This is a genomic window from Litorimonas sp. (assembly GCA_029936425.1).
Classification (GTDB): domain Bacteria; phylum Pseudomonadota; class Alphaproteobacteria; order Caulobacterales; family Maricaulaceae; genus Litorimonas.
The window spans coordinates 1-115,343 of sequence record JAPYSU010000002.1; the positions used below are offsets into that span (position 1 = coordinate 1).

Below are 115,343 nucleotides of genomic sequence, written 5' to 3' on the forward strand. Positions count from 1 at the left end.
CAGCCCCTCACCCGCCCTTCGGGCACCCTTTCACGTCAAATGATTATCAATCATTCTTGGGTTCAAATCCCCATGGGAGAGGGGATAATAGCGCTCCATTCAAACGGACGGGTGTAAACCGCTCCCCATCCCTGCCACGCGGGACCATTCGCGTCACAAGATTTCATGTCGCTTTAGCTCAAACCCCGCGAACGGGGAAAGAATAATTAGGCCAAATTCGCTAGTGCAGGAACGGGATTTTCCAATGATGAATGGCAGGAGTGGCGATAAACAGAGACTTAAGGAAACTCCTATATTATAAATCTTCTCATAATGAATAAGAGAATTCAGCGCCTCAAACAAAATTAGTACTTGCCAGTTGAAATACAACTACATATAGAATTTTATATGGCAAGATGCACAGCACCCGTACGCGGACACAATTCAGCAGCTGCAGCCGCCGCATGCCCAGCATGTAGAGGTAGAGGCCGCTATAGTGGTTACGGTAGCTATAGCAGCTACGTGTCACATTCGACTCCACACTCTCGCTCGGCGAGCACTGGGAGCAGACGAGGCTCCGGAACAGGGGGAGGAACAAGTAAACCAAGATGGTCGCCAGCAAGCTCGTCCGTAAGTTACACACCGGCTCAGCTACGAACATTAACACCAGTTCGTGAAAGCATCGAAAAGCGATCAGCCGTACCAGATCTTCGTGATGTCTTTCTCTGTCACGCGTGGGATGATCGAAAAGGAACGGCTAAGGAACTCCATGATTTACTCGAATCACTCGGTGTGTCGGTTTGGTTCAGTGAAAAAGATGTTCTTTTAGGTGCCTCTTTGCTGCGCGAAATCGATAAGGGGCTGGCCAAATCGCGAGTTGGTATTGTGTTAGTTACTCCTGCGTTTCTAAGTCGCGTTCGTGGAGAGGGCATTGCCGATAAAGAACTTTCAGCACTCTTAGCGCGAGACCTACTGGTTCCCATAGTGCACGACACGAATTATGAAGCTCTCCGAGAGGTAAGCCCTTTATTAGGATCTAGAAGCGGCCTGAGCACTGAAGAAGAGGCTATGGCAGATGTTGCGACTAAGCTCGCCGAGCTAGTCGCCGTCTAGGTTTTATAACAAAGCAAACTGCATAATTCCGTAAAATCACTATTTACAGTAGGCCAACTCAACCCTCCAATTTAGCGTCGGTGTATTTTTATATATCAATCTTTAAAACACCTTACCCCAAATCCCCTCTCACTTGACTATCCCCCCAACTTCCCGTAAACGCCGCGCAATTCTGCGCAGATTTACTCCTGCGCTCCGCGCTGTGCATGATGCAGACGGGGTCCCGTGGTCGACGTGTTACGTTCACCGCGGCTCTTCTGCTTTGGGCCAACGATATTGAGGTAAAGATTTGTTTGAGACGCTTGGTGATAAGCTCGGAAACGTATTTGACAATCTGACAGGCCGAGGGGCTTTGTCGGAAAAAGACGTCAATTCCGCCATGCGCGAGATTCGCGTGGCGCTTCTCGAAGCTGATGTCGCCCTGCCCGTTGTTAAGGATTTTGTCGAAAAAGTCCGCCGCGAAGCTGTGGGCGAAAAGGTCATCAAATCCATCAAGCCCGGCCAGATGGTCGTCAAGATCGTCAATGACGCGCTTATCGACATGCTTGGCGGGACGCTGTCTGATGAAGACGCCGATAAGGAAGAGGCCGCCAAAGCGAACCTCTTAAACCTTCAGGCGCGCCCGCCCATTGCCATTCTGATGGCCGGCCTTCAGGGCTCTGGTAAGACAACGACCTCCGGCAAGCTGGCGCTTTATCTCAAGAAGTCACTCAAGAAAAAAGTCCTTCTGGCGTCGCTCGATACGAACCGTCCGGCGGCGATGGAGCAGCTCGGCATGCTCGCCAAACAGGCGGATGTCGGCTTCCTCCCGATCGTTCCGGGTCAGAGCGCATTGGACATTGCCAAGCGGGCGATGAAAGAAGGGGCCAAGGGCGGTTATGACGTCGTCTTCCTCGATACGGCCGGCCGGACGACCATTAATGACGAATTGATGGACGAGGTCGACGCCATTGCGAAAGAAACCAAGCCGACCGAAACCCTTTTGGTGGCCGACAGTCTGACCGGCCAGGACGCGGTCGAAACGGCCAAACGGTTTAATGAACGCCTGCCCCTGACGGGCCTTGTGCTGACACGGATTGACGGCGACGGACGCGGCGGCGCGGCGCTGTCCATGCGCGCCGTCACCGGCTTGCCGATTAAATTCCTCGGCACGGGCGAAAAGCTTGACGGGCTAGAGGCCTTTGACGCGGAACGTCTTGCGGGCCGCATTCTGGGTCAGGGCGATATTGTCTCCCTCGTTGAAAAAGCGTCTGAGTTTATCAACGAGAAAGAGGCTGCGGCCTCCGCCGAGAAAATGCGCAAAGGTCAGTTCGACCTTGACGATCTGGCCAGACAGCTCGGCCAGATGCAGAAAATGGGCGGCATGGGCGGCCTGATGAAAATGCTGCCCGGTATGGGCAAAATGAAAAAGCAGCTCGACGCTGCTGGCGGTGTGGATGATCAGCTGCTCAAACAGCAGCAAGCCATAATCTATTCCATGACAATGGAAGAGCGCCGCAATCCCGGATTGATGAAGGCCTCGCGCAAGAAACGTATCGCGGCCGGCTCTGGTATGAGCGTGCAGGAAGTCAACAAGCTACTTAAAATGCACCGCCAGATGTCCGATATGATGAAAAAGATGGGCAAAGGCGGCATGGCCGGGTTGATGCAGCAAATGGGCGGAATGCCCGGAATGCCGAAAATGCCCGGCGGGATGATGCCCGGCTCCAAAGGCGGAATGGGCGGTATGCCTGATCCGTCCAAAATGGATCCTGAACAGCTCGAAGAACTCAAGAAACAGCTCCCCGGCGGGCTTGGCAAATTGCCGGGTCTAGGCGGCGGCGGAAAACTTCCGGGTCTCGGGGGCTCCAAAGGGGGCGGCCTGCCCGGTCTCGGCGGGGGCGGAAATCCCTTTGGGAAGAAAAAGTAACATTAGAATTTAAACCGATTGCTAGATTATAAAGGAAAACATCATGGCTCTCAAACTTCGTCTGGCCCGTCACGGCGCCAAAAAACGTCCTTACTACCGTATCGTGGCGGCGGATTCCCGCTCTCCACGAAATGGCCGCTTCATCGAAATCGTTGGGCGTTATAACCCAATGCTTCCGAAAGATTCCGAAGACCGCGTCCAGCTTGACGTTGAAAAATGTAAAGCCTGGCTCGAAAAAGGCGCCCGCCCGACCGAGCGCGTGGCTCGCTTCCTCGGCGCGGCAGGTCTCTGGGACTGGAAACACGGCAATAACCCGCAAAAAGGCAAGCCAGGCCAAAAAGCTGTAGAGCGCGAAGAAGAGCGCGCCGAGAAAGCCGAAGCCCGCAAAGCGGCTGAAGCTGAAGCGAAAGAAGCCGCAGCAGAAGCGAAAAAGGCCGCTGAAGAAGCCGCCAAAGCCGAAGCAGACGCGCCAAAAGAAGACGCCCCTGCAGAAGAGGCAAAAGCTGACGAAGCACCTGCTGAAGAAACTAAGGCCGAAGACGCCGAAGAGAAAAAATCAGAAGAGTAGTCTTTACGGCAGTCTGAATTTTAAAGCCCGGCCAGATGGTCGGGCTTTTTATTTTTCCAGCCGAGCTTAATTCCGCAAAAGCACAATATCGAAAAAGTGTTCTTGTGAATCCTGAAACACCGTCTCGATTTCAAACGGCGTATCCGCAATAATATTGCGGATAATCGGGAGGTCATATTTTCGGGAAATTTCGACCTTTATTTTTTCGCCTTTTGCAAAGTGAATAAGCTGGTCAATCGCTTTTATCTCTACATCCTGATCCGCCAGGCTTTCGATATAGCTGATCGCAATCCCGTTTTCTTCGTCATATTCCGGGGCGTGTCGAAACTGCGCGAGATCAAACTCTCCGCCGAGTTCGCTGTTGATCCGCTTGAGCAGGTTGAGATTAAACGCCGCTGTCACGCCTTTGGAATCATTATAGGCCGGCAGCACAATGTCTGCCGATTTTTTCTTGTCTACGCCCAGAACAAGTCGATCCCCGGGCGTCAGGCGGCGGGAGAGCTTTTCCATGAAGGCTTTGGATTTTTCATCCGTCAGATTTCCGAGATTTGAGCCCAGATAGAGTATGACTCTCGGCTGTGCGGTTTCCTGCAGCCCTTTCAGACGTTTGAAATAATCCCCTTGTTCTATCCTGATTTTCAAATCAGGAAGCTCCTTCGTCAGATGATTTTTCAAATGCTCCAAGACATTCGCCGAAATGTCGACGGGAACATACGTGAAATTATATCCATCGGAGAGAAGTTTTTTTAAAAGGTGAAACGTCTTCTGGCCATCCCCTGCCCCGAGCTCGACCAATTCGAAAGGCTTTTCCGGGCTCTGGCCGAGGGCTTTGATCAAAGAGTCGGTTTGCTCTCTGAATATCTCCATTTCGGCCCGTGTCAGGTAGTATTCCGGCAGATCCATTATCTGAATGAACAGATCATCCCCGGCGGCGTCGTAGAAATATTTAGACGGTAGGGTTTTCGGAGCGGCGCCTAGGCCATCCGCCACGTCATTCGCAAATTCATCGGACATTTATTTTGCCAACCTCAAGCCGGAGAATTGCCACCGCTTGTCCGGATGAAAAAAGTTCCGATAACTCGCCCGAATATGTCTCTGCGATGTCAGGCAAGAACCGCCCTTTAGCACCATAACATTACTCATAAACTTTCCATTATACTCACCAATTGTGCCTTCGGACGGGGTAAAACCCGGGTAAGGCGTAAAGGGGCTGGCTGTCCATTCCCAGACATCGCCGAAAAGCCCGCTCAGTTGACCGCCAGCAGTGCTTTGCGGCTGAGGCCGAAGTCGCTCCGAGCCTAAGAAGTTTCCTTCCAGAGGATAGTCTTTCGCGGCGAATTCCCACTCCGCCTCGGTCGGAAGCCGCGCGCCAGCCCAGGCGGCATACGCGTCGGCTTCGTAATAGCTAATATTTTGAACGGGGGCGTCGGGGTCTATCGGCTGTGGCCCGCGCAAGGTCATACTCCACCACTCGTCATTATTTTCAAACCAATAGAGCGGCGCATTCCAATTTTCGCTTTGGCACACGGCAAATCCATCAGACAGCCAGTGCGCAGGGTCTTCATAACCCCCTGCTTCCATAAACGCCATCCAGTTTGCGTTGCTCACTGTTCGGTTCGCCAGTTCAAAGGGGCGCAAAATCACCTGATGGCGCGGGGCTTCGCAATCAAAGTGAAATCCGTCTCCGTCATGACCGATCTCGACTATGCCGCCCTCAAACTTGGTCCATCCCATTTCCGATGTGTCTCGGTCATAGGAGACCGGCCGTGTGGGACGGTAATTCGGCCGGAGCGGATTTTGCGAAAATAGATGCAATATATCGGTGAGCGCCAATTCCTGATGCTGCTCCTCATGGGCTCTACCGAGCTCGAGCAGTTTAAGACAACGCGGATTTCCGCCCAGGATGAGCGACTTCATATGTGACGTAACATGACGGCGATATTCTAAAACCCTGTCTAGAGCGGGTCGGGTAAGCATGCCGCGGCGATTTCTCGCGTGGCGGTCGCCGACTCCATCGTAGTAAGAATTGAAAAGATAGGAAAAATTCGGGTCAAACCGCGCCTCTTCACCGCATTCCGGGACAATGATAAATTCTTCATAGAACCAGCTTGTATGCGCCAAATGCCATTTCATTGGACTTGCATCCGGCATGGATTGTACGGTGGCGTCCGCATCGCTCAGATTTTCGGCTAAACTCTCCGTAACCTCTCTGCCTTTTCTGAAATTTTCCCACTTGGACTCGAGTTTATCGGCATCCATTTTCTTCACGCGGGGAGAGGCAATCATGGTCAGTCCTTTTGGTAAAAGTTATTTTACGAACACATAAGCCCGCTGGATGGTTCCTTCGTCTTTGCGCCCCTGTTCGGAACGAAAGTCAACTCTGGACCATTGAAACAGTGGAATTCCGTCTCACCTTACCTTCTCCCGGAGCCCCTCATGACGACTTTGCCAAAATTTCCAGATCTGAAAACCGTAATTTTCAATACCTCTTTAAAGCGAAAGGCAAAGAAATCTCATACCCGGATTCTTCTGGACGCTATCTCTGATTTAATGACCAAAGCGGAGGTGGACGTCACAACGATTCACATGGTTGACCATATCGTGCCGCCGGGGATTTATCCTGATATGACGGAGCACGGTTATGATGAGGATGAATGGCCCAAAATCTGGAAGACGGTTAAAGCGGCGGATATCCTCATTATTGGAACGCCCCTTTGGCTCGGCGAGGAAAGCTCCGTCTGCCGCGTTCTTATTGAACGTCTCTACGCGATGAGCGGCAAGCTAAACGATGACGGCCAGAGTGTTTTTTACGGCAAAACAGGCGGAGCTGTCATTACGGGGAATGAAGACGGCGTAAAACATACGGCAATGAGCCTTCTCTTTGCGTTGCAGCATTTAGGCTACACGATCCCGCCACAAGCGGATTGCGGATGGATCGGCGAAATAGGACCCGGACCTTCCTTTGGAGACAAACAAAAGAACGGGACAACCGGGTTCGACAGTGATTTTACGCAAAGAAACACGACGATCATGACTTGGAATTTGATGCAACTGGCTCATCTGCTCAAATCCAATGGAGGCTTTCCCAAATACGGAAATGATCGAAAGGCCTGGGGAGACGGCGAAAGGTTTGGATTCGAATTACCAGACCGTTCAATTTCTTAGCCCGGTTTGGTCGCGAGGATTAATCCTCGCCCAGTATCTTTTTTAGGAGGCTAACCTGCTTCTCAAAGGCGTCGGAGCCTGGCGCAATCAGTTCGACATGACCTTCATTCGGTATGACAATCACTCTGGCCTTATCGCCTGCTTGTTTAGCTTTGGCGGTAAAATCATCGCCCAGAGCAGGTGGGGCGATACGATCTCTTTCGCCGTTGACGCTGTATATCACTGTGCCCGTAGGCAATAGGCGATCGCTTGAGGTATCGGAGACCGGGTCCGGACGGGCGTCAGATGCCTCCCCTATCAACTCACCTTTGATTTCCGCTAAACAGCTTTTCAGGGTTAGTGGTTCGGACGCCTCTAGATCCGCCAAACCACCGGAATTGACAACTCCCAGCATTTGCAGAGGGTCGCCTCCGGCCAAGACGCTTGTGGCAGGCAAGTTTTTTCGCCCCGCCAGCCAAGTGACCAAGTGTCCCCCGGCGGAATGACCAAAGCCGGCCACACGACTCAGATCCAAATTAAACTCTTCGCCATACTCCCGTAGGGCATCAGCGGCTTTCGCAACGTCGTAAAACGTGCCGGGATAGCCTCCGCCCTCTTCATCAACGCCCCGATATTCGATGTTCCAAACGGCGAGACCCTCGTTGCGCATCGCTTCGGCGGCGTAATTCATCAGAGTTCGATCTGCGATAGATTTCTGCCAACATCCGCCATGCACCATCAGAACGACTGGATGCGGCCCCGGCCCCTCCGGGAGCCAGACATCCACAATTTCGGTTTCCCCATCTCCAATACGAACCGTTTCTGTCGGCGCCTCTTTTCGACGGTTAGTCAGATCAGGCCAGCTCATGAGAGGTGCAGGCTCGTTCATAACAATCTCCTTTTCGGCCATTGAGGCTTCGGACGTTTGGATTGGGGTGGTTTCGCACGCTGTCAGAGTAAGCGCTGTAAAACCAAGCAGGACGTGCAAGCTATATTTAATCATGACATCAGGTCTCATTTGAAATGTATGAGAAACTCTACTGGTCAATCCCGGGTATGTCATGCAAAACAATTCTATGAAAATTGCAACGACAAGAGATGAGGCTTTAGCCCTCGATGCCCAAGACCCTTTGGCGAAGGCTAGAGCCCAATTTAAACTGCCCGACGATGTGACTTACCTTGTCGGGCATTCTCTCGGGCCGCCTCACAATGCGGCGTTAGAGAAGTTAAACCACTGCGCGGCTGACTCTTGGGCCAAGGGACTTGTCGGGTCATGGAACAGTGCGGGCTGGTTTGACCTTGCGGCCAAGCTCGGCGGGAAACTTTCCGGCCTCATCGGAGCTAAGCCGGATGAAGTGATGGTGACGGATACAGTCTCCGTCAATCTCTTTAAACTCGCCGCCAGCGCTCTGCCTCTCACGCAAGGCACGCGGCAGATTTGTGTGGATGCCGAAGAGTTTCCAACAGATCAGTATATCGCCCAGGCCTTTGCGGAGTTGACGAATGTGACGTGTCGGCGCGTAAACCCCGGTGAGGATTTTAACGCCTTGTCCGAGGGCGGCATTTATATCAAGAGCGCCGTAAACTACCGCTCCGGCGAGCGGGTCAATATGAGAGCTTATGAAGATAAGGCGCAGGAGTCAGGCGCCCTAATCCTCTGGGATCTGAGTCATGCCACAGGCGTCATCGCTTTGGATATGAAAGCTGTAGGCGCCAAACTCGCAACCGGGTGTACCTATAAATATTTAAATGGCGGCCCGGGCGCGCCGTCTTTTTTATACGCCGAGAAACACCTCCTGCCAGAGTTACATACGCCCCTGCCCGGCTGGATGGGACATGCCGCTCCGTTTGAATTTGACGGACAGTACAGGCCCAGAGAAGATGCTGCCCGGTTTGCGTCCGGCACGCCTCCAATATTGTCTTTATCTGCTCTGGAAGGTGCTCTGGACGCATTTGAGGGCTTAGACATGAAAGCCCTGGAAGCAAAATCCGGAGCTTTGGGAGATTTATGTATCGCTCGAGCGCAAGATATTGGTCTTGACGTGATGTCGCCGCGCGAAGCCTCCAAACGCGGCGGACATGTCAGTTTAAAGGTAGAGAACGGTTATCCCGTTACCCGCGCGCTTCACGCCAAAGGGTTTCAAAGCGATTTCCGCACGCCAGATACAATCCGGTTCGGATTTTCACCGCTCTATCTGCGTTACGTCGATGTCTGGGACTTGATGGGGGCCTTAGCAGAAATAATAGAGACGAAAAGCTGGGACGCGCCGGAATATCACGCCCGTTCAAAGGTCACTTAATTCCCTGCTCATAAAAAAGCCCGCTCGAGGCGGGCTAAATTTATTAGGGCTATTCGATGGCCTAGCTCTTATATTTTACGCTACAGCCATAAGGCGCTGTTTCCGCCGTGGCGACCGGGCGGCCCGCATCCAGATCAGCCAAGGCAGAAGCGACATAATTTTCAGCGCCTTCAATCGTTGCTGGGTTTGATGAGCGGTTATCGTCAATCGCGCCCTGATAGACCAAAGTCTGATCCGGCGTTATGACATACATATGCGGGGTCGTTTTGGCATTAAAAGCTTTGCCCATATCCCCTTCAGGATCGAGAATGACGGCCGTCGGCGCGGCGTCCCATTCCGCCATCAATTCATTCGCGCTTTCGCCGTCTTCATATCCTTGCTTGCCGGGGGCGCTGGAAATTACGGTGAGCCAAACGGTTTCGCCGTCAGCCGTTGCCGATTTTTGCAGCTTTTGCATATTGTAAGAACCGTAATGCTTCTGGACGTAAGGACAGCCCTTGTTGGTCCATTCCAGAACAACTCTTTTGCCTTCAAAATCTGAAAGGTTGTGCGTTTTCCCATTAGAATCGGTAACCGTCATATCCGGAACCTGACTTCCCGTTGCCACTTCGGCCAAGGCGGTCGTTGAAAGGGTTAAAGCCGCGACGCTGAGAGTTGCGGCAGCAAATTTAGTCATCATACGCATGAAACTGTCCTCACATTTATTTTTGAATCCTGCCCCCGGATATACGGAGTGTCAGGATGTCGAGCCGTCCTTAGCTCTTTCAATGGCGTCTTTTATCACATCATATGTCAAAACTTGAGGCAAAACTTCGGCGCTCACGGAATTGTCACCAGATGGAAAGACCAGATAAAGAGGAACGCCGGCCCGGCCATAGCGTTCCAGTTCCTGCGCGATCTCATCGTTCTTATTGGTCCAGTCAGCCACGAGAAAAGCGGTATTGGTATCGAGGAAAAGCTGTTTGGTTTTATCATTTTCCAGAACGAGCGTTTCATTGACTTTGCAGGTGACGCACCAAGCGGCGGTGAAGTCGACAAAGACGGCACGCCCGTCTGCACGGAGCTCATCCACGCGCTCAGTAGACCACGCTTCATGAGTCAAATCCACGGTCGTGGCTGAACCCGGCCGAATAGAAATAATAACAAAGAGAGCCAAAACACCGACAAGTACGGCGAGGCTCTTTATCGAATTTTTTGAACTTTTAAAGGCCCAGACCGCCAAGGCAAGAAGCAGCATGGCGCTCAAGACCTTTAACAATCCCATTGATCCGGCCTGAAGACTGACGACCCAGACAAGCCAGATCGCGGCGGCAAACATGGGAAAGGCAAGAAGTTCCTTGAACCGCACCATCCAGCGGCCGGGCTTGGGCAGAACCTTCAACAGGCGCGGCACATAGGCAATAAGTAAGAACGGGAGGGCAAAGCCGATGGCCAGTGCCAGAAAAACGGCCACTGTTACGGCCACGGGTTGAGCGACTGCATAACCAATCGCCCCGGCCATAAACGGCGCTGTACAGGGCGTTGCCACAATCACCGCCAAGAGTCCTGTAAAGAAGGATCCCCGAACGCCGCCTTTTGTGGTCAGACTTGAGCCGGTATTCTGAAAAGACGTCCCGAATTCGAAAACGCCCAACAGGTTCAAACCGACAGCGAAAATCAAAAGGGCGAGACCTGCTACGACCAATGGGGATTGTAGTTGAAAACCCCACCCTATCTCGCTGCCTGCGGCTTTAAGCGCGATAAGCAAAATTGTCAGCACGAGGAAGGTCGCAAGCACCCCTGCGGTGTAGGCCCAGGCCTCGCGCCGGATGACCGCCCGTTCCCCATGCGCCGTTTTCGCGATGCTGAGCGCTTTCATGGAGATGACCGGAAAGACGCATGGCATCAAATTAAGAATAAGGCCGCCAATAAGAGCCCCGAAAATCGCGCCGATAAGTGTAAAGGATCCAGCCCTCACGGCGGCAGCATCGCCCGCGCTCGCGACCAGTCCGATATCCAGACTTTCACCCACAGTCACATTTATTTCCGACCCCGTCCGCACGCCGTTTTGTTGATAGGAGAGAACGCCCGAAATTTGATCCGGCAGGCCGTTATCCCACCCATATTCGGAAGACGTGCGAATCTCTATTCCGTTTTCGCCCTTCGCAACCGTTTGCGGCTCTGAATGCGCCACAATGCCTTGATCAAAGGGAAAGAAATAGCTTTCTGAAAAATCACCTTCCGGTAGATCGGCCAGGGTTAAAACCGCCTCTTCCGCTTCCTGATTTATAACAGCAGCAATCGGCGCTGGCTTAGGAGATGTGTTTACCGCGTCCTGAATGAGTACATCCCAGCGGGCGTCTTTCACGCTTTCCCCAATCGGCATATCAATGGACGCGCTGCCATTTTCCGGAATGCAGATATCCGCGCACACCAGATAATAAAAATCGAGCGTTAGAGTTTGGATTGTTCCAGGCTCTGCCGTTTCCGGAACGACGGCGGAGACCGGAAAAAGCGGCGCGCCTTCAAAACCGTAATTGATAATCGGCCCTGTCGGCAGGGTCATGGGCAGCGGCCAGGTGATTTCCCCCGTTTCCCAGCCTTCGGGTAATTGCCAGTCGAGCTGGACAGGCTCGCCGCTATCGCCGGGGTTACGCCAATAAGTATGCCAGCCGGGATCCAAGATTGTTCTGAGGGCAAGTTCTATGGTTTCGCCAGGCGCGGCGCTGTCATGTGAACTGACCAGAGAGGCGACCACCTTACCTGTATCCACAGATTCGCTTTCTGCGGCATAGCTTGGCACTAAAGCAGCAAAGAAGAGGCAAAGGCTAAGAAAAAAGGCTTTCATACAGGGGTCTTACTTTATTCACCGGTGTGAGGAAACGGCCTTTCTCGGCTGATAACGCAGAGGTGAAGAGCTCAGGGGCAGACAAAGAAAAACCCGAATTGTTTCCAATCCGGGTTTAAATTTTTTACAGTTGCGAAATTATGTGGCTGATTTAGCCGCCTGAAGCCGCAAGGTCATATTGACCAGACGCTGCCAATTTCCAAGAGAAACAAGATGGGCATGGGCCACAGCCAGATATCCCCTGTCTGAAAACTCTTTCAGTTTCTCTGCCGGCAGAGCTTTCATTTTTTCTTCGCTGACAGCGAAATAATCCGCAATTTTTTGAAGCGGCGCTTCGGAGCCGTCCGGATTATTTCCGCGGAAGTTCATGACTTTTGACTCAAACAAGTCGGCGGCTTTGAAATCTTCTATCATCTTGGCCGTCGCCTGACGGTCACGTTCGTAATTTTGCAAAAACTGGAACGCTTCTTTGGTAAAAGCGGATGTATCATCTTTATCAAAGAAGGTTTGCGTCGGGGATTTATCTGTCACGCACTCGGCTTCTGTGTCGACACAGACAATAAAGCGGTCATTGGCCTGATCTCCGGCCAACACGAAAGGATAACGGCGGGCAAAGGCCGGCATGTAGTAATCCTGATTATACTGACCCTCATCAACAAAGAGGTTTTCCTGCTGGCGAATACCCATAACCGCGAGAGGAGCCTTTTCCTCACCCGCAAAAATAATCGGCATGGAAGCCGCAGCGGACCCAAATTCAGGCGCTGTCAAAGGTAGAAAATGCTGATCCTTCATAAACTCAAAAGGTTTATCGACAGGCTTCACTCCAAATTTGGAATGGTTGTCTTTTGTCAAAGGCTGAGGGTTTTTATAGAACATTACATTTCCGGTAATGGCAGGAGATTGATTACCTGCATTCTGATTGCCGGATGTTTTGGCGTCTGGTTTTTTGGCCATGGTGGTCCTTCCCCGAATGGCGGTTTCATAAAAGTTAATCGTCGAAATGACAGCCGCCCCGCCTGATTCAATCAAGGGAGCGTTATTCTCCGCAAGGCCTTAAACAATTTAAATGATGCGTTCAATAATGGATTGATTCCTTTCACAGCAACGCAAAACAGTTTAAGACCCGCAAACTATGACTGATCACGGCACATCACAAACCCTTGAAGACCGTCTCGAACTTGCCCGGGCAACGGTATTGGAAAAAGGCGAGAGATTTACGCCGCTTCGTGAGCATGTCCTGGAACTTATCATGTCCGATGGCGGCGCCGTCAAAGCCTATGACCTTTTAGACCGTCTGGAGCCCGATTTGGGCTCGCCAAAACCGCCCACCGTCTATAGAGCGCTCGAATTTCTGTCCAAACACGGTCTGATACACCGGGTCGAAGCACTAAATGCCTTCATTGCCTGCGATCACGGCGGCAAAGGACATTTGGCAGAGTTTTTCATTTGTGAGAAATGCCAATCTGTTGAAGAAAGACACGCGCATGACCATGCGGACTGCAAACCGGACGGGTTTCAAATCCGCCGGAGCGTCGTCGAACATTACGGCCAATGCGCCAAATGCGCCGCGTGATCTGAAATATGGCTTTTACTTTGACATGGGCGGGGGAATGCTCCGCATGGGAATGTGACGAACTTGGCCATCTCAATATGCGCCACTATGTTTATAAGACGGCGCAAGCGCGGGCCGGACTCATAATTCGAATGGGCTTGCCGGAAGCGTTTAAAACAGACACTGCCAGCTCTATTCGCGTCAAAGACTTTCATATCAAATATCAGGCGGAAGCCCGCCCCGGCGACCCGCTAAAAATCGAGAGCGGTGTGGTCTCGCTGCAAGACGAAACCGCGCAGCTCTGTCATATTATGTATCATGCCAATGGACGCATAGCGGCAACTGTCGTGGAAACGGTTGAACATGTCTATTTGCGCGAAATGCGAAAATTTAACTGGCCATCGCGCGTTAGAGATCAAATAGACACGTTTACAGTGCAGCTTCCGGCCCCGGCCAAACCGCGCAACATTGATTTGTCGGATCCTCAAACGGGCATGAGTTTGTCGGACTTACACGCCCTTGGACTAAAAACGTCAGGCGCCGGCGTGTTTGGACCCCAGGAAACAGACAATACCGGGCGCGTCACCCCCCAGGCTTTTTTTGGCCGAACCACCTCCTCTATCGGCTGGTACAATGAAGGCTGGCCAGAAATTCATGATGCGGATTACCGAAAAGGCGGCGGCATGGCCGCATTGCTGGAAGCGCGCGCCGTCTTTCACAGCTGGCCCGAAGCCGGTGACGCCTATGCTTATGTGCCAGGGTTTTTAGGCGCAAATACTTATACGCGAACCATTTTGCATAATTTGCTCAATCCCATAACGGGCCAGAGTTATATGAGTACAGTCGCCGTCGGATATTTGTTCAACACGAAAACTCGAAGTCTGGTAAAAACCACCCCGGATCAGGTTGAACAGGTCAATAAAGCAATGGTTGAAGGCTTACACGCCTAAGCGAGCCGTCTCTATGGCCCGCCTAAGGGCCGCTTCGGCAAAATCCGGTTTGTTGAGCGGAAACATATGATCAAAACCGTTCTGCCTGTGCACATTATTCTTCCCGACGATGGCTTTCATTCTCTCCCGAGACAGAAAAGTGTTGGGGGCATTGATCGTTGCGAAAATAATTTGTGTGTTCTCTTTCGGAAGGCTACGCGCCGCTTTGAAAAGGTTATGTCCGTGCGCTGGATATATTGCCTGTTCCCATTTTGGATCGCAAGCCAAGCGCCAGCCGTCTCCATTGGGCTTTAATCCGCCGAGTACATAGTCCATCAGGACCTCATCAGAGAATTTCTTGAATATGCCCCGCTTATGATAACGTTCATAAGCCTGCTCAATCGAGCCGAACTCTGACCGGCGACGCCCCGCCTTAGACGCAATTGCCAAGCGGTTTTGCATCATCTCGACCCACCCCGGAATATGGAAAAAAGGCCTCATCCAAAACGGCATGATAGGGGAATCAAACCCGACAAAGCCCTTCAGTTTTCCTTTGAGCGCGGGGGCGCATAACGCGCCGACAGAGGCCCCAAGAGAGTGTCCGGCAATGACAAGTTCGCCTTCGACGTCGCGGTCAATAAAATCCAGAACATCATCGCGGAATTGATAAAAGGTCCTGAGCTTTTCAGGATTATACGGCAAGGTTGAAAAGCCATGACCCCGCAAGTCCAGAGAGACGCTATGGATCGGGAGATTCTCTAAGATCACGCGATAGCTTCTGGCATTAAACCCATTGGCATGGAGCATGAGGAGCTGGATGGGGCCTTCTGTCGGGCCGAAATGAACGCCGGATAAAACGCCGTCCTTCACCGCATGTTCACGGCGATCAACGTCTGAATATGGGGGCATCATTTTTTGCTTCGTTCTTGATATTCTGCGTAAATGTCATCTAGCGGGCGGAAGGTCAGCTTGTCCGAATACCAGGCTCCCGTATCCAGAAAATAACGATTGCCGAGCCAACGCGCCGAGTCGAGGGGCGTATGACCATGTACCGTAAAATCGACGCCTTTGACCTTCGTCTTCTTGCGGTTTCGTAGAACCCGGCGGCCCCAGAGCATTGTGGACCGGCTTTTTTCCTTGTCCCTCGTCTTACGCCAAGAGGTCCCGTCCGGCTCAGCGTGGCAAATTCCGACGCGATAAATGCCTGATTTAACCGTCAGAGAGACAGGTTGCTTGGCTAAGATCCTGGCCCATTTTTTTTGATCCTTGCGAGGGATTTTTCCGAGCCATTTTCCGTTGCTGCGCGCCCAGCTTTTCAAGCTCCCGGATTGAACCGCTTCGACCATCATTTCCTCGTGATTGCCGAGCACCATGAAAAACCACTTCTTTTTCAAAAGGTTCAGGCATTTGAGGCTGTCCGGACCGCGGTTAATGATATCGCCAACAGAAAAAAGACGGTCAGTCTTTTTATTGAAATTCTGTTTTTTCATCTCGGCCTTCAGCAAATCATAACGCCCATGAATATCGCCCACGACGAAATCGCGGCCTTGTTTATTTTTGGCGATCAGTTTGTGCATTGGATCATGGTAATTCTTTAACCCTTCGAATGCGTTTAAGATATGATCTATTTATAATCTGAACTTCACCATCAGAATAAATTGCAATCACATTAAAGTTACTGGCTAATATGTTCACGTCCAAAACCTCTTTATCTAAAAATTCTATTTTGGCATCCGGCCGGTCTTGATCTTGCACATGAATTGAAGCCAATCCAAAGATTGGAGACAAAAACAGGCCAAAGCCCATTATGGATAAAAGTGGAATTTTCTTTTTTTGGGAAGTGCTTTTTTCGGTTTGCATTTTAGTGAGATAATATTCTCTATATTTACTCATGCTTATTCCAATTAACGCGACAGGAAACCAAATCGCGAAAAACAATAATGTTAAATAAATAGGAGTTTCGTTTTCCTGGAAAAGCGGAAGGAAAACGAAATACCCAAACGCCGAAAGAATTAATATTATTGGGATTAAACAACTTATGACGCTAAAAAGTTTCCATGTGTTAGATTTAGTGTCTTCTTTAATCGCTAAATAAAGAATTTTAAATATATTGATGAAATTTAATAGAAAATTTAGAATCCCGAGTAAAAAAACCCCACCAATTAATAACGGTAAAGCTATTGCAGTGTTACGAATAAAGTCCACATATCCAAAAGTATTTAAATACTCTAAGCCGAGATAACCGGTCTGTCCTATCGCAAATAATAACCCCATCATAAAAAAACAGATTGACGAAGTTAGTAAGGCTCTAGGCAGCGTCATATCGATAGAGTCTTCAATATACTTCATTAGACGGCGTGAATTTTCTCCGGATCGAGGTCATCCTTAATCGCTTGATCCAGAATGGCAAAGATCTCTTTACGGGATCGTTTCTTTGTATTCGCGAAAGCCGTCATATTCAGCTGTCCGAACATCTGCCCGGCCAAATTTGCCGCCATGGGCATCTGATCGGTTGCAACAATGCGGTCAATAAAGCCGGCGTGAAGCGCGCCTTTCGGATTGAAAATCTCGGCATTTATGACGCAGCGATTAAAGTAATTTTTCGCCAGACGGTAGCGTCCCAACTCAATCCCGAAATTATGCATGGTCATACCGATAAGGGTTTCATTCAGTCCGATTTTAAACTCGCCGTCTGCAATCATTCGATAATCACACGCCAAAAGGAGAAACGCCCCCATAGCAATTGTGTGACCTGTCGAGAGCGCGATAACCGGGCGGGGAAACTCCAGAATTCGCCGCGCCAGTTTTGAGCCGAGCGAGGTGAGCGTCATCGCCTCTTTCGGCCCGGCCTGCATTTCCTTCAAGTTGAACCCGCCGGAAAACATACCGTCACGCCCTGTCAGAATGACAATCGCTTCGTCTTTTTCGGCCTTGTCGAAGGCCTCATTTAATTCACCGATCATGGCGGTGGAGAGGACATTAGCTTTGCCGTCATCCATGGCAATTGTGGCGACGTTACCGTCGAGTGTGTAAGTGACAAGGTTGGTCATTTTTATTCCTAACAGAAGTTGTCCCCGCATGCGGTGCGGGAACGAATTGCCTAGAGGCTCCGGCCAATCAAGACTTTCATGATCTCGTTTGTGCCGCCATAAATCCGCTGTACCCGGCTGTCGCGATACATGCGGCCAATGCGGTATTCATTCATAAAGCCATAGCCGCCATGGAGTTGGAGACAGCGGTCAATGACTTCGCATTCTTTGTCCGTGACCCAATATTTCGCCATGGACGCTGTCACCGTGTCGAGTTCACCTTTGAGATGTTTCGCGGCGCAGTCATAGACAAATGTCTTGGCGATTTTGACAATGGTTTTGCACTCGGCCAGTTCGAACTGTGTATTCTGGAAATTGAGGATCGGTTTGCCAAAGGCCTGACGTTCTTTGCAATATTCAATGGTGAGGCGAAGCGCTTCTTCCATCTGCGCGACGCCTTGAACGGCGATGTTGAGACGTTCTTGCGGCAGCTCTTTCATAAGCTGAATAAAGCCGTGTCCCGGCTCCGGGCCGAGAAGTGCGTCAGCGGGGACTTTCATATCGTCAAAGAACAGCTCGGCTGTGTCCTGCGCGTCCATCCCGACCTTGTCGAGAATGCGGCCGCGGCGGAAGCCTTCGAGATCGTCGGTTTCTACCACAAAAAGGGATTTGGACATTTTGCCTTCGCCGCCCGTATCGGCCACGATAACCACCAGATTGGACGTCCCGCCATTGGTAATGAAAGTCTTGGAGCCATTAATGACCCAGCCATTGCCGTCTTTTTTGGCCGTGGTTTTGACGTTTTGAAGATCTGACCCGGTTCCCGGTTCGGTCATGGCGATAGAGCCGACAAGTTCGCCGGAGGCCATGCGCGGAAGCCATTTCTGCTTTTGCTCTTCCGTGCCGTAATGCAGGATATAAGGCGCGACAATCGCGTTATGGAGCGACAAGCCAAACCCGTCCACATCGGCACGGGGCAGCTCTTCCATGATTATCATTTCGTGGCGATAATCTCCGCCGCCTCCGCCATATTCTTCGGGAATAGCCGCGTTCAAAAGACCCATCTGGCCGGCCATATTCCAGTATTTCCGGTCCACTTTTTTATTCTTGCGGAAACTTTCGGAATGCGGCGCCATTTCGCGCGCATAGAAACCGTGAACGGCCTCGCGGAAGATGTTGATATCCTCCTCGTCATACCAATCGGGGTTTTTGAAATCGAGTACGTTATCGGCCATTAAGTCTTTCCTCTTTGATTATATTTACCCGGCCAAATGGCCGGGTCATTTATTATTTGCCGTCTATCTAAAACGCCGCTTCTTCGAGCGCCATAACAGGCTCTGCGCCGGTCTTGATTTTGGCAAGGTGGGCGTCGAGCATTGGCAGCATACGGAGCATGAAGAAACGCCCGGTAATGAGTTTGTTCGGATAGAATTTCTCATTCGAGCCTTCGTCAATTTTCGCTTGCGCGACCACAGCCATTCGGGCCCACATATAGGCCAATGTCGAGAGACCCATCATGTGCATGTAGTCAACGGAGCCGGCGCCCGCATTATTGGGGTCGGACATGCCGTTTTGCATCAGCCACATGGTGGCTTCGGTCAGTTTTTTCTGAGCGCCGCCGAGGCCGTCCATGAACTCGGACAGGTTTTCCTTGTCTTTATTCTCTTTCAGGAACTCACCGATTTCACTGTTCAGCGTCATTAGCGCGCGGCCGCCGTGACGGGCCAGTTTCCGACCAACGAGGTCAAGCGCCTGAACACCGTTGGCGCCCTCGTAAATTAGAGCAATGCGGTTATCGCGGACGAACTGGCTCATGCCCCATTCTTCGATAAAGCCGTGACCGCCGAAAATTTGCTGGCAGTCAATTGTCGTCTTCATCGACATATCGGTCAGGTAACCTTTCACGACCGGGGTCAGAAGACCGAGATAGTCATCACATTTTTCGACAAGTTTTTCATCGTCTGAATGTTTTTCGATGTCTTCATGTTTGGCCGCCCAGTAAAGGAGCGCGCGGCCCGCTTCGTTAAAGGCCTTGGTTTCCATCAACATACGACGCACATCGGGATGGACAATGATGGGATCGGCAGGTTTATCTTCTTCTTGCGGGCCGGCAAGGGAACGACCTTGCAGACGGTCTTTGGCGTAGATGGCCGCATTTTGATACGCCACTTCGGACTGACCAAGACCCTGAAGGCCAACGCCGATACGGGCTTCGTTCATCATGATGAACATGACCCGAAGGCCCTTATTCTCTTCGCCTATGAGATAACCTTCCGCTTCATCGTAATTCATGACGCAGGTCGAGTTGCCGTGAATGCCCATTTTTTCTTCGATAGAGCCACAAGAGACAGCATTACGCTCGCCCGGATTCTCGTTTTCGTCGAGTTTGAACTTCGGCACGATAAAGAGAGAGATGCCCTTCGTTCCGGACGGCGCGCCCTCAATACGGGCGAGGACGAGATGGACAATATTATCAGACATGTCGTGTTCGCCAGCGGAAATGAAAATCTTCTGTCCGGAAATTTTATAAGTGCCGTCTCCGTTGGGAACCGCCTTGGTTTTAAGGAGGCCCAAATCCGTTCCGCAATGCGGCTCGGTCAGGTTCATTGTGCCTGTCCATTCGCCGGCAATCATTTTCGGCAGATAAGTCTGCTTTTGCTCCGGCGTACCACTGGACATGATGGCCTTGATCGCCCCGCCCGTCAGGCCCGGATACATGGCAAAGGACATATTGGCCGACGTCCACATTTCAGAGGCGGCAATCCCCAGCATGCCCGGCATGCCCTGCCCGCCAAATTCCGGATCCAGCGACAAGCCGGTCCAGCCATTTTCTGTCATCTGTTTGAAGGCGTCTTTAAAACCTGTCGGAGTTGTGACCGACCCATCTTCATGACGTTTACAGCCTTCATGGTCGCCCACGGCATTGAGCGGCGTTAGAACTTCTTCAGCAAATTTCGCGCTTTGTTCGAGCACAGCGTCGGCCAGATCACGATCAACTTCTGAGAACGCTTCATATGATTGCAGGTCTTCGAATCCGAGCACTTCGTGCAACAGAAACTGCATATCGCGGATGGGGGCTTTATAACTTGGCATGGGTTTTCCTTCTGATGTCTATGTAAGGGAATTTAAGAGTGTTTGGGAGCGGCAAAATCGTCGGCCTGGTAGTCAAAGCTGTAGCCCTGTCCGCCATCGGAATGGGCAAAGCTCTTTTTAAAAGCGGCTTCATATTTGGCGGCGAGGCTTTCTACGCTTGGTTCTTCTTCGGTCTCAGCGAGATGTTCATCAATAATCTGAACTATTTCAGTCAGATCGCGCGCCATAATATCAATATCTTCGCGGCGGCGCTTTAGGCCGCGCAGCACTGACTGGAAATTGGACTTACGGGTTTCCAGCTCTTTCCGATCGGAAACTTTGCCCTCGGTCACATCCAGAACCGCTTTGATATCATCCAGAGAAAAGCCCATTCTCTTGGCCCGCATAATGCGTTCGAAACGCGCTCTGTCAGCTATTCCGTAAAGCCGCGTCCCTGCGTCATCGCGATCCGGGCTCAGCAAGCCTTTATCTTCGTAAAAGCGCAAAGTTCGTGTCGTAACATCAAACATATCGGCAAATTGGCGAATACCCCAATCGGCGTCCTGTGAGTTATGAACTTGTTTAAACATACCCTTTATTAGTTTACGTTAACGTAAACGTCAATTGATAATTTCTGGGTTTTTTAGAATTGTAAGCTTTTCCTCGTCAAAAGGTTAATGTTTTAACGGCGTATTAACCACGATGAGGTCATTTTAATCCAAAGGGCATGAGTGATTCTTAATTGTTCATGGCATGTGCAACATATGCAAAAGTTTGAGCGCTAAATGAGTCAGTCGTCAGGAGAAGACAGCGAGAAGGAAACGCCGGGAAAATCGGCGTCAGGTACAACAGTGCCGCGTGCGGCTGACAAAAAGACGTCTAAAACTAAAAAACGCTCCTCTCGCAAAAAGACAGCACCTTCAAAAACGAGTTCAAAGATATCCGCTTCCAAAAAATCTACACCTAAGAAAATGACGATGGCAGAGATGCAATCTGCCTTGAAGTCTCTTGAGACCCGGATGAAGCGGGCCGACACACTGACCCGAAAAAGTGTAAAGGCCCTAGAGGGTGTCGTTGAGAGTCTGGATACGCGGACTCAAAAAGAAAGTGACTCGCAAAAGTCCGCTCTGTCTCGCCGTGTTGGTCGTCTATCAAACGATTTGGAAGAAAGTCTCGCGACAACACGTAATGAGATTAAAGCCGCCCTCGCCTCAGCACTGGCCAACCCGCAGCCGTCAGGGGTCGAAGCAGCTGTTGCGCAGGCCCTGTCGCGCTTGGACAATACGGAGACCCATCAGGCCAAAGCGATTGCCAAAGTCAATCGTCACCTGGCCAATCTGGCCAAAGCTGTGGAAGACAGAATTGTCAAAGACCAGATCGCAGCCGCCAACGCGTTAAGCCTCGTTGAAAAACAACTTTCTCAAAAAATCGACTCTATCGAAACTGAATCGGCTGACGCTGTAAGGACTATCGGCGGTAAAGTCGCAACGCTTTCAGAGGCCATGGAAGCCCGCCAAACCCGGATGGAGGCAAGCGTCAGGGATAAACTGTCTAACATTGCCGCTCAGACACAGGCGGAGTTTGACCGAAAAACCAATTCAATGGAAGAGCGTCTCAAGTCCCTGGAAGCGGCGGAGCGAGAGGCCGCTCTCAAACGGCCCGATGACCTGGCAGATAAAATGTCTGCAAATGTTTCTGCCCTCTCTGGACAGGTTGAAAAATTACAGGCTCGAATAAGCGAATTAGATGCAAGCTTTGCGGTGCTACAGACTCAGACAGATATTATGGGTCAGGATTTCGTTCAAACACAGTCTGAGTTGCAGGATGCCAAACGGCAAAGCGAGAAAGCCCAAAGCAACCATTTTGGCTCTGGGCAGACTCCTGAAAGTCGGCCGTCTTATGTTTCCGAAACCGCCACTCAAGCCCCTCGTCCACATGCCGCGCCCAATCCGTCCCGTGTCAGCAATATTGTCAAATTTAGCCCGACTCATGGAAGCGGGGATAATCCCTACGGTCAAAGCCCTGCTCAGCAAGGCGGCCAGTCAGGCTCGCCAGGGCCCGTCGAATTTAATCCGGCGGCGTTTCATCAAGATAACCCATACGCTCAGCCCAACGTGCCACATGGTTTGCAGCAATCCGCCGCAACGGCTTTTGCTTCACCGGAATTTGCCGCAGAAATTCTGCCTGACGCCGCTGAAGACAGCGTAGATGGCCACAATTCCGATCCTTATCAACCATCCCCTTATTCCCCGGAATCATATCAGAACGACACGTATCAGGATATAGACACCATGGCGGCGGGTGATCCGCTCCTGCCCTATGCCGATCCCGCCTATGCCGAAACGGAGACAGCCCCGATGGAGGCCGTTCGTATAGGCGGAAACGAGCCACACGCAAAACGACGTCGCAAAGAGAAAAAGGCGAGATCCGGAAACTCGCTTTTGACGCCGCGCAATCTACGGGTTGCCGCACTGGCGACCGGTCTGACTTTAATTACATTGTTTGTGGCCAGATCCTTTTTAAGTGATGGTTCTGGCAACACGATCAACCTTCAGCCTAAATCCGAACTGCCACAGGCTGGACAGGCAATTTCACCTGATGACTTTGCCAATGAAGAATCCGTGATGGCACCAGGCGGACCTTCATTTGATCCAGAAAATGAAATGGTCGCGCCTATTGGAGAGTATGAGGACAATACCGCGCCAATTATTCCAGAAAGTGAAGCTAGCACACTCGAATCCGCGGCCCGCGCCGGGGATGATGTGGCGCAGTTCCAGCTTGGCCTGTCTTATCTCGAACAGAACCGCATCGATGACGGCATAGAGTTGATCCGCAACGCCTCGCAAACCCTCCCGGCGGCGCAATACCGTCTCGCCAAGATTTATGAGAGCGGTATTGGTGTTGAAAAAGACACAGCTCTGGCTCGCGAATTGACAGAACGCGCCGCGCGCGCTGGCAATCGCATCGCCATGCATGACCTTGCGATTTATTACGCCTATGGAAATGGTGACGTTCCTGTTGATATGGGCGTAGCAGCCGGTTGGTTTGAAAAAGCTGCCGAGCGGGGCGTTGTCGACTCCCAGTTTAATCTCGCCATTCTGTTTGAAAATGGACAGGGCGTGAAACCCAGCCTTCCGGATGCGTATTTTTGGTATTCCATTGCGGGCGCCCAAGGCGACCAGACAGCCGCGGCCAGAATTGACGCGCTTGAAACGCAAATGTCGGAGGCGGATGTTAATGCGGCCAAAGCACGTATAGAAAGCTTCACACCGGTCAAAATAGATGCCGCAGCCAATGGCGTGTTTAAAGACTTACCATGGGCCCAGAAAGGTCCGTCCGTTGACGCGCAAAAAAAAGCTGAAATTAAACAGGTACAGATTTTACTCACCGATCTCGGCTTTGATATTGGCCCGGCCGACGGAATTATGGGCGACAAGACCCGGGACGCCATTCTTGGGTTTCAACGGGCCAATGATTTAAGCGAAACCGGCCAGCTTAGCGCCGCTCTGATGGATCGCCTGGAAAATGCCAGCCGCGCCTGAAGCTAAGCTCCAGATCGTAAAAGCTGAGACGACGGAAGATATTGCCGCCGTTAAGTCGCTCTTTCTGGATTACCTGACCTTTGTCACGAAATATCTGGGTCAGGATCTTTCCTTTCAGGGAACAGAAAAAGAATTTGCGGAATTTCCGCAAACCTACTCCGCCCTTTTTCTGGCCAAACGGGGCAAAGCACCTCTTGGCGCGGTAGGACTTAAACTGCTCAGACCTGATGTGATTGAGCTTAAACGCTTATATGTTGCCCCGGCCGGACGTGGGCTTAGTCTTGGTGAAAAACTAAGCCAAGCCGTTATCAACGAAGCGCGCCGACTCGGCTATACTTACCTCTATCTCGACACGGATCCGGGGCTGACCCACGCAAATGCGATTTATGAAAAATTGGGGTTTGAAGACATTCCCCAATATTATGAAAACCCACTCGCGGGACAGAGCCGATATATGAGGTTGGCGCTTTGAAGCGGCGATCCAAAAACAACCACGTCGACTGATGACAGGCCACAAAAAAGCCCCGACCTTTCGGCCGGGGCTCTTTTTTGCCAAGTCACAGGAAATGAACTTGGCAGGAGGACAGTTTGTCCGACAGAATTTGACTTAGTAGTCGCTGTCAGTCTCTGTTTCCATGTCCTTGTCTTCTTTTTTCGCCATCTTCCAAGCTTCGAATTCAGCTTCGGAAAGCATTGTGTCGCCATCTGTGTCGTAAGCGGCAACGTCGTCTGCTGTGACTTCAGGTTTAACAACCTGAATTTCTGAGAGGCTCAAGAAGCCGTCGGCATCTGTGTCGATGTCGGCGAATGATTTGTCACCTGCAAAAGCGACCGGAGCCATAGCAAGAGCGGCGATAGTTGTAAGTGCTGCAAACTTTTTCATTTTCAATCTCCATTTTTTATCGGGACAGTAGCGTCTCGATTGCGTGTTCTATTCCTAATTCCCCAAGAACGTTCCAGTGAAAAATACTGTTTTGAACGCTTTGTAAGAGAGATGGCCAGACTGTGTCGGACACTGTGGCAAGAGCAAGGCAAACCGTTCATTTTCATGACAGGAGAGTCATAAAAAACCAGAATTGTGACAAAATCTGAACTTCCCGAAAGGTTAGATCCCGATCTATTGGGTCAGGAATCGGCCCGCAGATGAATCAAACTGGCATTAAACGCCGAAACACCATTTGATAATTGCTTTTTGCGCGTGAAGACGGTTTTCGGCTTCATCCCAGACGGCGCTTTGCGGACCGTCTATCACATCTTCTGTCACCTCCTGTCCGCGATAAGCGGGCAGACAGTGAAGGAAAATTGCGTCAGGTGCAGCTGTTGCGAGGAGAGCTCCGTCAATTTGGAAAGGCGGGAAGGCCGCCAGACGCTCTTCTTTATCCGTATCTCCCATGGAAACCCAGCAATCTGTAATCAGCGCGTCAGCGTCTTTCGCCGCTTCTTCGCGGGACAGACCGATTTCTATTTTCGCGCCTTGTACGCGCGCGGCATTCAAGGTGGCATCATCGACGCGGTAGCCGGGCGGGCTGGATATTCTCAAATGATAGCCAAGCTGCGCCGCCGCATTCACAAAACTGACGAGCACGTTATTTCCGTCTCCGATCCAGGCAAGAGTCATTTCAGAAAGCGGTTTGTCAGAACGCTCCTCCAACGTCATGAGGTCTGCCATGATCTGACAGGGGTGATTGTAATCTGTCAGGCCGTTTATGATGGGAACGTCGGAATATTTGGCCAGTTCGCGCATCGTTTCGTGGCTATTTGCGCGAAGCATGACGCCATCGACAAAGCGAGACATGACGCGCGCCGTATCCGCGACGCTCTCGCCTCGTCCCAATTGCATATCTCCGCTGCTGACAGTGATAGAACTGCCGCCCAGTTGGCGCATGGCCATGTCAAAGGAAAAGCGCGTCCGTGTCGAAGATTTTTCGAATATCAGAGCCAGGGTATGGCCCGACAGGCTTGCTTTCGGGTCTGCTTTGCCCTTTGGCAGGCCCTTGCGGGCCTTTTTCATCGCATGCGCGTCATCTAGAATGGCGCGTAAGTCCTTGGAGTCCAAATCGGAAAGAGTGAGAAAATGTTTCGGCATTATAATGTCTGCTGGTTAAAACATGCTTCTAACGAGGTTTTCATTCAAAGAAAACAAATCTTTTGCCTAAGATTTAAGCGTTTTTCTCTTTGAACCAACGGAAAATTCTCGAGCTCTGCTTTTAAACAGAGAGGCTTTGCATATCTGAAAGGGAGTTTCCGCAAAACAATATCGTTGGTCACAAAAAATTCAAATCCCGATGAAAACCGGTTTCAACAATCTCAAAAACTGTTTTTTCGAGCCTCTAATTACGAGCTCTTGTGCAAAAATTGGACATATCGGCAAATAGGCTTTGATTATTTGACCAAGTAATCTTTCCGGCTTCGCAAATGCGCTTTTACGCTGAACAAAATCGGAGCCATCGATAAAGAGGAGGAGCGGAAGGTGCTGTTACCTCTCGCGCAACATATGGCTTGAAAATGGCGGGGCGGCGACCCCGCCATCATAAGCCCAGAGCATTAGACGAAAGGAACCGACAATGCTGTATAGACTGCAAAAACTTCTGAGCTTCAAACCCCGTTCTGTCAAGTCAGGCCTCGTCCTTCCGGTTACCGTCGGATGGATGATGTTCGCTCCAGTGACAGCCTTTGGTCTGGATGTCACAACAACAGAGTATAAGGTCCGCTTCGAGCGTGCCGCCGTACAGACGGTGGACGGCATTGAGAGCACTTATGAGAAGCTCCGGAAAAAGGCGAAACGCGCGTGCCGAATTGGCCGTAACGTCAATGATGACGGCGAAGAGATTTCAAAAAAGGACTGTGCGTCTGATCTGTTGGAACAGTTCGTGGAGAGCGCTTCTATTGAAGCCTTAAGCGAATATCATTTGGGGATGACAGAAAACGAAGAGTAAAATCTCAACATTCTCAAATCAAAAAAGAGCCGCCCCTTTCCCGGGCGGCTCAAAAGTTATGAAACAGTCTATTTAAGAGTTACGCGGCCACAAAGTCGTCCATCTCGCGGGCGTCTTCAAACGCTTCGCGCATGATGGCGATGGCTTCACGCACATGATCTTCGGTAATGATGAGTGGCGGCGCCAGACGCAAAACATTATCCCCGGCAGATCCGCCAAGCATGCCTTTTTCAAGCAATAAGCCGCGAACCTCTTTGGCGGGCTTTTTGAGTTTCATGCCGCAAAGAAGGCCTTTGCCGCGCAGTTCCTCTACGACATCTGGGAACTCATCCTTCAGTCCCTCAAATTGCTGTTTGAGGAAGTTAGACACACGAACGACCTGATCCAGAAATTCCGGCTTGGAAATCTCGTCCCACACCGCAATACCGACAGCGGTTGCCAGTGGGTTGCCGCCATAGGTCGAGCCGTGCGTACCCGGGACCATGCCGGCCGCAACGTCTTCGCGCGCGATACAGGCGCCAAGCGGGAAACCTCCGCCCACGCCTTTGGCCACGGCCATAATGTCGGGTTCTGCGCCTTCGGCCCATTGATGCGCAAAAAGCTTGCCCGTGCGGCCCGCGCCGCATTGTACTTCATCATAGATGAGCAGAATGCCGTGTTCGTCGCATAACTCTCTCAGTCCGCGCAAACAGACCTCAGGAAGCGGACGTAATCCGCCCTCTCCTTGTACAGGCTCCACTAATATCGCAGCGGTCGTCTCAGAAATTGCGGCTTTAAATGCTTCATGATCTCCGAACGGCAAATGAATGAAGCCCGGTAGAGACGGGCCAAAACCTTTAAGATATTTCGGATTGCCGCCCGCATTGATTGTCGCGAAGGTCCGTCCGTGAAACGCGCCGGAAAAGGTAAGGATATCATAGCGCTCTTCGTCGCCGCGGTCGAAATGATATTTGCGCGCCGTTTTCATCGCGCATTCCAGAGCTTCCGCGCCGGAATTCGTAAAAAAGACTTTGTCTGCGAAAGGAAGCGCCGCGCAATATCTCGCGGCGAGCTCTTTGGCGTTCGTTAACTGGAACATGCCGGAAAGATGCCAGACCTTGTCGGCTTGGTCTTTCAGAGCGGCTTTTGGGGCGGGATGATTGTGCCCGAGACAATTGACGGAAATCCCGGCAATGAAATCCAGATATTTCTTGTCGTCGGCTGTGTAAAGATAAGCGCCCTCTCCGCGGACAAATTCCTGCGGGGGTGGGGCGTATGTATTGTAGAGGTGGTCACCTTTGGCCATTTTATGCTCTTAAATTATGACTTGATCCGCCAGCCTGCGCGAAGCACCAGCAAAACGGTAATGAACAGCACGATATTGATTGCGGAAATAAAGGCAACACCGATTGCAATATTGCTATCAGCCTCACCTAAAAATCCGAAGCGAAACCCGTCAATCACGTAAAATAGCGGATTGAACATAATCAGTTTCTGAAAAACGTCCGGCAGGACATCAATTCGATAAAATGTACCTGAGAGAAAGGATAGCGGCAGGATAATGAATTGGTTCACGACGGCGAGCTGGTCAAACTTCTCGGCCCACATGCCCGATAAGACGCCGACCATGGACATCATCAAGGCGGCTGAGACGCTAAAGAATATCACGGCCCAGAAATGAATCGGCATGAGCGGCGCGAAAAAGGCCAGAGCTATCCCGGTCGAGATCGCTACCAAAATTCCGCGTGTTGCCGCGCCGGTAATCCAGCCAATCGCCAGTTCGTAAAAGGAAAGAGGCGTGACAAGTAAATCTGTCAAATTCCCCATAATCTTGCCCTGCATCACAGAGGAGGAGCTGTTTGCCGACGCATTATTGAGCACGCCCAACATAATCAGCCCTGGCGCCAGAAAAGCGATAAAAGCGTCCGGGTCATCGCGAAGGGCGGCAAAGGCAAGAACAAACACCGTCATGTAAAGTAGGTTGGAAATAATCGGCGCCAGCAAAGTCTGCGGCGCAATCCGCAAAAACCGGAGACACTCTTTTTTATAAAGGGTCCAAAGCCCCATCCAATTGATGAAACCAAATTTCCGCGCCGACGGGGCAGAAGCAGAATGAAGAGAAGACATATCAGACATAGTGCGGGTCTAGGCGGGAATGAAAGCAAGGGCAATCAGGGATTTGAGTTGAGAGTGCATTCAAGAAAAAACCGACAGTGAAGACAGAAGGTTTTCAATTCTGCGGTCTGGCTGAGACCGGGTTCTGTAAAGGGTGAAATATAGAAGTTAGATATGTCGTTCTCAGAGTCAGGTCTAAGAAGTTGTGAGCGTTAGTTATGTATAATCGTAAACGCGGATTATTATCTAATTTGACTAGTTAAAGGACAAATCAAATAAGGAAAATTTGATTTCACTCTCAACACAAAAACTTGATCAATGAAAGACTTGACGTATGTTACAGTTGTAACATATACGTCTACAAATGTCACAACTTAGTAAATCTGAACTCGCCATATTGAAAATTCTATGGGCTAAAGCACCTTTATCCGCGCGGGAAATCCAAGATAAAGTCGGGCCACTACTAGATTGGTCGTTTTCAACAACTCGAACTACATTAGGCCGAATGGCGGATAAAAACCTCCTCAAGCTCAATACAAAGCATGGCGTCCGTGTCTATGCGCCCGTTGAAAGCAAAGCCCGGACATTATCAGGCGTCATGCGAGAGTTTTTCGACACATTTTTTGAAATGAAGGGCCCGCTTCCTACGGCCGCCTTTCACGACAGCAAATTATTGTCCGAAGAAGAGTGGATGGAGCTGGACCGCCTTCTCAATGAAAGTGGTGACGATGATTAAGGCGTTGATCATCGTCCATCTCTGGAGCCTGGTCATTGCGAGCGGTGCCTGGATTTTACAGCATGATGGCAAGGCCCGGGTGGGGACGAATTTTCCAGCGCCGAATATCTGGTTCCTCTTGATAATATTTTGTTTTTTGCCGGGCGCGCTCTTCTTCGTTCCCTTTGGCAAAATTATCAGCATGCCAGCGACAGAAGTGTTCGAGATATTTTCGGCACAAGTCAGTGATGTTTCAGCCGATAGTGCCAAGCCCCTGAATTTTTCCGTCCTGTATATTGGCCTTTGTCTTTTGCTTATGGGGCGCACGCTTTGGAACTGGTTGCGCTTGCAAAGCTTGCCTTTGGCAGAGACAGCTGAGCCTGATATTTTTTCAACCTCGTCGGCAATTCCACCTTTGACCTTATCTTGGCCGCGTAGAGGGGTTGTCATGCCAAAGGGGTTAGAAGCTCAAGCGGCTTTGATACGACATGAGCGCGCGCATTTACGTCATTATGACGCCGAGTTTACTTTGTTGCTCCTGCTTCTACAGGACTTAATGTTGCGAAACCCCGGGATATCCTTTCTGGTGCGGCAGTGGCGTTTGTCAATTGAGTTGCGTGCAGACCGCGCGGCAATAAAAAAACTCACAGCAAGAGAGCGTAAAGATTATGCCGCACTTTTACTAAATATCCAGCGCCCAACCACTCGCCGCAATGACGCGCTGCCCTGTCCAACAGCGCAGTTTAATTCGAGACCGCATAGAGACGCAAAAATGAGACTCATAGGGATTATGGAGGAGGCGCCCAACCCCCGAAAACGGCGTTGGGGCGCGGCCTTGTTCTTCACGTCAGTTGGGGCAGGCACGCTTGGGCTTACGAGCGCCATGGCCGCGGCCGGAGCCAGCGTAATAGATATGGCATCCAGTCCAGTCGAATATGTCAAACAGACCCAATTGCAACTGGCGGCCAGTTGTCCCGGCCTGATGAGCGATCTCAAAGCGCGTGGCATCAAATTTGAAGAGGAAAATCTGACACTCAATGGTCAGCTTGTTTCCCAATATACAGTCAAGTTAGGTACAGTTGTACTAAGCCATGATGTTCGCAGGAATGGAACTATTTACAATTCGCGCGTTCTTGATTCCAGCCATCCCTGTTTTGAAGCAGACGCCAAAGCCGCCATTGCCCAATGGATGACCGAACCACAAAAACTTGAAACAAAAAATGTAGCGGTAAAACTGCATTTCAAAATGTCAGCGACAACCTCTGATGAATTGAACGATAAATTGAAAAACTATCTCCAATAAACCGGAATACTGGCTTCGCCAAAATGCGTGATTAAACATTTTTGCGCACTAAAGGAATAATTTATGAAACGCTTTTCAGCATCTATAACTCTGTTGTCTTCTTTTTTTGTTGTGAGTTGTGCGGCGAATAAAACCGTTAGCAGCCATACTGTGGATGACATTCCTGCTCTTGAGAGTCCTTATCTTGGTCAAACGCCACCCGGTTCAACACCTGAGCGATTTGCCCCAGGCATAGTGTCGACAGAACACTGGGAATATGGTGGTACTTTCACACCCGACTTGCGAGAATTCTATCTCCTCAGAAACGGCGGCAAGTATGAAAATTCCTCGTTCGTGGTTTTTCGGTATGAAGATGGCGAATGGCGAGAGTCCGTCGTTTCACGTCGGCGCGGGCAACCCTTCATCTCCCCTGATGGTGAGACCATACATTTGGGTCGACGTTACATAGAGCAGGCTGAGACAGGATGGTCAGACGTGAAGGAACTTGAGGCTCCCTTCAAAGATTTACCAATCATGCGCCTTACGGCTTCCGCCAATGGAACTTATTATTTCGATACTTTCAATCGGGATCAAAATGATTTTCCCATCCGGTATTCGCGATTGGTCGATGGAAAATATGAAGACCCAAAACCCTTGAGCGAAGCAATCAATACCGGGACATATTTAGCCCATCCTTTCATAGCGCCTGACGAATCCTACTTGTTATGGGACGCCAAGAGAGACGACGGATATGGTGATTCAGATATCTATATCAGTTTTCGCCAGATCGATGGTTCATGGGGCGAGGCAATCAATCTGGGTAATGAGATAAATACTGACGCGTGGGAGGCGTCTGCGAGTGTTACGCCCGACGGAAAATACCTGTTCTTCAGCAGAAACATGGGCTCGGATGAATACGAAGACGTCGATATATTCTGGGTGGACGCTCAGGTCATTGAGAACCTCAGGCCTAAAAAGTAAATCATATGACAGCCGTTCTATCGCTCTGACCGAGGAAGCATCCCGACCGGTAAAACCAATGCTTCGTAACCAAATACAATCAGTAAAAGGAGATTACGTATTATGCCTAAACCGAGTATATCTATCTTGAAAACGATGCTCTTTTGCCTGGCTTTAGTTGCATCCGCTCCTCTGGCAAATGCGCAAGAAGAGTTCAGCATCCCATCTGAAAGCCTGCAGGACACCAGGGAAATTATTGTCCATTTACCAAAGAATTACGATCCAAACCACGAAGAGGGCTATCCAGTAATCTATATGCTAGATGCTGGTTCAACAGATAAGCTGACAGCGGAAATAGCCGGCTATTACAATTGGGGTTATTCAATGCCTGAACTGATCGTGATCGGTCTCAAAAATGTCAGCCGAGGGCTGGATTTTCTTCCGCATTATTATGATACAGAGATTAATGGTGAGCAGGTTTATGGTAACGGTGGTAAGCTGTTAGCCTATATAGAGAACGAACTCATTCCTTTCGCAAAAGATCAGTTTAACACCAATGGCGATAATGTCTTTGTTGGACATTCATGGGGCGGACAATTTACAACTTATGCGCTGAGTCAATCACCGGGTCTGTTTGATGCTTACTTCATAACGAGCCCAGCATTTGGACGTGAGGGGGAGTGGAGGACAAAAACACTTGATACACTGGAAAAGGCTCTGAAACAGGATCAGGCGTTTCCTGATTTTGTTTATCTCAGTGTTGGAGGAGACGAAGAGCCGGTCATGTTGTCATCCTACCATCATTTAACGGCATTGCTAACGCAGCACCTCCCAGAGGGCGTGAAGTTGTACCATGAGGTCCATGATAGCGCTGGCTTAACGAATAATAGTATCAGTCATACGAGTAGCGCAGCACTTTCCATTGCCAAGGCAATGCAACTTTATTTTCCCGCTAGTCCAGAAGTTGAGTGACTCGCTTCCTTCCAAGACTCCTTCAACAAGAGCCAGTATTCATAGTCATTACTACGCAGGGTCTTTTGTAATTGGAGAATTAAAATGACTGTCAGTTTGAATTTCAAAGCCCTTTTGGCCATCACATTGTTGAGTTGCGTTAGCTGCGCAGACGCGGCGCAGATTGACCAAGACAACCAAGTCACGCCGGAAGTTACATCTGATCGTAAAACCAATATTTAGTGACCAAATATAATCAGTAAAAGGAGATTACGTACTATGCCTAAACCGAGTATATCTATCTTGAAAACGATGCTCTTTTGCCTGGCTTTAGTTGCATCCGCTCCTCTGGCAAATGCGCAAGAAGAGTTCAGCATTCAATCTGAAAGCCTGCAGGAAACGAGACAAGTCGTCGTCCATTTGCCCGCAAATTATGACCCGGATCGGGAAGAGGGTTACCCTGTTCTCTACATGCTGGATGTGCCTCGAAAAGTTAAATTGACGGCGGAGATAGCGAATTACTACTACTGGGGTGATTTAATACCTGAGCTGATCGTGATCGGCCTTATAGATGTCGGAGGCATGGATTTGCTTCCGCATTATTATGAGAGGGAAGTGGATGGCCAGCCCATCGCTGGCAATGGCGATAAGCTATTAGCCTATATTGAAAAAGACCTCATTCCCTTTGCAGACAATCAGTTTAATACGAACAGCAATAATGTCGTCTCCGGACATTCATGGGGCGGGCAATATTTGTCCTATATGTTAAGCCAATCACCGGGCCTGTTTGATGCATATTTCATAACGAGCCCTTCCTTTGGAGACTCAGGGCAATGGGGCAGGAAGACCTATGATGCGCTGGAACAGACCTTAACGCAGGATCAGGAGCTTCCAGACCTTATTTATCTCAGCATGGGTGGGGATGGGGCGCCCGGTCCACTGTCTGACGCAGCGCTGCTGCCAGACTATTATCGTTTAACCGCATTGCTAAGGGAACACCTCCTCGAAGAAGTGGAGTTGCACCATGAGGTCCACCATAGCGCCAATCATACAAGCAATGGCGCAATATCAATGGCCAAAGTGCTGCAACTCTATTTTGCCACCAGCTCAGAAGTTGAGTGATGGGCTTCCTTCCAAGGCTCCTTCAACAAGAGCCAGTATTCATAGTCTTGACCACGCAGGGTCTTTTGTAATTGGAGAATTAAAATGACTATCAGTTTGAATTTCAGGACCCTTTTGGCCATCACATTGTTGAGTTGCGTTAGCGGAGCAGACGCGGCGCAGATTGACCAAGACAACCAAGTCACCTCGGAAGCTACATCTGACCAGGCCGTGCACGGGTACTGGGAAAATCCCGATCTGGATTATGTCTCGACATCATGGCCGATCGACGAGACGAATGCTGATGACAATCTTATCGATATCAGAGATATGCCGCTACTCGAAGAAGGTTTCATCGATACATCGCCAGCGAACAGAAACGATGACATTGCAGTCGGCCAATTGGGTGTCGATGGCGGCGACAAGGAGATGGTTGTCAAACTGGCGCAGGAGATATCCGACGGCGAGCACGGCAATTTACACAGTCTGCTGATTATCCATAAGGACAAACTTTTATTTGAATCTTATTATTTGCGGGGACGGGTCAACGTGACCCATCCGCAGGCTTCGGCGACAAAAACCTATACCGGCTTGGCGCTTGGCCGCGCAATCCAGCTGGGCTATCTGACCATGGAAGATCTGGATCGGCCTGTCATAAGCTTTTTCAATGAACTGGATTCAACCAAATTTGTTGAAGGTGCAGAAAGGGTTACCCTCCACCAGGCCTTGACCATGCGCACGGGAATTCGCATCAGCGACGAACAGAGCGAAGAATTAAATACTAATCCTGACCAGGTAGAAGGTCAGAAATTGGTTCAGGCCATTTTCGAACAAAGCGCACCCATTACCGAAGAATCGCAGAGTGCTTTTGCCTATGGAAACTACGCAACACCCCTGGTGATGCAAGTCATCGATACTGTCGTTCCCGGCGGCGCTGAAGAGTTTCTCAAAAATGAACTTCTCAGTAAAATTGGTGTCTCGACTTATGAATGGCGGACTGGGCTGGGCGGCCTTCCTGCAGCAGGTTGGAAATCGAGTTTTACATCACGGACTATGGCGAAGTTTGGCCTCTTGGCCATGAACAAAGGCAAATGGAATGGTGAGCAGCTGATCCCGGAAGCCTATATCATCAAAGCAAACAGCAGGCATGTCTATACCGGGGACGATGATATCTATGGCGGCGGCAAGGATGTTGCCAATGAGGGTTATGGATATTTCTGGTGGGGGGCTGACTTAAATGTGGGCGGCAAGACTTACTACAGCTCGAATGCACAAGGCGGAGGTGGACAATTCATCATTCTGATTGATGAACTTGATCTTATCGTCGTCACCACATCATCCCTACGACATCCAAAAAGTTTGCAGATAACAGCCGAAAGAATCTTGCCCGCCTTTATTGAATAAGAGCAAATACTATATGTACAAAAACTAATTCTTAGCTTGCTTCACCTTTTCTGTTTGAAGCCCATTCGGGGCGATTAAGTCCGTTTTAGGGATTTAATCGAGCCCACACCCCCCTCCAAAATCCATCCACAGCTTATCGCAATACTATATATTGAATCTTGTGGAGAACTCACTCCTCCATCTTGTGGTCTAGCTCTCAGTAGATACGATATATTGAGGATGAGGGATAAAACCTCATGAGTGAACACTATATGTAGTGCCAGCAGCGTTTCGGCTGGCACATAGGCTAAAAGGGACCTGAATTATGGCTTGGACTGAGGATCGCGTCGCGACTTTGACAAAATTATGGGCCGAAGGCTTATCGGCCAGCCAGATCGCCAAAGAGCTTGGCGAAGTGACACGTAATGCCGTTATCGGCAAGGTTCACCGCCTTGGCCTGTCTGGCCGCGCCAAACCTTCCCGCCCTAAGCGCAAGACAGCAAAGAAATCATCCGCTGGCACAACTCCGGCGCCGAAGCCACGTGCGCCCCGCGCGCCGTCCGCACCCCGGACGCCGGAACAAATCGTCGCCGAGGCCGCCGTGCCCGCGCCGCCCCCCTTGGAAGCCAAGAAAATGTCCAATGGAGAATTTGCGACAATTCTGACCATTACGGATCATATGTGCAAATGGCCGATTGGGGATCCGTCCAAGTCCGAATTCCGCTTTTGTGGACGCAAGACTGAAGAGGATGAACCTTATTGTGTTGCCCATTCCCGGGTCGCCTATCAGCCAAGCCGCCGCCGCGGCGCGTCGAGTAACACGAAAGCCATTGGGCCAAACCCGACTTCTCGCAAGCGGCTTCGCTAAGACGGTCTGTTTTGAGACAAAAAGGCGCCTCCGGGCGCCTTTTTTATTTATGTTTACGCCGCCTTTACTTGGCCAATGCGCCAAACCGGGCCATCCGGCCACGTTCCCGGCTTAATTGACGCTTAAAGGCTTCTTTCTGGCTTAGATAGCTAACGACTTCATATTCCACGCCGTCTTCATCCGAAAAATAGAAACGCCGACCCGGTTCGTAGTCACCGTGACTTGTTGGATTTAGTCCGGCCGCCACGACACGTTTTTCGGCGGCGTCCAGATCCTCCACCACCAACCCAATATGATTAAGGCCACCACGAGTTTGAAACTGTTTGAGCGCGGAGCTTTCGCTCTTGCCTGGATTATATAGAGCCAGATATCTATCCGCGTCGCCAATATGGACGGTGTAGCCCTCCCCGAGGCTCGGTCCCTCCCACCGCACAAACCAACCAAACAGCTTGTGGAGAAGGGCCGCCGTTTTCTTGGGATTTTTGACCGTGATATTGACGTGTTCGAGTGTCGCTATTTGCATGATGATGCCCTTTCCTTGCGTTTGAACTATTTGCAGGCTACGACCTCAACTTAACTTGAGGTCAAGAGATAAAATGAAAAAACTTAAAAAGGGCATTTTAATTGGCCGTGTCGCCGCCCGGACAGGGGTCGCTGTTTCGGCCTTACGCTTTTACGAAGAAGCAGGATTGATCACGGCCGATCGCAATCAAGGGGGTCAGAGAGTGTTCGAGGCGGCCGATATTCGGCGGATTTCTTTCATTATCATTGCTCAGAAGCTGGGCTTTTCTCTAAAACAGATAAAAGCCCAACTTGACCTTTTGCCGAATGGCCGCACACCGACCCTAAAAGACTGGGAAAAAATCAGTCGAAGTTTTCAGACCGATATCCAAGAGCGCATCGCCGCCCTAAACAAATTACAAGAGAAGCTGACCGGCTGTATGGGGTGCGGGTGTCTTTCTCTCGATCACTGCGCTTTATATAATACAGATGATATTGCTGCGGAAACGGGGGCCGGTCCGCGCTATCTTTTAGGAGAAAGCCAGAATCGATAAATTGGGGTGGATGCAAAGGAACTGAATGCTATAGATAGCGTATCTATCACACCCAATAGGGGGTGTAATAAAAATAAGGGGACACACAATGTCTGATAATAACGGATCCGGAAAAGGGATTTATTTCATCGTCGGAGCGCTTGTCATTGCCGTGCTTGGTTTGGGCTATATGTATTTCACGGGGCAGTCTGCGGACGAACCGGATCTCTCTATTGAAGTCGATGACAATGGTCTTGATGTCGATTCAAACTAGGATTGATGAATAATATTCAGAAACGCTTCGCCAAATCTGGCGAATTTCGTTTCCCCAACGCCCGATACATTCAGCATTTCCTGCCGGTGGGTCGGGCGTTTTGCGACCATATCCATCAAGGTCGCATCTGAAAATACGACAAAAGCCGGTTTGCCAAGCTCTCGCGCCAGTTCCGACCTAAGCGCTTTCAACTTAATAAGCAGCGACTGATCCTGATCCGACAAATCCGTTTGCTTCACAGCTTGCGCCTTTCGTTCTGCCTTTCGTGACGATTTTATGGGCGGTCTCATATAAAACTCCCCCTGCCCGTCCATCATGGCTTCGGCTTCAGGCGATAAGGTCAGCGCCCCGTAGCGGGAAATATCCATCCCCAGAAGTCCGCGAGCTACGGCCTGCCGGATGAGCGCCTGCAAGAAGGCTTTGCCGCTCGTCTCGGCAGATCCGAAAGACGGCAGATTATCATGCGTGAACTGTTTGATCCGGTCAGTGTCTTCGCCCCGGGCGACCGCGACGATATGGGTTGTACCGAAACGCTGCCCCGTTTCAGCGATAGCTGAAAAGACGGCTTTCGCCGCCGCCGTGGCTTCAACCTGCTCCGGCGGATTGAGACAATTATCACAATTCCCGCAAGGCGCCGTTGTTTCTCCGAAATAATTCAGCAGAGCTTGGCGGCGGCATCCAGAGGTTTCGCAATATCCTATAAGGGCGTCCAGACGTTTAAATTCCCGCATTTGATGGTCACGTTCACTCCCGTCATTAGTAATGAACTGACGCCGCATACGAATATCATCCAGGCCGAATAAAAGCGCCGTCTCTGCCGGGAGGCCATCGCGGCCGGCCCGTCCGATTTCCTGATAATAGGCTTCCATCGAGGACGGCAAATTGACGTGGTAGACGAAGCGAATATCCGGCTTGTCTATCCCCATCCCAAAAGCAATCGTCGCGACCATAATAATGCCCCGTTCTGAGATAAAGCGGTCAAGATTTTCATAGCGTTCTTCAGCCGACATACCGGCGTGATAAGACAGGGCGGTATAACCCGCATCGTTTAAGGTATTGGCATAAGACTCTGTATTCTTTCGAGAAAGGCAATAGACGATTCCGGAATTGCCTTTCTGATTGATCAAAAGGTTTGCCAATTGCCGCGGCCTGTTATCAACGGGCAAGACCGTCAGAGACAGGTTAGGTCGGTCAAATCCATGGACAATTACTTTTCCGCGGCGGCTGAAAAGTTGCTGCGCAATGTCTTCGCGCGTTGCGTCATCCGCCGTCGCCGTGAACGCGGCAAAATGGCTCTCGGGAAACAAGGTATGCAGCCGGGTCAGATCCGCATATTCCGGACGAAAAGCTGGCCCCCATTTGGAGACACAATGCGCTTCATCCACGACAAATAATGACGGATTTAGCGCTTTCATCGCCGATAACATTCGCCCTGTCATCAGCCTTTCCGGAGAGACATACAGGATTTTGCTCCGTCCATTAGTTACGTCCCGCCACTGGGAAATATTGACCTCTCTGCTTTGGCCTGAATGTAAACAGGACGCAGCAATACCATTGGCGCGAAGACCGGCCACCTGATTGTCCATCAACGCAACAAGCGGCGAGACGACTATTGTCGGGCGGGGCAATATCTGCGACGGCACCTGATAACAGAGCGACTTCCCGGCCCCGGTCGGCATGACCGCGAGAACAGATTCGCCTTTCAAAATACCCTGTATAATTTCCTCCTGACCGGGACGGAAATCATCAAATCCGAAAGCGGATTGAAGGATATTGAGAGGAGTCGACATGCTTGCGTGGTCATAGATTTATGCGCCGGGCTTTCAAGTGACTTTTCTCATTCGTTTTGCGAGGAAAGCTGCAAACTGCGCTGATTTAACCCTCGCCCGCGCTCTTTCTTCGCGTTAAAGCGCTCTGAAATTTTAGAAAGGTCAGGCAAAGGTGTCAGACGAACAGGATATCGACATATCCCGCAGTAGCGGGGCCGCTTTTTCGGCGCAAATCGAAGACGACAAGACAAAGCGGGGAAAAGCCAAGAGCATAAAGCCGCTGCGGCAGCTCTGGCCGTTCATTGCCCGCTATCCCCTCACCCTTGCCCTTTTCCTTATCGCCCTATTGATTGCAGCCGGACTAAACCTCGCCTTGCCGTTGGCAGCCAAAGTGATAATTGATTGCGGGTTTATTGGTGATACGGAGCCCTTGGCATATTGTAGCACCTACGCCTTGGGTGGTAATGTTGAAAGTCTGACACCCTATTTCGGGTTCGCTATTGTTATCGCAATCACCTTAGCCATTTTCAGTTCAGCACGATTTTATTTCATTAGCATGTTGGGCCAGCGCGTTATTGCTGACATCCGCAAAGCGGTCTTCGGCAAACTTACGCGCCTCGATCTCACCTTCTTTGAAACCTTGCGAACAGGGGAAGTTCTGTCCCGTCTGACGACTGACACCACGCTGATCGAAACCGTTATTGGGTCTTCGGTGTCATTTGCTCTCCGCTCGGCTGCGGTGACCATTGGGGCCATTTTGTGGATGTTCTTTGTCAGTTGGGAGCTAACCTTGCTGGTTCTCCTTATTGGCCCCATAATACTTGTTCCTGCTATATTTATCGGCAGGTCTATCCGAAAGCTCTCCATGACTAGCCAAAACAATCTGGCCCACGCCTCTGCCCGGGCCGGAGAAGCCATCGGCGCGATTGCGACCGTGCAGGCCTTTACGAGAGAGGCTTATGAGCGGAAGTCTTTTGATGTCGCAGTCGAAGACACCTTCAGCGCAAATAGAAAACGGATATTTGTTCGATCAATTATGACACTCGTTATATTTGGGGTTGGCCTGACAGGCATGGTAGGCGTTCTCTGGTACGGTGCCAAGCTTGTCAGCCAGCCCGGCTCTGACATGACTGGCGGCTCAATTGCCCAATTCATATTCTTGGCTATCACGGCGGTCTCCAATGTCGGTTTTCTCACAGGAACATGGACGGAGCTCCTCCGTGCGTCAGGTGCAACAGAACGGGTCATGGAGTTGTTAGGAGAAGACCCCGCAATCTTGGCGCCATCCGAATCCAGTGATTTCAATTCGGCAACGGGCGCAATCGCTTTTGAGAATGTCACCTTTGTGTACCCGTCCCGTCCGACCGAGAGAGCATTGCAAAATGTTCAATTCGACATTCAGGCCGGAGAAACCGTCGCTCTGGTCGGCCCGTCCGGGGCAGGGAAATCCACTGTCTTCCAGCTCTTATTACGCTTTTACGATGTTCAATCCGGCGAGATTAAGTTGGACGATCTGCCAATCACCCAAATGTCTCCGCAAAATCTGCGTGAGCAATTTGCTATTGTGCAACAAAACACGCCTCTCTTTTCCGGGACTGCTTTGGACAATATCCGCTATGGCCGAGAAGGCGCGACAGATGACGAAGTTATTGCCGCCGCAAAGGCCGCCTTTGCGCATGAGTTTATCGAAAAACTACCGGAGGGTTACAACACCGATCTGGGCGAATCCGCTGTAACGCTCTCAGGCGGACAGAGACAGCGTTTGGCCATTGCCAGAGCCATATTACGCGACGCCCCTATTCTTCTTCTGGATGAAGCCACCAGCGCTCTGGACGCGGAAAGTGAGCGCGCCGTTCAATCCGCTTTTGAAGCCATGTCCAAGACAAAGACAACCTTGGTCATTGCCCACCGTCTGGCCACTGTTCTCAAGGCCGACCGAATTATCGTGATGGATGAAGGCAAGATTGTCGAAACGGGAACACATGAAAGCCTGCTCGCGCAGGACGGACTTTATGCCCGCCTTGCGGCGCTGCAATTTACCTCAGGCTAGACGCTTTATTAAAGCCCATGACCCTTTGCGAGGGTCGGCACGCGCGCCAATATATCAGCCGATGTCATGTAAAGAACATTCCCGTCCGGGCCGCCAAAAGTGACATTGGCGACGGGCTTCCCTGTCCGGATTAGCCCTAAACGTTCGCCTTCAGGCGAAATCACCAAAACGCCACCAGGCCCGGTCGCATATAGACGGCCTTCTGTATCAACAGCCATACCATCGGCATTCCCGCGCTCTCCGGCGGCTATATCTGCAGTGGCGTCCAAAAAGATTTCCCCGTCTCCAACCGTGCCGTCATCTGCAACAGGATATGTTTTCCATATCGTATCTTCAGGGTCGGAATTTGCTACATACAGAGTTGACCCATCCGGCGATAAAATAACTCCGTTAGGCCGAGTCAGCTTGTCATCAATCAGCTTGACCTCGCCGCCCGGCATATAAGCATAGACCCCATTAAAAGCGATTTCTTTCGCATCAGACTCATCTCCTTCGGCCAAGCCATAAGGAGGATCTGTAAAAAATATCGCTCCGGATTTGTGAACAACCGCGTCATTGGGGCTATTAAATGTCTTACCCTCATACTCGCCCACAATAAGACGTTTTTCTTTTGTGTCGAGATCCATGGCGTAAAGGCCGCGTTCGCCGTGGCTCGGCAGCAGAATTTCGTTTTCGCCGTAACGGATCAATCCATTGGCCCCGGGCGATCCCATCCAGTCAGGCGTATCGCCCGCAAAACCCGAAGGTTCCAGAAATTTGGTAAGACCTTCATCGTCTTTATAACTCCAGATGACATTACCGGGGACGTCTGTGAATAAAAGACGTTGGTCCTCGGCAATCCAGACCGGACCTTCCGACCAGCCGAACGATCCGCCAAGATTTTCTATTTTAGCGTCTTCCGCAAGGATACCTGTTCTGTTCATTTCGACAGAGCCGATATAATTTGCAGAGCTTGTCTGCTCCATTTCGGGCGTCTGCGCCTCAGTCGAAGGAGACGACTCCGTAGGCTCGATCCGTTCCCCATTACTACAAGATACGAAGATAAGAGTTGAAGCAGCGAGCAGAAGGAGTTGTTTCATTTTTTCAATACCATGGCGGCGGCGCCGTAAAGAGCGACAAAATGGGCCTTAATCAATCTTACGGGAATCTCTTTGACAAACCAAGAGCCGTCTCCGCGATTGCGAAACCGCGTTTTAAATTCGGATTCATTCAAAAAAGGAGAGACATGACGCGAGACCCCTCCCCCAATAACCACTCCACCCGAGGCTCCCATTGTCAGAGCCGCATTGCCTGCAAACCCGCCGAGAATATTGCAAAACGTAATAACAGCCAAACGGGCAATAGATTTCGGATTGGCTTCGGCAGATGCAACGATTTCATCCGGCTTTCGGCACAGACAATCCGCCCCGCGAATATCACATATAGCCTTGTAAAGACGTAACAGTCCCGGACCTGAAATAAGGTTTTCAACAGAGAGATAAGACATATCCTTTAGCTGATGAAGCAATATCTCCCGCTCCAACTCATCTTGTGGTGAAAAGCTGACATGCCCTCCTTCGGTCGGCAAAATGCGCAAAGGGTTCCCCGGCACAATCAAGGATATGCCCAACCCGGTCCCCGGACCGAGAACAGCGACCGGTTTATTATAATTGACCTTACCCGGCATGAGAATCTCAAAGCCGTCATCCGGCACGACGGTCGCGCCATTCGCCATGGCCACAAAATCATTTTGGATAACGACATTTTCAAATCCAAATGTATTGCAAAGATCGCTCTCGGAGACTACCCAATCAATATTGGTCATCTTGATTTCGTCACCGAATTTCGGCCCGGCAAAAGCAAAAGCGGCCTGGGCCGGTTTCATGGTTTGAGTGTCCAGATAGGATTTCACAGCCGTGTTGAAGTCCGGGAAATCCTTGACTGAAAACCGCTCCGAATGATGAAGGTCTATTGTGCCTTGAGCGCTCAGCTCCGCAAAGGCGAACCGGCAATTTGTGCCCCCTACATCCCCAACAAGTATGGCGGAACTCATCCGTTTGGGTTCCTGAGTGTTTGCGCCCATTCCGGGTCTCCTAAAACTGAAGCCCCGGCCTCTGCATTATCTGCACGCGAGCGCATTGGTTCGAACATGTTCATGCCAAGACCTGAAAGATTTTCAGCTTTTGGCATGGTCGCAGGCTCTCGGTCTTCCAGATTATCTTCTGTAATGACCTCGACTTTCCCATTACCGGCATCCAAGCGTACGATATCGCCTGTCCGGACTTTCGAAATTGAGCCGCCATGCAGGGCTTCGGGGTGAATATGTATAGCGGATGGCACTTTGCCTGAGGCCCCCGACATGCGCCCATCCGTGACCAGAGCGACTTTTAATCCTTTATCCTGAAGCGCTCCTAAAATAGGAGACAATTTATGAAGCTCCGGCATCCCATTGGCGGCGGGCCCCTGAAACTGCAAGACGGCCACAAAATCACGTTCCAGTTCTCCAGCCTTATGCATTTTGACCAGTTCGTTTTGATTGGTGATGACGATTGCCGGAGCCTCGACCAAGTGATGCTCTTCCTCTACAGCGGAAATCTTGATCACGCCGCGCCCGATATTTCCTTCCAGCAAGCGAAGCCCGCCATCCTTGCGGAACGGTTTATCTACTGAAGAGACAATTTCGTGGTTCAGGCTTTCTTTGGGCCCTTGTCGATACACAACCGGATCAGGATCCGCATGAGCATTTTTAATCGGTTCACGGGTATATTCATGAAGGCCATCACCGCCGGCCACAGTTGTAACATCTGTATTCAGTAATCCGGCACCGATGAGTTCATTGACCAGATAGGCCATGCCGCCCGCCGCATGGAAATGATTTACATCAGAAATACCGTTCGGGTAGATTTTACAGATCAGTGGCACCGCATGGGAAACTTCAGCATAATCATCCCAATTAATTATGATACCGGCAGAGCGCGCAATCGCCGACAAATGAATGGTAAGGTTGGTTGACCCGCCAGTTGCCATCAGCCCGACGAGACCGTTCACAATCGCTTTCTCATCAATGATGTTACAAGCGGGCGTAAACTCTTCGCCCATATTCGTAATGGCGACCAGACGCCTCGTCGTTTGTGCGGTAATCGCGTCTCGCAGAGGCGTATTGGGGTGGACGAAAGACGCGCCCGGCAATTGCATCCCCATAATTTCCATTAACATCTGATTGGTATTGGCGGTGCCGTAAAATGTGCAGGTGCCTGGCGCGTGATAAGAGGCGGATTCGGCGGCGAGCAATTCTTCACGTCCGACTTTACCCTCAGCAAAAAGCTGCCTGACCTTGGCCTTCTCCGGATTTGTAATCCCGGACGGCATTGGTCCGGCAGGGGAAAAGATTTGCGGCAGATATCCGTAACGGAGCGCCGCGATCAGCAGCCCCGGGACGATCTTGTCACAGACGCCGAGATGTATGACCCCGTCAAACATATCGTGGGAAAGAGCAATTGCGGTCGAATAGGCGATAACGTCCCGTGAAAAGAGCGATAGCTCCATTCCGTCTTGACCTTGTGTGACTCCGTCACACATGGCGGGGACTCCGCCCGCAACCTGCGCCGTGGCTCCGGCGCGGCGCGCCGCATGTTTAATAATAGAGGGGAAGTTTTCGAACGGCTGATGGGCCGAAAGCATATCGTTATAGGCCGTGACGATACCGATATTGGCCCATTTTGCGCCTAAAATCTCTGTCTTTTCCAAAACCGGACAAGCGGCACTCGCATGAGCCACATTTCCCTCGCTAAGGCGTTTCCGCCGAGGGCCGGGCCGCATATTTTTTTCGCAATCCGCCAGATAGGCGGCGCGGGTTGTCTTTGACCGTTCAATAATTCGGTCAGTTACTTTTTTGATCGTCGGGTTCATAATCTATGCTCCCTCGTGAGTGTAAACATGCAAACGTGCATTTGCGGCCCGCAATGTTGTAACGGGGGCTTCGTGTATTTCTTTATCAGCGCTATTTTCCCAAACGGTTTTTTTTGCCAATCCGGGAATTAACAAAAACACGTTGCGGGCGCGCATGACAATAGGCAGGCTCACCGTAATACGGTCGTCAAAGCCGCTCCCCCCGCCCTGGCCTGACGCGTCCTGCCAGACGAGGGACTCGGCCCTTTCAATTTCCAAGGCTTGGTCAAGCGTTTTAGAGCCCGGAAACCAGGACGCGGTGTGTCCGTCCGTTCCCATGCCCATAACGCAAACATCCACAGCCTCCGGAAAGTTTTTATCGAAAAGCTTGGCCATATTCGGAGCGGCGTCTTTGGCACTGGGCGCGTCATTTACGAGCGGAACAAACGAAGCGCTTGAAGCCTCATTCTGCAACAAGGTCTCTTTGATAAAACTCGCATTTGAGCCGTCTGTTCCTTCGGGCACCCAGCGTTCATCTACAAGGCTGACCGTGATATTTTTCCAATCAAGCGAAGTCCGGCTCAAGGCCTCGTAGACAGGCTTGGGACTGGAGCCGCCGGAGACGAGGAGACTTGCTTTCCCGCGCGCCAAAAGCGCATTTTCCAGACATAGCCGAATGGCTTCGGCCGCCTCGCAAACATATTTTTCCGCGCTGTCTGCGATATGATAATTATGACCTGATGTGGGCATATTCAAGCCTCCGACCAAGAATCGCCCAAATCCGTCAGCATCTCACTGGCCGCTTCCGGGCCGTCTGTTCCCGCAAAATACGGGCGGGTGATTTGATCTGTTTCGTCCCAGGCTTCCAAGACGCTGTCCACCCAGCGCCACGCGGCTTCGACTTCATCGCGGCGCATAAATAAGCTTAAATTGCCACGTACAACATCCATCAAGAGACGTTCATAGGCATCGGGGTAACGGACGGTGAAATTGTCAGCATAGGACAAGTTTAGAGGAAGCGTTTTGAGACGAAGCCCTCCTGCCCCAGGTTCTTTGATTTCCATGAACAAACGAACGGCCTCGTCCGGTTGAAGCCGGATGACAAGCTTATTCGGGTTGATTTTGGTGTCTTCTCCAAAAATGGAATGCGGGACAGGTTTGAACTGAATAACAATTTCGGACCGCCGGCTGCTCATGCGCTTACCTGTCCGCAGATAAATAGGGACACCTGCCCAGCGCCAATTTTTAATCTCGGCATGAATGGCTACGAAGGTCTCTGTTTTGCTGTCTTCCACGTCGAGATCGACTAGATAGCCATTCACAGCCTTCCCATCGACCCGGCCATTCGTGTATTGGCCTCTTACGGTTTTCTCTTTCACATTGTCGACTGTGATGCGCTCAAGCGCCCGTAATACCTTGATTTTTTCTGTTCGAACATCATCGGCGCCAAGCGAAGACGGGGCTTCCATCGTGGTCAGGCAGAGCAGTTGCAACAAATGATTTTGAACCATATCGCGAAGGGCACCTGCCGAGTCATAATAAGATCCGCGGCCACTTACGCCAATGTCTTCTGCAACGGTAATTTCAATATGCTCAATCGCATTACTGTTCCAGAGGGGCTCCAACAGGATATTGCCGAATCTAAGGACAAGCAGATTTTGAACTGTTTCCTTACCGAGATAATGGTCAATCCGGTATATGCGGTTTTCATCAAAGACTTTAGCGACGCCTTCATTGATTTCATTCGCGGAGTCGAAATCCGTCCCGATAGGTTTTTCCAGAACAACGCGGGATTTCTTGTGAGCCAGACCGGCTTTCTTCAACCCCTGGCAAATCTCCGCAAACATTGAGGGCGGCATAGCCAGATAGAAAACGCGGATGAGTGAGTTCTTTTCATCAACGGCCTTGGCCAAATTTGACCAATCAGAATCCTTGAGAACATCTATGGAGACATAATCAATCAAAGCGATGAATTCATTCCACTTTTCCTGGTCGAGCGTATCTTCTTTTTCGAATTCACAGTAATTCTCGTGGACTATGTCAATAAAGTCCTCGCGGCTGTGTTCGCTTCGAGATACGCCAATAATCCGGGAGTTCGCCGGAAGCTGTCCGTCCACAAATCTATGATAAAGCGCCGGAAATATCTTTCGCCGAGCCAAATCCCCTGTCGCTCCGAAAATTATCATTTCGAAGGGTTTGACAGGCACGAAACTGGAACGCGGCGCTTTCGCCTCGCCCTTATTCTTCGGTGTCGCTTTGCGGTTTTTCTTGTCAGTCACTGACATATTCCCCTTATAATTTAGCATAGAGATAAATCGAGAATGACAGCGCTGTCAAACCCTAAGAAAAACTTATCTGCTTTGAATAAGGGCGGAATCTCTCACAACAAGCTTAAATTCAAGGTTTCGGGTCTCAGCTGGCTTCGATTTTTGTGTCGGATCTACAAGGGTTTTTACGGCATGAAAGCCCATTTCATAGATGGGCTGCTGCACAGTTGTGAGTTGCGGGAAGAGAATTTTAGCCAAAGGCGTATCATCAAACCCGCAAACCGAGAGCTCATCCGGCACAATAATTCCAAGTCGTGAGGCAACAGACACCACTCCGGCCGCCATATCATCATTGGACGCAAAAATCGCGGAGGGATGAGAATCTTTATCAGACAACAAGGCTTCCGCCGCATTGACCCCGGATCTGAACGAAAAGTCGCCTTGTATGACCTCATGGCTGTGAACGGTCAGCCGGGCATTGGCCATGGCATCGCGAAAACCCTCATATCGCAAGGCCGTCGCGCTATGTTCAGGATGCCCTTTGATAAATCCGATAGATTTATGTCCTTGAGCAATCAGGAATTCCGTCATTTCGCGAGCCGCCTGAATATCATCCATCTTCACGGCATTAAATCCGTTTTCACGGCCGGAAGGCGCAATCAGTACGAAGGGGATTTTCATCGCCTCAAGCGCTTTTATAACGCCGGGGGAATCACTTAGCGGCGGGGTCAAGATAACGCCGTCGACCGGAAGGCGGTGTAGAAGATGGCGGACCGTTTCCGCCTGACTTTCTTCATCGCCGACATCTGGTAATTGCAAAGGTTCCGGCACGAGGTGATATCCGAATTTCCGGCAGGCATCGATCGCCCCGGCTTGAATCTTCGCAATGTAATAAGGACTTGGATTATCGTAGACGAGCGCAACGAGATAAGATTTTGAACTCGCCAGCCCTTTGGCGGCTAGGTTCGGAGAATATCTCAGGTCTGCGGCGACAGCGAGAACTTTTTCGCGCGTCTTTGCCGCGACATTCGGCTCATTATTCAGAACACGAGAAACCGTCTTCATGGAGACGCCCGCAATTTTAGCCACATCTGTTATTGTTGCTTTCATGGCCCTCATATCTGCGTTCTACTTTTCTGCCCGGACGCAGCTTCTCTCCAATTTAAACTTGCAACAGATTCGTCAATAAATCAACAAATTGCCATTAGTTTTTGAGCGTTTACGACATAAATATGATGATTAGTTAGAGTCCTTGCAATAATATTCCATCCTTATTTGACAGCGAAGAAACCTCTGCGTAGCTGTATCATTAAAATCCACCGCCTAAGACCAAAATCAGGATACCATGACCGATCTCATTGAAAAACTAAGCGGCATCAAAGTTGTCCCTGTCGTAACTTTGCACGATGCCAAAGACGCGGTTCCACTTGCCAAAGCTCTACAGGCGGGAGGCATAAATGCTATTGAACTCACGCTCCGGACTGACGCAGCCTATGATGGCATCAAGGCGATCGCCGAAGCAGATTTAGGAATTCTTTTAGGCGTCGGAACAGTTATTCATAAAAATCAAGTTGAAGCCTGCGCCGAAATAGGCGTTGACTTTGTGGTGACGCCCGGCACAACTCCGGCCCTTATTCAAGCTATTTCGGAAGCCGGAATTCCCGCAATTCCGGGAATCAGTACGACTGGCGAAGCCGTCGCCATGATTGAATCCGGATATGATTTTGTTAAGTTTTTTCCCGCCGAAGCAAATGGCGGCATCGCAACCCTCAAGGCTATAGGCGGACCGCTGACACAGCTCAGATTCATGCCTACCGGCGGCATCGGCAAAGACCTCGTACGACCTTATCTGGATGTCAAAACAGTTGTATCTGTTGGCGGATCGTGGGTTGCAGACAAAGACAATCTGGCCGCAAAAAATTGGGATGCGATTACAGAAAATGCCAAACTCGCACAGTCTCTCTGAGTATGCAGTCTCTCTGAGCATTAAGACCGAAGCAAACAAAAGCCCGGTATAAGACCGGGCTTTTCAATTTAACTCATTAGATAAATACTAGTTCAAACAGACCGCCTGCCCTTCATTCGACACTAGTCTCACATCAGACAGAGAGACTTTTAACGCATCATCGCTTTGAATAATAAACGGGGCGGCGACATATTCCATTTCAGACCCTTCCCCAAAACAAGACAACTTAACTGACACATCCGTCCATTCTCCCTGTTTCAGAACAGGTGTCAGGTCTTGCGTTTCGTCACAAAAATCATTTCCGCAATCAGCTGAGAGAGTGAGATCGCCGACCATAGGCGTTTCCGCTCTCATGCGAATATAGAGCGCCATATCTGCGGTGTTCTGACGCGTCAGATCAACAGGCGTTCCGCGTACTTCGAATCGCGCCTGGCCGTCACCGGACCAGGTCAAGGTTCTGATATTTTCCTGAACCCCGTCATCAGCAGAAACGATTGTTATATCCCCGTCAGGAGACGCCGCTTTGGTCGTCGAAACAGTTGTTTTACCGGATGCATCGCCCAAAACGATTGTCCAAGGGAAAACAGCTTTACCGGCCTTGAAAAACTCCGTGGTGTTCTTGGCAGAGAGTTCGATACCTGCCTCTTCGGACAAGACGCCCACCTCGGCTGGGGCCGCATAAGAAAGGCCATACCCATATGCAAATAATGGGTCGTAATCTTCGTCATCATAATTCAAAGGCGTCTGAATGGCTGTTCGCGGCCAGGAATAAGACAGCTTTCCTTTGAAATCATATGCAACATTTCCGTTCGCGTCGCTGAAAAGAACATCTGCCGCATAGCCGCCCTCGGAGCCGGGGAGCCACGCCGCCACAAAAGCATCAGAGGCATTGATCTCGCGGTTCACCCAAAGCGGACGACCGGACAGAAAAACAGCGACAACGGGGATACCCTCGGACTTATATTTCAAAAGCCGGTTCAGATCACTGTCATCTCCGGGTTTATAGGCCAGACTATCAATGTCGCCTTTGAATTCAGCATACGGGTCTTCGCCGAAAACGACCATGGCAACGTCCGGTTTGACGTCATAACTTCCGTCTTCGGAAAGAGTCACCGTTCCGCCAGCGGCGTCGACATGACGTTTCACACCGTCATAAATAGAACTTCCGCCTGGAAAATCGGAGTTTTCGTTCCCTGTCCCCTGCCAAGACAAAGTCCAGCCACCGGATTGTTTCCCGATATTATCCGCCCCGTCGCCTGTCATCAGGACGTTAGCAGAAGGAGAAAGAGGCAATATGCCGTTATTTTTCAACAGAACGAGAGACTCCCGAACCGCCTGGCGGGCGACCTCCTTACTTTCCGGATCTTGCAACAGAGAATAATTTCCTGCCACGCCGCGTGTGCTTGGTTTTCCGGCGTCGAATAGTCCAGAGCGTAATTTCACACGTAAAATACGCCGGACCGCATCGTCCAGACGATCCAGATCAAGCGTTCCGTTTTCGGCTTGCTTGAGCGTGTTTTCGAAAAGACCTTTCCAGCTATCCGGGGCCATATACATGTCCAATCCGGCATGAAGGGCGGCCGGGCAGTCTTCTGTCGTGCAAGAGTCAATCTGACCATGGGCGTTCCAGTCTCCGACAACAAAGCCGTCAAATCCCATGCGCTCTTTCAGAACATCCGTAATCAAACCTTTGTGGCCCGTCAGCTTTTGTCCCTGCCAGCTTGAAAAGGAGATCATGACAGATTGCACGCCGGCTTCGAGCGCGGCAGGGTAACCTGCATTGTGAATATCACGAAGCTCCTCTTCACTGTCCGTGTTATCGCCCTGATCGCGACCCTGATTAGTGCCTCCATCCCCTAGAAAATGTTTTGCCGTTGCGATGACATGATTGCCTTTCAGCCAATCCGGGCTGCCGACGGGCCCCTGAATGCCTTCAATCAATTCTCCGGCATAAGAAGCGGTGACTTCCGGGTTTTCGGAATAGCCTTCATAGGTCCGCCCCCACCGATCATCGCGCACAACAGCGATTGTCGGAGCAAAGGTCCATTCCTGAGCCCCGATACGAATTTCCTGTGCAGTAACTTCCCCGATTTTGCCTAAAAGCTCAGGATTACGGGTGGCGCCAAGTCCGATATTGTGCGGAAAAACGGTCGCTCCCGGAATATTGTTATGACCATGAACGGCATCTGTTCCCCATATCATCGGGATAAAAGGAACGCCGTCTCCGTATGCCTCTTGCGAGGCGACATAAAACGCATCCGCCAGCTCCACCCAATCAGATGCCGGAGAGCGGTTATCCCCGTTAGGAGCAGAATTGCCGCCGTTGAGAATTGAACCAAGCGGATATGTACGCAAATCTTCAGGTGAAATAGACCCTATATCGGCCTGAATAATTTGCCCGACTTTATGACGGAGAGTCATTTTAGACATGATATCGGTAATACGCTCTTCCATTACAGGATCGAGTCCAACGGGGCTTTCCACTTCAGGCCAGATTTCAGGGTTAACTTGTCCAGCCATAACTTCGGACATGGCGGCAGAAGTATCATCGACATCGACTGTATCTATAGCCGGGGTTTCGCAGCCGGAAAGGCACGATAAAGCCAGAAGACTAACTGAAGAAGAAAGTATCAGGTGACGCATAAGGACCTCTAAGAAGTTATTTCCAGGAAACGGTAATGTCTCGTTACCGTCAAGAAAGATATCTGTGATATGAAAAAGGCCCGAGACTGTGTCACGGGCCTTTTATGTAATTAGCAAATCAGTTGCTTAGAATGTAAAGCTACCAACGATTGAAACGCGGCGGTCATTTTCGAAACGTGACCGAAGGAAACGATCGCCTTCAGGATTAATCTGGCTCGTTGTTTCCGTCACTTCCGACAGAAGGTTCACGCCCTGAACACCTAGCTGGAAATTATCCGTAAACTGATATTTGAACGAGGCATCAACCTGACCTGTGCTTTCGTTATAAATCGGCAAGCGAGAAATAACATCAAGCGTCGTCAAGAGGAAGTCTGACCGCCAGTTATAGGCAATACGCGCCTCGACTTTGTCACTTTCATAAAGACCTACGATGTTGAAAGTATGTTCAGAGAGGTTTTCCAAATCATCTGGCACAAAGGCGTCCGCAAAATCCTGCTGCCCGGATGCCCGATTTATATCGGCTGCCGAGTTTGGAATTGAGGATTGGTCAACATAGGTATAGTTGGCCTGAAGACCTAGACCGCTGAATATCCCCGGCAGGAAGTCATAGAATTGCTGATACGCCAGCTCGAATCCTTTGACTTTACCATCGCCGCCATTTTGCGGGCCATTATAACTGGCGCCGGCAATAACTGGCCCCCCAATGGAACTCCCCGGGGCGTCCGCGACAATGATGATATTTTCGATGTCTTTATAGAACGCGCTTGCTGTAAAGGACCCCACATCATTGAAATAATATTCAAGTGATGCATCAAGGTTATTAGAGAGCGTTGGCTCCAGCCCTGGGTTACCACCGGATACCGTATAACGATTAAAAGAAACCAAGGGACTGAAAGTCGCTGGATCTGTCCCTGGAGGCGGGCTTTGCACATTAAATTCGCCAGCCGTGTTCCGGAAGGCTCTCAATTGCCCAACAGACGGACGGCTTAGTCCACGGGCTGCAGCCAATCGAAGTATCAAATTATCCGTCAGGCCAAATTTGACGTTGAAAGACGGCAGAATATCCGTCCGGTCAACTTCAGCGGTGACTTCCGTGGAAGGCTGCTGCAAGACAGCACAGGCTTCCGCGGCTTCTGGGGTAAATCGGTTATTTGCTTGTGAACAAACACCGTTTGGCTGGAACTGCGCCGCCCCCGTCGTTTCAAGCTTTGTCTCAACAATACGGACGCCATAATTACCATCAATGGAGATTCCACCTAGGCTAGCAACAGAGTCATCACCAAAGTCAACGCGTGCGTAAATAGCATGTGTTGTTTCAATAGCATCCGTAATTTCAGCTGGAGTAAAGCGATCGTCACCTTCTACAAAAATCAAATTACCGGATGCGTCACGCCCTCCAAACCCCCGCAAATGATTTTGAGCTCCAGGAAAATTCGAATTTCCTTGTGTAAAGTCAACAAAAGAGCGGTAGTCGCGGAGAAGATCCGTCGAAATGAACAGAAACTCGTTATTGCCCTGTAAGACATCTCCACGGCGGAAGTTATCAAAGGTAAAGCTTTCAGTATTTCCACTCACTTCAGAGAAATCAACTTCACCACCCGCCCAAGCTTCTGAGAGATTGCCCCAGTTGTAGTTAGACCATTTTGTCAATTGATCACGCTCGGCAAAACGATAACCGGCACGAATACTTTTAAAGAATCCATCCGTATCAAAATCATATTGAACATCGCCGCGTAGTGCTAACTCATCCCCTTCGGAGTCTTCAAAGTGATCCATGGCCGCACGCCAATAAGTACTAGCTGGGTCTGTCAGACTGTTAAACTGACTGCCTGGACGTAAAACATATTCCAATGTCGGGTCGGGATAACCGCTCTGGTTAATGCCTGCGCCATTGAGATTTACAACCTGATCTACCGTTTGAGCTGCAAACCCGGAAATGTCTGAATTTTCCGTAGTTGCTTTTACATATTGTGCATCAAAATTGAATTTGAGACGATCTGTGGGTGAGTATTTCAAGTTGAAACTTAAATCATTTGTGACTGATTTGGTATCAGAAACACGTGAGAATTGAGTCATCCGGATACCAGGACGTCCGTACCAACCTGCCGCATCAGAGGTAATGATTCCGCTTTGAAACAGGCTATCGCCCGCAACCTGGACGCCACACGCATCCCGGTTTTGACAAACTGTTGTTGGGCTTCCCAAAGGAGAGGCCGTAAAATCACCACGATTGAAAAAGCCGGCACGTTCACCCGGATCTTCTTCTGATTGGATCGCATGTTCCGTCCAGGCGTTCGTTGTTTCGGAACGGATGAATTCGGCCGTGGCCAAGGTCTTTCCGTCATTAGATTCCCACTGACCGGCTATTGTTGTGCCGATGCGATCCCGATCAAAATCTTGCGTCCGAATATTAACACCTGAAGGAGCCAGAAGGTTATTTGTCGCTGATGGATCGCCTGGTCCAGTAAATGTTGGGTTATAAGGATACAACCCGCCAAACTGGACGCCATCGGAGCGGGATTTCAGATTTGAGTAAGACCCGGACGCCAACAAACCGAACTCACCTGCATTGGTATCCCAGCGTTTGGTGAACAAGCCGGAAACTGACGGCGAAAACTCTTCCGCCAAATCTGTGTAGGTGCCGTCTACCGTTGCGGCGAATGTATCTTCCGAACGGTCAAAGGGCTTGAGTGTTTTCAGGTTTACAACACCGGAAATGCCGCCTTCGATCATGTCAGCCGTCTGGTTTTTGAAAACATCCACGCCGCCAACCAATTCCGGCGGTACGTCCTGAAAGCCTAGGGCGCGCCCGTTATTGGCTGTGAAGGCATCACGTCCATTAAATTCTGAGCGTACATAAGAGAGACCACGAATAACGACGCCTGACCCTTCGACTGAGAAGTGATCCGGATCATCACCGGCCGCGAAGCGCGAAATTGAAACCCCCGGAACCCGCTGAATGGCTTCCAGAACCGAACGATCTGGCAGAGCGCCAATGTCCGACGCCGTAATGGAGTCGACAAATGTATCGGCGTTCCGCTTGATGTCCTGAGCATTCTGAAGGGACTGACGAATGCCGGTTGCCACGATCTCGTCGACATCATCCTCTTCCTCAATGCCTGAATCCTGTGCAAATGCGGTTGTTGACATCATGGCCGCGACCAAAACAGCAGCAGAGCCGCCGCGAAGCATGCGGCGCATCATTGCGGAGTGGTCAAGATTGGTTTTCGGTTCTAATTTCACTTTAATCCCCTTGAGTATGGTGAGGAGTCGTTGGCCGACTCTTAGAATTGCCCCTATCAAGAACCAAAAGTGACAGCGTTGTCAATTCAAATCTTTAAAAGACTCACAAAAAGGTCAAACTGTTGTGAAAATGTCACAATGGTCCCAATTTTTACGCATTTTAGCGCTTAAAATTGGCAATTTCGCTCTTGTCGACTTCAGGTCTCTCTGACATTTAAGATCAAAAGCGCCAGAAAGCGCATGGGGATAAATGATGCCGACCAACCCGGAATCAATAAAAATCGATGACAAACCCGCCGTTAAAAAAGTGGTTATTGTCGGTGGCGGCACAGCCGGGTGGATGAGCGCAGCAGGCCTATGTTCCGTTCTGGCCCCACTGGGTCTTGAGATTATTCTCGTTGAGTCAGAAGCTATTGGAACGGTCGGCGTCGGTGAAGCCACCCTTCCCCACATCCGATTTTTCAATCAGAAACTGGGCATTGATGAAAACGAGCTGATGAAAGCGACCAAGGCCACCTACAAACTTGGGATTGAGTTTAAGAATTGGGGAAAAATCGGAGACAGTTATATCCATCCGTTTGGCGATTTCGGATTTCCAATTAACCGAACCGGATTTCATCACTATATCAGCCGGGCCCATAAAATGGGTTTGCCGTCCCATCTAGATCAGTATTCGGTTCCGGTTATGGCCGCCCGAAAAGCCAAATTTCAAACGCCGCACCCTGATTCCGAAAATGTTCTTTCGACTTTTGGCTATGCCTATCAGTTTGATGCTGGACTTTATGCCGCTTACCTACGTGAGTTTTGCGAGAAACGCGGCGTTACCAGAGTGGAAGGCCGGATAAATAAAGTTACACAGAATAACGAAAACGGGGAGATAGAGGCCGTCACTTTAGAATCTGGCGAAACACTCAGCGGAGATTTTTTTATAGACTGTTCCGGCTTTCGCGGGCTTCTTATTTCTCAAACCTTGGATATTCCCTACAGAGACTGGACCAATCACCTGCCCTGCGACCGCGCTGTAACGGCGGCCTGCGAAGCGGTGGGCCCGGAACTTCCCTATACAAAAGCCACCGCAAAATCTTCCGGCTGGCAATGGCGGATCCCACTTCAGCATCGGATTGGAAATGGATACGTCTATTGCAGTGAGTTTATCAACGATGACGAGGCGGAAAGCTCCATGCTCTCGGATTTGGAAGGGTCGCAATTGAGCGCGCCAAAACGCTTACGTTTCACCACAGGTCAGCGCCAAAAAAGCTGGGTCAAGAATTGTGTCGCAATCGGACTGTCCGGCGGCTTTTTGGAGCCACTGGAATCGACCGGCATTTATCTCATTCAGGAAGCCATTACTAATTTAATCGAAATGTTTCCGACGCAAACAAGTTACGAAGTCGACCGCGAGGAATATAACCGCCTCATGGATATCGAGTTTGAACGCGTCAGAGACTTTCTTCTATTGCACTATGTTGCAACCACTCGGAATGACAGCCCATTTTGGCGATATTTAACATCCATGAAATTGCCCGAGAGCCTGAAACATAAAATGGATCTGTTCAAATCAACCGGCCGCGTTGTCAGTTATGAAACCGGCGCGTTCAAAGACCCAAGTTGGTTGGCTGTTTATTATGGTCAGAATATTGTCCCGGCCCATGTGGACCCGCTTAGCCTTCACATGCCAGACTCGGTCTTATCCGGACAGCTGGACTCCGTAAGCCAAACTATCTCACAAGCCGTCCAATCAATGTTGAGCCATAAAGACTATATTGACGCCCATTGCCGCGCATTATGACATCTCGTCGAAACATAATTATCAAAGGGAATGGATTACCTGCCGCCATGGTCGCGGCCTATCTGGGACGAATGCTGCCGCCAGAATTCTATCAACTCTGCTGTTACGGCCAGGCAAAGTCTTTCAAATCTGAAGCTCATTTAGCCTTGTGTCATTCTGATCTTCGCGAATTTAATCGCCTCCTCAAGATTAAAGAAGTCGATTTCATACGTCATTGCGACGGCGTTTTTTCTGTTGGAGACCGGGTGTCGGACGAAAAAGGCCGTGACTACATCAATACATATTGCCCTTATGGTTTGTCGATTAACGGCGTGAGTTTTATGGCCGCATTGCAAAAGTCAGGCGCTTCGGGACAGCTTTCTGATTGGGAGGATTGCAATCTCGCGGCTAAAATGGCGAGAACAGGAAAGTTTCTTCCTCCCGACCCTCAAGGCCGCCCGATTATCGGGGATTATAGCTATGGCTATCAAATAAATCCGGTCAAATATCGCGAACTTTTACTGAAACAGGCCGAAGCTTTCGGAGTTTCCGTTAGCCCTTTATCAGACTTCTCTCAAAATCAGGCAGACAAGGCTTTCTTGATTATCGAATGTGATACTCCCGATTTCAATGGCGGCCTAATCGAAACAAAAGACAAGCAGAGGCTCAATCACGTTCACCACCAAGTTTCAGAAGATGTCGTAAAAACCATATTCAATACACAAAACATGAAATATGAAATGTCGATATCTTCTAGTGACTACAGATCTGCGGAAAAACAAATTCAAGGCAATCTATGGGAAGAAAACATTTTGTTTCTATCAAAAATACCCGATTTACTTTCTTTTTTGGGGGATGCCACGCGCCTCATTCAAATTTCGGTTGAGCGCTTCATGAATCTTTTCCCCTCAGGGAAGAGCATGGACGCAGAGCGTGAAGAATATAACTCGGCCATGAGGAGAATTTTTTCCCGCTTTTCGGACTTCCAATCCATACTACTCGCGTCTTCAGGCTTTAAGGGGCAGTCATCAGAAGGGTTGTCTGACGACGCCCAGTTCAAACTCAAATTATTCTCCGCCCGCGGGCGACTATCTGTTCTGGACGATGACACACTTTTTCAGGATCATTGGGTTTCCATGCTTTTGGGACAGGGCTATTGGCCGAAGGGACTGAATTTAATGTCGAAAAGCCTGCCCGACAGCGAAATTCAAGCCTTCCGAGACAATTACAAACAAGTGGTTGAAAAAGCGCTCTCGCAAATGCCGGAGACGTCGGCTTTTATTCGGAGGACCTGCCTCGCCTCCGAAAGCTCGGGACACGAAGAGAGCTCATCTAATGCCTGCTGACACTTCTATAAAGTCGATCGTTATTGCTGGGGGCGGTACAGCAGGCTGGATGGCGGCTGCGGCCCTGTCACGCATGCTGGACACATCCCGGGTCACAATTACACTGGTTGAGTCCGAAACTATCGGCACGGTCGGCGTCGGAGAAGCGACAATTCCTAACATTGCAACCTTTAACAAAATGCTCGGCATTGACGAACGGGACTTCATGGCCGCCACTCAGGCGACAATAAAATATGGCATCGAATTTGTTGGATGGTCAGAAGAAAGCGAGCGTTACTTCCATCCCTTTGGTACGCATGGACGGGATATGATGGGGATGTCTTTTCACCAGTTCTGGCTTAAAATGCACGCTCTCGGCAAAGCAGACAGAATTGAGACCTACTGCGCGACGGCCATGGCGGCAAAACATGGCAAAGCCTGCCTGCCTTCCCGCGATCCAAAGTCTCTGATGTCAACTTTATCTCATGCCTATCAATTTGATGCGGGGCTTTACGCGGCTTATTTGCGAAAATTTTCTGAACGGAACGGCGCCGTGCGAGTCGAAGGCAAAATCACGGATGTTGATGTAGATTCGGAAAGCGGATTTATAAAGACACTTCTTCTAGATAGCGGTGAGGCCTTGAGCGGTGACTTTTTTATTGACTGCACCGGGTTTCGGGCCCTGTTGTCAGAAAAGGTCATGGAAACGCCTTTTAAAGACTGGTCGCATTGGCTGCCGTGTGACAGCGCCTTAGCTGTCGGGAGCGAGAAACACTCCAACACGCCGCCTTATACCCGGGCAACAGCCCGGCAGGCGGGATGGCAATGGCAAATTCCTTTGCAACACCGCACAGGCAACGGCCATGTTTATTGTTCCAGCTATATGTCGGATGAAGAGGCGGAAACAACCCTTCTCAACACGCTTGAGACTCCACCTCTAAGCTCCCCTAAACAGCTCCGATTTACGACAGGCCAGCGCGAGAAAATGTGGACAAAAAACTGTTTGGCGCTCGGTCTCTCTGGCGGGTTTTTGGAACCGCTTGAATCCACGTCTATTTATCTGATCCAGGCCGGCATCAGCAGGCTTTTGGCTCTCTTTCCTGACACTCGCTTTAATTCGACAGAAATTGACGAATATAACCGCCTGATGGACCTCGAATTTGAGCAGGTTCGCGACTTCCTGATTTTACATTATGTCGCAAATGAACGTCACGGCCAGCCCTTTTGGGACTATGTTCGTAACATGCCGATCCCAGATAGCCTGACCCGCAAGATTGAATTATTCAAAGGTTCCGGGCGATTTTTCCGCTATGAAGGAGATCTATTTACGGAGACGAGCTGGGTTGCTGTTTTCCTGGGCCAAAATATCCTACCCGAGCGTTATAATGCGGTTGTAGATGGTCTGTCTGAAGAGGATATCAATGCTGGACTAACCTCAATCAAGTCAGAACTGGCCCGAGATATACCGCATATGCCATCGCATGAAGAATTCCTATCACGCTATTGTCCCGCAGAAGTGGGGCTTTAGGAGCAAAATATGAGTGATAATCAAATAGAAAACATTGTCATTGTGGGCGGCGGAACGGCCGGATGGATGGCGGCTTCTGCCTTGTCCACCATAATGGGACGGGCAAATGTAAACGTCACCCTAGTCGAGTCCGAAGCTATCGGAACAATCGGTGTCGGTGAAGCCACAATTCCTCAAATAGCACTTTTCAATGAACTTTTGGGCCTTGATGAGAACGAGTTCATGAAACGCACCCAAGCAACCTTCAAGCTTGGCATAGAATTTGTTGATTGGGGCCGAAAAGGCGAAAGCTATATTCACCCCTTCGGTGGATATGGGCTCGATATGGAAGGCGTCCACTTCCATCATTTCTGGCTGAAAGCGCTAAAGAAAAATTCAGACATTCCCGATTTATCTGACTTTAATCTACAGGCCATGGCCGCCCGGCAAAACAAGTTTACACGTCCTTTGGATGTCGCCCGCTCCCCTCTCTCAAAGATCCATTACGCCTTTCAATTCGATGCCGGACTCTACGCGAAATTTTTACGAGAAGTTGCAGAAAAAGCCGGGACAAAACGCATTGAGGGACGGGTCACGTCAATAGAACAAGCGCCAGACAGCGGCCATATACAGTCTGTCACCCTTCAAAGCGGCCAAACCCTACAGGGCGATTTCTTCATAGACTGCACGGGCTTCATAGGTCTTTTGATAGAAAAAACGCTCAAAGCCGGATATGAAGACTGGTCCAAATGGCTCCCGGTTAATCGCGCCGTAGCGTGTGCTTGCGAGCAGATGGACGATCCTATCCCTTACACTCGGGCCACAGCAAAAGAAGCGGGTTGGCAGTGGCGCATCCCTTTGCAGCATCGGTTGGGGAACGGATATGTCTATTGCGATAAGTTTTTATCCGCAGAAGATGCGGAAGCCGAATTGATGGACAGCCTTGAAGGGGAGCCATTGGCAGATCCCAAGCACTTACATTTCGTGACCGGGCATCGGAAAAAGTTTTGGGAGAAGAACTGTTTGTCTCTTGGACTTGCCGCCGGTTTCATGGAGCCCCTGGAGTCCACATCAATTCATTTAATCCAAACGGGGCTCTCTCGTTTGATGGCACAGTTTCCGGATAAGGCATTTAATCAAAAAGATATTGATTACTATAATCTTCGGACGCGGCAGGAATATGAACGGGTGCGGGATTTTCTTGTCCTTCATTACAAAGCCACGACTCGTAAAGACAGTCAGTTTTGGCAGCATATTCAGAAAATGCCCCTGCCCGACAAACTTAAGCAAAAAATGGAAATATTCGAAGAAAACGGCCGGATTTTCCGCGAGGATCTTGAGCTTTTCAACGAAACGAGTTGGCTCGCTGTGATGCATGGCCAGGGATTAAAGCCCAAGAGTTATCATCCCGTCGTGAATGTTCTTTCTGAAGACGAAATTGTCAGCCGATTGAAAGAGATACATAAATCAGTCGTCAACTCGGCAGATTATATGCCAAGCCATATAGACTATATCCAGGAAAATTGTGAAGCGAATAAAGAAAATCTCTCGGCGAAAGCCCGCGAGAGACACGCATCGAAAACGCGGCGCGTTAATCTTGGGAACTAAAGCCCAAGAAGAATTGCCATCAGAGCGACAATTATAGCAAGCAGAATATTTTTCAGAACTTCAATCATGTATCCTCCCTTTCACAGGCTCTTATAAACAAGGTAATCTCAAATTTGTCAATCTGGCTTGTGTGAAGAATTGATGATTGGGTTAAGAATGTCTGCCCAGATTTTGTACCCTTTTTCATTCAAGTGAAGGCCATCCGGGCTAAGTTCTTCTTTTAAAGTGCCGTCCTCAGTTTCGAAAGCAGGTGCCAGATCCAAATACTCTGCGCCCGTTTCTGTAGCCACTTTTCTTAGAGCTTTGTTATATTCCACGACCATGGGCATCGCCCCCTGCTCTCTTGGCAGAATAGACTGAATATATATTTCGGTTTCGGGCAACTCTGTGGAGACGCGTTCGATAAATGACTTTACCGGGCCTGCCACTTGCTGGCTGGTATGGTTATATCCAATATCGTTGGTGCCAATAAGAATGAACATTTTATCCGGCTTGTGCCGTAAAACTTCAGGAAGACGCGCCTGAAGTCCGACCGCCGTATCCCAGCCTATACCATGATTTAAAACCTTCCCGTCGAGAAAGCCGTAATCCCGCCAACCCTGCGTAATGCTATCGCCGGCCAATAGCGTCCCGCCTGTCATTGGAGGCAGCGCCTTAATCTCGGAGAGCCTTTTTGAGAACATCTCCTTCCCACCTTCGGCCAAATCATGTTGGGGCATAATCGGTATCTTTATGAGCGGATATGACCAGTTGGTTTGGGCTGCAATATGCACGCCCAGCTGATTGGCCATCTTTTTCATGCTGTCTCGTCCCGGATGATAGAGACAGCTCCATTTTAGGCCTGTTTCTGAAAGGTTCAGATTGATCGTCGAAATGTCGGGATCACCAAGTTCCTGCATGGCCCAGTCTATACTTTGACGAACGGATTCCAGTCTTTCTCCCTCCAGCAGGGGGCCATTCACAGTCACAATATGGGCTTTGGGAAACTGCGCCCTCAAGTCAGACAGCATCTCTTTGTAACCAAGACGGAATTTCTCAAGGCCGGGATTTATGACGGACCAATCATTTGTGCCCAGAGCTGTCACAATGATATCCGGACGAAACAAATCATCATCCCATTGACTCCCATTGTCCGGCAAAGCAGAGTCTATCTGCAACGGCATAACTGGCGCAGGGTTAGCATCGTAATTGTGAACAACGCCGCGTCCGGAAATGGCGATCAACTGCGCCTCCGCGCCGAACTGATCTGCCGTCAGACTGGCATAGCTTTGCAAGGGTGCATTGGTCTCCGGGGTATAGGCACAGTCTTTCGTATCGCCCCGCAAGCCAAATCCGGCTGTGATAGAGTCCCCCAAAAACAAAATCTTTCGCTCAGAAGCAGGCTCGGATATAATTGGCCCGTCCACCTCGACGGACTCTATCGTAAACAATCCCGTATCGTAGACTTCCGTGCGGCGCGTCAGCTCAACATCAAAAGTTTGCGGCGCTCGGCTATCAACCAAGATGTAGCTATTCGTGCCGGGCTCTAATTTCAGGGCTGACATTTCGCCATTTACGGAGAGGTCCATAATCCCTTTCCCGCCATCTGTCAGGGTGGCGCTGAGGGTTTTCCCCTCAAACCTCAGGGAGACTCCGCTTCCGGGCCATCCCATTTTGTACCCGCCGCTCTCTGTCCGAACATAGCGCCCGAGCGGCCGCAGACCCTCGACAGTTTGCATTTGGGCGCGGCCCTCCTGAAGGGCATCAGCTGAATTCGTTTGAGCTTGGCACGCCCATAATAGAAGCGCTCCGCCCGCCCCCAAAACGATAAGGCCGCGTTTAGAAATTATCGTCATATAGCTCCCCTTTTTCCGTATTAAGGGGAGGAAACTTGTCTAGGTCAAGACTTTCAACGACTCCGCACTATAGGCTTGCAAATCTTCCAAACGATCCTCTTTCACTTTCGTGGCCCAATGCGGATCTTGAATGAGAGCACGTCCAACAGCAATCAGGTCGAACTCACCCCGTTCCATACGCTCCAATAAATTATCCAGACTCGCGACTTCTGAGCCTTCCCCTTGAAAGGCGCCAAAGAAATCGCCTTTTAAACCAACGGAGCCTACGGAAATTGTAGGAACACCTGTCAATTTCTTGGCCCATCCGGCAAAATTCAGATCAGATCCGTCGAACTCTGGCTCCCAGAAACGGCGCTGCGAGCAATGGAGCATATCGATCCCCGCGTCGGTCAGACTTGTCAAAAACGCTTCCAGTTCTTCAGGTGTATGGGCCAGTTTTGCGGAATATTCCTGTTGCTTCCACTGCGAAATACGAATGCAGAGCGGCATGTCCGCGCCAATTTCCGCGCGGCACTTTCGAATGACTTCGCGCGCAAATTCCGCCCGATCAATCAAAGTGCCGGAATATTTATCATCGCGGCGGTTCATCACGTCCCAGAAAAACTGATCCACCAGATAACCATGCGCGCCGTGAATTTCGACCATGTCGAAACCGAGCTTTTTGGCATTACCCGCTGCTGCGGCATAGGCATCCGTTATATCGGAGATCTCTTCCTGCGTCGGAACTGGCTGAACGAGTTTTCCTGTGTGGGTCATGCCAGACGGGCTGTCGGAATAGGCCTCTGGGAAAGGCCCGGTTCCTGGCTTTCTCGCCATACCGACATGCCAGATTTGCGGCCCCATTTTGCCGCCTGCAGAATGCACGGCCTCAATGACATTTTTCCAGCCTGCCAGAGCTTCCTCCTGATGGAAATTTGGAATTTTAGGGTCAAATGACGCGCCGGGCCGGTCAATCGTCGTGCCTTCTGACAGGATTAAACCAACGTCCGCCGCGGCGCGTTTTTTATAATATTCTACGACGCCTTCTGTTGGAATTCCGCCCGGTGACATGGAGCGGGTCATGGGGGCCATGACGATACGGTTTGGTAAATCTAGAGATTTCAATGAAAAGGGTTTAAAAAGCGGGGACATAATATTCCTTGTATAAATCGGCCTCAAAGTCTGGGCTCGACGCTGTTTGCGAACCTATCTATATCCGCTACACGTCATATCAAACCCGCATTCAGACATTGCGGTCATGCAAATTGAAAGTGGGCCAAGTTGGAAACGGGTGATTTCAAAGTTCTTATCATCGGCGCCGGTATTGGGGGTCTGACGACGGCTCTTGCTCTTTCACAAAACGGCGTACACGTCGAAATATTTGAAAAAGCGGTAAAATTTAGTGATGTCGGGGCGGGTCTGCAACTCAGTCCAAACGCCATGGCGGTTCTTTCCTCTTTGGGTTTAAGTAAAGAGATTGAAGCCATTTGCTGTGAACCCACAGCCGGAATTTTACGGGATTACAAATCCGGCAAAGCCTTACTCACGACGAAAATGAAGGGCGTTTATGAACGGCGATATGGTCACAAATACCTCCATATACATCGCGCCGATCTGATAAATTGCCTTGCAAATGCCGCCAGGGACGCCGGTGTAAAAATTCACTTCGACTCAAAAATATCTGCTGTCAGAGAAACTGAGAGAGAGGTGAAAATTGAGAATAAGGGACAGACGCACAAGGCTGACGTACTGGTCGCCGCCGATGGCGTGCACTCCTCCTTGCGAGAGACAATCACCGGCAAAAGCCGCCCTGTCTTTACCGGTCAGGTCGCTTGGCGAGGCCTGGTTCCAACCTCTAAACTGCCGGTAGGCACCATACCTTTTGCGGCCAATAACTGGCTTGGGCCCGGGCAACATTTTGTCAGCTATTACGTCTCCAAGGGTGAGATGATAAATTTTGTGGCCGTCCAGGAGCGTTCAGACTGGGTCGAGGAAAGTTGGGACATTCCGGCGGATATGGACGAATTGCAAAATGCCTTTAGAGGCTGGGATCCACGCGTTACCTCTTTGATTAAGGCGTGCAGGGAAGCTTATCTTTGGGGTCTGTTTGATCACCCCCCTTTAAAGACATGGACAAAGCGGCGGATGGCCCTCTTGGGCGATGCCGCTCATCCCATGCTCCCCTTCATGGCTCAGGGCGCCGCCATGGCGATTGAAGACGCTTGGGTTCTGACGCACTTCCTGACCCGGAACACATCCAGCCTTTCGAAAGCACTCCAGGATTACGAAACATTTCGGAAGCCCAGAACGGCCCGATTGCAAAAAACGTCCAGAGACAATGCGGATTTATACCATCAAGGCTCCCGAATAGGACGCGCGCTTCGGAACACAAAATTTAAAGTCGCAACGCATATTCCCGCCGCCGCCTTTTCCCGTCTGGATAATGTTTACGGCGTCGATGTCACGCAAGACTTCCCGATTTAGCCCGCTCAATATTCTCGCAGTTTCAACGCAGTTATAGCTTGCCCCTGCCCCCGCAATTCGCTAGTCCCGCCGACGGAGACGTGGCCGAGTGGTCGAAGGCGCTCCCCTGCTAAGGGAGTATGGGCCAAAAGCCCATCGAGGGTTCGAATCCCTTCGTCTCCGCCAGTCCCCTCTGGCCAAACCGACCAAGCTCATACACTTATAGACAATCTTGTGCATCACGGAGGCTGGAAGACTTTGGGCTTTGTAAACACGCTAAGGCTGTCTCCGCCTGAGAACTATTTCAGTTACCATTCCGTGGACAAAATATACCTCGTACTTACATTATGCTGAAATTGACACTGTCATATAGATTTCGGAACATTAACTAAAGGGACGCATTCCTGTTCAGACTTGACTATTTAGCTTGTAAAAAAGTGTTTACACTGAGCCGTCCGTTTTTTGGATTCTTCTCATAAAGAAAATCATCCGGAATAAGACCGGAATGTAGCATAATACTACGATATATGATGCAACGATTGAAATTGGCTCTTACCTCGCCGATTTTCTCGAATTGCCGTGTTGTCTCATTAATATAGGATTTTGGCGGCAACCCCTCTTCCCTTATTTCTGTCTCTAACGTCGATTTATATGTTTGAAATCGGGTTTTGGTTACCGTTTCAAAACCAGTCGCATTGTGCCGGAAAAAGCCCGTCCCCCCTTTATCTTTGCCGCAGAGATAATGAAGCACAGCGAGTCTGCCCGGATCGACACCGTCATAATGCGGCAAGGATTGTATAGGTAGGAGATGTTCCGGACGAGTTGTCACCAAGGAATAATTGCAATCTACCAAGCTCATACCGCGTGAAAAACCAAAAGCCTCAATAATTGCCTTTTTAAGAAGGTTCATGTTTTCAGCTAAATAAACTGGGTTGGCTGGCGCGCTAATGCCCGGGTAAAAAGGTCTTTGTTTTGAAAAGCTTTGTGCCTGCGCCTCAGAAACGAGTTTATCCGGCTCTGAGAAAAAGTCGTCGATTATGACGACAGCTTGCTGCTCCGTTCCAAATCGTTCAATTCGATAGTTTGGCATATCACCGACTATACAGATGATATTCCCAGGGCGCGAGCGTGAGAATAGTTTCCTCCCCAATAGAAACAGTCGCCCCTGTTTTAAATTCTTTATACTCCCCGACAGGCAATTCATCTGTGAACGACATTATCTGGGTCTCATCGCTGAGATTGAACACTCCCAGAACTGCATTCCCCTCTTTTTGACGAATGAAGCTGAAAACTTTTTGGGCGTTCGAGTTTTCCACTTTGGTCGTTCGGGCGCCCCAAGCGCCATTGTGCAAAGCAGGGTTATCCGTTTTGAACTGAATCAAGTTTTTAAACAGTGTGTTTAACGGACTATCGAAATTCCAGGTAATTTTATCTTTTTCAAAGAACTCCAGACGGTGGTCATTGGCGCCTTCCTGACCATTATAAATGAGAGGGAAACCCTCACCTGTAAACTGGAGCGCGATGGCAGTTTCATAAGCATCTCCAAAGATCTCAAGAGGCGTTCCGTCCCAGGAATTCTGATCATGGTTTGACGTATAAGTCATACGAAAAGCATCGATTGGCCAGGCGCTCTCATTGGCAGAATACACACTATATAGCGCGCCTGTGTCTGCCTTTCCTTTGGCGATAGACTGCATGGCCTCCTTCCACTCCCACCAATATGTTGCATCAAAAGCTTTGGCGTGAAGGTCACGAGTTTCCCATTCCCCCAGCATGAATACCGGTTTGATACTTTCCAACCGGCGGCGGACGCCCTCCCAAAAATCGAGCGGGACATACCCCGCCACATCTGCGCGGAACCCGTCCACGCCTACCTCTTCAACCCAATAAGTCATAGCGTCAGACATATATTCTCTCACGCCAGGTTTTGAGAAATCCAGATCAATAATATCAGACCAGTCCCACCAGGGCGTCGGACGAAAATCGCCTTTCCAGTCTTTTTCATACCAATCGGGATGTTCCATTGTTAGAGGGTGATCCCAGGCCGTATGATTGGCGACCCAGTCAAGAATGACGTGAAAGCCCTGATCATGCGCCTCTTCCACAAGGGCTTTGAAATCCGCTTTCGTTCCAAACTCCGGATTAACCCCATAATAGTCTTTAACGGAATAATAGCTCCCAAGCGTGCCTTTTCTATTCTTTTCCCCAATGGGATGAATGGGCATAAACCAGAGAATATCAACGCCCAGCTCTTTAAGGCGCGGCAAATCCTTCTGCACTTCGGCAAAGGTTCCTTCCTCGGAATATTGCCGCGTATTGATTTGGTAGAGAACAGCGTCTCGTGTCCATTCAGGGTGAGTTAATTGAACATAGGGTTCTGGTGCAAAGTCCCCCGTCTCTGGCGCTGCTCCTTTCTGCAATCCGGCCGGTGCCGCACAGGCCGATAAAATAAAGGCAGCTCCAAATAAGAATATTTTGGAAAACGCCATGATTAAGTCTCTATCTTTTTAAACCGAATAGCGACCCCGCCGCTCCGTCCCAGGGAAAAATTCAGAACATCGTTTTTGGTCACGGCTTGCTGCTCTATCACAATATCATATGGGTTTGTTTCGTAATCCGCGGCCGGCCCGTCACGATAAATCTGGGCTTCGTAATTCCCGTCTCCCAGAAAGTTCAAATCCACACTGACCTCTCGTGCTGTCGCATCGGTGAGAGCCGCAACATACCAGTCCTCGGCGCCGCGCTCCTGCCTTGCAATAACGGCCCAGTCTCCCACGGCGCCGTCAAGCGCGATGGATTGCTCCCAATCTGTCGGGACGTCTTTGATGAATTGAAAGGCCTCTGGTCGAGCCTCATAATGCTCTTCAAGATCCATGACCATCTGTATCGGAGAGTAGATCGCGACATAGAGAGAGAGCTCTTTTGCAAGAGTGTGTTCAATCCGTGACGCTGGATTATGTCTCTTCAAGTCCTCCGCCACATCCGGCAGCTCGCTCGGCTGGAGATTAAACGCTCCCGCCGTATAATCCATGGGCCCGGAGAGCATCCGTGTATAGATCAGATCCAGAACATGATCTGGCCCATTTGGCGGCACGCCCCAGGCATTGAACTCCTGCCCTCTCGCGCCCTCGCGGCTGACCCAGTTGGGATAAGTTCGGCGCAATCCGGTATCTTTAACCGGCTCATGCGTATTCATGGCTATTTTATGCTCAGCCGCCCGTTTTATGGTATTAAGGTGATGATTGACAACAAATTGGCCATCATGAAATTCGTACCTGGCAATCCCGTTTTCATCGATACGTTTGATATTGCCGGCATCTGCCACATAGCCCGTCTTGATAACGTGAACATCATTGGCCTCCATCAAATCCAGCGCATCCTCGAGCTGGTTTTCATAATTGGTAATATTTCCGGAAGTTTCATGATGACCAATCAGAGGGACGCCCAATTTGCGGCCATAGGCGGACAGTTTTTCCATATCGTAATCCGGATAGGTTTCGGTAAAGGAAAATACATCCCCATTATTGAACCAGTCTCCGTCCCACCCCGTGTTCCAACCTTCGACAAGGACACCGTTAAAGCCGTTTTCAGCCGCAAAATCCAACTTGGCTTTTGTTGCCTCCGTTGTAGCCGCATGGTGATTTACCGCCCCCTTAGTGTTTCCCCAAGTCCCTTCTTTGATATGTTGCTCCCACCAGATACCGGCATATTTCCCAGGCTCGAACCAGGAGACATCCCCAAGTTTGTTTGGCTCATTCAAATTCAAAATGAGATCAGAATTGACGAGACCGGCCGCATCATCGGAGAGCTGAACGGTTCGCCAGGGGGTCTGAAACGGAAGCGTTGTCTTGACCAGAACGCCATCAGAGCGGGGGGCCAGATTAGCCTCTAATATGCCTTCCCTTTCCTGTTGTAGACTCATTCCCGAGTAATTGACCAGGGCGGCTTCGTGAATAGAAAAATGTGTGCCCGTCTCTTTCCGAAACGTAACCGGCGTATGCACCATATGAATGTCTTCGGCCGGCGTGTTTTCATAGAGATATTCATAGCGGTTATACATCCGAGCCGGAATCCACCAGCTCTGCGTTTTTGTCCCGACATTGAATTCGGTCAGTTCATCCATGATTGAAATTTCGGCGGGATCTGATTGAGAGAATCCCGCCTGCTCCGGCACTTCATATCGGAACCCCAGACCATCATCGAACAGACGCACACGGATATTAAATTTCAAATTCGGGTCAACCCGTTCTGCCTGAATGAATATCTCTTTATGATTATCCCGCACCAGGCGCCGTTCGCCCCAAGGCTGCTCCCATGTGCTGTCAGTCTCGCTTAGCTTCGTGTTTAAGAGACGCAAATTTTCATCTATTCCGGCACTTTCGAGAAACCGTAATCCCAGACGGGATTTACCTATGACAATTTCTCCGCTTCGGTTCACTTGATAATAAAGCTGCCCCCCCTCTTCCGTCAGCGTAAATTGATTTTCCCCATCCGGCGATGTCGCGGTGACAGATTGTAAATCTTGGGAATTGGCAGCGGTTAGCTCTTGATCAGTCGCAACATTTTGAGCTGTTGCACGCCCCGCGGTAAAGCAAACACAAAGAGCTAAAGCTGTTGTAGATAAAATAAGTGCGGCGAGCGGCTGTTTCATGATAGGTATCCCCCAGTGTTTATTATTTTCTCATATTTGCATAACTTTGCAAATTATGGAAATAATTTCTATAAATTACCTATTTATCAATGCAAAATTTTACATTTTAAGTAAAAGCCTTATATGTCAGACAAACGATTGAAAAAAATTGCGATTATCGGCGGCGGCAGTGCGGGTTGGATGACAGCAGCGGCTTTAGCCCAAGCGGTCCAGTCCTCCTGTGAGATCACGCTCGTGGAATCAGAAGCTATTGGCACAGTGGGCGTCGGCGAAGCCACAATCCCACCGATCAAATATTTTAATCAACGTCTGGGAATTGATGAAGCGACTTTTATTCGTGAAACACAAGGCTCCTTTAAACTGGGGATAGAATTTATCGACTGGGCCAAAAAAGGAGAAAGTTACTTTCACCCTTTTGGCCAATATGGCGCCGAATTCGACTCTGTTCCCTTCTACCATTTCTGGATGCGGGAAAACCTGGCGGGGGATCCCACCCCAATCCAGACCTATTCTATGGCCTGGGTCGCCGCAAAAAAACGGCGCTTTGATCACCCATTACGTGATAAAAGACAGGTTCAATCCACCTATGATTATGCTTATCATTTTGACGCAACGCTTTATGCGCGCTTTCTCAGACGCTATGCCGAAAATCGGGGGGTCACTCGAATTGAAGGCAAAGTCGTTGACGTCAATTTAAAGAGCGACGATGGGCATATTGAGTCTGTCAAATTGGAAAACGGAAAAACTCTGGACGCGGATCTCTTCATAGATTGCACGGGCTTTTTTGGTCTCTTGATCGAAAAAGCTCTTGAAACGGGTTATGAGCATTGGTCCCACTGGCTTCCCTGCAACCGCGCAGTTGCGGTCGGATGCGAAAAAACATCCGAACTTATTCCCTATACCCAATCCACGGCAAGGGACGCAGGTTGGCAATGGCGCATTCCATTACAACACCGGACCGGTAACGGCTATGTCTATTGCTCTGACTATCTGTCATCCGAAAGTGCCGAGAAAACACTTCTAAATTCCCTCGACGGTAAGATGACAGGCGATCCAAAACATCTGCGCTTTACAACAGGACGTCGTAAAAAATTCTGGCATAAGAATTGTGTCGCCATCGGGCTTTCTGCTGGATTTATGGAACCCTTGGAGTCCACCAGCCTTCACTTGATACAATACGGCATTCTCCGCCTGATCGCCTTGCTGCCAGATGCGACCTTTTCACCTCTACTGGAGCAGGAATATAATGAGCTGACCGGAGCCGAATATGAACGTATCCGTGACTTTTTGATTCTTCACTACACCGCGACAGAGCGAGAGGACACGGAGTTTTGGCGATATTGCAAAAACATGCCGATACCTGACCGCCTTGCCTATAAAATTGCCCATTTCAAAGAAAGTGGACGCATCGTTTCCGACGAACGGGAACTCTTTCACAATCCGAGCTGGATCGCTGTTTATCTGGGTCAACATATCTGGCCGGAACGCGCCCCCATCTTGTCACACTTACGCAAAGACGTGCCAGTAAAGGAACGCCTGCGCCAAATTCGCGAAGCCATGGATAGCGCGGCTGAAGCCATGCCCTCACATGAAAGCTTTATTGAACGTTACGCTAAATCCGCTTTGCAATAATGGTCTATAAAAGCTTGATGCGGAGGTAACGGCGAAGTCGATTTCTCTATGATGGCTTTGACGCTCCCGAGAAACTCTTTTAGCTGCCCCTCATTAATCCGGTCTGCCATAGGATGATAACTTCGCGGCACAAGATTTTGTCCCAGCATGACCTGAACCCAGCTGCTTTCCCGAAACAAATCCTCTGGATCTTTGTAGAGCAGCCCCTGCCCGGAAAACAACTCCATCTTTGCCTTCAGACTTTCCGGCACTTCCATATCTCGGCAATACCGCCAAAATTCTGAGTCGTCTCTTTGTGTCAGGTGATAGTGCAAGATAAGAAAGTCTCTTATCAGATCATATTCATGCTCTACTTGGCGATTATATTCCTGAATATTGGCGGGCTTGAATGTCTTGTCCGGAAACAGCTCTATCAACTTGGAGACATTGGACTGAATAAGATGTATGGAGGTGGATTCAAGCGGCTCCAGAAAGCCGCTGGCTAGCCCAAGGGAAACGCAGTTTTTGCTCCAGAAACTTTCCCGCCTCCCCGTCGTAAACGTCAAAAGCTTCGGGTCGGAGAGAGGTTTACCCTCCAGATTATCTAATAGAGTTTGCGTGGCTTCGTCTTCACCTATGAACTGATCACAAAAAACATGACCATTGCCCGTCCGGTGCTGGAGGGGGATGCGCCATTGCCAACCGGCTTTGTGAGCTGTTGCCTTCGTGTATGGCAAGAGAGGGTCAGTGCTTTTTGACGCCACTGCTACCGCCCGGTTGCAAGGCAGCCAATTCGACCAATCTTCATATTCCACCCCGAGAGCCTGGCCGATAAGCAGGCCTCTAAAGCCGGAGCAATCGATGAAGAGATCTCCGTCAATGACTTCGCCATTTTCCAGAACAACAGATTCGATATATCCGCTCTCATTTTTAAGCTTTGTTTCGGTAATTCGGCCTTCCACCCGATTTGCACCTAATTCCTCTGCGGTTTTCCGAAGGTACCGCGCATAAAGACCTGCATCGAAATGATAAGCATAGGCCAGCCCCGTCATGGACGTATTGCCAACCCGTTCTAGCTTTCCAAATTTTCGGTCATAAGCCACTTTATGATGGAGGGAATAGTCCCAGAGACTATCCGTCATTCCTGCCTGATGACCCCGAAGCCAGTATTGGTGAAAATGAAGACTGGAAAGATTAATGCCCGCATCCCCAAAAGTGTGAAGATAGCTATCCCCGATTTGCCCCCAATTATTAAATTCAATACCAAGTTTGAAACTGGCTTTTGTTTCTTTGACGAACTCAAACTCATCCAATCCAAGAATTCCGTTCAGACGCCTAATCTGCGGAATGGTCGCCTCTCCGACCCCAACCGTGCCGATAGCCTCTGACTCCACAAGTGTAATTGATACGACAGGGCCCAATAATTTTGCGAGGGACGCCGCCGCGATCCAACCTGCCGTACCGCCGCCAACAATGACGACCTTTTTAATTTTCAAATCATCCATTGCCTTACCCCCATTGCCTTATCCTAGGTCGTCCAAAGTCCGCCGTCCATGAAAGAAGAAAACCCGCCACTCATGAGAATGACGGGCTTGGAATTTCACCAAAGTTTATTTCAGCAGGGATTAACCAATCTGAAAATAGGGATCATATTGCGCCGCTTAGAATTTCTTGGCGATCGTAATATTGTAAGTTGTTCCATATTGCTCATGACGGCTGATAAATGTCTCCCCTGCGGCCACATCGCCTGTAGGAGAATCATAGAAAAGGTCATTCTGAGTTCTGAACGGCTCATCCGTGAGGTTATAAGCCTCAAGGTTAATACTGAACCCTTCCAAAGGCCCCTGATCCCATTCATAACCAATCTGGGCATCCAGGATAGTTTCACTGGTGGCAGAAGCTCCGCTCAGCGTCCCATCAAAATTCAGGACTTCCGATAAGAATCCTGACCGATGGCGCGCACTCAACTTGGCACGGAAACCATAATTCTCATAATAGACATCAGCGGACCAAATATCTTTTGACTGCCCCGGAATTGTAATCTGATTCCCGCTTTCATCGTTCAACCCGTTATCTGAATAAGTATAAGACCCGCTAAATCCAAAGCCTGTAAGTGTATCAGGCAAGATATCGTCCAAGCTGACACGGGCAGTGAGCTCGATACCTTGAATAAAGCCGTCAGCAAAGTTTACAGGGCCGTCCAAGCGAGTTGGGGCGACTTGCGGGTTATTCGCGACAAAGGAGCCGAGACCTGCCGCTTGATAAAAAGGCGTACCATCAACCAGAATTGTTCGATCAAGAACCCAATTGCTCAGATCCTTTCTGAACAATGCCACAGCAACAGCCGTCGCCTCTCCAAAATATTTTTCGAAAGACAAGTCATACTGTGTTGATTCATAAGGCTTCAGGAAAGGGTTCCCCCCGCCTAGACCAAAACAGGTTTGTTGCGGTGAATCCTGAGGAACAATATCATCTGGCACGCCGTCACTATCCGTATCCGGACAGACGAGAGCATTTCTGTTGAAAGATTGATTAGCCGCCAATTGATCAAGCCGGGCACGTGTCAGGGTTTTCGCAACAGCCCCCCGAATGAACGTATCGTCTGCAACTTCGAGACTCAGGTTCAAACTCGGAAGAAAATCATCATATTTATCTTCCACGGTTTGGATACCGATACCGGCAAGTGTACCTGTCGAATTTACTTTCGTATCGACATATTGGAAGCCGACATTGCCGCGCAGAGGCAAGTTGCCTAGCAAAGCGTCAATATTTGCCATGCCATAAAAAGTCGAAATGTTTTCATCAACGGTCCATTCTGTCTCGACACAGCCTGGTACAGTTTCGCAATCCTGAACAAAATATGTTCCATCGGTCAAAAATGAAGACGGGTCGTAGGCAATCACATCTTGGCCAATGGAACCGCTATCAGTTTGCCCGATAATCGCTTCAGATGGGATTGCCAGTGAACCATTATTGAAGCGCTCAGATTCGCGTAAGAAAAAAGGATTGTCATCAAATATCTTTTCACGATCTGTCTGAAGGAAACCAGCCACAAGACCAGAGATGAAAGGCGTATCCATTTCATACTCAGCCTCAAGGCGTATTTGAGATAATTCGTCTTCGACATCCGTATTCCGCAGGAATCCAACTTGTCCCCACCCCCCAGGGTCCGTCAATAGAACGGTTCCGGGATCTGTGTAATCCAGCTGGGACTGGATGGAATAATCGCCATCTTCCGGGAAAGTGAAAGTCTGCACGTCCTGTGCCCCGCTACGGGCCGGACCTGTGCCTGCATAGGATTCATAATCGATATTGGAGCGATCAAGTGTTGAGAAAGCATAATCGCCGGTAACTTTAAGGCGATCTGATACTTGATAAGAGGTGTTGACCCCAAAAGAGAAAATATCGGATTCTGCCCCTTCTGTATCTGTTCTGACGATAGGAACGACCGCAGAATATGTGGCGCTGTCAGCAAAAATTCCGCTACCGGAGACGGAATCCAGTTGAGCCCCACTCCAGGACGCAATTGGCGTTTCCGTTCCACGGAAAATACCTGAATCATTACTGTCCGTGTAAAATGAATCGACAGTCGCCTGAAAACGATCATTCGGTTCAAACTGTAACGTACCGGCTACAGATGTCCGTTCAAAATCACGAGACACCACACCAGTACGGGGATTATCTGACGGATAGATAAGTCCGCCACCTGCCTCTGTTGAAGAGGTCTGCCCGGCATTCGTTTTCAATTCGCGAGACGTAAACTGCGTAGGATTAGACTGGTGCGTAATACCCAATGAAATTCCGACACGGCCGTCGGCGAGTTGATCGATATATGACCCAAAAAGTCTGTAGCCATCATCTGAGAAATCAGGATTCAAAGACCCGCTATCATTTATGACATATTGACCGGACGCATTTACTTTGCGTTCTGTGTAATCCAGAGGACGAACCGTCCGAAGGTCAACAGCTCCGGCAATACCAGTCGCCGCCAACCGGGCATCCGGTGACTTATAAACGATACCCTGAGCAATCAATTCTGACGGATATTGATCAAATTCAATCCCCCGATTATTTCCAGAAGAGACCTGTTCACGTCCATTCAGGAGTGCAAGGGAGAAATCAGGTCCAAGGCCTCGAATTGAAATTTGCTGCGCGCGTCCCCGAACGCGTTGAGCCGTCACGCCAGGCAAGCGTGCCAAAGAGTCAGCAATAGATACATCGGGAAGTTTTCCGATATCCTCAGCAGAAATTGCTTCAACAATAGACGTGTTTTCCTTCTTGAGATTCAGACTATTGGCAATTGACTGGCGAATTCCTGTTGCCACAACCTCATCTTCAACAAGCTCCGGCTCGGCATCTTGCGCCATCGCCGATGTACTCATCATGAGACCAAGTGTCGTGGCCGCTGCGCTGGCCAGTAAAGTCTTTTTTCGAATAGTGGAAAATGTCATTCCCGTGTTTCCCTCTTTTGTGCCAGTTAGGCGTTCTTTTAAGCAGCCTAGATGCTCGAAAGCTCATGACCTCCCCTTCGCCCTAAAAGACTTTGCATTATTTTGCAATATTATGATGTAATTTTTGTAAAGTTTTTTAATAATTGCAATAAAACTGTTGCAAAATAACCACAGACATACCTTATATTACTGTTTTAACATGTTTTTTTTAATTTAAAATCCATAATCAGCCATATTTCGATGAAAAATTTACTGCAAATTTTTACATTTTAGCTTTTCAATGCTCTTGTTTTAAGAGATAAGGCAAAAAATCAGTCTTCCTTTATCAAGAAGACAAAATCTATACCGGGGATACAAAAATGCGACCACCTCTTACAGACTGTAAAGACTATGCAGCCCGCACAGTTCTCTCCACTGCCCTTTTCGGCTTAAGCCTTGCTTACGCCGGAGTGCCGGCTTTGGCCGGACCGCAGGTGGAGACCCAATCCACAAATACGCCTTCCCTTATAGAAGAAAAGACAGAGGTTTCGTCTCAGCATTACTTGTCACGCCCGCCTGAAGACGACGTTATTTATTTCATGTTGCCGGACCGATTTGAAAACGGCGATACCGAAAATGATACGGGAGGGTTTACTGGAGGAAAACTGGAACACGGTTTCGATCCAACTCATAAAGGCTTCTATAATGGCGGAGATCTGAAAGGTCTGACGTCACGCCTAGACTATATTCAAAATATGGGCGCAACCGCCATCTGGCTCGGGCCAATTTACAAAAACAAACCGGTTCAAGGCGCCCCCGGTCAGGAAAGCGCTGGCTATCACGGCTACTGGATTACAGATTTCACCTCTGTTGATCCTCATTTGGGGACCAATGAAGATTTAAAAGACTTTGTTGAAGCCGCTCATGCGCGCAACATGAAAGTCTATCTAGATATAATTACGAATCACACGGCAGATGTGATTGCTTACCGAGAATGTCATGATCCGCAATATCAGGGGCCTGACAAATCTACAGATGATTGCCCTTATCGTTCATTGGCCGATTTTCCCTATGCCACGAAAGGCGGGATTGATGGGGAAGTTATAAATGAGGGATTCCTTGGCGATGGAGCACACCTTCAAACGAAGACAAATTTCGACGCCTTAAACCGAGATGATTATTCCTACACGCCTTATATTCCCGCGGGGGAAGAAGAGGTAAAAACGCCAAATTGGCTGAATGACCCGAAATTTTATCACAATCGCGGAGATTCCACTTTTGAGGGCGAAAGCTCACTCTATGGAGATTTCGCGGGTCTCGACGATCTATTTACCGAGCATCCTGTTGTTGTTGAAGGGATGATTGATATTTTTAAAGGCTGGATCTCTGAATATAAAATGGATGGTTTCAGGATCGATACAACCCGCCACGTCAATCCAAATTTCTGGCGCCAGTTTCTCCCGACCATGAAGGCGCAAGCTGCCGCAGAAGGTATTCCAAATTTCTACATGTTCGGAGAAGTCTATAATCCTGACCCGGCAGCGCTCGCCCGCTATACGCGGGTCGACGGATTTGATCAGGTTCTGGATTTTGGCTTTCAACAAGCAATAATGGACGTGATGAGCGGCAAGGATGGAACAGCCCGCTTTGATCGTTTTCTAGACGCCGATGCTCTTTACAGCAAAGCGGCGAAAAATGGGCGAACCTTGCCAACTTTTCTCGGTAACCATGATATGGGCCGTTTTTCAGGTCTTCTAAAAGAAACAATGCCGGGGATTTCTCAACAAGAACTTTTAGCGCGCACTAAACTTGCTCACCAACTCATGCTTTTTATGCGCGGCGTCCCTGTTATCTACTCCGGTGACGAGCAAGGCTTTGTGAGCGATGGACATGATCAACTGGCCCGGGAGCCGCTTTTCCCGAGCCAAGTTGAAGTGTATAATGACAATGATCTTATTGGCACAGATGCGACGACCGCAGACGAAAACTTTGATCAAACCCATCCGATTTATCGCACTATTTCTGAAAGTGCTTCTCTCAGACGCGCTCATCCTGCCCTTAGCCGGGGGGAGATGGTATCTCGATTGACAGAAAAAGACGGACACGTCTTTGCCTTTTCACGCTTCGATCCTGAAACCTCAGTAGAGTATATAATTGCCGCAAATACAGGAACAAAACCTCGCACAGTCAATCTGTCTATTGATGCCCGCTCTTCTGATTTCGAAGCTTTGAGGGGTGAATGCCCATCAGGCGTCAATACAACGGGCAATATAACCGTAACTCTTCCAGCCTTTGGTTTAGTCATGTGTCGATCCACAACCCCCTCTACGCGGAAATAAAATTCAATGACGGAAAGTGTTACTTTGGCGAAAACAGACTCAGAGATGAGGCCTATTCGTAAAAAAGATATGCAGGCCCAGACTGAATGGTGGAGAGGCGCAACGATTTATCAAGTTTATCCGCGCAGTTTTATGGACAGTAACGGAGATGGCATTGGAGACCTCCCTGGTGTCACCTCCAAGCTGGATCATATCGCTTCCTTAGGGGTGGATGCTATTTGGCTTTCGCCCTTTTTCCTCTCCCCCATGGCGGATTTCGGTTATGATATTTCCGACTTCACTCAGGTAGATCCAATTTTCGGCACCATATCAGATTTTGACGCTTTGGTGGACAAAGCGCATGAGCTCGGTCTGAAAGTCATTATCGACCAAATTTATTCGCATACTTCTGACCAGCATAAATGGTTTGAGGAAAGCCGGGTTAGCCGCGACAACTCAAAATCAGACTGGTATGTCTGGGCGGATGCAAATCCGGACGGCACGCCACCTAATAACTGGCAGTCCGTTTTTGGAATGGGGGCTTGGCAGTGGGACGCCCGCCGCGGACAATATTATTTACATAACTTTCTGGCCGAGCAGCCCGATCTTAACTTGCATAATCCAGACGTTCAAAACGCGGTTCTGGATGTCGCTCGATTTTGGATGGATCGCGGCGTAGACGGCTTCCGCTTGGATGCTTTGAATTTCGGGATGCACGACCCGGAACTTCGCGACAATCCGGTTGAAACCATCTTTAAGCGTCCGCCGACACGCCCCTTCGACTTTCAGCGGCACACAAGGTCGATGTCCCATCCTGACTTGCCGGAATTCATTGCAAAAATCAGACAGGTAACAGACAGCTATCCCGATCGGTTTACAGTCGCCGAAGTGGGAGGCCCCTTTCCTCTTACCGAAATGAAAGCATTTACCGAAGGTGAGACACATCTTAACTCGGCCTATGCTTTTGACTTCCTCTATGCCGATGAAATCAACGCAGATCTAATTCGCTCAACCCAGGCGGATTGGCCAGGCGGGCCGGGCGAAGGCTGGCCAAGTTGGGCTTTTTCCAATCACGACGCCCCGCGCGCCGTTTCGCGCTGGCAGGGGGACTGCGAAACTGACCAATATTCAAAACTTATAGCGCTGCTTTTACTGTCCTTACGCGGCAATGTTTTTATTTATCAGGGCGAGGAGCTTGGGCTCCCACAGGCTGAGGTTCCGTTTGAGAAACTGCAAGATCCTGAAGCTATTGTGAATTGGCCCGAAACGCTGGGGCGCGACGGCGCTCGCACGCCGCTCCCCTGGACAGATAAAGGGAATGATTACAGCGGCTTTTCAACTCAGGAACCTTGGCTGCCTTTAACAGAAGCCCATAGTGATAAGGCCGTAACTTTACAGAATGAAACACCGGATTCTGTTCTGAACTTTTACAGAAACATTATTGCTTTGCGTCAAAGCTCGGAGGCTTTACGGCAAGGCGAGATTGCCTTTCTGCAAACGGATAAAGACCTGCTCGCCTTTACGCGTAAGCATGAAGGAGAGGAAAAGCTTTGCCTCTTTAACCTGACCAACAGGCCTCTTCTTTTTGAACAAGCTGTCGGTAACATCCTTGCGTCTGTGGGGGATCCCATAAAGAAAAGGGTCATCCCCGCCTATAGCGGATTTATTGCAGGTTAGGCGCCACAGGACTCTCGAATAATGACATCCGTCGGCAAACGTTCGGAAATCATCTCTCCACCGCCTGACGAGTTCAGTAATTTGGAAACCATTAAACGCCCAGCCTTGGCAAGATCCTGACGGATAGTTGTTAAGGCCGGACGGCTGTATTTGGCGAGCTGAATATCGTCATATCCAATGATGGCAACGTCTTCCGGCACGCGAATACCGCGCCGCATCACGCCGCGAATTGCGCCCAAGGCGATAGTGTCGCTAGAGCCAAATACCGCATCAAACTTTATGCCTTTTGACAGGAGCGCATCTATGGCCGCCTCGGCGCTTTCAATTTCAAAATGGGCAGGGACGACCAGTTCAGCGTCCAGCGGGAGGCCCGCTTCCTCAAGAGCTTGTTTATAGCCATCATATCGCTGTCTGATTTCCGGGGCTTCCATATCTCCAAAAAAGGCAATGCGGCGACGCCCCAGTCGGGCAAGATGCGCTGTCGCGCGTTTTCCGCCCCGAATATTATCCGTTCCGACAGAACAATATTTTTGACCCGGAAGTTCTCCTCCCCAGACAATGAAATGGCTTTCAACAGCGGCAAGACGATTCAAACGCTCATGTAAAAAACTTTGACCTAGAAAAATCACCCCATCGGAACGATTTGTTTCCAAAAGCTTGGATAGGTCGTCATAGCTTTGCGGGATAGCGTGAGACACAAGAAAGTCACACCGCGACTCCCGCGCGGCTTCGCCTATGCCGCCTATCAACTCCAGAAAAAAAGGGTCAAGCAACCAACCCTCACGGCCTTGCGGCGTCGGAATGACGATTGAAATTGTCGCCACGGCCCTGTCCAGAGAAGATGGCATATTCGGGCGAAAGCCATAGCCGTTATCTCGCGCCAATTTCCAAATACGGCGTTTCGTCTGTTCATTCACGGCCGGATTATCATTGAGGGCGCGGGACACGGTCGCGATAGAAACTCCCGCTTTATCGGCTAAATCTTCCAGACGTATATTTTTTGCCATGAGAATCTCTACTCTGGTTAGGTCTGTTTTACAGGTTGTTTATAGGGAAGGAAAAATAAAATGATAGCGCCCAGCATCATCACGCCTCCCCCAATTAGAAGCGCGTAAATAGCGTCTCCTCCGAAAACATTTTTAACAATAGCCCCCATTACGGTTCCGACTACAATTTGCGGGATAACTATGAAGAAGTTAAATATACCCATATAGGTCCCCATGCGCTCCGCTGGCAATGCATCTGCTAGAATGGAATAGGGCAGAATGAGAATGGAAGCCCAGGCAACGCCTATCCCAATCGCGGAAAGCCAGAATGTAGAGGGTCCGCCAAAATAAATGGAAATTAATCCCAGACCGCCGCAAATTAAGGCGAGCGCATATGTGAGTTTCAATCCGATAAGTCGCGTAATAAAAGGCAGTATAAGGCTGAAAAGAATAGGCACTAAGTTATAAAGCGCAAATAGATTGTTAACCGCTAAACTGCCCTGACCATAGGCTTCTGATCCAGCTTCAACCGCCCCGAAATGATAGGCCGCAACGGCAGGTGTTGTATAAATCCACATGATAAAAAAGGCGAACCAGCTCGTAAATTGAACAGCGGCCAGCCACTTCATAAGCGTTGGCATTGTTACAAGGTCCCCTAAGACGCCACTCAGCATATTGTCGGTTTGACCGGATTTTATAAAAAAGGAGTTCATCAAGAATAGCACGCCTGTGACCAAAACCAGACCCGCAAAAATGCTAAATTGCTTATCGGTGTTTGCGGCAAAAACCAGAGCGATCAGAGCGGCACCAAGCCCTGAAATTATAGCTCCCCATTTTGTAAAAAAACCGGCCTCAGGCACAGCTCGAGGGCGCTGCCTCATAAGAGCGACTTCTGACGTTTCTGCGGCCTCAAAGCCCTGCAATTCTTTTGGTGTGTATTCTTTTGTCGTTAAAATTGTCCAGAGAACGGATCCAAACAACAATATGCCCCCGATCAAAAAAGCCAGTTTCACAGAGTCCGGAACGTCATTGGCGGCCGCAGTATTTGAGACGCCGGCAGCCGTCAGGTAGTTTGGGAGTTTCGAGGCAACATAGCCCCCTATTCCGATAAAAAAGCCCTGCATGGCATAGCCAAGCGTTCTTTGCCGAGAATTGAGATTATCACCGACAAAAGCCCGAAACGGTTCCATCGAAATGTTCAGAGAGGCGTCGAGTATCCAGAGCGAACCGACCGCCATCCAAAGGTAGCCAGAGTTCGGCATAAAAATCAAAGTAACCGATGCAAGCAACGCCCCCACAAAAAAATACGGTCTTCGACGCCCAAACCGCCCCCAAGTTCTGTCCGAGAGATACCCAATGATTGGCTGGACAATCAGGCCCGTCATTGGAGCGGCCAGCCAAAAAAGGGCGAGTTCATCAACATTCGCCCCTAAACTTTGAAAGACGCGACTTGAATTGGCATTTTGTAAAGCAAACCCGATTTGTAACCCGAAAAAACCAAACGCCATGTTGATGATGCTGATAAGGCTCATCATCGGCTTTTGTCTCATCCTGGGAGTCATATTTGCTTCAAAATTTTTAGACATTATACTCGTTCCCAGCGGACTAATCGAATTCTCAAATGTAAAAAATATGTAATTTTTACATTTTTTTACATCCGCAGAATGGTATTGTCGAGTAAAAAAATTATTGTGCCTTGAATGCTCTAGGACTTTGTATTCTCTAAGGAAGCCAAAGCATCTTCAAATTTACGGCTAAACATTCGATTTTGCCGTAAACTTAGAGTGAATATAAAGAGTTTTGATAGTTTTAAGTTATCTTTGAAGTTTGTATTTTAAGGCATTGAAAGAGAAACTCTCCTTATAAATAATGTGTTGGACGGATTTTTATTTGGCCAAGATTAATTATCGCATTCCAGTCAAGCCATTTGATTTTTTAACTCCTTTTGCCGTATCTGTGGACTCCCTAGCTATTACCACCTACTTTCGGACTGCAACACTGCTCACGAGCCAAGTTAGTCAAAATGATGCGATAGTCTCAAAACGAAAAAGACTTTGGCAACTCCGGGAGCAAGAAAAATTCAGACGTTCAAGGCGAAAAGATAGTGAAATCTCTAAATGTTCGTCCTGTGGTGTTCTGGATGCCGCTTCTCGTATTTATTCTCTTGGTGGGGACGAGTCTGACGAAGCCTGTTATTTTTCTACAAACCACAACCTCCATTAATGATTGGATCTTGGCTGTCTTTCCCCATGCCTTTGCTTATGGCGCTTTCATATTTGTGGCGACCTGTTGTTGGGCGGCCTTGTCTCCCCTTGGAAAAATTCGGATTGGCGGGGCGGACGCCAAGCCGCTCCTGACCCGTTGGAGCTGGCTGGCAATTACGCTCACGACGACGATCGCAATAGGTATTCTGTTCTGGGCGACGGCGGAGCCGATTTATCATCTATATGCCCCTGGAGGGCTGCCGATCAAACCTGGGGGTGAGTCGGCCACCCGTTTTTCGATGACCACTCTTTTCATGCACTGGGCATTCACGCCTTATGCGATCTACACCATTCCCGGCCTGACCTTCGCATTGGTTTATTACAATTTGAAACAACCATTCTCTCTATCCTCCCCCGTTTCGATTTTAACGCGCGGTCCTATCCCTCAAAAAGGTGCAGATATTCTTGACGGCCTGGCGCTCCTGTCCTTGTTATTCGGCCTTACCGCCGTTTTGGGTGTGGGTATTTTGTCAATTTCTGGCGGAATTGTGCGCGTTAGTCACTTCACATCCGGACCAGTGTTAATGGCATGTGTCGCCGCCGCAATTGTTGCCGCCTTCTTTATCTCCTCCGCAAGCGGCCTTCATAAGGGTATCCGAGTGCTCTCAGATATTAATACAAAGATATTTCTTGCCCTTATGATCTTCGTGCTCATCACCGGACCGACCTGGGACATATTGGGTTTAGGGACAACGTCCGTGGGTCAGTACGCCATGGAGTTTTTGCCACGCTCCCTTCTTCTGAACCCCTTTAATGATCAAGATTGGATTAATGGCTGGACCGTGTTTTATTGGGCTAATTGGCTCGCCTGGGCTCCGCTAACCGCCTTGTTCTTAGGGAAAATTTCTCGTGGTTACACGGTTCGGGCTTATATTGTCGTGAATTTTCTTCTCCCCGCTTTGTTTTCAATGATCTGGATGACAATTTTTGGCGGAACAGCCCTTAACATTGAAAATACGAATCCGGGCGTTCTGAAAGACGTTCTGGAGACAGAGGGACCGAACCATGTCTTATATGCGGTTGTAGATTATCTCCCTTTTGCTTTACCCCTTGCGATCTTGTTTGTGAGCGTTTCGTTTATCTCCTATGTCACGGCGGCCGATTCAAATACGGACGTTATCGCAAATTTATGTGCCGCAAAAGGAACAGAAAATATCGAAGGAAAAGGGAATCTCCTCATAAAACTTATATGGGCTAGCGCCGTTGGCATTGCGGCTTGGATTATGACCTCATTATCAGGAATTGACGGCGTTAAAATGCTTTCAAATCTTGGCGGACTTCCCGCTCTTTTCATAGTGCTGACGTTTAATTTAGTCCTCATTCTTCTTGGCACAATTAAGCTCAAGGATTTGCGTCTTATGAAACAGTCAAATTAATTTGGTTGGCAGGAACTCAGTTCAATCAAGCAAGAAAATGATTGCTTCTTTCCTATTCTCTAAATCCCGCTCATCCATTCAGAAGGTCATCCGTCACATGCATAAGCAATAAAGGCTCATCTGCCGTATCAGCGACGGCCTCCACAAAGGCCTGACGTGTTTCGGGATCATCATAGGCCATTTTTTCATCAAAAGCTTTTTGCCAGCTCGCTTCATCCGGCCATTCGGCCACGCCGATAAAACGCCCGTCTTTATCCTGGTGCAGGCGTGACCCCAAACTGCCGTATTTTTCCTGTATCAGCTGCGTTCCGCGTCGCCATGCCGCGCGAAATTGCTCTTCTTTACCCGGATGTACTTTCCACCAATAACCCGCAACAAACATTAGCAACCTCCTCTGAGTTCCTATCCCTTAGAGGCAATAAAACTGTCGTTCAAGTTGCTGAGTATTTACCTTCAGAAAGCTGAAACCTTACCTCTCAAACTGCAGGGCATTGGCAACGCCGTCTCGATAATGACGTGCAGCGTCCAGATAGAACACGATACTTAAAACGTTAAATATCAAGATAACAGTGAGTGAACGCTGAATTGATCGCGTCCCCAGCTCCTCTGCAAAATAATCCGAAATCATCCCCAAAAGAACAGGGCCTAAGCCGATACCTACCAGGGTTAAAGACAGCAGCATTACAGCCGAAGCCATGGCGCGCATCTGAACGGGGACAAGCTCTTGCATCGCCGTATATGAAATTGATGCGTAAAGCAGTCCGAACAGACCTGGGAAGAAATATACCCAATACGCGGTTTGTTTATCCGGCGCATATAGGAACCAGACGATAAAGGGGAAGGCGATCAGCCCCGTAATCAAAATTGTCCAAGGACGCCATCGCAAGTCTCTTTGCGATAACTTATCGCATATTGCGCCGACAACAATGGCGCCGATGCCGCCCAGGCCGCCCATAAGAAGACCTAGCGCAATCCCTAACTCTCCGATCGGCACTTCATGAACGCGAATAAGGTAAAGCGGAATCCCAACCAGGAAGGCATTAGCAGACACACAGACAAAGACGCCACCGAGAAGCAAACTAATCATCGCTCTTTGAGTTAAGAAAAATGCGATTGTTTCCTTAACGCTTGGTGTGTCCTCATCTTGCAGTCTGCCTTCGGATTGTCCTCGCCTCGGTTCTGCAACCGTCAGCATAAGAATCAGCGCTAAGAAAAGTCCCGGCACGCCCGCCACAAGGAAAGCCATACGCCATCCATATTTGGCTGCGATCGCTCCGCCCAGAATAAATCCGATTAAAATTCCAAAACTGATACCAGTTGTATATATCCCTAGAGCGAGAGCGCGGCGTTTAGGCGGAAAGACATCCGCTATCATCGCGGTTGCCGGCGGCGTGCCGCCGGCTTCGCCTATTCCTACCCCCATACGCGCGACCGCGAGTTGCCAAAAACTTCCTGCAAAGCCGCTCAGCGCTGTCATGCCTGACCAGATTGAAAGTGACAGTGCCACAATATTGCGGCGGTTACCGCGATCGGCCCAAGCCGCAAAAGGAATGCCCAGAATGGCGTAAAACCCCGCAAACACGATACCTGTCAAAAGACCAATTTGCGTGTCAGTCAGGTCGAATTCCTGTTTAATTGGCTCAGACAAAATGACCATGATTTGCCGGTCAACGTGATTTAACGAATAAACCAAAGTCAAAATAAACAGGATATACCAGCGATTGGTGGTTTGGGTTTTCATAATCTATCCGGGCTTTGGGAAAAGTCTGTGATGTTAAATGCGCGATTTTTCATGTGAAAGGCTTTAGAAAGCTATCAATTGCGACGAGGCTTTCCGGTTCGGTCAGAATGGGCGCGTGGCCGATATCGGGTATCGTCACAGCCGTAAAATCAGGGTGTAATTGCGCCATTTTCTCTAAGGTTTCAGCCGACAAAATATCCGAACGTTCCCCCCTGAAAGTTAAGACTGGAATGGACTTTAGTCCGGTAAAGAATGGCCACATATCAACCGGTGCAGAAACCGTGTCATCCTCTTTAAAAGGATTTGCCAAGGCCGGGTCATAGGCAAACTCTATTCGTCTCTCGAGCGTCTGTTTGCAGACCCTTTTGGCAAAAGCCATCCAGTCTTGAGTGGTATAGAGCGGAAATACGTCCGGGCTTTGCTGGATTTTGATGGCCTCTGCCGCCTCGTCCCAAGACGCGAAATCACGACTTACACCGACATATCCTTTTATGCGTTTGAGCCCTTCTGGCGCAATTTCCGGACCAATATCGTTTATAATGGCGGCCCTAAAGATTTCCGGTTTTTGTGATGCCATTATCATCGTCATTAGGCCGCCCATAGACGTGCCAATTGAAATTACTTCTTTAAGATCCAAGTACTCGAGAAGGTGAAACATGTCTGCGCAATATATATCCGGACGATATTGGCTAGAGTCCGCATCGTAATCAGAACGGCCGCGCCCCCGTTGATCGACCGCGACAACTCTGAATCGATTTCTTAAATGAAGGGCGAGCTCGTGAAAATCAGCAGAGTTTCGAGTGAGTCCATGCATAGCTAAAATAACGGGCTTTCCTGCCCCGTCATCATAATCACGGGCGTAAAGCGTCAGGCCATCCGGACTTTTATAGAATATGTCGTGATAGGGTTTAGTCAAAGAGACGGCTTTCATATTTTTTGCGGAGTTCCCGTTTGAGGATTTTCCCATTTGGATTACGCGGGATTTCCTCGATTATGTCTACATCTACAATTCGCTGCTGTTTGCCCATTTGAGCGTTCGTCCAGTTTCGCAGAGCGTCTTTATCTATATCCTCTTTCTTGGCGGCAATAACGGCAAGCGGCGTTTCCCCCCATTTTCGGCTTTTAACGCCAATCACGGCGACATCTTTTACGTCCTCGTGACTTGCCATAACGGCTTCTATATCCTGCGGATAGACATTCTGTCCCCCGGACAGGATCATATCTTTTTTACGATCGACAATAAAAAGAAACCCTTCATCATCCAGATAACCAATATCACCAGTACGAAGCCAATGTGTCCCCTCTTCATCAATCCAGAGGGCGTCTCTGGTCGTCTTTTCCTTGTTGAAATATTCCGGCATGACAATACGGCCGCAGGAAACGATCTCGCCCGCCTGTCCGGTCTCGCACTCCCTATCCTCTTCATCAAGAATTTTCAGATCGGTTCCCAGAAGTGGTAGCCCCACCGAAGAAAGACGTCCCGCTGCATCCTCTGGATCCAAAGTCGTAATGACACCTTCTGTAAGGCCGTATAATTCAATTATCCCGCACTCAAACCGATCAAATAAGGCCGCTTTCACAGGCGCGCGTAAGGGCGACCCCGCACTCATCATGCCCTGCACAGAACTTGCGTTATACCCTTTATGATCAACATCCATCATGCGTTCATAGAGCGTGGGAACCATCGAAAGATGAGTGATTTTATCCTGTTCAATACGTCTCCAAAGATCGGCGGCCTCAAATTTTCCGTTAATTAAAACGGTTCCGCCAGAGAGCATTGTGGAAAGCAGACCAACCCAGGTAATATTTGAATAAAGTCCGATTGTGACAAGAAAACGCGCCGAACTATTATACCGCAGCGTCAAGGCCATATCATAAGCCCAATCACGACGGCCCTTATGAGTGTGCACGATTCCTTTTGGCTCTCCGGTCGTTCCGGAAGAATAGATAATATTTAAATAGTCATCGGGTTTTAAATCGATTTCCGGACGCGTTTTATTTTGCCTATTTCGCCAAGGCTCATAGTCTATGGTGCCCTGTATATTCGATCCAATGCAGATAGAATTTTCAAATGTTTCCTTGGGAAGGTCAGCCTTTAAACTCAGAATGCGGTCGGTATATTCTTCTGACACGAAAATGGCTTTCGCCCCGCTATCCAGTATCATATTGAGAATGGCGTCATTTGTTACCGAGACATTTAGGGGGGCAGACACAAATCCTCCAGCCATTATCCCAAATAAGGCTTCCATCATCGGCAGACCATTGGACATCAACACAATGACCCGATCCCCTTTTTCAAGACCCATTGTTCTCAAGCCATTCGCAACTTGATAAGTACGCTCATTAAAGCTTTTCCAAGATAGAGTTTCTGTGTCTGATATGACGGCAATTTTATCGGCGCGCCATTTCCCGTGCAGCGCAAAGATGTCCGGTAATAATGGATCCGTTGAATGAATAATTTTAGGCACAATATGACTCGTAAAGTTTGACCCGCATGGCAGAGGGCAGCATAATCAAATTAATTTTTTGACGGACGGGAGATATCAATTGGCGAACTCTGCCAAAACAACCGAGCAGAAGCTCTCGCGCAAAACCCGTATCCTGAACGCGGCCGAGGCCCTGTTCGCGCAATTTGGCTATGATGCGGTCACTTTGCGCCAGATAACGAAACTGGCCGGTGTCGATGTTGCGCTTGCCAATTATCACTTTGGACCCAAACGGGATCTGTTTAATGCCGTTCTGGAACGCCGCGCCGATGTCTTGAACAATGCCCGCCATACCGCGCTGGATGAATGCCTGGCCGCCGCTGGAAATAACCCTCCGACCGTTGACGCCATTATCGAAGCCTATCTTGGGCCGCTCGGCAAAATTCATAACTCTGCGGATGAAGGATGGCAGCATTATCTGGCGTTGATTGCTTATGTGAACAACTCCCATGAATATGGCGGAGAGTTCATGACCCAATTCTTTAACCCGCTGGTAAGGCGTTTTATCGACGCTCTCCGGTTGGCTCTGCCGGAGGCCGATGAAAAAGCGATTTACTGGTCCTATCATTATCTATCCGGCGCGCTGACATTGACATTTGCGGACACAGGACGGCTGGACGTCTTGTCAGACGGCTTGACTTCCTCATCCGATACTGAATTGGGCTATGCGCATATGAGCTCTTTTGTGACCGCTGGTATCAAAGCCATATGCGCACAAAAGACCCCTTAATATTTAAACCCTATCGACGCGGTGACCGTGGCCGGGGCTCTATAAAAAGCGGAGTAAGCAGAATCCGCCCCTAACTGGCTAGGCGTCACAAAGTTGTAGGCCGCAACGCGCGGGCGTTCATCTGTCAGGTTTCGGCCATAAATACCGAAGTCCCATCGTCCGCTCTCGCTCGTCCAGTTCACGCCGAGATCAAAAACTGTGTAGGGATCGGGGTCCAAAGCTGGCCCACCATTTGGGAAAACAGCATTTGTTCCGGCTGCAAATCCAGGATTTGGAACGTTGAACAAGAAATATTCGTCACGATATGACGCTGAGCCCGTAAAGAGAAGGCTTCCCATGTTTTCTAAATCATACGCGTAACTAAAACCAAATCGCGTCGTAATTTCCGGTGTGTTTTGGGTGACAAATGCGTCAGAAATATCGAGGCCCGCCGATAAAATTTCTTGAATTTCGGCATCTATGTAACCCACTACGGCATCAAGAGTGAAATCATCAGACAGGCGGAAACTACTTTCAAATTCTAGTCCCTTATACTCAGACTTACCTGCATTGAACACAGAGGATACAAATGTATCATTTGTGCCATCATTGTCAGAGTCAACTCCTTGCTGAACCGTGATTTGTTGATCCGTATAATCTGCAATAAAGCCGGCAAGACTATATGTAAGTCTGTTCTGGAATAAGTTACCTTTCAAGCCAATTTCATAGCTGTCGACGGTTTCAGGACCAAAGCCTTCTCGGGATAACCCTAACGGATCTAGATCGGCTCGCGCCCGAGGATCAAAGCCACCCGCCTTAAACCCTTGTGAATAGGAACCGTAAATATTTGTCCCTTCAGAAAACTCGTAATTAATTGCAACGCGAGGTGAAAACTCTGTATCCTTTCTTTCAATACCGTCATAGCCTGTTTGAGTTGCTAGAAAAGTTGAGGAGGTATTGGATGGGTCAAATGACCCTGACCCCAGGCCAAGCCACACTTCGCGCGAAACATCTGCGACTGTTTTGTCTTCGGTATAACGCCCTCCCAAAGATACACTGAGAGCATTTGTCAGATCATATGTAAAATCCGCATAGGCAGAAATATTCTCTTTCGACTGATCACCTGCTTGATAAATGGTCAAACCCAGGGCGCCTAGTATGACATCGAAATCGCCTGAAGCAGAACCGTCAAGATAATAGAGCCCGGCGACGCCCGATAGACGATCTCCAGAATATAAAAGTTGCACTTCCTGACTAAATTGGTCGTCCTGATATGTTGCGGGAACATCAAAATCAGGCTGAGGTAAAGCGTCGAAATCAATAGGGGTGACTGTTTCTCCCTCGCGATAGGCAGTAATAGACTTAACAGTCAACGCTTCATTCAAATCGTAAGAAGCTGTCAGGGAGACGCCGCGTGTTTCGACTTCATTATTGTCGCCAATGCCGGCACGTGTGTCATATTCGCTATCGGTAACAGGTAATGTACCGTCCGCGCTTGGCAATAACCGATGGCCATGTTTTGCATTAGAATCGTCTTGAGTCAGGTCGCCTGCAATTCTGACATTGAATGAGTCAGAGGGACTCCATTCAGCGCTTAGACGTGCAGCAAATATGTCTTTGTCATAATGTTCTGCTCCTGTATTCAAATTCTCACCAAAGCCATTGCGCTGATAATTTGCGAGCGCGCCACCAATCGCAAAAGTTTCACCCAGTGGAATCGACCCGGAAACAATCTGATCGAATTGCCCGTAGGAACCTACATTAACCCGGGCTTTTAGCTCCGGCTCCTCCAAATTAAGTCTTTTAGTGACGTATTTGATAGCGCCGCCAATCGTATTTCTTCCATACAGCGTACCCTGGGGTCCCCGAAGCACCTCAACACGTTCAACATCAAAAATATCAAGAACAGCGCCCTGAGGCCGCGCAATATAGACGTCATCAACATATATTCCGACACCAGGTTCAAAACCCCAAAGCGGATCTTGCTGACCCACCCCACGAATAAAAGCAATCAAAGTGGAATTTGACCCTCTTGCAGCTTCAATCGTTGTATTAGGTGTGATTTTTTGAATGTCTGTAATATCAATTGCACCGATTTCCTGGAGGGCTTCTCCAGAAATTGCCGTCACGGAAACTGGTACCTCTTGAAGGCTTTGTTCCCGTCGCTGTGCGGTGACAATAATTTCGTCATTATTCTGCGCAAAGGCCGGATCAGTAATTGCCATCGCAGATAAAACTAGAACGGATGACGACACTTTCAGTGCAAGACTGGTTTTCATAATTATTCCCCATGGAGCGACGCTAATTTCAACAAGCGTTCAATTTCAACGCTTGTTGAATAACAGGGAATATAGATTTGTCAATAATAGTTCTGAAATAACATTCCCGGCAAAAATATAAAGTTCTGATTACGCCGCAGAAAAATATCTTGATGGATTCGTTGAGCGCCATGTGCAAAGCCTTGGCCAAAACATAGGTAATGATATGTCCGCTCCTCTTTCAGGTTACAGATTAATAGAGCTCGCCGGAATTGGGCCCTGCCCTTATGCGGGAATGGTAATGGCTGATATGGGCGCGGAAGTTATTTTGGTTTGCCGCCCGGGCGGGCTTAATTTTCCTGACATTGCTCATCGCGGCAAACGCATGATTACTCTGGATCTGCAAAAGCCTGAGGGCGTAGCGGTTCTTTTGGACCTCATCAAAACAGCGGATGGCCTGTTTGAAGGGTTACGCCCGGGGGTCACAGAACGCCTCGGAGTTGGGCCAGAAGAATGTCACAGAGTAAATCCAAAGCTTGTCTATGGCCGGATGACGGGTTGGGGACAAAATGGACCATGGGCGAAAAAGGCCGGCCACGACATAAATTACATTGGTTTGTCAGGGGCGCTTTATGCCATGGGGAAGGAAGGTGAAGAGCCGCCTGTCCCGCTTAATGTGATCGGTGATTATGGCGGGGGAAGTCTTTTTCTTGTGGCCGGCATGCTTGCAGGTTTGCTGCAAGCCGATAAAACTGGAAAAGGCGAGGTTGTTGACGCCGCCATGATTGACGGCGCCTCTTCCCTCATGACGTTGTTTTACACGCTTTCGGGTCTCGGGCGTTGGACGCCGCAGCGCGAACGAAACCTGCTCGACGGCGCTATGCCTTATTACCGATGTTATAAAACATTAGACGGACAATTCATGGCTGTCGGTTGCATCGAGCCACAATTCTTTGAGCAAATGCTGTCGCTTTTAAAAATTGATCCGGAAGAATTTGGCGGACAGAATGAGACGGCCCGTCACAAAGAACAGCAAGCGAAACTGGAAGCCATATTTGCGTCCAAGACGCGAGACGACTGGTCAGAAATTTTCGATGGATCAGATGCCTGCGTCACGCCTGTTCTGTCGTATGTCGAGGCCGCAGAGCATCCGCAAATGGCAGCGCGAGGCGGATTGACGTCTTCCGGACCCTTTATCCACCCCCGAAACGCGCCGGTGTTTGGCGCGCTTGAGCCACATACTCCGCCGAACGTGCATATGCCCAATCAAGACATGCACGCCATATTTACAGAATTGGGGTATTCCGCGGACAAGATAAAAAGTTTGACGGACGAGAAAATCGCGCCTCAAACTTAAGGGAGATTTAAAGCGAACCCTTGATCAATTTCATCACGCCGGAAAAATCCAAATCATCTTTACCGGCGGCTTCCATCAAGGCGTATAGAGCCTCTGACTGAGCGCCTAACGGCGTTGCAACGCGGGCTGTGCTGGCCGCCTCTTGCGCCAAACGCAAATCTTTCAACATCATTCCAGCCGCAAACCCAGGGGCGTAGTCTTTATTTGAAGGCGCGCTGGGCACGGGACCCGGAGCTGGGCAGTAACTCGTCATAGACCAGTTTTGGCCGGACGCTGTGGAACTAATATCGTAAAAAGTTTGGGCATCTAGGCCAAGCTTCTCAGCCAGGTTAAAGGCCTCGCAAGTGCCGATCATATGAATACCGAGCAACATATTATTGCATACTTTGGCGACCTGACCGTTCCCAGCCTCCCCGGCGTGGAAGACATTTTTACCCATATGATCCAGGATTGGCTTGGCTTGATCATAAGCCGACTTTTCTCCGCCGCACATAAAGGTAAGAGAGCCAGCGGCCGCGCCGCCGACGCCGCCTGAAACAGGGGCGTCAATCATGGCAAAGCCTTTTGCTTCGGCTTTCGCTATGATGTCACGAGCCGTGGGCACATCGATCGTCGAAGAATCGATGAACAATGTTCCTTTTTTAGCATAAGAAAACACGCCCTCCTCACTCGTATAAACGGTTCGAACATGTTTTCCGGCAGGGAGCATGGTGACGACCACATCTGCTTCAGACACCGCGTCTTTAACGTCTTTTGCGGCCTTGCATCCAGCCTTGACGGCATTGGCTATGGCGGCCTCTGACAAGTCAAATGCACGGACGTCATAATCCGCTTTTGCCAGATTGGTGGCCATTCCAATGCCCATATTTCCAAGACCAATAAATGCAATTGTTGTCATGTCTGTTTCCCTTTGGAGGAGTCAAAAATCTAGTTTAAAAATTTGAGAGGCGGATTGGCAGTAGTTTTAAAGAGCCTGTCCACCTGCTCATCCGTCACAGCCTCCACGCTTTCATGAGACCATTTCGGATTGCGGTCTTTATCAATGAGTTGCGCGCGAATCCCTTCATAAAAATCCTGAGTTTTGAGGAAGTTTAGAGACAGATCTAGTTCCTGCGTCATGGCCTCTTTAAAATTCAAATCCAGACCACGTTTAATTGCCTCAAAAGTTACACTCAGCGCGAGTGGACTTTTTTTACGCAAATTCGCCGCCTGTTTTTCTGCCCATTCTCCGCTCATTCCATCTAGCGCATTCAAAATGCTTGGCACATCTTTTTCATTAAAAGCGGTCAAGGCAGCCGGGAGATCCGCATTCATAGGCCCCTTTTCGTGAAACTTATCCAGAACATCGATAACAGCATTGTCAGATCCATCCAGATCGGCTTCGCCCAGCGCTTTGATAAACCATTCGTGCTTATCTGACGGAATGTACCCGTTTGCCACGCCAATCTCTAACGCTTCCGCGGTTTTCAGACGCGCCCCCGTGAGGCCGAGCCATTGCCCGATATCCAAACCCAAACGCGGCAGAAAATAAGTACCGCCAACATCCGGAAAGTAGCCAATGCCCGTTTCCGGCATCGCAAAGAGCGTATTATCTCCGGCAATGCGGTGCTGACCATGCACAGACAGACCTACGCCGCCGCCCATAACAACACCGTCAATCAAGGTAATATAAGGCTTTGAGTAGCGTTGAATAAGCTCATTCAAAGCATATTCTTCTCTCCAAAACTGCTCGGCCCGATCATCTCCCGCTTTGCCACTATCGTGAAGCAGAATAACATCTCCGCCCGCGCAAAATCCTCGATCTCCTGCGCCGTCGATCAGAACAGCGCCAATCTTTTCATCCCTTTCCCACTCAAGAAGAAGTCGCGTCAGCTCCTCGCACATTTCCTGCGTCAGCGCATTTAGCGCTTTAGGCCGGTTCAGAGTAATATGTCCGAGTTTTCCGCGGACTTTGGAAATAATTTGATCAGTCATTTGGTTTCGGTCCCGCTAAATTTAATATCTTCAATAATTAGAGCTTGGATGGAGGGCTGCTCTTTACAGGCCGTGCTGAGTCCCGCCAAAATTTTTCCCCGTTCTATTCGAGCGGTTCTAAAGCCTTCCTCAGTCTCCGCTGTCCGAATGGTGTCCGTCATTTCACGAATCTTCACTAACGCTTTAGACTCTCCACCCTCGAGACATCCCTCGTTGAGGTTTTCTGGTTTTGAGGGTTCACCCGTTAATTCTTCTGCCGCCTTGTCGGCTAAGTTTTCGACTGCTTCTGAATCTTCTGCCTTTTCTTCAATAGTCTCCAAGACACCTCTGACATCTTCATTCTCCACGATGTTTTGTACATCGCTCTGGTCAAGACTTTTGACCCAGGCATAACCTGCTCCCAAAAGAAGAATAATGACGACCAAAACGCCAATCCAGATGTTCTGAGTTTTAGACGTCACAATTATTGCCTCAGCAAGCTACGGCTCACGATCATGCGCATGACCTGATTTGTGCCTTCGAGAATTTGGTGAACGCGGAGGTCGCGTACAATCTGCTCAATCGGATAGTCTTTCAGATAGCCATATCCGCCGTGGAGCTGCAGAGCGTCATTGGCAATCTCGCTGCAATTATCCGTCGCAAAGCGTTTCGCCATGGCGCAAGCAGCGCCCGCATTTGGAAGGTTTTTATCAAGCATATCCGCCGCGCGGTAAATCATCACGCGAGAGGCTTCGAGTTTTGTCGCCATATCGGCGAGCATAAACTGCGTATTTTGGAAATCTGAAATGCTTTTACCGAACTGTTTTCGATCCTTGGTGTAATCAAGCGTGGTATCCATCGCCTTTTGCGCGCCGCCCAGAGAACAACAGCCGATATTGATACGGCCGCCATCAAGTCCGCTCATCGCAAATTTGAAGCCTTCGCCTTCACCGCCAACCCGGTTTTCTGCCGGAATGCGGCAATCTTGCATAATGACCTCTGCAGTAGGTTGGGCGTTCCAGCCCATCTTTTTTTCATTCGCGCCAAAGGATAGGCCGTCCATACCTTTTTCCACAACAAAGGTGGACACGCCACGCGCGCCGTCCTCCGAGGTACGGGCCATGACAACATAAATATCGGACCATCCCGCTCCGGAAATGAAAGTTTTTGTACCGTTGAGAACGTATTCATCACCATCTTTAACAGCTTTGGTTTTGAGCGAAGCGGCATCAGACCCTGCGCCGGGCTCGGTCAGGCAATAGCTGGCAATCATTTCGCCTGCTGTAAGCTTAGGAACATATTTGGCACGTAGTTCGTCGCTGCCGTATCGATCTATCATCCACGTCGCCATGTTATGAATGGTCAACATGGCTGTGTGGGAGACATCTCCTCTGGCAAGTTGTTCGAACACAATCGCGGAGTCGAGGCGCGACAAAGCCGTTCCGCCATGCTCCTCGCCTGTGTAAATACCGCAAAAGCCGAGCTCGGCGGCCTTTTTAAAAACGTCTCGATCCAGAAACTTCTCTTCATCCCATTTGGAAGACTGCGGCGCGAGTTCGGTGTCAGAAAACTGACGCGCCATATCCTGGATCAATGTTTGTTCTTCAGTAAGTTGGAAATCCATAATTGTATCTTTTCAGGTTTCTGCCCTGCGCACAGGCCGGACTCGACCAAATGGCATGAGCAATAAATAAAGTAAAATCCACCCCAGGGAAAAGCCCCCTGCCGCGTACATAAATCCTTCGACCGTCACTGGCACAGCAGGTTTGAAAATGTCTGCCGTGTCTCGTGTCAATTCCGAGTCCCTCTCAGTCGTGAAAATCCAGACATTCTCCAGTCCAACAGCAGAATTGAGCTTTGCCTGATGTTCCGAGAGATATTCATACCGATTTATGATTTCGTTCATCGATTTTCCCCGAAGGTTCAAAAAGCTATCCGTTGAAGACACATAACGTTGAAGAGCATCTTCTCTTGATAAACCGAACTCCCCGGCATCTGCGTCAAAGCGAGCTACAACCTTTGAGAGCTCATTTACTGCGCCGGACAGTCTCTGCCGGTATTGCTGTTCAAACTCTGGGAACTGCGACGTTGCAACGCCGCAAATCAGCGCAAAAATGAGTACAAAGAACGCTTTCATAACCTCTCTATACTCTATTTTTGCTGATAGGCTGAACTCTATTAACGGTAATTATTTTGGCCTTGCCTAAAATGTCGGAATAACAAAGGCATTGTCATCGTTTACCTCGGGTTCTGGCCAGCGCTGAGTCACTGTTTTCACCTTGGTATAGAAGCGCAAGCCTTCCATACCGTATTGGTTCGCATCGCCAAAGGCAGACCGTTTCCACCCACCAAAGCTGTGATATGCGACAGGGACGGGGATCGGCACATTAATACCAACCATGCCCACTTCTACGCGATCCGCAAATTCACGCGCGGCGCGGCCATTTTGTGTAAAGATCGCAACGCCGTTTCCGTATTGATGCTCTGACGGCAATTTCAACGCCTCCTCGAAAGTATCCGCACGAACAATTTGCAGGACCGGACCAAAAATTTCGTCTTTATAGGTTTCCATATCCGGCGTGACGTTATCAAGCAGAGACGGCCCAATAAAGAATCCGTCTTCATAGCCTTGAAGTTTGAAATTACGGCCATCAACCAAGAGAGTTGCCCCCTCTTCTACCGCTTTCGTGATATCCGCTTCAATACTATCGCGATGGGCTGCGGTTACAACAGGGCCGTAATTCGCTTCGGCGTCTTCCGAGACGCCCACTTTCATTGCTTCGATGGCGGGGAGCATATGCTCGAGGAATTTCTCAGCTGTGCCTTCTCCGACGGGAACCACAACGGGTAATGCCATGCAGCGTTCGCCGGCAGAGCCATAAGCCGCGCCAAGAATATCTTTGACGGCTTGCTCCATATTGGCATCCGGCATCAAGATGCCGTGGTTTTTCGCGCCGCCCATACATTGAGCGCGCTTGCCATTCGCCGTGGCGCGGGCATAAACATATTGCGCGATATCAGAGGAGCCCACGAAACTGACGGCTTGGATCGTTTCATTGTCACAAATGGCGTCGACGATTTCCTTATCGCCATTGATGCACTGCAAGAGACCGACAGGCCCGCCCGCTTCAATAAACAATTCCGCCAAGCGCATTGGAACAGATGGGTCTTTTTCTGACGGCTTGAGAATAAAGGCATTCCCGGTCGATATCGCCATGCCAAACATCCACATTGGGATCATTGCCGGAAAGTTGAACGGGGTAATGCCGGCCACAACGCCGAGCGGCTTACGCATGGAATAAACGTCAATTTCCGGACCGGCGCCATAAGTATGCTCGCCCTTTTGGCCATGCGGAACGCCGCAAGCAAATTCGATAACATCCACACCGCGAATGACATCACCACGACTATCGGCAATGACTTTGCCATGTTCGGACGAAAGCATGGACGCAAGCTCGTCCATCTCCGCTTCAACAAGTTCTTTGAATTTAAATAAAATACGAGACCGTTTTTGCGGGTTCGTCGCCGCCCACTTTACCTGTGCCTCAGCCGCTGTCTTCACAGCCGCGTCTAACTCGCTCGGTGTTGCCATGGAAACCTTGGCCTGAACTTCCCCTGTGTTCGGGTTAAAAATATCTTTTGTCCGGTCGCTTTTGCCAGCAACGCGTTTTCCGTCGATAAAATGGCCAATAGTTTTCATTAAAAGTCTCCTTAATTTTTAAATCAAATTATAGATTGCATTTCTTTTCGTAAAGACCCAATAATCCAATTTACCTATACAATTTTGCAACGGTAAATATGAATTGGGAAGATCTGAAATATTTCGTTTTTGTTGCGCGCGGTAAAACGCTTGAACACGCAGCCCACGCTCTAAAAGTCGACAAGGCCACAATATCACGCCGCGTGAAACGGTTGGAAGAGAGTCTCGGGAAAACCCTGTTTGAACGAAGCCGCAAAGGCTTCACTTTAACCCACCAAGGTGAAAAACTATACAAGAATGTCCAACAGGTTGATTTTGAGCTTAGTAAAATAGAGAATGATCAACCTGAAACTCCGGATTTTATTACAGGAAACATCCGCATAAGTGTCGCGGAAGGTTTCGGCGCAAGCTTGATGGTAGATGCCATTGCTGCCTTTCACAAAGCCAACCCCTTTATTGAAATTGATCTGGTTTCCGGAAGCGGATTTCTGTCCCTTTCCAGACGTGAAGCCGATATGGCCATTAGTTTATCAAGATCAAAATCTCGCCTCATCCATTCGAAGCCTTTGGTAAATTACCGATTGAGTTTGTATGCCCATAAAGATTATCCGCGCCTGAAGGAAATTTCGGAAGTCGCCGACCTGTCTGACCATACTTTGATGAGCTACATAGATGATCTGGTTTATGCCCCAGAGCTCAATTATTTTGAAAATATCTTTCCCAACTTTTCAGCCACCATTCGCTGTTCTTCAATCTTGGCAAAACGACAATTGGTTCTTCTACAAACCGGCCTCGCCATCCTTCCCTCATTTTTGGCAACCGATGAGATGATCGAAATTTTACCAAAAGAGATTTCACTTGAGCGAACATTCTGGCTTCAAACTCACAGAGCTTTTCTGGGCACGGCCCGGTGTCGACTACTCACCAACCATTTGAATAATATGTTAAGCCATACGCTATAACTAATTGTTAAGCATAATGATTGCTTAGATTATTGTTTTTAAACATATTTTCAGTTCAGTGCATTTTGAATTTTATGCAGAGATTCTGAGCTTTGTTTACGGGATATTGGGAGATTTCGCCTAGTTTTTCACCAAAGTTAGGTGGAAACGAATGTCAGCAGAAAATAAAAAAACGAGTGTTCGCGCTCGCGGGGCCCTCTCAGGCGCAGAATTGTCCTCGGCTCTTGCTTTCGCGCAAATTGAACCAAAAGGCCGGGAGGGCGATGAAAAACGGAAGACTTCCTCTCCGTTGCCGCCGAACGTGCCGGATCGTCGTCGGCGCCGTAAATCCGTATCAGATATCCATGTGCCTGAGAAACAGGTCAATATGAGCACATTGCGCTTTACCATGCGAAGCCTGGACATTTTGGCCGTCATCACAATTATAACGCTTGGTATTTGGAATGGCTATGTCGGCGCAAATGACAATGGGATTATTGCGCCTATCGCATCAGCCATCATGGGCAGCTTTTTCTTCATCAGTCTTTTGTTTATCAATAAAGCCCATAAGTTTCATGCCACTGAAACTCTGATAAAGCATATAAAAACCGTGGTTCTTGCTTCGGCTGGGGCCATTGGTGTGTGGCTAACGTTTGCCCTTATCTTGAGACCAGAGAGCTTTCTCCCCGATACACTTGCCAAAGCGGGGCTGGGCGCAACGGGCCTTCTTCTTGCATTGCACGGACTATATTATGCGCAAACCCGGCATTTACATAAAGCCGGAGCGCTTTCACCGACAATTGTAATGTTGGGAGCAACCGAATCTGCCCGCCGGATTATCGAGGAAAACGCCAGAACCAAAGAATTAAATATTTTAGCAATCTTCGACGATCGCCTCACACGAGCCCCCTTGAACATTCACGGCGTCCCGGTTGTAGGACGTGTGGAGGATCTTCTGGCTTGGGATAAGCTTCCTTTTGTCAACCGTATCGTTGTCACCCTTCCGTCCATGGCTGAAGAACGCAAGCAGGCCTTTGTCAATCAAGTCCGGTTATTACCAAACCGCATCGCTTTTGTTGTTGATGAATTCGAGACACTCAACCATGTGCAGCAACGTGTCTCTGAAATCGCAGAAATTTCCATGCGTGATGTCTCTGGTAAGCCAAAAAGCGGTCACCATATAGCCGTGAAACGGTTGTTGGATGTTGTTATTAGTTCTCTGGCTCTGGTTTTAGGAGCGCCCTTCCTCCTGATCATTGCCGCCCTCATAAAACTCGATAGCCCCGGGCCGGTAATATTCAAGCAGCCCCGTCACGGCTTTAATAATCGTGTTTTCAATGTTTATAAATTCCGCTCCATGGCGAAGTTGACCGAAGATATTGATGCGGCCCAGCAAGTTACAAAAAGTGACAGCCGGGTTACAAGAATCGGCCGTATCATTCGTAAAACCAGCATTGATGAACTGCCGCAGCTTCTGAATGTTCTGAAAGGGGAAATGTCTCTCGTCGGCCCGAGACCGCATGCTATTGGCATGCGTACAGCTGGGAAGGCTTCAATGGAACTTGTCGAAGAATACGCCCACCGTCATAAAGTCAAACCCGGGATGACCGGTTGGGCGCAAATTAACGGCTCGCGCGGCGCCTTGGTATCAGGCGAAGATGTAGCAAGGCGCGTCCGGCTGGATGTGGATTATATCGAGCGAAGCAATGTCTGGCTTGACCTTTATATTATGATTATGACGCTACCCGTTTTGCTCGGGGATAAAGAGACAGTGAGATAGTGATTTTTGCTCCACAAGATTTAATGGGGAGTAGCTCATGATGGGCCGATCTCTGCTTGCTTATATTCCGGTGAATATTGCGAATCTCGTCGTGAGTTTCGGTACGGTCGTTATTTTGACCCGCTTGCTTTCTGCGGAAGAATTCGGGCGCTACGCCATTGCGGTCATCACAATGCAATTTGCGCATATGCTGGTTTTTACTTGGATCGAAGCCTCTGCAGCGCGGTTCGAGGCTCGCGCCGATAGAGAGGGGGAAACCGCCTCCTACCTTAAAACGCTCTACAGCCTAGGTGTAGGAATGAGTCTGACCGCTGGCGTCTTGTTTGCAGTCGCTCTAATTTTAGCTCCTTTATCTGATGTTATGAAAACGGTCTTGGCTTTTGCTATTGGCTCGACTTGTTTGCAGGTGTTTTTCAATATCGGCATGGAAGTTCATAAAGCAGCGCATCGGATCAAGCGTTACTCAATGAGTTTTTCAACACAGACCTTACTCAGCTTTACTATCGGTATTATACTGATCCTGACAACGCCATTGAAAGAAGCCGGACCTTTTGTTGGTATCATAATCGGAGTTCTTATTGTTCTGACTTTTGATCTATTGTTCATGCTACCACGACTAAAGGGCGGGACATTTGACCGTGAAAAGGTGAGGACATATGCGCGATACGGAGTCCCTATCAGCCTCTCACTCATCTTGGCCATCGCGCTCAGCTCGGCCGATATATATTTAATTGCAGCATTTATGGGAGAAGCTTCTGCCGGAGAATATAATGCGGGGTACAATCTAGCGAATAGAAGTGTTGAAATGTTGTTTATCTGGCTCTCCATGGCCGTCACGCCAATGGCAATCACAGCCTTTGAGAAAAGCGGATCACAGGTTTCCGAAACGATTATGCGCGATTACGGCGCGTCTCTGCTTTGGATAACCCTTCCGGCTGCGACTGGTATTGCATTAGTGGCTAAAGACGCCGGTTTTATACTGGGCGAGTCTGTGCGTGAAAACGCCGTTTTGGTCATGCCATGGATTGCCTTTGCGGGTGTGCTGAATGGTTTCATCAACTATTACATCCAGCGTGCCTTCGTCCTCTCGGGCGAAACCAAATCCTTTGTCTGGGTTCTCCTCGCCCCGGTCGGACTAAATATTGGCCTCAACCTTTGGCTCATCCCTCTCTATGGGCTCCTGGGGGCAGTCATTGCCACGATAGCCGCTTATAGTCTGGGGGCTGTAATAGCGTTCTCCGTTGCTCGGCGTTATTACCCCCTACCCCTGCCGATCAAAGCTTTTTTCAAAATTTCTTTCGCCTGCCTTATTATGGCAATCTGTATTATCGCGATCCCGTGGCCAGATAGCTGGCCGAGCGTTTTGAGATTATCAGCAAAAGCCGGATGGGGCGTGTGCGTATATATGATAGTTTGTTGGCTTGTTGATGCCGCCAATTGCCGAACGGTGTTCGTCTCCCTCGTTTCAAAGTTCAAGCCAGCTCCTCGTCGGGAGGTGGTTCGTGACTGACATATTTGAAAATCAGCTTTACAGTAAGACGGTTCCCGCGCTTTCAATTCTTATCCCCTTTTTTAAAGATGACGCCTCCGCTCTAATTTCGGCCCTCGCAACACAGAAACAGTCTGAGACAACTGAAATTATCCTTGTGGATGATGGAACAGGACAACCGGACTTAACGGCCAAATTGCAAAGCTTGATAAAGGGATTGCCGGCCGCCATTTGCCTTATCACTTTAGCCGAAAATGGCGGCCGAGCAGCAGCCCGCAATCGACTTCAACAAGCAGCCCGTAGCGACTGGTTGCTTTTCCTCGACGCCGACATGCGCCCAGTTAGTCAAAATTTTCTACAAACTTACTTAAGCGAAATTGAACGAAACAAGGCAGACATTATTTTTGGGGGATTTACGGTAGAGCCCCAAAGTGAGGATAAATCGGGCGCGCTTCACAGAGCTCTCTCTGCCGTGTCTGATTGTTTACCTCTGAAAGAACGACAGGCAGCAGGGCCTCAATATGTAGCTTCATCCAATCTCTGCCTCCGCAAATCAGTCATTACTGAAAACCCCTTTGATAACGGTTTTGTCGGGTGGGGATGGGAAGACAGTGAATGGGCAGCCAGAGTTTCGAAAAACTACGAACTCATTCATGTAGATAATCCGGCCCTTCATTTGGGTCTTGAGAGTGAAGATACCCTCCTGCGAAGGTTCCAGTTGAGCGGCTCAAATTATGCAAGGTTTACTGACAAACATCCGGAACTTGCCAAAACCCTTCCCCTTTTTCGTCTGTCGAAAGGTTTAAGAAAAGTACCGGGTCAGAAGTTTGGACGTCCGATTTTAAAATGGTTGGTCAAATCCAAGGCCCCGATGCGCGCACGCTTGATGGCTCTAAAACTTTGGCGAGCTTCGTGGTACTCGGAGGCCTTAAAATGAGCCAGGCAAGCGAGTATCCCGTTTTCGTGCCATCGAAATCCCTCTCCTCCCGAATATCCAGACGCTTGGTAAAGTACCAGGCAAGACGGATGATGAGTTTTAGCCATGACAGACCTATTGTAAGCTTCTCCTTTGATGACTGTCCTCGTTCCGTCATGGAGAATGCGCTCCCGCTTTTAGAAAGCCGTAGCTGGCGGGGAACCATTTATGCCGCTATGGGGCTGTGCGGTATAACCAATCATCTTGGCCTACATATGAGCCGCGAAGACATGAAGGCCGCCCACCAATCTGGTCATCATATTGACGACCACACTTTTTCGCATATTAGCGCAAGGTCGGTTTCAACAGCAGAATTTCTGGACGATATCGATAAGAATAAAGCCGTATTCGAAGATATGGGCCTGCCGCCTGCACAGTCTTTTGCTTACCCCTATGGCGAAGTTACGAAAGAAACCAAAGATGCGCTGGGTCAGAAATTCCCTCTACTTCGCGGCATTCATTCGCCCCATGGCGACAAAAACGTTGATTTGAACCAGGCCGCGTCTCAACGCTTATATTCTGGATCCGATTTTGAACCTTGCCTTAGAGCCATTCGGGAACTGAAACACACACCATACTGGCTCATTTTATTTACCCACGACGTCCGGGAGAATCCCAGCGATTTTGGCTGTACGCCTTCGGATTTTAAAACCGCTATCAAAGCGGTTGAATCTACAGGTGCAGAAGTCCTGCCTGTCGCGGACGCTCTTTCACGGCTTCAGGGAGAAACCGTGTGATCAATAGCTGGCAAAACAATGGCGTCTCAATCGTAATTCCGACTTATAAACGGCCGGACGATATCGTTCGAGCTTTGAAGAGTATTGAATCGCAAGCAATTGAACAGACGCTCTGTGAAATTGTTGTTGTTGATAATGACCCAAAACATTCCGCTAAAACAGCCGTAGAAAATTTCATACGTCAAAGCCCCGCCACTATCATTTTTATTCATGAGCCAAACCCCGGCGTCTCGAACGCCCGCAACACAGCGTTGGAGCATGCCAAGGGACGGTTCATAGCTTTTCTGGATGACGATATGGAAGCGCGCTCCGATTGGCTTACAGCACTTTTGAAAGCCTCCAGGGACAATCAAGCCGGGCTCGTATTTGGTCCAGTTAAAGCTGTCATGCCTGACCGGAAAAAACCCATCTATGCCTACATGTCGGGCGCCTTCGACCGCATTCCCTATTCTGAAAATGGCTATATCGACAAAGGAGTTGCCACTGGCGGATGCCTGGCCGACCGAATGGCGACATCATGGCCGCGCCCCGTTTTCGATCCAAGCTTGAACCAAACCGGAGGGGAGGATGATGTTTTTTTCAGCTATCTCCTCAAGCAGGGCGTCAAAGCCTATTGGACAAATGACGCCAAATGTCTTGAGCATGTTCCGGAAAAACGCGCCACTTTATCTTATGTCTGGAAACGCAATTTTGCTTTCGGTCAGAGCCCGGCGCAGGAGGCTTTTGAGGAAGGTATGACTGGGTTTCCAAAAGTTCTTTTCTGGATGGCAGCGGGCGGCGCGCAATCTCTTATAGCTCTACCTGGATTAGCGATTTATTCAATAACAGGCTCTGCCAAACGTGTAAGATCTCTCGTCAAACTTGCACAAGGCGTCGGCAAGATCTTTTGGATGAAAACTCTTAGCCCTAAATTATATGGCAACTAAGTCCGTCAATACGCAAAATTAGTTTGAATAGGGATTTTGGCTGTAAGGTTGTGGGTGCCCGCCCCCTTGGCTTTGTAGATATTGAGGTTCGGCGTAAGGGCTGCCATTAGGGCTATAGCCTTGAGTCATGTTCTGTTGGGGAGCGATGCCGGCTTGAGGGTAGCCTTCCGTATAGGTCTCGGCTGACGGCGTCCATTCGACCGGACCCGACTGTTCGGCGTGGCTATTCTGGTACGCAGGGCTTAAAGGCGCGTAATTTCCAGCCTGCTCATCATATCCTGTCGTTCGATACGGATCTGCAGGATAGTTTTCAGATATCCCGGTTTCATAATGTCCAGCACTATCCTGATACGTCTGTGGCCCGCTGTAAGGCTGGGCAGGCGTTTGCCCGCAACCTGCGTCTTCATAATCAGCATATTCATAAGGCTTGGGCGCGTGTTGCGGCGTAACGGGTTCAGGAATTGGGGCGCCATAGACAGGATCAGCCGTCGTCGTATCTCTACGCTGACGGTTCGCAGCACTTTTACTCGTATAAAGACGCGGATCGAGAAAGACTCGTGCCATGGCCACCATAAACAATGTGAAACCCCAACCTACTACCGCCAAGGCGAACATCAAAATGCGCAGATTTCTTCCTTTGATGGCGTATCGGGCGCGGGAAATTTCCCGAATGTTTTCATTATTGGATTCAGACTGTGTCTGATTGATTAAAGCTTCCTGCTCCTTGGTATTATAAGTATTGAGCCGATCCGCCAAAGTTTCACGCTCTCTCATCAAATTTTGAAATTTCGGGTAAAGTTGAGTTAAACGACGCACTTTTGCATCAGCACTGTCAAGCTGACGTTGAAGCGTAAACTCTTTTTCACGCAAAGAATTGGCACTGGCTTGGAGCGTATTACGCCTTGTAGCAAGTTCCTGAAAAACGGGGTTCGGACCAACACGACGCCCCCCTGAAGCCTGCCCCCCATAACCGGATTGAACAGAACGTAACTCTTCCAGCTCCGCCCTTTTCTGACGGACGGGATCACTTGTGGGTAAGTACTTCGCCAAGAGCTGCCCAAGTTCGAGCTCTGCTTGAGCAATGCGTTGCGAGGCGCGATCATCCCGGTAAAGATCTATGGTTTGCGGCGTTTGACGAAGCTGGTCTTCAACTTCTGCCAGAGCCGCTTCCGTTTCGGAAATATCGGCTCGCGTCGAATTCAGGCTTGCTTTGAGATCCTCTGTGCGTTTCTGAACGCCTTCCTGTTCAGACTCAAAATCTGACACATTATTTTTTTCCAGGAAATTTGCGATCAATTGCTCATTTTGATCGAGTTGTTGTTCCGTCGCTTTTCTACGTTGAGCAATAACATCTCCCGCCCCCTCAACAAAAACACTCCGACGGAATGTTCTGTAAGTATCCATGAAGGCATTAAGTGTTTCTACAGCAACTGCCGGGTCCTCATGTTTATAGACAAGCTGAATAATTGAGGATTTGGGTTGCGGCATTACTACAAAAGCTGATTCTACGCGATTTCTGCGTTCCATCTGGGCTTCGCGGATTTGGGCTTGGTCGTTTCCGGCAGACCGGATTTTCTTTTCTGCCGCCTCATCAAAGCGGAGGCTTTCGGCAGGGGTTGACGTCATCTGCCCGATGACAGCATCAATCACTTCCGGGTTTTTGATAATTTCCATTTCATTACGGGTGATTGTGTCGGATGTAATCTGAAGATTATTCTGAGCGTTTTGAGAGCCAACACCCTGATAGACATACTCATCCCCAAGCTGAACCATCAGACTACCATGGGCGGAGTAACTGCGTTTGAAATCTTTCGTCGCGAACCACGCCACGACAACACCAAGAATGAAAAGAGGGATGAGCCATTTAAGCTGTCGCCCAAAGGATTTTACAGCCTCTGACAGCCGAATATTTGGTACGCCATGTGCGTAGTCCGCGACCGTCAAATCCCCTTTTCGGACATTGGGAGTTGTCGATCCATTCCCTGAACGGCGATCATACCTCGACGCCGAACCCGCATCAATTTCGCGTTTCCCACGTTTTTTTCCAAGACCAAATACGGCCATAACCACCCTCAGTTTGATTCGTTAACTATAAGGCGTTCTAAATTTTAATATTTCCTTATCCATTCTTGTTAATATTTGAAAAAAGCGACCTTATGGCAGCAAAACCCCGACTCGAGCCCGATTTATGCAGAAACCCCTGAAATTCCTAAGCTTGGTACTGCTTTCAGGAACCTTTCTGAGCAGTGTTTCGACCGAATCAATAGCCCAGTCCCGCTACGGAAATGCCGTCCCTCAAGGGCACAATCACGCTCATACTCAGATGAAGCCTGTTCCTGGCGGCCGTTATGGACAACTTCCTCCGCCAAAATATGGGGGATTAATGGCGCGCCTCAGAGGTCAAAAACATCCCGCCTATCAGACGCCCGCGCGCCCGGCCCCGCCCGGCGCCGTGTTTCAACAATGGATCGAATGGGAACCGGATTATCTGATCCAGCCTGAAGATCAGCTTGATATTGTTGTTTCTTCGGCGCCCGAACTTTCCAGAACACTGACAGTCGGTCCAGACGGCCGAATTGTCATGCCTATGAGCCAACCGATAATGGCCGCCGGAAAGAGTTTTGTTCAGGTACAAAGATTATTGAGCGCAGAGTTATCGAAACAATTACGCGACCCCACAGTCGCAGTGACGCCCCGCGCTTATGCACCGCAGCAAATATTTGTGGGCGGAGAGGTTGGAGCGCCGGGAACCTACACTATTCCGGGGCAAATTGGAGCCTTGGAAGCCATTTTGATGGCGGGCGGTATGCGCCCGACTGCGCGAACATCTCAAGTCGCAGTTCTTCGCCGTGCGCCAAATGGCGGGATGATGATGCGGACGGTAAATATCAAAAACGGATTACTGAATATCCGTGAATATAACGACAATATGCAGCTGCGCCGCGGCGATATTATCTATGTTCCGCAATCTACTATCGCGGAAGTCGGAACCTTCATGCAGAATTTCCGAAATGCCCTGCCTGTCGGAGTCAATTTAAGCTACCAGTTCGGCAATGGCGGAAATAACGGCACGACGGTTATCTCGCCTTAATCGTTTCACCAAGTCGTCAACAACTTCGCATTTTTAATGAAGAACCGCTTTATGGCTCTTTTGAAAATCAGGCCGCTGTCTTCACCATCTGGCGGTTTTCAGCCAACCATCCGCGCGCTGCTTTCAGAGCGAGCGTCACATCCTGTGAGCTCATCTCATTCTTCAGCTGAGCTTGATACGCTTTTGCCGGGTTAGACCCCATCATGGCCGCAAGGCTAAACCATTTATGCGCTTCAACAAAATCAGGACCGCGATCCTCGACATCTGTTGAATAAATAAGCCCCAAACGGAACATATCTTCTGAATTGGCTTGAACGGCGATTGCCTGTTCGGCTTCTTGTACTTCGAGTGTTGTAAAGGCCATGTGACCCCCCTGTGTTTATCCATCTCACCTAATACCATCGAGAGCCCAGGATTATGGTCTTTCGAGGCCGCCGGTTGCGCCGGATTTTTCCGTGTCACTCAGGGCGTGATCAGACTTTTGCCTGACAGGATAAACATTGGGTTAATATCAAACAGGGTTAATCGAGATTTATAGTTGTTAAATGAAGTAAATAGGAATTACTATTCGGTTATTTCAAAGTTAAACTTACGTTACACTTAGATATGAATAAGAAAAGCTAGAGTATAGCTATAATAAAACTTAAGCATACCAACTTACACAAAAATCAAAAATAAAATTATTTTTTTGAAAAAAAACATCAAATCTGTCTGTTTTTTCCAGTTTTGGCACGCATGGTTTAGTCGTAAAACGTCGAAACTTCGTCCAATCCTGCACGATCCGCATAAAGATTGTTGACAGGATTATCCGGATTTCCATAGCCAAGAGACATGCCGACCAGAACTTCCTGCGTCTCCGGAATATCCAAAAATGTGCCGACCAGATCCGGCCAATTGCGCCACCACCCCTGCGGCGCTGTATGAAGACCGTGTTCCCGGGCGAGCAACATGATGGATTGAAGCAATATACCTATATCCATATATTGCGGCATGCCGAGACGTTTATCCCCCGTTATTATAAGGCCAACAGGCGCTTCGAAAAACTTTATATTCTGCAAAAGCCAAGTTAGGCGTCCCGCTTTATTATCTTTTTCAATCCCCAATAGCGCATACATATCTTCGCCCAATTTATACCGCCAGGATCTGTGTGGCTCCCAAAGAGGGGAAGGATAAGCGGGATAGGTTGGGTCCTCTGTCTCTCCCGCCTGGGCACGCCTGACGCCCTCCTCGGTCATTTTCCGCAAAGTCTCGCCGCGCACGACATGGATTTTCCATGGCTGCAGATTGCCGCCGGACGGACTCCGCATCGCTTTTTCAAGTATGCCTCTCAAAAGCTCATCCGGGACGGGTTTATCCAGAAAGTCGCGGGTGGTGATGCGCGTCTCAAGCGCATCTGTGACGCTGGCCGACTTTCCGGTGTCTAAACTCATTTATTCCGTTCCTTAAACTTACCTATCCAAATCAATAAAAAATAATCGGCCAAACCGACAAGAACGCCAATAATTATCGCAGCAACCAAATTCTCCGATTGCCTGTTAATCAAAAAGGCAAGACCCATTCCAATAATGAGGGCGCCGAATGCTGGGCCTTCCTGAACTTTCATTTCCGATTTCGTCCTCTGAATGTTTTTGATAAAACATATTTCAAGGCCAAATAATCAGAAACACCGATAACGGCCCCAATGGCTGATGAGATCAATGGGCCTAACTCCGTCAAAACAATGAGAGCATAAGCCACGCCGATTGCAAAAATCAGGCCGCTAAAAGCTGCTATCGCGAACGATATCAAAGTGAGCTTATTCTGCAATTATAGCCCCAGCTTCTCACGCAGAACCTTGTTCACTGCTTGCGGATTGGCTTTGCCTTGACTGGCTTTCATCACCTGCCCGACAAAGAAACCGATAAGTTTCGGATTTTCTTTCGCTGCAGCGGCCTGATCCGGGTTATCGTCGATGACCATTTGCACCATGGTTTCAATGGCGCCCATATCCGTCACCTGTTTCAAGCCCTGGGCTTCGATAATTTCGTCTGCCGAACCTTCGCCGTTAAACATACGTTCAAAGACTTGTTTGGCAATCTTACCCGAAATTGTGTCATCCGCGATACGGTCAAGCAATCCACCGAGCATATCGGCTGAAACCGGGCTTTCCTCTAATTCGAGGTCCGCTTTGTTAAGCGCGCCGAACAATTCCACCATCGTCCAGTTGGACGCAATTTTAGCGTCGCGTCCTTTGGCGACGGCTTCGTAAAAGTCTGCTTTCGTCGCATCCGCTGTAAGAATACGGGCGTCATATTCCGGCAGGCCATACTCGGTCATAAAACGGGCTTTACGAGCGTCCGGCATTTCCGGCAGTTCGGATTTGATCCGATCCACAAAGCTCTGCTCAAGTTTGAGCGGAAGAAGATCCGGGTCCGGGAAATAGCGGTAGTCATGGGCATCTTCTTTGGAACGCATAGTACGTGTTTCGCCCTTTATACTGTCAAAGAGACGCGTTTCCTGATCTATTGTACCGCCTGCTTCGATAATTTCGATATGGCGACGCGCCTCATAATTAATGGCCTGTCGGATGAAGCGCATGGAGTTGACGTTTTTAATCTCGCACCGCGTCCCAAGCTCTCCGCCAGGTTTGCGAACCGAGACGTTTACATCAGCGCGTAGATTACCCTTTTCCATATCACCGTCACAGGTGCCAAGCGCCCGGACAATGCCGCGAAGCTTTTCGACATAAGCAGAGGCTTCTTCCGGGGAGCGCATATCCGGCTTGGACACGATTTCCATCAATGCCACACCGCAGCGGTTCAGATCGACATATGTCTCATCCGGCGAAAGGTCATGCACGGATTTCCCGGCGTCCTGCTCCAGATGGAGCCGTTCAATCCCGACGGCCACTTCGTCGCCGACATTGCCGTCCGCATCTATCGGCAAAATGTCAATCTCGCCTTCACCCACCACAGGAAATTCGAATTGGGAAATCTGATAGCCTTGCGGCAGATCGACATAGAAGTAATTCTTGCGGTCAAAGCGTGAGAACAGATTGATTTTTGCGTTCAGGCCCAGACCTGTCTTAACGGCTTGCTCGACGCAAAACTCATTCACCACCGGCAACATGCCCGGCATACCGGCATCGACGAGCGACACCTGACTGTTCGGCTCGGAACCATAAGCGGTCGAAGAGCTCGAGAAGAGTTTAGACTTACTGGCCACTTGGGCATGAACTTCCAGCCCGATAATGACTTCCCAGTCACCCGTTTCGCCTTTGATCCAATCTTTTTTATCCGCAACGCGTTCTGCTGTGAACATATTCAAATCCTACTATTCGATTCAGTGTCAATCGGACTTGTAAAATCGTCTATGTTACGTCCAGTTAACTCATTTAATCTTGCTAACAACATCTGGAATTGTCTGTCTCGTACTTTTTCTCTTCTTTCTTGCCTCAAAATATTGAAGAACAAAGCAACTAAAACAACAATTACTATACCTTCGAACATCACATCCACCATTTTGCAGGCTTGGATTTAAATCCGGCTGCATCTTCTAACGCACTTGCGGCTTTGAAAACTGTTTCTTCATCCAAAGCCCGTCCAATCAATTGAAGGCCGAGCGGCAAACCATTCTTGTCAAGTCCTGCTGGAACAGAGATCCCTGGCAGACCCGCCAAGTTCGTTGTGACCGTAAAGATATCATTCAAATACATTTGAACGGGATCGCTGACTTTTCGTCCAACGGCAAATGCTGCGCTCGGCGCTGTCGGAGTCAGGATCGCATCGCATTTCGCCCACGCATTTTCAAAATCCTGAACGATGCGGGTTCGCACTTTTTGCGCGCGTAAGTAATAGGCATCGTAATATCCGGCAGAGAGCACATAAGTGCCAATCATGATGCGGCGGCGGACTTCCTGGCCAAAGCCCTCTGTCCGCGTGCGTTCATAAGTATCTGCAAGGTTTTCGCCTTCTACGCGAAGGCCATATCGCATACCGTCATATCGCGCGAGATTGGATGAGGCTTCCGCTGGCGCGACCACATAATAGGCCGGCAAGGCGTATTTTGTGTGCGGCAAAGAAATCGGCACGATTTCCGCGCCTGCGGCTTTCATCCACTCTACGCCTTTATCCCAGAGCGCCTGAATTTCTTCGGGCATCCCATCAATCGTATATTCCTTGGGGATGCCGATGCGTAGGCCTTTGATAGACTGTCCGCAAGCCTTTGACCATTTCGGCACATCTACATTTAAGGATGTCGAATCTTTCGGGTCATAACCTGACATGGATTCAAGCAAAATCGCCGCGTCTTTAACCGTCTTGGCAATCGGCCCTGCTTGATCGAGAGAACTGGCAAACGCAACTGTCCCCCAACGGGAGCATCGGCCATAGGTGGGCTTTATCCCGACCGTGCCCGTAAAAGAGGCGGGCTGACGGATTGAGCCGCCCGTATCCGTCGCGGTCGCGCCCAGGCACATATCCGCCGCCACGGCAGAAGCTGAACCGCCTGAAGACCCGCCGGGAACCAGATCCTCGTCCTTACGCCAAGGATTGATAACCGGCCCATAGGCGGAAGTTTCGTTCGAAGAGCCCATAGCAAATTCATCAAGGTTGAGCTTACCGAGCATCACCATGCCGTCGGCTTTCATATTCGCCGTAACGGAGCTTTCATAAGTCGGAGAAAAATCACCGAGAATTTTAGAGCCTGCACAGGTTTTCACGCCTTCGGTGCAGAATAAATCCTTCACCGCCAGAGGCGCGCCTTCAAGTAAACCGACCTCACCTTTTGCCCGGCGCGCATCAGAGGCTTTTGCCTGCTCACGAGCCAGATCATGCGTTTCTGAAATAAAGGCGTTGAGTTTCTTGCCATTTTCACACGCTTTAATATGTGCGTCGGTCAGCTCTACCGAACTGAAATCGCCCTTGGCCATACCTTCCAAAGCATCAAACAGGGAAAGTTGTGTTAAATCGCTCATCGCCCTACTCCACACTTCTCGGGACAACGAAAAAGCCATCATCCTTTTTCGGAGCATTTTTCAAGATGTCCTCGCGCTTGCCGCCATCAGAAATGACATCTTTCCGAAGCGGCGCCGGCATATCCACTGCAGAGGTCATAGGCTCGACCCCTTCGACATCGACTTCGTTTAACTGCTCAATCCACCCCAGAATACCGTTCAAATCATCCGCCAAGGGTTGAAGCTGATCTGTTTCGACATGAAGACGCGACAGCCGCGCAATTTTCTTGACGTCGTCAGCACTGACGCCGTTTTCGGGGTTAGCCATGAAAGCCTCGATATTAGCCCGTCTCCGGGTGTTAAAATTAGTCTGGCGAGTTAGCAGGCACGCCCTCCTATCGCAAGAGTTGTGATTGCGCTGTCTGTGCTTTTTCGCTAGTCCGACCTAACTTTCATCCGTTGTGAATAGCCTGACAACATGGCCAAATTTGATAATGATATCGTAACGCCGAATACACCCCGAATGGGGAATGCGGTGACTCGCTGGATTGGGCAGCTGATTCTCGATGGCATGGGCTGGAGAATTACAGGCCAGCTCCCCAATGAGAAAAAAGTCATCTTGATTGGCGCGCCTCATACCTCAAATTGGGACTTGATAATTGCCATGTCCTGCGTTTTGGCTGTTGGCTTGAAGTTTAACTGGATGATGAAAAAAGAGGCCTTTTTCTGGCCCTTTGGCAGTTTATGGCGGGCGCTTGGCGGCATTCCCATTGACCGCAGCCAGAAAAATGATGTCGTTGCGCAGATTACGGAGTGGTTTGAGAATGAAGATCAATTATGGCTAGGCCTGACACCTGAAGGCACAAGGGCAAAAGTCGAATCTTACAAAAAAGGGTATTTGCGAATGGCCTATGCCACTGGAGCGCCCCTTTATCTCATTGGAATCAAAGCTGATACAAAAGAGATCGTCCTTGATAGGAAGTGGCCACTCTCATTCGATATTGAACAGGATAATCGCAAAACCAAAGCCTATTTCGATAAGACCTTTAACGGTATCAATCCCAAAAATAGCTAGTCACCGGATTCTAAAGTTATGAAATA

General features: G+C 49.5%; 96 protein-coding genes and 1 tRNA gene (1 of these 97 running past the window's edge). 43 read left to right on the top strand and 54 right to left on the bottom strand.

From position 1 onward, the window contains the following. Window positions 1-387: 387 nt before the first annotated feature. The 3 genes from ACN0IC_RS01910 (at window position 388) to rpsP (ending at window position 3,569) form a co-directional block, all read left to right on the top strand. Window positions 388-1,092: a toll/interleukin-1 receptor domain-containing protein gene (locus ACN0IC_RS01910; RefSeq protein ID WP_416877067.1), complete on the top strand. Its 705-nt coding sequence runs from the start codon at window positions 388-390 to the stop codon at window positions 1,090-1,092. Window positions 1,093-1,381: 289 nt separating this feature from the next. Beyond that, on the top strand, window positions 1,382-3,001 hold the full coding sequence (gene ffh, locus ACN0IC_RS01915) for a signal recognition particle protein (protein WP_416877068.1): 1,620 nt from the start codon (window positions 1,382-1,384) through the stop codon (window positions 2,999-3,001). A gap of 43 nt (window positions 3,002-3,044) precedes the next feature. Then, on the top strand, window positions 3,045-3,569 hold the full coding sequence (rpsP, locus tag ACN0IC_RS01920; RefSeq protein WP_416877069.1) for a 30S ribosomal protein S16: 525 nt from the start codon (window positions 3,045-3,047) through the stop codon (window positions 3,567-3,569). 66 nt (window positions 3,570-3,635) lie between these two features. Here rpsP and egtD read toward each other — a convergent pair whose 3' ends face one another. Beyond that, complete coding sequence (gene egtD / locus ACN0IC_RS01925; RefSeq protein ID WP_416877070.1) at window positions 3,636-4,583, bottom strand: L-histidine N(alpha)-methyltransferase; 948 nt, start codon at window positions 4,581-4,583, stop codon at window positions 3,636-3,638. Beyond that, entirely contained in the window at window positions 4,584-5,855 is a 1,272-nt protein-coding gene (egtB, locus tag ACN0IC_RS01930) for an ergothioneine biosynthesis protein EgtB (protein WP_416877071.1), read from the bottom strand. It abuts the gene before it with no gap. Window positions 5,856-6,005: 150 nt separating this feature from the next. On the opposite strand from egtB, the gene ACN0IC_RS01935 reads away from it, so the two are divergent. Beyond that, on the top strand, window positions 6,006-6,734 hold the full coding sequence (locus ACN0IC_RS01935) for a flavodoxin family protein (protein ID WP_416877072.1): 729 nt from the start codon (window positions 6,006-6,008) through the stop codon (window positions 6,732-6,734). 19 nt (window positions 6,735-6,753) lie between these two features. On the opposite strand, the gene ACN0IC_RS01940 is transcribed toward ACN0IC_RS01935, so the two are convergent. Continuing rightward, on the bottom strand, window positions 6,754-7,716 hold the full coding sequence (locus ACN0IC_RS01940) for an alpha/beta hydrolase (RefSeq protein ID WP_416877073.1): 963 nt from the start codon (window positions 7,714-7,716) through the stop codon (window positions 6,754-6,756). Between the two features lie 73 nt (window positions 7,717-7,789). On the opposite strand from ACN0IC_RS01940, the gene ACN0IC_RS01945 reads away from it, so the two are divergent. Then, entirely contained in the window at window positions 7,790-9,013 is a 1,224-nt protein-coding gene (locus ACN0IC_RS01945) for a kynureninase (RefSeq protein ID WP_416877074.1), read from the top strand. Window positions 9,014-9,074: 61 nt separating this feature from the next. Here the strand turns inward: ACN0IC_RS01945 and ACN0IC_RS01950 are convergent, their stop codons facing one another. The 3 genes from ACN0IC_RS01950 to ACN0IC_RS01960 form a co-directional block, all read right to left on the bottom strand. Further along, entirely contained in the window at window positions 9,075-9,698 is a 624-nt protein-coding gene (locus ACN0IC_RS01950; RefSeq protein WP_416877075.1) for a thioredoxin family protein, read from the bottom strand. A 51-nt stretch (window positions 9,699-9,749) separates the two neighbouring features. Continuing rightward, complete coding sequence (locus ACN0IC_RS01955; protein WP_416877076.1) at window positions 9,750-11,840, bottom strand: protein-disulfide reductase DsbD family protein; 2,091 nt, start codon at window positions 11,838-11,840, stop codon at window positions 9,750-9,752. A 138-nt stretch (window positions 11,841-11,978) separates the two neighbouring features. Continuing rightward, window positions 11,979-12,794 carry a SapC family protein gene (locus tag ACN0IC_RS01960; RefSeq protein ID WP_416877077.1) on the bottom strand — a complete coding sequence of 272 codons (816 nt, stop codon included), beginning with the start codon at window positions 12,792-12,794 and terminating at the stop codon, window positions 11,979-11,981. A 178-nt stretch (window positions 12,795-12,972) separates the two neighbouring features. Here ACN0IC_RS01960 and ACN0IC_RS01965 point away from each other — a divergent pair, with 178 nt between their 5' ends. Continuing rightward, complete coding sequence (locus tag ACN0IC_RS01965) at window positions 12,973-13,413, top strand: transcriptional repressor (RefSeq protein WP_416877078.1); 441 nt, start codon at window positions 12,973-12,975, stop codon at window positions 13,411-13,413. A gap of 8 nt (window positions 13,414-13,421) precedes the next feature. Continuing rightward, on the top strand, window positions 13,422-14,342 hold the full coding sequence (locus ACN0IC_RS01970) for a thioesterase family protein (RefSeq protein ID WP_416877079.1): 921 nt from the start codon (window positions 13,422-13,424) through the stop codon (window positions 14,340-14,342). On the opposite strand, the gene ACN0IC_RS01975 is transcribed toward ACN0IC_RS01970, so the two are convergent. The 7 genes from ACN0IC_RS01975 to ACN0IC_RS02005 form a co-directional block, all read right to left on the bottom strand. Further along, complete coding sequence (locus ACN0IC_RS01975) at window positions 14,331-15,233, bottom strand: alpha/beta hydrolase (protein ID WP_416877080.1); 903 nt, start codon at window positions 15,231-15,233, stop codon at window positions 14,331-14,333. The genes ACN0IC_RS01970 and ACN0IC_RS01975 overlap by 12 nt on opposite strands. Then, window positions 15,230-15,898 carry a metallophosphoesterase gene (locus tag ACN0IC_RS01980; RefSeq protein WP_416877081.1) on the bottom strand — a complete coding sequence of 223 codons (669 nt, stop codon included), beginning with the start codon at window positions 15,896-15,898 and terminating at the stop codon, window positions 15,230-15,232. The genes ACN0IC_RS01975 and ACN0IC_RS01980 overlap by 4 nt, the downstream gene beginning before the upstream one ends. A 4-nt stretch (window positions 15,899-15,902) precedes the next feature. Then, window positions 15,903-16,670: a hypothetical protein gene (locus tag ACN0IC_RS01985; RefSeq protein ID WP_416877082.1), complete on the bottom strand. Its 768-nt coding sequence runs from the start codon at window positions 16,668-16,670 to the stop codon at window positions 15,903-15,905. Next, complete coding sequence (locus ACN0IC_RS01990) at window positions 16,670-17,371, bottom strand: crotonase/enoyl-CoA hydratase family protein (protein WP_416877083.1); 702 nt, start codon at window positions 17,369-17,371, stop codon at window positions 16,670-16,672. The genes ACN0IC_RS01985 and ACN0IC_RS01990 overlap by 1 nt, the downstream gene beginning before the upstream one ends. 50 nt (window positions 17,372-17,421) lie before the next feature. Beyond that, complete coding sequence (locus tag ACN0IC_RS01995) at window positions 17,422-18,585, bottom strand: acyl-CoA dehydrogenase family protein (protein ID WP_416877084.1); 1,164 nt, start codon at window positions 18,583-18,585, stop codon at window positions 17,422-17,424. Window positions 18,586-18,652: 67 nt separating this feature from the next. Then, complete coding sequence (locus ACN0IC_RS02000; RefSeq protein WP_416877085.1) at window positions 18,653-20,443, bottom strand: acyl-CoA dehydrogenase C-terminal domain-containing protein; 1,791 nt, start codon at window positions 20,441-20,443, stop codon at window positions 18,653-18,655. 32 nt (window positions 20,444-20,475) lie between these two features. After that, on the bottom strand, window positions 20,476-21,012 hold the full coding sequence (locus ACN0IC_RS02005; protein ID WP_416877086.1) for a MerR family transcriptional regulator: 537 nt from the start codon (window positions 21,010-21,012) through the stop codon (window positions 20,476-20,478). 195 nt (window positions 21,013-21,207) lie between these two features. Between ACN0IC_RS02005 and ACN0IC_RS02010 the strand changes: the two genes are divergently transcribed. Next, complete coding sequence (locus ACN0IC_RS02010; RefSeq protein WP_416877087.1) at window positions 21,208-23,964, top strand: peptidoglycan-binding protein; 2,757 nt, start codon at window positions 21,208-21,210, stop codon at window positions 23,962-23,964. Beyond that, window positions 23,948-24,436, top strand: coding sequence for a GNAT family N-acetyltransferase (locus ACN0IC_RS02015; protein WP_416877088.1), 489 nt, complete (start codon window positions 23,948-23,950; stop codon window positions 24,434-24,436). Before ACN0IC_RS02010 ends, ACN0IC_RS02015 begins: the two co-directional genes overlap by 17 nt. Before the next feature lie 135 nt (window positions 24,437-24,571). Here the strand turns inward: ACN0IC_RS02015 and ACN0IC_RS02020 are convergent, their stop codons facing one another. Then, window positions 24,572-24,847: a hypothetical protein gene (locus ACN0IC_RS02020; protein ID WP_416877089.1), complete on the bottom strand. Its 276-nt coding sequence runs from the start codon at window positions 24,845-24,847 to the stop codon at window positions 24,572-24,574. 276 nt (window positions 24,848-25,123) lie between these two features. Then, on the bottom strand, window positions 25,124-26,050 hold the full coding sequence (argF, locus tag ACN0IC_RS02025; protein ID WP_416877090.1) for an ornithine carbamoyltransferase: 927 nt from the start codon (window positions 26,048-26,050) through the stop codon (window positions 25,124-25,126). A 478-nt stretch (window positions 26,051-26,528) separates the two neighbouring features. On the opposite strand from argF, the gene ACN0IC_RS02030 reads away from it, so the two are divergent. Further along, complete coding sequence (locus tag ACN0IC_RS02030; protein WP_416877091.1) at window positions 26,529-26,900, top strand: UrcA family protein; 372 nt, start codon at window positions 26,529-26,531, stop codon at window positions 26,898-26,900. Between the two features lie 79 nt (window positions 26,901-26,979). Here ACN0IC_RS02030 and ACN0IC_RS02035 read toward each other — a convergent pair whose 3' ends face one another. Together ACN0IC_RS02035 and ACN0IC_RS02040 are read right to left on the bottom strand one after the other, a co-directional pair. Then, the gene (locus tag ACN0IC_RS02035; protein ID WP_416877092.1) at window positions 26,980-28,185 is read right to left on the bottom strand and encodes an aspartate aminotransferase family protein; all 1,206 of its coding nucleotides are present in this window, start codon (window positions 28,183-28,185) and stop codon (window positions 26,980-26,982) included. 14 nt (window positions 28,186-28,199) lie between these two features. Then, window positions 28,200-29,015: an ABC transporter permease gene (locus ACN0IC_RS02040; protein ID WP_416877093.1), complete on the bottom strand. Its 816-nt coding sequence runs from the start codon at window positions 29,013-29,015 to the stop codon at window positions 28,200-28,202. 343 nt (window positions 29,016-29,358) lie between these two features. On the opposite strand from ACN0IC_RS02040, the gene ACN0IC_RS02045 reads away from it, so the two are divergent. The 8 genes from ACN0IC_RS02045 (at window position 29,359) to ACN0IC_RS02080 (ending at window position 36,254) form a co-directional block, all read left to right on the top strand. Further along, entirely contained in the window at window positions 29,359-29,730 is a 372-nt protein-coding gene (locus tag ACN0IC_RS02045) for a BlaI/MecI/CopY family transcriptional regulator (RefSeq protein ID WP_416877094.1), read from the top strand. Then, entirely contained in the window at window positions 29,723-31,012 is a 1,290-nt protein-coding gene (locus tag ACN0IC_RS02050; protein WP_416877095.1) for a M56 family metallopeptidase, read from the top strand. The genes ACN0IC_RS02045 and ACN0IC_RS02050 overlap by 8 nt, the downstream gene beginning before the upstream one ends. A 63-nt stretch (window positions 31,013-31,075) precedes the next feature. Continuing rightward, window positions 31,076-31,972 carry a hypothetical protein gene (locus tag ACN0IC_RS02055; protein WP_416877096.1) on the top strand — a complete coding sequence of 299 codons (897 nt, stop codon included), beginning with the start codon at window positions 31,076-31,078 and terminating at the stop codon, window positions 31,970-31,972. Between the two features lie 102 nt (window positions 31,973-32,074). Next, window positions 32,075-32,923, top strand: a complete 849-nt coding sequence (locus ACN0IC_RS02060; RefSeq protein WP_416877097.1) for an alpha/beta hydrolase — start codon at window positions 32,075-32,077, stop codon at window positions 32,921-32,923. 84 nt (window positions 32,924-33,007) lie between these two features. Further along, window positions 33,008-33,145 (top strand): hypothetical protein, encoded by a 138-nt coding sequence (locus ACN0IC_RS02065; protein WP_416877098.1) that lies wholly within the window; start codon window positions 33,008-33,010, stop codon window positions 33,143-33,145. Window positions 33,146-33,214: 69 nt separating this feature from the next. Next, the gene (locus tag ACN0IC_RS02070) at window positions 33,215-34,024 is read left to right on the top strand and encodes an alpha/beta hydrolase (RefSeq protein ID WP_416877320.1); all 810 of its coding nucleotides are present in this window, start codon (window positions 33,215-33,217) and stop codon (window positions 34,022-34,024) included. Window positions 34,025-34,108: 84 nt separating this feature from the next. Further along, window positions 34,109-35,407 (top strand): serine hydrolase domain-containing protein, encoded by a 1,299-nt coding sequence (locus tag ACN0IC_RS02075; protein WP_416877099.1) that lies wholly within the window; start codon window positions 34,109-34,111, stop codon window positions 35,405-35,407. A 304-nt stretch (window positions 35,408-35,711) separates the two neighbouring features. Continuing rightward, on the top strand, window positions 35,712-36,254 hold the full coding sequence (locus ACN0IC_RS02080; protein WP_416877100.1) for a GcrA family cell cycle regulator: 543 nt from the start codon (window positions 35,712-35,714) through the stop codon (window positions 36,252-36,254). A gap of 64 nt (window positions 36,255-36,318) precedes the next feature. Here the strand turns inward: ACN0IC_RS02080 and ACN0IC_RS02085 are convergent, their stop codons facing one another. After that, entirely contained in the window at window positions 36,319-36,777 is a 459-nt protein-coding gene (locus ACN0IC_RS02085; protein ID WP_416877101.1) for a VOC family protein, read from the bottom strand. A gap of 73 nt (window positions 36,778-36,850) precedes the next feature. On the opposite strand from ACN0IC_RS02085, the gene soxR reads away from it, so the two are divergent. Beyond that, window positions 36,851-37,309 (top strand): redox-sensitive transcriptional activator SoxR, encoded by a 459-nt coding sequence (soxR, locus tag ACN0IC_RS02090; RefSeq protein ID WP_416877102.1) that lies wholly within the window; start codon window positions 36,851-36,853, stop codon window positions 37,307-37,309. Window positions 37,310-37,397: 88 nt separating this feature from the next. Continuing rightward, complete coding sequence (locus ACN0IC_RS02095; RefSeq protein WP_416877103.1) at window positions 37,398-37,562, top strand: hypothetical protein; 165 nt, start codon at window positions 37,398-37,400, stop codon at window positions 37,560-37,562. Here the strand turns inward: ACN0IC_RS02095 and recQ are convergent. Beyond that, complete coding sequence (gene recQ, locus ACN0IC_RS02100) at window positions 37,559-39,352, bottom strand: DNA helicase RecQ (RefSeq protein ID WP_416877104.1); 1,794 nt, start codon at window positions 39,350-39,352, stop codon at window positions 37,559-37,561. The genes ACN0IC_RS02095 and recQ overlap by 4 nt on opposite strands. Window positions 39,353-39,503: 151 nt before the next feature. Between recQ and ACN0IC_RS02105 the strand changes: the two genes are divergently transcribed. Beyond that, window positions 39,504-41,381 (top strand): ABC transporter transmembrane domain-containing protein, encoded by a 1,878-nt coding sequence (locus tag ACN0IC_RS02105; protein WP_416877105.1) that lies wholly within the window; start codon window positions 39,504-39,506, stop codon window positions 41,379-41,381. Window positions 41,382-41,389: 8 nt separating this feature from the next. Here ACN0IC_RS02105 and ACN0IC_RS02110 read toward each other — a convergent pair whose 3' ends face one another. The 6 genes from ACN0IC_RS02110 to ACN0IC_RS02135 all read right to left on the bottom strand — a co-directional run bounded on the left by ACN0IC_RS02110 (window position 41,390) and on the right by ACN0IC_RS02135 (window position 48,625). Further along, the gene (locus ACN0IC_RS02110) at window positions 41,390-42,460 is read right to left on the bottom strand and encodes an SMP-30/gluconolactonase/LRE family protein (RefSeq protein WP_416877106.1); all 1,071 of its coding nucleotides are present in this window, start codon (window positions 42,458-42,460) and stop codon (window positions 41,390-41,392) included. Beyond that, window positions 42,457-43,443: a glucokinase gene (gene glk / locus ACN0IC_RS02115; protein ID WP_416877107.1), complete on the bottom strand. Its 987-nt coding sequence runs from the start codon at window positions 43,441-43,443 to the stop codon at window positions 42,457-42,459. Before glk ends, ACN0IC_RS02110 begins: the two co-directional genes overlap by 4 nt. Then, entirely contained in the window at window positions 43,410-45,269 is a 1,860-nt protein-coding gene (edd, locus tag ACN0IC_RS02120; protein ID WP_416877108.1) for a phosphogluconate dehydratase, read from the bottom strand. The genes glk and edd overlap by 34 nt, the downstream gene beginning before the upstream one ends. Window positions 45,270-45,272: 3 nt before the next feature. Then, complete coding sequence (gene pgl / locus ACN0IC_RS02125; RefSeq protein WP_416877109.1) at window positions 45,273-45,998, bottom strand: 6-phosphogluconolactonase; 726 nt, start codon at window positions 45,996-45,998, stop codon at window positions 45,273-45,275. A gap of 2 nt (window positions 45,999-46,000) precedes the next feature. Continuing rightward, on the bottom strand, window positions 46,001-47,434 hold the full coding sequence (gene zwf / locus ACN0IC_RS02130) for a glucose-6-phosphate dehydrogenase (RefSeq protein ID WP_416877321.1): 1,434 nt from the start codon (window positions 47,432-47,434) through the stop codon (window positions 46,001-46,003). A 165-nt stretch (window positions 47,435-47,599) separates the two neighbouring features. Continuing rightward, window positions 47,600-48,625 carry a LacI family DNA-binding transcriptional regulator gene (locus tag ACN0IC_RS02135; RefSeq protein ID WP_416877110.1) on the bottom strand — a complete coding sequence of 342 codons (1,026 nt, stop codon included), beginning with the start codon at window positions 48,623-48,625 and terminating at the stop codon, window positions 47,600-47,602. A 235-nt stretch (window positions 48,626-48,860) separates the two neighbouring features. Here ACN0IC_RS02135 and eda point away from each other — a divergent pair, with 235 nt between their 5' ends. Beyond that, the gene (gene eda, locus ACN0IC_RS02140; protein WP_416877111.1) at window positions 48,861-49,481 is read left to right on the top strand and encodes a bifunctional 4-hydroxy-2-oxoglutarate aldolase/2-dehydro-3-deoxy-phosphogluconate aldolase; all 621 of its coding nucleotides are present in this window, start codon (window positions 48,861-48,863) and stop codon (window positions 49,479-49,481) included. Between the two features lie 87 nt (window positions 49,482-49,568). Here the strand turns inward: eda and ACN0IC_RS02145 are convergent, their stop codons facing one another. Next, window positions 49,569-52,124, bottom strand: a complete 2,556-nt coding sequence (locus ACN0IC_RS02145) for a glycoside hydrolase family 3 protein (RefSeq protein ID WP_416877112.1) — start codon at window positions 52,122-52,124, stop codon at window positions 49,569-49,571. A gap of 126 nt (window positions 52,125-52,250) precedes the next feature. Continuing rightward, on the bottom strand, window positions 52,251-55,367 hold the full coding sequence (locus tag ACN0IC_RS02150) for a TonB-dependent receptor (RefSeq protein WP_416877113.1): 3,117 nt from the start codon (window positions 55,365-55,367) through the stop codon (window positions 52,251-52,253). A gap of 250 nt (window positions 55,368-55,617) precedes the next feature. Between ACN0IC_RS02150 and ACN0IC_RS02155 the strand changes: the two genes are divergently transcribed. The 4 genes from ACN0IC_RS02155 to ACN0IC_RS02170 are packed head-to-tail and all read left to right on the top strand — an operon-like array spanning window position 55,618 to window position 61,575. Continuing rightward, the gene (locus ACN0IC_RS02155; protein WP_416877114.1) at window positions 55,618-57,156 is read left to right on the top strand and encodes a tryptophan halogenase family protein; all 1,539 of its coding nucleotides are present in this window, start codon (window positions 55,618-55,620) and stop codon (window positions 57,154-57,156) included. Then, window positions 57,153-58,481 carry a tryptophan 7-halogenase gene (locus ACN0IC_RS02160; RefSeq protein WP_416877115.1) on the top strand — a complete coding sequence of 443 codons (1,329 nt, stop codon included), beginning with the start codon at window positions 57,153-57,155 and terminating at the stop codon, window positions 58,479-58,481. Before ACN0IC_RS02155 ends, ACN0IC_RS02160 begins: the two co-directional genes overlap by 4 nt. Beyond that, the gene (locus ACN0IC_RS02165; RefSeq protein WP_416877116.1) at window positions 58,471-59,988 is read left to right on the top strand and encodes a tryptophan halogenase family protein; all 1,518 of its coding nucleotides are present in this window, start codon (window positions 58,471-58,473) and stop codon (window positions 59,986-59,988) included. The genes ACN0IC_RS02160 and ACN0IC_RS02165 overlap by 11 nt, the downstream gene beginning before the upstream one ends. A gap of 9 nt (window positions 59,989-59,997) precedes the next feature. Beyond that, a complete protein-coding gene (locus ACN0IC_RS02170) occupies window positions 59,998-61,575 on the top strand; it encodes a tryptophan halogenase family protein (RefSeq protein WP_416877117.1) in 1,578 nt (525 codons plus the stop codon). A gap of 116 nt (window positions 61,576-61,691) precedes the next feature. Here the strand turns inward: ACN0IC_RS02170 and ACN0IC_RS02175 are convergent, their stop codons facing one another. Beyond that, the gene (locus ACN0IC_RS02175; RefSeq protein WP_416877118.1) at window positions 61,692-63,410 is read right to left on the bottom strand and encodes a GDSL-type esterase/lipase family protein; all 1,719 of its coding nucleotides are present in this window, start codon (window positions 63,408-63,410) and stop codon (window positions 61,692-61,694) included. A gap of 39 nt (window positions 63,411-63,449) precedes the next feature. After that, window positions 63,450-64,541, bottom strand: coding sequence for an NADH:flavin oxidoreductase (locus ACN0IC_RS02180; RefSeq protein WP_416877119.1), 1,092 nt, complete (start codon window positions 64,539-64,541; stop codon window positions 63,450-63,452). Between the two features lie 129 nt (window positions 64,542-64,670). On the opposite strand from ACN0IC_RS02180, the gene ACN0IC_RS02185 reads away from it, so the two are divergent. Then, window positions 64,671-65,873, top strand: coding sequence for an FAD-dependent oxidoreductase (locus tag ACN0IC_RS02185; protein ID WP_416877120.1), 1,203 nt, complete (start codon window positions 64,671-64,673; stop codon window positions 65,871-65,873). A gap of 74 nt (window positions 65,874-65,947) precedes the next feature. Then, a tRNA-Ser gene (locus ACN0IC_RS02190) sits at window positions 65,948-66,038 on the top strand. Between the two features lie 232 nt (window positions 66,039-66,270). Here ACN0IC_RS02190 and ACN0IC_RS02195 read toward each other — a convergent pair. Genes ACN0IC_RS02195 through ACN0IC_RS02205 form a run of 3 tightly spaced genes read right to left on the bottom strand, consistent with a single transcriptional unit; the run spans window position 66,271 to window position 70,503 of the window. Next, window positions 66,271-66,942, bottom strand: a complete 672-nt coding sequence (locus ACN0IC_RS02195; RefSeq protein ID WP_416877121.1) for a DUF6445 family protein — start codon at window positions 66,940-66,942, stop codon at window positions 66,271-66,273. Window position 66,943: 1 nt separating this feature from the next. Continuing rightward, the gene (locus ACN0IC_RS02200) at window positions 66,944-68,341 is read right to left on the bottom strand and encodes an alpha-amylase family glycosyl hydrolase (protein ID WP_416877122.1); all 1,398 of its coding nucleotides are present in this window, start codon (window positions 68,339-68,341) and stop codon (window positions 66,944-66,946) included. 2 nt (window positions 68,342-68,343) lie between these two features. Then, a complete protein-coding gene (locus ACN0IC_RS02205; RefSeq protein WP_416877123.1) occupies window positions 68,344-70,503 on the bottom strand; it encodes a glycoside hydrolase family 97 protein in 2,160 nt (719 codons plus the stop codon). Window positions 70,504-70,626: 123 nt separating this feature from the next. Here ACN0IC_RS02205 and ACN0IC_RS02210 point away from each other — a divergent pair, with 123 nt between their 5' ends. Next, window positions 70,627-72,135: a tryptophan halogenase family protein gene (locus tag ACN0IC_RS02210; protein ID WP_416877124.1), complete on the top strand. Its 1,509-nt coding sequence runs from the start codon at window positions 70,627-70,629 to the stop codon at window positions 72,133-72,135. Here the strand turns inward: ACN0IC_RS02210 and ACN0IC_RS02215 are convergent. Continuing rightward, window positions 72,111-73,619, bottom strand: a complete 1,509-nt coding sequence (locus tag ACN0IC_RS02215; protein ID WP_416877125.1) for a tryptophan halogenase family protein — start codon at window positions 73,617-73,619, stop codon at window positions 72,111-72,113. The genes ACN0IC_RS02210 and ACN0IC_RS02215 overlap by 25 nt on opposite strands. Before the next feature lie 156 nt (window positions 73,620-73,775). After that, on the bottom strand, window positions 73,776-76,565 hold the full coding sequence (locus ACN0IC_RS02220) for a TonB-dependent receptor (RefSeq protein WP_416877126.1): 2,790 nt from the start codon (window positions 76,563-76,565) through the stop codon (window positions 73,776-73,778). A gap of 359 nt (window positions 76,566-76,924) precedes the next feature. Between ACN0IC_RS02220 and ACN0IC_RS02225 the strand changes: the two genes are divergently transcribed. After that, window positions 76,925-78,883, top strand: coding sequence for an alpha-amylase family glycosyl hydrolase (locus ACN0IC_RS02225; RefSeq protein WP_416877127.1), 1,959 nt, complete (start codon window positions 76,925-76,927; stop codon window positions 78,881-78,883). A gap of 69 nt (window positions 78,884-78,952) precedes the next feature. Then, a complete protein-coding gene (locus ACN0IC_RS02230; protein WP_416877322.1) occupies window positions 78,953-80,539 on the top strand; it encodes an alpha-glucosidase in 1,587 nt (528 codons plus the stop codon). On the opposite strand, the gene ACN0IC_RS02235 is transcribed toward ACN0IC_RS02230, so the two are convergent. Together ACN0IC_RS02235 and ACN0IC_RS02240 are read right to left on the bottom strand one after the other, a co-directional pair. Further along, entirely contained in the window at window positions 80,536-81,546 is a 1,011-nt protein-coding gene (locus ACN0IC_RS02235; protein ID WP_416877128.1) for a LacI family DNA-binding transcriptional regulator, read from the bottom strand. The two genes, ACN0IC_RS02230 and ACN0IC_RS02235, sit on opposite strands and share 4 nt — an antisense overlap. A gap of 17 nt (window positions 81,547-81,563) precedes the next feature. After that, the gene (locus ACN0IC_RS02240; RefSeq protein WP_416877129.1) at window positions 81,564-83,075 is read right to left on the bottom strand and encodes an MFS transporter; all 1,512 of its coding nucleotides are present in this window, start codon (window positions 83,073-83,075) and stop codon (window positions 81,564-81,566) included. A 554-nt stretch (window positions 83,076-83,629) separates the two neighbouring features. Here ACN0IC_RS02240 and ACN0IC_RS02245 point away from each other — a divergent pair. Then, window positions 83,630-85,165, top strand: a complete 1,536-nt coding sequence (locus ACN0IC_RS02245) for a BCCT family transporter (protein ID WP_416877130.1) — start codon at window positions 83,630-83,632, stop codon at window positions 85,163-85,165. Between the two features lie 70 nt (window positions 85,166-85,235). On the opposite strand, the gene ACN0IC_RS02250 is transcribed toward ACN0IC_RS02245, so the two are convergent. The 4 genes from ACN0IC_RS02250 to ACN0IC_RS02265 form a co-directional block, all read right to left on the bottom strand. Continuing rightward, window positions 85,236-85,547 (bottom strand): antibiotic biosynthesis monooxygenase family protein, encoded by a 312-nt coding sequence (locus tag ACN0IC_RS02250; RefSeq protein WP_416877131.1) that lies wholly within the window; start codon window positions 85,545-85,547, stop codon window positions 85,236-85,238. 87 nt (window positions 85,548-85,634) lie between these two features. Then, the gene (locus tag ACN0IC_RS02255) at window positions 85,635-86,906 is read right to left on the bottom strand and encodes a spinster family MFS transporter (RefSeq protein WP_416877132.1); all 1,272 of its coding nucleotides are present in this window, start codon (window positions 86,904-86,906) and stop codon (window positions 85,635-85,637) included. Window positions 86,907-86,955: 49 nt separating this feature from the next. Continuing rightward, the gene (locus tag ACN0IC_RS02260; RefSeq protein ID WP_416877133.1) at window positions 86,956-87,822 is read right to left on the bottom strand and encodes an alpha/beta fold hydrolase; all 867 of its coding nucleotides are present in this window, start codon (window positions 87,820-87,822) and stop codon (window positions 86,956-86,958) included. Beyond that, window positions 87,815-89,374, bottom strand: coding sequence for a class I adenylate-forming enzyme family protein (locus tag ACN0IC_RS02265; protein WP_416877134.1), 1,560 nt, complete (start codon window positions 89,372-89,374; stop codon window positions 87,815-87,817). The genes ACN0IC_RS02260 and ACN0IC_RS02265 overlap by 8 nt, the downstream gene beginning before the upstream one ends. 79 nt (window positions 89,375-89,453) lie before the next feature. Between ACN0IC_RS02265 and ACN0IC_RS02270 the strand changes: the two genes are divergently transcribed. Then, window positions 89,454-90,122: a TetR/AcrR family transcriptional regulator gene (locus ACN0IC_RS02270; protein ID WP_416877135.1), complete on the top strand. Its 669-nt coding sequence runs from the start codon at window positions 89,454-89,456 to the stop codon at window positions 90,120-90,122. Here the strand turns inward: ACN0IC_RS02270 and ACN0IC_RS02275 are convergent. Further along, the gene (locus ACN0IC_RS02275; protein WP_416877136.1) at window positions 90,119-92,380 is read right to left on the bottom strand and encodes a TonB-dependent receptor; all 2,262 of its coding nucleotides are present in this window, start codon (window positions 92,378-92,380) and stop codon (window positions 90,119-90,121) included. The two genes, ACN0IC_RS02270 and ACN0IC_RS02275, sit on opposite strands and share 4 nt — an antisense overlap. 205 nt (window positions 92,381-92,585) lie before the next feature. Here ACN0IC_RS02275 and ACN0IC_RS02280 point away from each other — a divergent pair, with 205 nt between their 5' ends. Then, a complete protein-coding gene (locus ACN0IC_RS02280) occupies window positions 92,586-93,716 on the top strand; it encodes a CaiB/BaiF CoA transferase family protein (RefSeq protein ID WP_416877137.1) in 1,131 nt (376 codons plus the stop codon). Window positions 93,717-93,723: 7 nt separating this feature from the next. On the opposite strand, the gene mmsB is transcribed toward ACN0IC_RS02280, so the two are convergent. The 6 genes from mmsB to ACN0IC_RS02310 all read right to left on the bottom strand — a co-directional run bounded on the left by mmsB (window position 93,724) and on the right by ACN0IC_RS02310 (window position 99,369). Beyond that, window positions 93,724-94,614, bottom strand: coding sequence for a 3-hydroxyisobutyrate dehydrogenase (gene mmsB, locus ACN0IC_RS02285; protein WP_416877138.1), 891 nt, complete (start codon window positions 94,612-94,614; stop codon window positions 93,724-93,726). 29 nt (window positions 94,615-94,643) lie between these two features. Continuing rightward, complete coding sequence (locus ACN0IC_RS02290) at window positions 94,644-95,690, bottom strand: enoyl-CoA hydratase/isomerase family protein (RefSeq protein WP_416877139.1); 1,047 nt, start codon at window positions 95,688-95,690, stop codon at window positions 94,644-94,646. Next, window positions 95,687-96,115 (bottom strand): hypothetical protein, encoded by a 429-nt coding sequence (locus ACN0IC_RS02295; RefSeq protein WP_416877140.1) that lies wholly within the window; start codon window positions 96,113-96,115, stop codon window positions 95,687-95,689. The genes ACN0IC_RS02290 and ACN0IC_RS02295 overlap by 4 nt, the downstream gene beginning before the upstream one ends. A 38-nt stretch (window positions 96,116-96,153) precedes the next feature. Continuing rightward, complete coding sequence (locus ACN0IC_RS02300) at window positions 96,154-97,293, bottom strand: acyl-CoA dehydrogenase family protein (protein WP_416877141.1); 1,140 nt, start codon at window positions 97,291-97,293, stop codon at window positions 96,154-96,156. Between the two features lie 12 nt (window positions 97,294-97,305). Beyond that, window positions 97,306-97,806 carry a DUF2937 family protein gene (locus ACN0IC_RS02305; RefSeq protein WP_416877142.1) on the bottom strand — a complete coding sequence of 167 codons (501 nt, stop codon included), beginning with the start codon at window positions 97,804-97,806 and terminating at the stop codon, window positions 97,306-97,308. A 66-nt stretch (window positions 97,807-97,872) separates the two neighbouring features. Next, entirely contained in the window at window positions 97,873-99,369 is a 1,497-nt protein-coding gene (locus ACN0IC_RS02310) for a CoA-acylating methylmalonate-semialdehyde dehydrogenase (protein WP_416877143.1), read from the bottom strand. Window positions 99,370-99,467: 98 nt separating this feature from the next. Between ACN0IC_RS02310 and ACN0IC_RS02315 the strand changes: the two genes are divergently transcribed. From ACN0IC_RS02315 to ACN0IC_RS02340, 6 genes are all read left to right on the top strand, one after another. Continuing rightward, window positions 99,468-100,331, top strand: coding sequence for a LysR family transcriptional regulator (locus tag ACN0IC_RS02315; protein WP_416877144.1), 864 nt, complete (start codon window positions 99,468-99,470; stop codon window positions 100,329-100,331). Window positions 100,332-100,482: 151 nt separating this feature from the next. Next, a complete protein-coding gene (locus ACN0IC_RS02320) occupies window positions 100,483-102,090 on the top strand; it encodes an exopolysaccharide biosynthesis polyprenyl glycosylphosphotransferase (protein WP_416877145.1) in 1,608 nt (535 codons plus the stop codon). Window positions 102,091-102,127: 37 nt separating this feature from the next. Then, window positions 102,128-103,600, top strand: a complete 1,473-nt coding sequence (locus tag ACN0IC_RS02325; RefSeq protein WP_416877146.1) for a lipopolysaccharide biosynthesis protein — start codon at window positions 102,128-102,130, stop codon at window positions 103,598-103,600. Next, entirely contained in the window at window positions 103,593-104,516 is a 924-nt protein-coding gene (locus ACN0IC_RS02330) for a glycosyltransferase family 2 protein (RefSeq protein WP_416877147.1), read from the top strand. Before ACN0IC_RS02325 ends, ACN0IC_RS02330 begins: the two co-directional genes overlap by 8 nt. Beyond that, window positions 104,513-105,292: a polysaccharide deacetylase family protein gene (locus ACN0IC_RS02335; RefSeq protein WP_416877148.1), complete on the top strand. Its 780-nt coding sequence runs from the start codon at window positions 104,513-104,515 to the stop codon at window positions 105,290-105,292. Before ACN0IC_RS02330 ends, ACN0IC_RS02335 begins: the two co-directional genes overlap by 4 nt. Beyond that, window positions 105,289-106,218, top strand: coding sequence for a glycosyltransferase (locus ACN0IC_RS02340; RefSeq protein ID WP_416877149.1), 930 nt, complete (start codon window positions 105,289-105,291; stop codon window positions 106,216-106,218). The genes ACN0IC_RS02335 and ACN0IC_RS02340 overlap by 4 nt, the downstream gene beginning before the upstream one ends. Window positions 106,219-106,236: 18 nt before the next feature. On the opposite strand, the gene ACN0IC_RS02345 is transcribed toward ACN0IC_RS02340, so the two are convergent. Further along, on the bottom strand, window positions 106,237-108,282 hold the full coding sequence (locus ACN0IC_RS02345; protein WP_416877150.1) for a hypothetical protein: 2,046 nt from the start codon (window positions 108,280-108,282) through the stop codon (window positions 106,237-106,239). Window positions 108,283-108,406: 124 nt separating this feature from the next. Here ACN0IC_RS02345 and ACN0IC_RS02350 point away from each other — a divergent pair, with 124 nt between their 5' ends. Next, entirely contained in the window at window positions 108,407-109,309 is a 903-nt protein-coding gene (locus tag ACN0IC_RS02350; protein ID WP_416877151.1) for a polysaccharide biosynthesis/export family protein, read from the top strand. A gap of 67 nt (window positions 109,310-109,376) precedes the next feature. Here ACN0IC_RS02350 and ACN0IC_RS02355 read toward each other — a convergent pair whose 3' ends face one another. From ACN0IC_RS02355 to gatC, 6 genes are all read right to left on the bottom strand, one after another. Further along, entirely contained in the window at window positions 109,377-109,673 is a 297-nt protein-coding gene (locus tag ACN0IC_RS02355; protein WP_416877152.1) for a hypothetical protein, read from the bottom strand. A gap of 376 nt (window positions 109,674-110,049) precedes the next feature. Next, window positions 110,050-110,739, bottom strand: a complete 690-nt coding sequence (locus ACN0IC_RS02360; RefSeq protein ID WP_416877153.1) for a nitroreductase — start codon at window positions 110,737-110,739, stop codon at window positions 110,050-110,052. Continuing rightward, window positions 110,736-110,912 carry a hypothetical protein gene (locus tag ACN0IC_RS02365; protein ID WP_416877154.1) on the bottom strand — a complete coding sequence of 59 codons (177 nt, stop codon included), beginning with the start codon at window positions 110,910-110,912 and terminating at the stop codon, window positions 110,736-110,738. Before ACN0IC_RS02365 ends, ACN0IC_RS02360 begins: the two co-directional genes overlap by 4 nt. Window positions 110,913-111,115: 203 nt before the next feature. Next, window positions 111,116-112,609, bottom strand: a complete 1,494-nt coding sequence (gatB, locus tag ACN0IC_RS02370) for an Asp-tRNA(Asn)/Glu-tRNA(Gln) amidotransferase subunit GatB (RefSeq protein ID WP_416877155.1) — start codon at window positions 112,607-112,609, stop codon at window positions 111,116-111,118. A gap of 187 nt (window positions 112,610-112,796) precedes the next feature. Next, window positions 112,797-114,263, bottom strand: coding sequence for an Asp-tRNA(Asn)/Glu-tRNA(Gln) amidotransferase subunit GatA (gene gatA, locus ACN0IC_RS02375; protein WP_416877156.1), 1,467 nt, complete (start codon window positions 114,261-114,263; stop codon window positions 112,797-112,799). Between the two features lie 4 nt (window positions 114,264-114,267). After that, window positions 114,268-114,570, bottom strand: a complete 303-nt coding sequence (gene gatC, locus ACN0IC_RS02380) for an Asp-tRNA(Asn)/Glu-tRNA(Gln) amidotransferase subunit GatC (RefSeq protein WP_416877157.1) — start codon at window positions 114,568-114,570, stop codon at window positions 114,268-114,270. Window positions 114,571-114,720: 150 nt separating this feature from the next. Here gatC and ACN0IC_RS02385 point away from each other — a divergent pair, with 150 nt between their 5' ends. Together ACN0IC_RS02385 and ACN0IC_RS02390 are read left to right on the top strand one after the other, a co-directional pair. Then, a complete protein-coding gene (locus ACN0IC_RS02385; RefSeq protein WP_416877158.1) occupies window positions 114,721-115,317 on the top strand; it encodes a 1-acyl-sn-glycerol-3-phosphate acyltransferase in 597 nt (198 codons plus the stop codon). 18 nt (window positions 115,318-115,335) lie between these two features. Next, on the top strand, window positions 115,336-115,343 hold the 5' portion of the coding sequence (locus tag ACN0IC_RS02390; protein WP_416877159.1) for a 1-acyl-sn-glycerol-3-phosphate acyltransferase. 586 nt of this gene lie beyond the right edge of the window; the window shows 8 of its 594 coding nt (coding positions 1-8); the start codon lies at window positions 115,336-115,338; the stop codon falls past the right edge of the window.

Excerpts from the sequence above, each read along its gene's own strand:
- ACN0IC_RS02315 (WP_416877144.1), top strand. The coding sequence starts at position 99,468 with ATGAATTGGGAAGATCTGAAATATTTCGTTTTTGTTGCGCGCGGTAAA.
- ACN0IC_RS02085 (WP_416877101.1), bottom strand. The coding sequence starts at position 36,777 with ATGCAAATAGCGACACTCGAACACGTCAATATCACGGTCAAAAATCCC.
- ACN0IC_RS01985 (WP_416877082.1), bottom strand. The coding sequence starts at position 16,670 with ATGAAGTATATTGAAGACTCTATCGATATGACGCTGCCTAGAGCCTTA.
- ACN0IC_RS02015 (WP_416877088.1), top strand. The coding sequence starts at position 23,948 with ATGCCAGCCGCGCCTGAAGCTAAGCTCCAGATCGTAAAAGCTGAGACG.
- ACN0IC_RS02335 (WP_416877148.1), top strand. The coding sequence starts at position 104,513 with ATGAGCCAGGCAAGCGAGTATCCCGTTTTCGTGCCATCGAAATCCCTC.
- ACN0IC_RS02030 (WP_416877091.1), top strand. The coding sequence starts at position 26,529 with ATGCTGTATAGACTGCAAAAACTTCTGAGCTTCAAACCCCGTTCTGTC.
- ACN0IC_RS01950 (WP_416877075.1), bottom strand. The coding sequence starts at position 9,698 with ATGCGTATGATGACTAAATTTGCTGCCGCAACTCTCAGCGTCGCGGCT.
- ACN0IC_RS01935 (WP_416877072.1), top strand. The coding sequence starts at position 6,006 with ATGACGACTTTGCCAAAATTTCCAGATCTGAAAACCGTAATTTTCAAT.
- ACN0IC_RS02060 (WP_416877097.1), top strand. The coding sequence starts at position 32,075 with ATGCCTAAACCGAGTATATCTATCTTGAAAACGATGCTCTTTTGCCTG.
- ACN0IC_RS02205 (WP_416877123.1), bottom strand. The coding sequence starts at position 70,503 with ATGAAACAGCCGCTCGCCGCACTTATTTTATCTACAACAGCTTTAGCT.
- ACN0IC_RS02155 (WP_416877114.1), top strand. The coding sequence starts at position 55,618 with ATGATGCCGACCAACCCGGAATCAATAAAAATCGATGACAAACCCGCC.
- ACN0IC_RS02040 (WP_416877093.1), bottom strand. The coding sequence starts at position 29,015 with ATGTCTGATATGTCTTCTCTTCATTCTGCTTCTGCCCCGTCGGCGCGG.
- ACN0IC_RS02310 (WP_416877143.1), bottom strand. The coding sequence starts at position 99,369 with ATGAAAACTATTGGCCATTTTATCGACGGAAAACGCGTTGCTGGCAAA.
- ACN0IC_RS02180 (WP_416877119.1), bottom strand. The coding sequence starts at position 64,541 with ATGTCCCCGCTTTTTAAACCCTTTTCATTGAAATCTCTAGATTTACCA.
- ACN0IC_RS02360 (WP_416877153.1), bottom strand. The coding sequence starts at position 110,739 with ATGAGTTTAGACACCGGAAAGTCGGCCAGCGTCACAGATGCGCTTGAG.
- ACN0IC_RS02070 (WP_416877320.1), top strand. The coding sequence starts at position 33,215 with ATGCTCTTTTGCCTGGCTTTAGTTGCATCCGCTCCTCTGGCAAATGCG.
- ACN0IC_RS02170 (WP_416877117.1), top strand. The coding sequence starts at position 59,998 with ATGAGTGATAATCAAATAGAAAACATTGTCATTGTGGGCGGCGGAACG.
- argF (WP_416877090.1), bottom strand. The coding sequence starts at position 26,050 with ATGCCGAAACATTTTCTCACTCTTTCCGATTTGGACTCCAAGGACTTA.
- ACN0IC_RS02145 (WP_416877112.1), bottom strand. The coding sequence starts at position 52,124 with ATGCGTCACCTGATACTTTCTTCTTCAGTTAGTCTTCTGGCTTTATCG.
- ACN0IC_RS02055 (WP_416877096.1), top strand. The coding sequence starts at position 31,076 with ATGAAACGCTTTTCAGCATCTATAACTCTGTTGTCTTCTTTTTTTGTT.
- ACN0IC_RS02080 (WP_416877100.1), top strand. The coding sequence starts at position 35,712 with ATGGCTTGGACTGAGGATCGCGTCGCGACTTTGACAAAATTATGGGCC.
- recQ (WP_416877104.1), bottom strand. The coding sequence starts at position 39,352 with ATGTCGACTCCTCTCAATATCCTTCAATCCGCTTTCGGATTTGATGAT.
- ACN0IC_RS01995 (WP_416877084.1), bottom strand. The coding sequence starts at position 18,585 with ATGGCCGATAACGTACTCGATTTCAAAAACCCCGATTGGTATGACGAG.
- ACN0IC_RS01975 (WP_416877080.1), bottom strand. The coding sequence starts at position 15,233 with ATGATGCCCCCATATTCAGACGTTGATCGCCGTGAACATGCGGTGAAG.
- ACN0IC_RS01965 (WP_416877078.1), top strand. The coding sequence starts at position 12,973 with ATGACTGATCACGGCACATCACAAACCCTTGAAGACCGTCTCGAACTT.
- ACN0IC_RS02325 (WP_416877146.1), top strand. The coding sequence starts at position 102,128 with ATGATGGGCCGATCTCTGCTTGCTTATATTCCGGTGAATATTGCGAAT.
- ACN0IC_RS01960 (WP_416877077.1), bottom strand. The coding sequence starts at position 12,794 with ATGGCCAAAAAACCAGACGCCAAAACATCCGGCAATCAGAATGCAGGT.
- ACN0IC_RS02355 (WP_416877152.1), bottom strand. The coding sequence starts at position 109,673 with ATGGCCTTTACAACACTCGAAGTACAAGAAGCCGAACAGGCAATCGCC.
- ACN0IC_RS02095 (WP_416877103.1), top strand. The coding sequence starts at position 37,398 with ATGTCTGATAATAACGGATCCGGAAAAGGGATTTATTTCATCGTCGGA.
- ACN0IC_RS02050 (WP_416877095.1), top strand. The coding sequence starts at position 29,723 with ATGATTAAGGCGTTGATCATCGTCCATCTCTGGAGCCTGGTCATTGCG.
- soxR (WP_416877102.1), top strand. The coding sequence starts at position 36,851 with ATGAAAAAACTTAAAAAGGGCATTTTAATTGGCCGTGTCGCCGCCCGG.
- pgl (WP_416877109.1), bottom strand. The coding sequence starts at position 45,998 with ATGCCCACATCAGGTCATAATTATCATATCGCAGACAGCGCGGAAAAA.
- ACN0IC_RS02290 (WP_416877139.1), bottom strand. The coding sequence starts at position 95,690 with ATGACTGATCAAATTATTTCCAAAGTCCGCGGAAAACTCGGACATATT.
- ACN0IC_RS02220 (WP_416877126.1), bottom strand. The coding sequence starts at position 76,565 with ATGACATTTTCCACTATTCGAAAAAAGACTTTACTGGCCAGCGCAGCG.
- ACN0IC_RS02020 (WP_416877089.1), bottom strand. The coding sequence starts at position 24,847 with ATGAAAAAGTTTGCAGCACTTACAACTATCGCCGCTCTTGCTATGGCT.
- ACN0IC_RS02305 (WP_416877142.1), bottom strand. The coding sequence starts at position 97,806 with ATGAAAGCGTTCTTTGTACTCATTTTTGCGCTGATTTGCGGCGTTGCA.
- ACN0IC_RS02000 (WP_416877085.1), bottom strand. The coding sequence starts at position 20,443 with ATGCCAAGTTATAAAGCCCCCATCCGCGATATGCAGTTTCTGTTGCAC.
- ACN0IC_RS02175 (WP_416877118.1), bottom strand. The coding sequence starts at position 63,410 with ATGACGATAATTTCTAAACGCGGCCTTATCGTTTTGGGGGCGGGCGGA.
- ACN0IC_RS02110 (WP_416877106.1), bottom strand. The coding sequence starts at position 42,460 with ATGAAACAACTCCTTCTGCTCGCTGCTTCAACTCTTATCTTCGTATCT.
- ACN0IC_RS02195 (WP_416877121.1), bottom strand. The coding sequence starts at position 66,942 with ATGCCAAACTATCGAATTGAACGATTTGGAACGGAGCAGCAAGCTGTC.
- ACN0IC_RS02385 (WP_416877158.1), top strand. The coding sequence starts at position 114,721 with ATGGCCAAATTTGATAATGATATCGTAACGCCGAATACACCCCGAATG.
- edd (WP_416877108.1), bottom strand. The coding sequence starts at position 45,269 with ATGAACCCGACGATCAAAAAAGTAACTGACCGAATTATTGAACGGTCA.
- ACN0IC_RS01940 (WP_416877073.1), bottom strand. The coding sequence starts at position 7,716 with ATGATTAAATATAGCTTGCACGTCCTGCTTGGTTTTACAGCGCTTACT.
- rpsP (WP_416877069.1), top strand. The coding sequence starts at position 3,045 with ATGGCTCTCAAACTTCGTCTGGCCCGTCACGGCGCCAAAAAACGTCCT.
- ACN0IC_RS02320 (WP_416877145.1), top strand. The coding sequence starts at position 100,483 with ATGTCAGCAGAAAATAAAAAAACGAGTGTTCGCGCTCGCGGGGCCCTC.
- ACN0IC_RS01980 (WP_416877081.1), bottom strand. The coding sequence starts at position 15,898 with ATGCACAAACTGATCGCCAAAAATAAACAAGGCCGCGATTTCGTCGTG.
- ACN0IC_RS02165 (WP_416877116.1), top strand. The coding sequence starts at position 58,471 with ATGCCTGCTGACACTTCTATAAAGTCGATCGTTATTGCTGGGGGCGGT.
- ACN0IC_RS02215 (WP_416877125.1), bottom strand. The coding sequence starts at position 73,619 with ATGGATGATTTGAAAATTAAAAAGGTCGTCATTGTTGGCGGCGGTACG.
- ACN0IC_RS02075 (WP_416877099.1), top strand. The coding sequence starts at position 34,109 with ATGACTATCAGTTTGAATTTCAGGACCCTTTTGGCCATCACATTGTTG.
- ACN0IC_RS02365 (WP_416877154.1), bottom strand. The coding sequence starts at position 110,912 with ATGAAAGTTCAGGAAGGCCCAGCATTCGGCGCCCTCATTATTGGAATG.
- ACN0IC_RS02345 (WP_416877150.1), bottom strand. The coding sequence starts at position 108,282 with ATGGCCGTATTTGGTCTTGGAAAAAAACGTGGGAAACGCGAAATTGAT.
- ACN0IC_RS02240 (WP_416877129.1), bottom strand. The coding sequence starts at position 83,075 with ATGAGACAAAAGCCGATGATGAGCCTTATCAGCATCATCAACATGGCG.
- ACN0IC_RS02225 (WP_416877127.1), top strand. The coding sequence starts at position 76,925 with ATGCGACCACCTCTTACAGACTGTAAAGACTATGCAGCCCGCACAGTT.
- ACN0IC_RS02275 (WP_416877136.1), bottom strand. The coding sequence starts at position 92,380 with ATGAAAACCAGTCTTGCACTGAAAGTGTCGTCATCCGTTCTAGTTTTA.
- ACN0IC_RS02250 (WP_416877131.1), bottom strand. The coding sequence starts at position 85,547 with ATGTTTGTTGCGGGTTATTGGTGGAAAGTACATCCGGGTAAAGAAGAG.
- ACN0IC_RS02280 (WP_416877137.1), top strand. The coding sequence starts at position 92,586 with ATGTCCGCTCCTCTTTCAGGTTACAGATTAATAGAGCTCGCCGGAATT.
- ACN0IC_RS01990 (WP_416877083.1), bottom strand. The coding sequence starts at position 17,371 with ATGACCAACCTTGTCACTTACACACTCGACGGTAACGTCGCCACAATT.
- ACN0IC_RS02005 (WP_416877086.1), bottom strand. The coding sequence starts at position 21,012 with ATGTTTAAACAAGTTCATAACTCACAGGACGCCGATTGGGGTATTCGC.
- ACN0IC_RS02230 (WP_416877322.1), top strand. The coding sequence starts at position 78,953 with ATGCAGGCCCAGACTGAATGGTGGAGAGGCGCAACGATTTATCAAGTT.
- ACN0IC_RS02160 (WP_416877115.1), top strand. The coding sequence starts at position 57,153 with ATGACATCTCGTCGAAACATAATTATCAAAGGGAATGGATTACCTGCC.
- mmsB (WP_416877138.1), bottom strand. The coding sequence starts at position 94,614 with ATGACAACAATTGCATTTATTGGTCTTGGAAATATGGGCATTGGAATG.
- ACN0IC_RS02045 (WP_416877094.1), top strand. The coding sequence starts at position 29,359 with ATGTCACAACTTAGTAAATCTGAACTCGCCATATTGAAAATTCTATGG.
- eda (WP_416877111.1), top strand. The coding sequence starts at position 48,861 with ATGACCGATCTCATTGAAAAACTAAGCGGCATCAAAGTTGTCCCTGTC.
- ACN0IC_RS02010 (WP_416877087.1), top strand. The coding sequence starts at position 21,208 with ATGAGTCAGTCGTCAGGAGAAGACAGCGAGAAGGAAACGCCGGGAAAA.
- ACN0IC_RS02350 (WP_416877151.1), top strand. The coding sequence starts at position 108,407 with ATGCAGAAACCCCTGAAATTCCTAAGCTTGGTACTGCTTTCAGGAACC.
- ACN0IC_RS02300 (WP_416877141.1), bottom strand. The coding sequence starts at position 97,293 with ATGGATTTCCAACTTACTGAAGAACAAACATTGATCCAGGATATGGCG.
- ACN0IC_RS01910 (WP_416877067.1), top strand. The coding sequence starts at position 388 with ATGGCAAGATGCACAGCACCCGTACGCGGACACAATTCAGCAGCTGCA.
- ACN0IC_RS01945 (WP_416877074.1), top strand. The coding sequence starts at position 7,790 with ATGAAAATTGCAACGACAAGAGATGAGGCTTTAGCCCTCGATGCCCAA.
- gatB (WP_416877155.1), bottom strand. The coding sequence starts at position 112,609 with ATGTTCACAGCAGAACGCGTTGCGGATAAAAAAGATTGGATCAAAGGC.
- ACN0IC_RS01970 (WP_416877079.1), top strand. The coding sequence starts at position 13,422 with ATGGCTTTTACTTTGACATGGGCGGGGGAATGCTCCGCATGGGAATGT.
- zwf (WP_416877321.1), bottom strand. The coding sequence starts at position 47,434 with ATGATAATTTTCGGAGCGACAGGGGATTTGGCTCGGCGAAAGATATTT.
- ACN0IC_RS02210 (WP_416877124.1), top strand. The coding sequence starts at position 70,627 with ATGTCAGACAAACGATTGAAAAAAATTGCGATTATCGGCGGCGGCAGT.
- ACN0IC_RS02235 (WP_416877128.1), bottom strand. The coding sequence starts at position 81,546 with ATGGCAAAAAATATACGTCTGGAAGATTTAGCCGATAAAGCGGGAGTT.
- ACN0IC_RS02035 (WP_416877092.1), bottom strand. The coding sequence starts at position 28,185 with ATGGCCAAAGGTGACCACCTCTACAATACATACGCCCCACCCCCGCAG.
- ACN0IC_RS01955 (WP_416877076.1), bottom strand. The coding sequence starts at position 11,840 with ATGAAAGCCTTTTTTCTTAGCCTTTGCCTCTTCTTTGCTGCTTTAGTG.
- egtD (WP_416877070.1), bottom strand. The coding sequence starts at position 4,583 with ATGTCCGATGAATTTGCGAATGACGTGGCGGATGGCCTAGGCGCCGCT.
- egtB (WP_416877071.1), bottom strand. The coding sequence starts at position 5,855 with ATGATTGCCTCTCCCCGCGTGAAGAAAATGGATGCCGATAAACTCGAG.
- ACN0IC_RS02255 (WP_416877132.1), bottom strand. The coding sequence starts at position 86,906 with ATGAAAACCCAAACCACCAATCGCTGGTATATCCTGTTTATTTTGACT.
- glk (WP_416877107.1), bottom strand. The coding sequence starts at position 43,443 with ATGGGCGCAAACACTCAGGAACCCAAACGGATGAGTTCCGCCATACTT.
- ACN0IC_RS02200 (WP_416877122.1), bottom strand. The coding sequence starts at position 68,341 with ATGGCGTTTTCCAAAATATTCTTATTTGGAGCTGCCTTTATTTTATCG.
- ACN0IC_RS02065 (WP_416877098.1), top strand. The coding sequence starts at position 33,008 with ATGACTGTCAGTTTGAATTTCAAAGCCCTTTTGGCCATCACATTGTTG.
- ACN0IC_RS02135 (WP_416877110.1), bottom strand. The coding sequence starts at position 48,625 with ATGAAAGCAACAATAACAGATGTGGCTAAAATTGCGGGCGTCTCCATG.
- gatC (WP_416877157.1), bottom strand. The coding sequence starts at position 114,570 with ATGGCTAACCCCGAAAACGGCGTCAGTGCTGACGACGTCAAGAAAATT.
- gatA (WP_416877156.1), bottom strand. The coding sequence starts at position 114,263 with ATGAGCGATTTAACACAACTTTCCCTGTTTGATGCTTTGGAAGGTATG.